116 protein-coding genes and 1 riboswitch (1 of these 117 running past the window's edge) are annotated in these 113,366 nt (G+C 60.0%); of the genes, 71 read left to right on the top strand and 45 right to left on the bottom strand.

Features of this window, described 5'->3' with window-relative positions; all coding sequences use genetic code 11:
* Together IEX57_RS17565 and IEX57_RS17570 are read left to right on the top strand one after the other, a co-directional pair.
* On the top strand, positions 1–458 hold the 3' portion of the coding sequence (locus tag IEX57_RS17565) for a DUF3108 domain-containing protein (RefSeq protein ID WP_188705974.1). It extends 286 nt beyond the left edge of the window; the window shows 458 of its 744 coding nt (coding positions 287–744); its start codon lies beyond the left edge, outside the window; the stop codon is at positions 456–458.
* A 77-nt stretch (positions 459–535) separates the two neighbouring features.
* The gene (locus tag IEX57_RS17570; protein WP_188705976.1) at positions 536–1,903 is read left to right on the top strand and encodes an RsmB/NOP family class I SAM-dependent RNA methyltransferase; all 1,368 of its coding nucleotides are present in this window, start codon (positions 536–538) and stop codon (positions 1,901–1,903) included.
* Between the two features lie 69 nt (positions 1,904–1,972).
* Here the strand turns inward: IEX57_RS17570 and IEX57_RS17575 are convergent, their stop codons facing one another.
* The 8 genes from IEX57_RS17575 to IEX57_RS17610 form a co-directional block, all read right to left on the bottom strand.
* Positions 1,973–2,185 (bottom strand): hypothetical protein, encoded by a 213-nt coding sequence (locus IEX57_RS17575; RefSeq protein WP_188705978.1) that lies wholly within the window; start codon positions 2,183–2,185, stop codon positions 1,973–1,975.
* Between the two features lie 395 nt (positions 2,186–2,580).
* Positions 2,581–3,033: a ClpXP protease specificity-enhancing factor gene (locus IEX57_RS17580; RefSeq protein WP_188705980.1), complete on the bottom strand. Its 453-nt coding sequence runs from the start codon at positions 3,031–3,033 to the stop codon at positions 2,581–2,583.
* Positions 3,034–3,105: 72 nt separating this feature from the next.
* The gene (locus tag IEX57_RS17585; protein ID WP_184102717.1) at positions 3,106–3,711 is read right to left on the bottom strand and encodes a glutathione S-transferase N-terminal domain-containing protein; all 606 of its coding nucleotides are present in this window, start codon (positions 3,709–3,711) and stop codon (positions 3,106–3,108) included.
* A gap of 204 nt (positions 3,712–3,915) precedes the next feature.
* Positions 3,916–4,689, bottom strand: a complete 774-nt coding sequence (locus IEX57_RS17590) for a cytochrome c1 (protein WP_188705981.1) — start codon at positions 4,687–4,689, stop codon at positions 3,916–3,918.
* Between the two features lie 12 nt (positions 4,690–4,701).
* Complete coding sequence (locus IEX57_RS17595) at positions 4,702–6,042, bottom strand: cytochrome b (RefSeq protein ID WP_188705983.1); 1,341 nt, start codon at positions 6,040–6,042, stop codon at positions 4,702–4,704.
* A 26-nt stretch (positions 6,043–6,068) separates the two neighbouring features.
* Positions 6,069–6,656 (bottom strand): ubiquinol-cytochrome c reductase iron-sulfur subunit, encoded by a 588-nt coding sequence (gene petA / locus IEX57_RS17600; RefSeq protein WP_188705985.1) that lies wholly within the window; start codon positions 6,654–6,656, stop codon positions 6,069–6,071.
* Between the two features lie 150 nt (positions 6,657–6,806).
* Complete coding sequence (locus IEX57_RS17605; protein WP_188705992.1) at positions 6,807–7,313, bottom strand: hypothetical protein; 507 nt, start codon at positions 7,311–7,313, stop codon at positions 6,807–6,809.
* A gap of 5 nt (positions 7,314–7,318) precedes the next feature.
* Positions 7,319–8,071: a Nif3-like dinuclear metal center hexameric protein gene (locus IEX57_RS17610; RefSeq protein ID WP_229709090.1), complete on the bottom strand. Its 753-nt coding sequence runs from the start codon at positions 8,069–8,071 to the stop codon at positions 7,319–7,321.
* A 14-nt stretch (positions 8,072–8,085) separates the two neighbouring features.
* Here IEX57_RS17610 and IEX57_RS17615 point away from each other — a divergent pair, with 14 nt between their 5' ends.
* Positions 8,086–9,252, top strand: coding sequence for a Do family serine endopeptidase (locus tag IEX57_RS17615; RefSeq protein ID WP_188705994.1), 1,167 nt, complete (start codon positions 8,086–8,088; stop codon positions 9,250–9,252).
* Positions 9,253–9,344: 92 nt separating this feature from the next.
* Here IEX57_RS17615 and IEX57_RS17620 read toward each other — a convergent pair whose 3' ends face one another.
* Positions 9,345–11,294 (bottom strand): monovalent cation:proton antiporter family protein, encoded by a 1,950-nt coding sequence (locus IEX57_RS17620; protein WP_308433882.1) that lies wholly within the window; start codon positions 11,292–11,294, stop codon positions 9,345–9,347.
* A gap of 149 nt (positions 11,295–11,443) precedes the next feature.
* On the opposite strand from IEX57_RS17620, the gene IEX57_RS17625 reads away from it, so the two are divergent.
* From IEX57_RS17625 to IEX57_RS17685, 13 genes are all read left to right on the top strand, one after another.
* Positions 11,444–12,421, top strand: coding sequence for a KpsF/GutQ family sugar-phosphate isomerase (locus IEX57_RS17625; RefSeq protein ID WP_188705996.1), 978 nt, complete (start codon positions 11,444–11,446; stop codon positions 12,419–12,421).
* A gap of 22 nt (positions 12,422–12,443) precedes the next feature.
* Complete coding sequence (kdsC, locus tag IEX57_RS17630; protein WP_188705998.1) at positions 12,444–12,962, top strand: 3-deoxy-manno-octulosonate-8-phosphatase KdsC; 519 nt, start codon at positions 12,444–12,446, stop codon at positions 12,960–12,962.
* Between the two features lie 9 nt (positions 12,963–12,971).
* Positions 12,972–13,556, top strand: a complete 585-nt coding sequence (gene lptC, locus IEX57_RS17635) for an LPS export ABC transporter periplasmic protein LptC (protein WP_188706000.1) — start codon at positions 12,972–12,974, stop codon at positions 13,554–13,556.
* Positions 13,557–13,584: 28 nt separating this feature from the next.
* Positions 13,585–14,097 (top strand): lipopolysaccharide transport periplasmic protein LptA, encoded by a 513-nt coding sequence (gene lptA / locus IEX57_RS17640; protein ID WP_188706001.1) that lies wholly within the window; start codon positions 13,585–13,587, stop codon positions 14,095–14,097.
* Entirely contained in the window at positions 14,094–14,861 is a 768-nt protein-coding gene (gene lptB / locus IEX57_RS17645; protein ID WP_188706003.1) for an LPS export ABC transporter ATP-binding protein, read from the top strand. Before lptA ends, lptB begins: the two co-directional genes overlap by 4 nt.
* Positions 14,862–14,904: 43 nt before the next feature.
* Positions 14,905–16,317, top strand: a complete 1,413-nt coding sequence (locus IEX57_RS17650) for an RNA polymerase factor sigma-54 (RefSeq protein WP_188706005.1) — start codon at positions 14,905–14,907, stop codon at positions 16,315–16,317.
* Between the two features lie 91 nt (positions 16,318–16,408).
* On the top strand, positions 16,409–16,738 hold the full coding sequence (gene hpf, locus IEX57_RS17655; protein WP_188706007.1) for a ribosome hibernation-promoting factor, HPF/YfiA family: 330 nt from the start codon (positions 16,409–16,411) through the stop codon (positions 16,736–16,738).
* A 212-nt stretch (positions 16,739–16,950) separates the two neighbouring features.
* Positions 16,951–17,424: a PTS IIA-like nitrogen regulatory protein PtsN gene (ptsN, locus tag IEX57_RS17660; protein ID WP_188706010.1), complete on the top strand. Its 474-nt coding sequence runs from the start codon at positions 16,951–16,953 to the stop codon at positions 17,422–17,424.
* On the top strand, positions 17,405–18,349 hold the full coding sequence (gene hprK, locus IEX57_RS17665; protein WP_188697245.1) for an HPr(Ser) kinase/phosphatase: 945 nt from the start codon (positions 17,405–17,407) through the stop codon (positions 18,347–18,349). Before ptsN ends, hprK begins: the two co-directional genes overlap by 20 nt.
* Entirely contained in the window at positions 18,349–19,209 is an 861-nt protein-coding gene (gene rapZ, locus IEX57_RS17670; protein WP_188706012.1) for an RNase adapter RapZ, read from the top strand. The genes hprK and rapZ overlap by 1 nt, the downstream gene beginning before the upstream one ends.
* On the top strand, positions 19,196–19,579 hold the full coding sequence (locus tag IEX57_RS17675) for a NusG domain II-containing protein (protein ID WP_188706014.1): 384 nt from the start codon (positions 19,196–19,198) through the stop codon (positions 19,577–19,579). Before rapZ ends, IEX57_RS17675 begins: the two co-directional genes overlap by 14 nt.
* The gene (locus tag IEX57_RS17680; RefSeq protein WP_188706016.1) at positions 19,560–20,087 is read left to right on the top strand and encodes a Gx transporter family protein; all 528 of its coding nucleotides are present in this window, start codon (positions 19,560–19,562) and stop codon (positions 20,085–20,087) included. The genes IEX57_RS17675 and IEX57_RS17680 overlap by 20 nt, the downstream gene beginning before the upstream one ends.
* A complete protein-coding gene (locus tag IEX57_RS17685) occupies positions 20,084–20,692 on the top strand; it encodes a flavin prenyltransferase UbiX (protein WP_188706018.1) in 609 nt (202 codons plus the stop codon). Before IEX57_RS17680 ends, IEX57_RS17685 begins: the two co-directional genes overlap by 4 nt.
* Before the next feature lie 7 nt (positions 20,693–20,699).
* Here the strand turns inward: IEX57_RS17685 and IEX57_RS17690 are convergent, their stop codons facing one another.
* The 5 genes from IEX57_RS17690 to dtd all read right to left on the bottom strand — a co-directional run bounded on the left by IEX57_RS17690 (position 20,700) and on the right by dtd (position 24,818).
* Positions 20,700–22,070 (bottom strand): MATE family efflux transporter, encoded by a 1,371-nt coding sequence (locus IEX57_RS17690; protein ID WP_188706020.1) that lies wholly within the window; start codon positions 22,068–22,070, stop codon positions 20,700–20,702.
* Positions 22,071–22,126: 56 nt separating this feature from the next.
* Positions 22,127–22,432 (bottom strand): hypothetical protein, encoded by a 306-nt coding sequence (locus IEX57_RS17695; protein WP_188706022.1) that lies wholly within the window; start codon positions 22,430–22,432, stop codon positions 22,127–22,129.
* Positions 22,433–22,666: 234 nt separating this feature from the next.
* A riboswitch (SAM riboswitch) is annotated at positions 22,667–22,746 on the bottom strand.
* 53 nt (positions 22,747–22,799) lie between these two features.
* Entirely contained in the window at positions 22,800–23,717 is a 918-nt protein-coding gene (locus IEX57_RS17700) for a GlxA family transcriptional regulator (RefSeq protein WP_188706024.1), read from the bottom strand.
* Positions 23,698–24,252 carry an isochorismatase family protein gene (locus IEX57_RS17705; protein WP_229709091.1) on the bottom strand — a complete coding sequence of 185 codons (555 nt, stop codon included), beginning with the start codon at positions 24,250–24,252 and terminating at the stop codon, positions 23,698–23,700. Before IEX57_RS17705 ends, IEX57_RS17700 begins: the two co-directional genes overlap by 20 nt.
* A 113-nt stretch (positions 24,253–24,365) precedes the next feature.
* Entirely contained in the window at positions 24,366–24,818 is a 453-nt protein-coding gene (gene dtd, locus IEX57_RS17710; RefSeq protein ID WP_188706029.1) for a D-aminoacyl-tRNA deacylase, read from the bottom strand.
* A gap of 210 nt (positions 24,819–25,028) precedes the next feature.
* On the opposite strand from dtd, the gene asd reads away from it, so the two are divergent.
* The 5 genes from asd (at position 25,029) to IEX57_RS17735 (ending at position 30,774) form a co-directional block, all read left to right on the top strand.
* Positions 25,029–26,135, top strand: coding sequence for an aspartate-semialdehyde dehydrogenase (gene asd / locus IEX57_RS17715; protein WP_188706206.1), 1,107 nt, complete (start codon positions 25,029–25,031; stop codon positions 26,133–26,135).
* Positions 26,136–26,244: 109 nt separating this feature from the next.
* Entirely contained in the window at positions 26,245–27,063 is an 819-nt protein-coding gene (locus IEX57_RS17720; protein WP_188706031.1) for an arylamine N-acetyltransferase family protein, read from the top strand.
* A 67-nt stretch (positions 27,064–27,130) separates the two neighbouring features.
* Positions 27,131–27,721, top strand: coding sequence for an IMPACT family protein (locus tag IEX57_RS17725; protein ID WP_188706033.1), 591 nt, complete (start codon positions 27,131–27,133; stop codon positions 27,719–27,721).
* Positions 27,722–28,195: 474 nt separating this feature from the next.
* Positions 28,196–30,208 carry a lamin tail domain-containing protein gene (locus IEX57_RS17730; RefSeq protein ID WP_188706036.1) on the top strand — a complete coding sequence of 671 codons (2,013 nt, stop codon included), beginning with the start codon at positions 28,196–28,198 and terminating at the stop codon, positions 30,206–30,208.
* 14 nt (positions 30,209–30,222) lie between these two features.
* The gene (locus tag IEX57_RS17735; RefSeq protein ID WP_188706038.1) at positions 30,223–30,774 is read left to right on the top strand and encodes a hypothetical protein; all 552 of its coding nucleotides are present in this window, start codon (positions 30,223–30,225) and stop codon (positions 30,772–30,774) included.
* A gap of 80 nt (positions 30,775–30,854) precedes the next feature.
* Here IEX57_RS17735 and yaaA read toward each other — a convergent pair whose 3' ends face one another.
* The 8 genes from yaaA to IEX57_RS17775 form a co-directional block, all read right to left on the bottom strand.
* Positions 30,855–31,619 (bottom strand): peroxide stress protein YaaA, encoded by a 765-nt coding sequence (gene yaaA / locus IEX57_RS17740; protein ID WP_188706208.1) that lies wholly within the window; start codon positions 31,617–31,619, stop codon positions 30,855–30,857.
* 116 nt (positions 31,620–31,735) lie between these two features.
* On the bottom strand, positions 31,736–32,368 hold the full coding sequence (locus IEX57_RS17745; protein ID WP_188706040.1) for a response regulator transcription factor: 633 nt from the start codon (positions 32,366–32,368) through the stop codon (positions 31,736–31,738).
* Between the two features lie 92 nt (positions 32,369–32,460).
* Positions 32,461–34,707, bottom strand: a complete 2,247-nt coding sequence (locus tag IEX57_RS17750; protein WP_188706042.1) for a PAS domain-containing sensor histidine kinase — start codon at positions 34,705–34,707, stop codon at positions 32,461–32,463.
* Positions 34,704–35,705: a 2-hydroxyacid dehydrogenase gene (locus tag IEX57_RS17755; protein WP_188706044.1), complete on the bottom strand. Its 1,002-nt coding sequence runs from the start codon at positions 35,703–35,705 to the stop codon at positions 34,704–34,706. Before IEX57_RS17755 ends, IEX57_RS17750 begins: the two co-directional genes overlap by 4 nt.
* A 43-nt stretch (positions 35,706–35,748) precedes the next feature.
* The gene (locus tag IEX57_RS17760; protein WP_188706046.1) at positions 35,749–36,000 is read right to left on the bottom strand and encodes an RNA-binding protein; all 252 of its coding nucleotides are present in this window, start codon (positions 35,998–36,000) and stop codon (positions 35,749–35,751) included.
* Between the two features lie 100 nt (positions 36,001–36,100).
* Positions 36,101–37,063 (bottom strand): complex I NDUFA9 subunit family protein, encoded by a 963-nt coding sequence (locus IEX57_RS17765; RefSeq protein WP_188706048.1) that lies wholly within the window; start codon positions 37,061–37,063, stop codon positions 36,101–36,103.
* Between the two features lie 27 nt (positions 37,064–37,090).
* Positions 37,091–39,004, bottom strand: coding sequence for a lytic transglycosylase domain-containing protein (locus tag IEX57_RS17770; protein WP_188706050.1), 1,914 nt, complete (start codon positions 39,002–39,004; stop codon positions 37,091–37,093).
* A gap of 158 nt (positions 39,005–39,162) precedes the next feature.
* Positions 39,163–40,254 carry a YeiH family protein gene (locus IEX57_RS17775; protein WP_188706051.1) on the bottom strand — a complete coding sequence of 364 codons (1,092 nt, stop codon included), beginning with the start codon at positions 40,252–40,254 and terminating at the stop codon, positions 39,163–39,165.
* A 97-nt stretch (positions 40,255–40,351) separates the two neighbouring features.
* On the opposite strand from IEX57_RS17775, the gene IEX57_RS17780 reads away from it, so the two are divergent.
* The 8 genes from IEX57_RS17780 (at position 40,352) to IEX57_RS17815 (ending at position 49,027) form a co-directional block, all read left to right on the top strand.
* Positions 40,352–41,254 (top strand): LysR family transcriptional regulator, encoded by a 903-nt coding sequence (locus tag IEX57_RS17780; RefSeq protein ID WP_229709092.1) that lies wholly within the window; start codon positions 40,352–40,354, stop codon positions 41,252–41,254.
* Positions 41,255–41,328: 74 nt separating this feature from the next.
* Complete coding sequence (gene glyQ / locus IEX57_RS17785; RefSeq protein WP_188697301.1) at positions 41,329–42,222, top strand: glycine--tRNA ligase subunit alpha; 894 nt, start codon at positions 41,329–41,331, stop codon at positions 42,220–42,222.
* A 14-nt stretch (positions 42,223–42,236) separates the two neighbouring features.
* Positions 42,237–42,725 carry a surface-adhesin E family protein gene (locus IEX57_RS17790; protein WP_188706053.1) on the top strand — a complete coding sequence of 163 codons (489 nt, stop codon included), beginning with the start codon at positions 42,237–42,239 and terminating at the stop codon, positions 42,723–42,725.
* 6 nt (positions 42,726–42,731) lie between these two features.
* Positions 42,732–44,795, top strand: coding sequence for a glycine--tRNA ligase subunit beta (gene glyS / locus IEX57_RS17795; RefSeq protein ID WP_188706055.1), 2,064 nt, complete (start codon positions 42,732–42,734; stop codon positions 44,793–44,795).
* A 24-nt stretch (positions 44,796–44,819) separates the two neighbouring features.
* Positions 44,820–45,374 carry a D-glycero-beta-D-manno-heptose 1,7-bisphosphate 7-phosphatase gene (gene gmhB / locus IEX57_RS17800; protein ID WP_229709093.1) on the top strand — a complete coding sequence of 185 codons (555 nt, stop codon included), beginning with the start codon at positions 44,820–44,822 and terminating at the stop codon, positions 45,372–45,374.
* Positions 45,375–45,427: 53 nt separating this feature from the next.
* Complete coding sequence (locus tag IEX57_RS17805) at positions 45,428–46,174, top strand: lysophospholipid acyltransferase family protein (RefSeq protein ID WP_188706057.1); 747 nt, start codon at positions 45,428–45,430, stop codon at positions 46,172–46,174.
* Entirely contained in the window at positions 46,155–46,853 is a 699-nt protein-coding gene (locus IEX57_RS17810) for a M48 family metallopeptidase (RefSeq protein ID WP_188706059.1), read from the top strand. Before IEX57_RS17805 ends, IEX57_RS17810 begins: the two co-directional genes overlap by 20 nt.
* 167 nt (positions 46,854–47,020) lie before the next feature.
* Positions 47,021–49,027 carry an SLBB domain-containing protein gene (locus tag IEX57_RS17815; RefSeq protein WP_188706061.1) on the top strand — a complete coding sequence of 669 codons (2,007 nt, stop codon included), beginning with the start codon at positions 47,021–47,023 and terminating at the stop codon, positions 49,025–49,027.
* Between the two features lie 190 nt (positions 49,028–49,217).
* Here IEX57_RS17815 and IEX57_RS17820 read toward each other — a convergent pair whose 3' ends face one another.
* Positions 49,218–49,733 carry a DUF8737 domain-containing protein gene (locus tag IEX57_RS17820; RefSeq protein ID WP_188706064.1) on the bottom strand — a complete coding sequence of 172 codons (516 nt, stop codon included), beginning with the start codon at positions 49,731–49,733 and terminating at the stop codon, positions 49,218–49,220.
* Positions 49,734–49,781: 48 nt separating this feature from the next.
* Positions 49,782–50,618, bottom strand: a complete 837-nt coding sequence (locus tag IEX57_RS17825; RefSeq protein ID WP_188706066.1) for a DUF8737 domain-containing protein — start codon at positions 50,616–50,618, stop codon at positions 49,782–49,784.
* 132 nt (positions 50,619–50,750) lie between these two features.
* On the opposite strand from IEX57_RS17825, the gene IEX57_RS17830 reads away from it, so the two are divergent.
* From IEX57_RS17830 to IEX57_RS17965, 28 genes are all read left to right on the top strand, one after another.
* Entirely contained in the window at positions 50,751–51,674 is a 924-nt protein-coding gene (locus IEX57_RS17830; RefSeq protein ID WP_188706067.1) for a LysR substrate-binding domain-containing protein, read from the top strand.
* A gap of 278 nt (positions 51,675–51,952) precedes the next feature.
* Complete coding sequence (locus IEX57_RS17835; RefSeq protein ID WP_188706069.1) at positions 51,953–52,762, top strand: ABC transporter ATP-binding protein; 810 nt, start codon at positions 51,953–51,955, stop codon at positions 52,760–52,762.
* The gene (gene mlaE, locus IEX57_RS17840; protein WP_188706071.1) at positions 52,755–53,561 is read left to right on the top strand and encodes a lipid asymmetry maintenance ABC transporter permease subunit MlaE; all 807 of its coding nucleotides are present in this window, start codon (positions 52,755–52,757) and stop codon (positions 53,559–53,561) included. Before IEX57_RS17835 ends, mlaE begins: the two co-directional genes overlap by 8 nt.
* Complete coding sequence (gene mlaD / locus IEX57_RS17845; protein WP_188706072.1) at positions 53,561–54,046, top strand: outer membrane lipid asymmetry maintenance protein MlaD; 486 nt, start codon at positions 53,561–53,563, stop codon at positions 54,044–54,046. Before mlaE ends, mlaD begins: the two co-directional genes overlap by 1 nt.
* Entirely contained in the window at positions 54,046–54,666 is a 621-nt protein-coding gene (locus IEX57_RS17850) for an MlaC/ttg2D family ABC transporter substrate-binding protein (RefSeq protein WP_188706074.1), read from the top strand. The genes mlaD and IEX57_RS17850 overlap by 1 nt, the downstream gene beginning before the upstream one ends.
* Positions 54,663–54,932, top strand: a complete 270-nt coding sequence (locus IEX57_RS17855) for an STAS domain-containing protein (protein ID WP_188706077.1) — start codon at positions 54,663–54,665, stop codon at positions 54,930–54,932. Before IEX57_RS17850 ends, IEX57_RS17855 begins: the two co-directional genes overlap by 4 nt.
* A 143-nt stretch (positions 54,933–55,075) precedes the next feature.
* Positions 55,076–55,960 (top strand): MlaA family lipoprotein, encoded by an 885-nt coding sequence (locus IEX57_RS17860; RefSeq protein ID WP_188706079.1) that lies wholly within the window; start codon positions 55,076–55,078, stop codon positions 55,958–55,960.
* Positions 55,957–56,865, top strand: coding sequence for an ABC transporter ATP-binding protein (locus tag IEX57_RS17865; protein WP_188706081.1), 909 nt, complete (start codon positions 55,957–55,959; stop codon positions 56,863–56,865). Before IEX57_RS17860 ends, IEX57_RS17865 begins: the two co-directional genes overlap by 4 nt.
* 33 nt (positions 56,866–56,898) lie before the next feature.
* A complete protein-coding gene (locus IEX57_RS17870; protein ID WP_188706214.1) occupies positions 56,899–57,654 on the top strand; it encodes an ABC transporter permease in 756 nt (251 codons plus the stop codon).
* Positions 57,655–57,673: 19 nt separating this feature from the next.
* On the top strand, positions 57,674–57,913 hold the full coding sequence (locus IEX57_RS17875; RefSeq protein ID WP_188706084.1) for a BolA family protein: 240 nt from the start codon (positions 57,674–57,676) through the stop codon (positions 57,911–57,913).
* Positions 57,910–58,086, top strand: coding sequence for a hypothetical protein (locus tag IEX57_RS17880; protein WP_188706086.1), 177 nt, complete (start codon positions 57,910–57,912; stop codon positions 58,084–58,086). The genes IEX57_RS17875 and IEX57_RS17880 overlap by 4 nt, the downstream gene beginning before the upstream one ends.
* 81 nt (positions 58,087–58,167) lie before the next feature.
* Positions 58,168–59,418, top strand: a complete 1,251-nt coding sequence (gene murA, locus IEX57_RS17885) for a UDP-N-acetylglucosamine 1-carboxyvinyltransferase (RefSeq protein WP_188706088.1) — start codon at positions 58,168–58,170, stop codon at positions 59,416–59,418.
* Positions 59,418–59,822 (top strand): DUF4870 domain-containing protein, encoded by a 405-nt coding sequence (locus tag IEX57_RS17890; RefSeq protein ID WP_188706090.1) that lies wholly within the window; start codon positions 59,418–59,420, stop codon positions 59,820–59,822. The genes murA and IEX57_RS17890 overlap by 1 nt, the downstream gene beginning before the upstream one ends.
* A 19-nt stretch (positions 59,823–59,841) precedes the next feature.
* Positions 59,842–60,489: an ATP phosphoribosyltransferase gene (gene hisG, locus IEX57_RS17895; RefSeq protein ID WP_188697394.1), complete on the top strand. Its 648-nt coding sequence runs from the start codon at positions 59,842–59,844 to the stop codon at positions 60,487–60,489.
* Positions 60,490–60,623: 134 nt separating this feature from the next.
* Complete coding sequence (gene hisD / locus IEX57_RS17900; protein ID WP_188706093.1) at positions 60,624–61,925, top strand: histidinol dehydrogenase; 1,302 nt, start codon at positions 60,624–60,626, stop codon at positions 61,923–61,925.
* 16 nt (positions 61,926–61,941) lie between these two features.
* The gene (locus tag IEX57_RS17905; protein WP_188706095.1) at positions 61,942–62,292 is read left to right on the top strand and encodes a TfoX/Sxy family protein; all 351 of its coding nucleotides are present in this window, start codon (positions 61,942–61,944) and stop codon (positions 62,290–62,292) included.
* Complete coding sequence (locus IEX57_RS17910; protein WP_188706097.1) at positions 62,289–62,633, top strand: cupin domain-containing protein; 345 nt, start codon at positions 62,289–62,291, stop codon at positions 62,631–62,633. The genes IEX57_RS17905 and IEX57_RS17910 overlap by 4 nt, the downstream gene beginning before the upstream one ends.
* A gap of 121 nt (positions 62,634–62,754) precedes the next feature.
* Complete coding sequence (gene hisB / locus IEX57_RS17915; RefSeq protein WP_188697402.1) at positions 62,755–63,348, top strand: imidazoleglycerol-phosphate dehydratase HisB; 594 nt, start codon at positions 62,755–62,757, stop codon at positions 63,346–63,348.
* 24 nt (positions 63,349–63,372) lie between these two features.
* Positions 63,373–64,014, top strand: a complete 642-nt coding sequence (gene hisH, locus IEX57_RS17920; protein ID WP_188706099.1) for an imidazole glycerol phosphate synthase subunit HisH — start codon at positions 63,373–63,375, stop codon at positions 64,012–64,014.
* 48 nt (positions 64,015–64,062) lie between these two features.
* The gene (gene hisA, locus IEX57_RS17925; RefSeq protein ID WP_188706101.1) at positions 64,063–64,806 is read left to right on the top strand and encodes a 1-(5-phosphoribosyl)-5-[(5-phosphoribosylamino)methylideneamino]imidazole-4-carboxamide isomerase; all 744 of its coding nucleotides are present in this window, start codon (positions 64,063–64,065) and stop codon (positions 64,804–64,806) included.
* A 76-nt stretch (positions 64,807–64,882) separates the two neighbouring features.
* On the top strand, positions 64,883–65,650 hold the full coding sequence (gene hisF / locus IEX57_RS17930; RefSeq protein WP_188706103.1) for an imidazole glycerol phosphate synthase subunit HisF: 768 nt from the start codon (positions 64,883–64,885) through the stop codon (positions 65,648–65,650).
* Positions 65,647–66,042, top strand: a complete 396-nt coding sequence (hisI, locus tag IEX57_RS17935; RefSeq protein WP_188706105.1) for a phosphoribosyl-AMP cyclohydrolase — start codon at positions 65,647–65,649, stop codon at positions 66,040–66,042. The genes hisF and hisI overlap by 4 nt, the downstream gene beginning before the upstream one ends.
* A 168-nt stretch (positions 66,043–66,210) precedes the next feature.
* On the top strand, positions 66,211–66,540 hold the full coding sequence (locus tag IEX57_RS17940; protein ID WP_188706107.1) for a phosphoribosyl-ATP diphosphatase: 330 nt from the start codon (positions 66,211–66,213) through the stop codon (positions 66,538–66,540).
* 61 nt (positions 66,541–66,601) lie between these two features.
* Positions 66,602–66,958 carry a histidine triad nucleotide-binding protein gene (locus IEX57_RS17945; protein WP_188706109.1) on the top strand — a complete coding sequence of 119 codons (357 nt, stop codon included), beginning with the start codon at positions 66,602–66,604 and terminating at the stop codon, positions 66,956–66,958.
* An 82-nt stretch (positions 66,959–67,040) separates the two neighbouring features.
* The gene (tatA, locus tag IEX57_RS17950) at positions 67,041–67,250 is read left to right on the top strand and encodes a Sec-independent protein translocase subunit TatA (protein ID WP_188706111.1); all 210 of its coding nucleotides are present in this window, start codon (positions 67,041–67,043) and stop codon (positions 67,248–67,250) included.
* 24 nt (positions 67,251–67,274) lie between these two features.
* Positions 67,275–67,808: a Sec-independent protein translocase protein TatB gene (gene tatB / locus IEX57_RS17955; protein WP_188706113.1), complete on the top strand. Its 534-nt coding sequence runs from the start codon at positions 67,275–67,277 to the stop codon at positions 67,806–67,808.
* Positions 67,809–67,811: 3 nt separating this feature from the next.
* Positions 67,812–68,558, top strand: a complete 747-nt coding sequence (gene tatC / locus IEX57_RS17960; protein WP_188706115.1) for a twin-arginine translocase subunit TatC — start codon at positions 67,812–67,814, stop codon at positions 68,556–68,558.
* Positions 68,555–70,324: a PglL family O-oligosaccharyltransferase gene (locus IEX57_RS17965; RefSeq protein ID WP_188706117.1), complete on the top strand. Its 1,770-nt coding sequence runs from the start codon at positions 68,555–68,557 to the stop codon at positions 70,322–70,324. Before tatC ends, IEX57_RS17965 begins: the two co-directional genes overlap by 4 nt.
* Before the next feature lie 62 nt (positions 70,325–70,386).
* On the opposite strand, the gene pbpC is transcribed toward IEX57_RS17965, so the two are convergent.
* Positions 70,387–72,570 carry a penicillin-binding protein 1C gene (pbpC, locus tag IEX57_RS17970; RefSeq protein ID WP_188706120.1) on the bottom strand — a complete coding sequence of 728 codons (2,184 nt, stop codon included), beginning with the start codon at positions 72,568–72,570 and terminating at the stop codon, positions 70,387–70,389.
* Entirely contained in the window at positions 72,560–78,253 is a 5,694-nt protein-coding gene (locus tag IEX57_RS17975) for an alpha-2-macroglobulin family protein (RefSeq protein WP_188706122.1), read from the bottom strand. Before IEX57_RS17975 ends, pbpC begins: the two co-directional genes overlap by 11 nt.
* Positions 78,254–78,402: 149 nt before the next feature.
* Here IEX57_RS17975 and IEX57_RS17980 point away from each other — a divergent pair, with 149 nt between their 5' ends.
* The gene (locus IEX57_RS17980) at positions 78,403–78,819 is read left to right on the top strand and encodes a VOC family protein (RefSeq protein WP_188706124.1); all 417 of its coding nucleotides are present in this window, start codon (positions 78,403–78,405) and stop codon (positions 78,817–78,819) included.
* A gap of 22 nt (positions 78,820–78,841) precedes the next feature.
* Here IEX57_RS17980 and IEX57_RS17985 read toward each other — a convergent pair whose 3' ends face one another.
* Entirely contained in the window at positions 78,842–79,585 is a 744-nt protein-coding gene (locus IEX57_RS17985; protein ID WP_188706126.1) for a TlyA family RNA methyltransferase, read from the bottom strand.
* A gap of 14 nt (positions 79,586–79,599) precedes the next feature.
* Entirely contained in the window at positions 79,600–80,385 is a 786-nt protein-coding gene (locus tag IEX57_RS17990) for a pseudouridine synthase (RefSeq protein ID WP_229709094.1), read from the bottom strand.
* A gap of 98 nt (positions 80,386–80,483) precedes the next feature.
* Between IEX57_RS17990 and IEX57_RS17995 the strand changes: the two genes are divergently transcribed.
* Positions 80,484–80,882, top strand: a complete 399-nt coding sequence (locus tag IEX57_RS17995) for a SirB2 family protein (protein WP_188706128.1) — start codon at positions 80,484–80,486, stop codon at positions 80,880–80,882.
* A gap of 16 nt (positions 80,883–80,898) precedes the next feature.
* Here the strand turns inward: IEX57_RS17995 and IEX57_RS18000 are convergent, their stop codons facing one another.
* On the bottom strand, positions 80,899–81,774 hold the full coding sequence (locus IEX57_RS18000; protein WP_188706129.1) for an LpxL/LpxP family acyltransferase: 876 nt from the start codon (positions 81,772–81,774) through the stop codon (positions 80,899–80,901).
* On the bottom strand, positions 81,771–82,643 hold the full coding sequence (locus tag IEX57_RS18005; protein ID WP_188706131.1) for a lysophospholipid acyltransferase family protein: 873 nt from the start codon (positions 82,641–82,643) through the stop codon (positions 81,771–81,773). Before IEX57_RS18005 ends, IEX57_RS18000 begins: the two co-directional genes overlap by 4 nt.
* A gap of 80 nt (positions 82,644–82,723) precedes the next feature.
* Here IEX57_RS18005 and metK point away from each other — a divergent pair, with 80 nt between their 5' ends.
* Positions 82,724–83,893, top strand: coding sequence for a methionine adenosyltransferase (gene metK / locus IEX57_RS18010; RefSeq protein WP_188706133.1), 1,170 nt, complete (start codon positions 82,724–82,726; stop codon positions 83,891–83,893).
* A 163-nt stretch (positions 83,894–84,056) separates the two neighbouring features.
* Positions 84,057–85,349, top strand: a complete 1,293-nt coding sequence (gene paeA, locus IEX57_RS18015; RefSeq protein ID WP_188706135.1) for a polyamine export protein PaeA — start codon at positions 84,057–84,059, stop codon at positions 85,347–85,349.
* Between the two features lie 72 nt (positions 85,350–85,421).
* Here paeA and IEX57_RS18020 read toward each other — a convergent pair whose 3' ends face one another.
* Complete coding sequence (locus IEX57_RS18020; RefSeq protein ID WP_188706136.1) at positions 85,422–85,964, bottom strand: lipid-binding SYLF domain-containing protein; 543 nt, start codon at positions 85,962–85,964, stop codon at positions 85,422–85,424.
* Between the two features lie 302 nt (positions 85,965–86,266).
* On the bottom strand, positions 86,267–87,682 hold the full coding sequence (locus IEX57_RS18025; RefSeq protein WP_188706138.1) for an aldehyde dehydrogenase family protein: 1,416 nt from the start codon (positions 87,680–87,682) through the stop codon (positions 86,267–86,269).
* A 237-nt stretch (positions 87,683–87,919) separates the two neighbouring features.
* Here IEX57_RS18025 and metF point away from each other — a divergent pair, with 237 nt between their 5' ends.
* A complete protein-coding gene (gene metF / locus IEX57_RS18030; protein ID WP_188706140.1) occupies positions 87,920–88,750 on the top strand; it encodes a methylenetetrahydrofolate reductase [NAD(P)H] in 831 nt (276 codons plus the stop codon).
* Positions 88,751–88,820: 70 nt separating this feature from the next.
* Here the strand turns inward: metF and IEX57_RS18035 are convergent, their stop codons facing one another.
* The 4 genes from IEX57_RS18035 to IEX57_RS18050 form a co-directional block, all read right to left on the bottom strand.
* The gene (locus tag IEX57_RS18035; protein ID WP_188706142.1) at positions 88,821–89,303 is read right to left on the bottom strand and encodes an outer membrane lipoprotein; all 483 of its coding nucleotides are present in this window, start codon (positions 89,301–89,303) and stop codon (positions 88,821–88,823) included.
* A 119-nt stretch (positions 89,304–89,422) separates the two neighbouring features.
* Positions 89,423–90,022, bottom strand: a complete 600-nt coding sequence (locus IEX57_RS18040) for a 2OG-Fe(II) oxygenase (RefSeq protein WP_188706145.1) — start codon at positions 90,020–90,022, stop codon at positions 89,423–89,425.
* On the bottom strand, positions 89,982–92,051 hold the full coding sequence (locus tag IEX57_RS18045; RefSeq protein WP_188706148.1) for a site-specific recombinase: 2,070 nt from the start codon (positions 92,049–92,051) through the stop codon (positions 89,982–89,984). The genes IEX57_RS18040 and IEX57_RS18045 overlap by 41 nt, the downstream gene beginning before the upstream one ends.
* Positions 92,052–92,164: 113 nt before the next feature.
* Positions 92,165–93,025, bottom strand: a complete 861-nt coding sequence (locus IEX57_RS18050) for a fructosamine kinase family protein (RefSeq protein ID WP_188706149.1) — start codon at positions 93,023–93,025, stop codon at positions 92,165–92,167.
* A 376-nt stretch (positions 93,026–93,401) separates the two neighbouring features.
* On the opposite strand from IEX57_RS18050, the gene bcaP reads away from it, so the two are divergent.
* The 5 genes from bcaP (at position 93,402) to IEX57_RS18075 (ending at position 99,030) form a co-directional block, all read left to right on the top strand.
* On the top strand, positions 93,402–94,799 hold the full coding sequence (gene bcaP / locus IEX57_RS18055; RefSeq protein WP_188706150.1) for a branched-chain amino acid transporter BcaP: 1,398 nt from the start codon (positions 93,402–93,404) through the stop codon (positions 94,797–94,799).
* A 66-nt stretch (positions 94,800–94,865) separates the two neighbouring features.
* Positions 94,866–95,411, top strand: coding sequence for a GNAT family N-acetyltransferase (locus tag IEX57_RS18060; protein ID WP_188706152.1), 546 nt, complete (start codon positions 94,866–94,868; stop codon positions 95,409–95,411).
* Positions 95,412–95,541: 130 nt separating this feature from the next.
* A complete protein-coding gene (locus tag IEX57_RS18065; RefSeq protein ID WP_188706154.1) occupies positions 95,542–96,186 on the top strand; it encodes a phosphatidylserine decarboxylase in 645 nt (214 codons plus the stop codon).
* A 113-nt stretch (positions 96,187–96,299) separates the two neighbouring features.
* On the top strand, positions 96,300–97,109 hold the full coding sequence (pssA, locus tag IEX57_RS18070) for a CDP-diacylglycerol--serine O-phosphatidyltransferase (protein ID WP_373285215.1): 810 nt from the start codon (positions 96,300–96,302) through the stop codon (positions 97,107–97,109).
* Positions 97,110–97,239: 130 nt separating this feature from the next.
* Positions 97,240–99,030, top strand: a complete 1,791-nt coding sequence (locus IEX57_RS18075) for a 2-isopropylmalate synthase (protein ID WP_188706158.1) — start codon at positions 97,240–97,242, stop codon at positions 99,028–99,030.
* A gap of 336 nt (positions 99,031–99,366) precedes the next feature.
* On the opposite strand, the gene IEX57_RS18080 is transcribed toward IEX57_RS18075, so the two are convergent.
* Positions 99,367–99,753 (bottom strand): DUF2069 domain-containing protein, encoded by a 387-nt coding sequence (locus tag IEX57_RS18080; protein ID WP_188706160.1) that lies wholly within the window; start codon positions 99,751–99,753, stop codon positions 99,367–99,369.
* Between the two features lie 8 nt (positions 99,754–99,761).
* On the bottom strand, positions 99,762–100,358 hold the full coding sequence (gene wrbA / locus IEX57_RS18085; protein ID WP_188706163.1) for an NAD(P)H:quinone oxidoreductase: 597 nt from the start codon (positions 100,356–100,358) through the stop codon (positions 99,762–99,764).
* A gap of 155 nt (positions 100,359–100,513) precedes the next feature.
* On the opposite strand from wrbA, the gene IEX57_RS18090 reads away from it, so the two are divergent.
* Entirely contained in the window at positions 100,514–101,761 is a 1,248-nt protein-coding gene (locus IEX57_RS18090) for a YihY family inner membrane protein (RefSeq protein WP_188706165.1), read from the top strand.
* Here IEX57_RS18090 and aroB read toward each other — a convergent pair.
* The 7 genes from aroB to IEX57_RS18125 form a co-directional block, all read right to left on the bottom strand.
* Positions 101,716–102,822, bottom strand: a complete 1,107-nt coding sequence (aroB, locus tag IEX57_RS18095) for a 3-dehydroquinate synthase (RefSeq protein WP_188706167.1) — start codon at positions 102,820–102,822, stop codon at positions 101,716–101,718. The two genes, IEX57_RS18090 and aroB, sit on opposite strands and share 46 nt — an antisense overlap.
* A complete protein-coding gene (locus tag IEX57_RS18100; protein WP_373285212.1) occupies positions 102,803–103,342 on the bottom strand; it encodes a shikimate kinase in 540 nt (179 codons plus the stop codon). The genes aroB and IEX57_RS18100 overlap by 20 nt, the downstream gene beginning before the upstream one ends.
* 122 nt (positions 103,343–103,464) lie before the next feature.
* A complete protein-coding gene (locus tag IEX57_RS18105; RefSeq protein ID WP_188706169.1) occupies positions 103,465–105,537 on the bottom strand; it encodes a type IV pilus secretin PilQ in 2,073 nt (690 codons plus the stop codon).
* Positions 105,534–106,091, bottom strand: a complete 558-nt coding sequence (locus IEX57_RS18110) for a pilus assembly protein PilP (RefSeq protein WP_229709095.1) — start codon at positions 106,089–106,091, stop codon at positions 105,534–105,536. The genes IEX57_RS18105 and IEX57_RS18110 overlap by 4 nt, the downstream gene beginning before the upstream one ends.
* Positions 106,088–106,720: a type IV pilus inner membrane component PilO gene (locus IEX57_RS18115; protein ID WP_188706171.1), complete on the bottom strand. Its 633-nt coding sequence runs from the start codon at positions 106,718–106,720 to the stop codon at positions 106,088–106,090. Before IEX57_RS18115 ends, IEX57_RS18110 begins: the two co-directional genes overlap by 4 nt.
* On the bottom strand, positions 106,717–107,322 hold the full coding sequence (locus tag IEX57_RS18120; RefSeq protein WP_188706173.1) for a PilN domain-containing protein: 606 nt from the start codon (positions 107,320–107,322) through the stop codon (positions 106,717–106,719). Before IEX57_RS18120 ends, IEX57_RS18115 begins: the two co-directional genes overlap by 4 nt.
* Entirely contained in the window at positions 107,319–108,395 is a 1,077-nt protein-coding gene (locus IEX57_RS18125; protein ID WP_373285213.1) for a pilus assembly protein PilM, read from the bottom strand. The genes IEX57_RS18120 and IEX57_RS18125 overlap by 4 nt, the downstream gene beginning before the upstream one ends.
* Positions 108,396–108,561: 166 nt before the next feature.
* Here IEX57_RS18125 and IEX57_RS18130 point away from each other — a divergent pair, with 166 nt between their 5' ends.
* The 3 genes from IEX57_RS18130 to IEX57_RS18140 all read left to right on the top strand — a co-directional run bounded on the left by IEX57_RS18130 (position 108,562) and on the right by IEX57_RS18140 (position 113,195).
* Positions 108,562–110,865 (top strand): penicillin-binding protein 1A, encoded by a 2,304-nt coding sequence (locus tag IEX57_RS18130; RefSeq protein WP_188706176.1) that lies wholly within the window; start codon positions 108,562–108,564, stop codon positions 110,863–110,865.
* A 203-nt stretch (positions 110,866–111,068) separates the two neighbouring features.
* On the top strand, positions 111,069–111,686 hold the full coding sequence (locus IEX57_RS18135) for a nucleotidyltransferase family protein (protein ID WP_188706178.1): 618 nt from the start codon (positions 111,069–111,071) through the stop codon (positions 111,684–111,686).
* Positions 111,687–111,737: 51 nt separating this feature from the next.
* Positions 111,738–113,195: an NAD(P)H-hydrate dehydratase gene (locus IEX57_RS18140; protein ID WP_188706181.1), complete on the top strand. Its 1,458-nt coding sequence runs from the start codon at positions 111,738–111,740 to the stop codon at positions 113,193–113,195.
* Positions 113,196–113,366: the final 171 nt, after the last annotated feature.

Below are 113,366 nucleotides of genomic sequence, written 5' to 3' on the forward strand. Positions count from 1 at the left end.
GTGATGGCAAACTGCAGAACGAAGCCACATTTGACTGGGCCAACCACCAGATCACGCTGCATGACGGCGACAAAACCAGCACTGAAACGCTGGATAAAGGCACCCAGGATCTGTTCTCTACCGCGTTCCAGTTCGCCATTGGCGGGGTGCGCAACCAGAACTTCAGTTTTTCCATGGTCAGCGGCCGCAAGATTTACCCCAACGTCGCCTTTGAGGTACAAGGGGAGAAGAACTGGCGCGTTGGTGGCCAGGTGGTCAAGGTCATCTTGTTGCGCGGTACGTTTGAAGATCGCGTATTTGATTTCTGGCTGGCCCCGCAATGGTCTAACCTGCCTGTAAGAATGATCTTCAACCTGGGCAATGATGCACCGCTGGATTTGTGGGCGACGGAGATCACCATAGACGGCAAGTCGGTGCTGGATGCGCCGGCACCAACGGATTCGCCCGGCAAGGATTAACCCCACCGGTTTCTGGCCGTAGCGTGCGGTTGCTCCGCTGCGGCTTTTTGCAAAATTACACGATCAAGTCAAACAACATGCTGCTTACCTCTGTCCAGTTCAACGCCGTGCTCGACGCGCTTGAACAAATCCTGCCCTTCACCGCCCCCGCCGACGTGTGCATGTCGCGCCTGTTTCGCGAGCACAAAAAACTGGGCGCGCGTGACCGCAGCATCATCGCCGAGACGGTATTCGGTGTACTGCGCGCCCTGCCCAAACTGAAATGGATTGCCGGCGAATACGCAGGCGCGCGCCTGTGGTTGCTGGCCTGGCATTCGGCGGTAGAAAAGCGCACGCTCAAAGAGCTGGCCACGTTCTACCGGGAAGACCAGCTGGAACTGGCCAAGGAATGGAAAGCCAAAAACCTGGCCGACGCCCCGCTGGCCGTACGTGCCGGTTTCCCGCAATGGATTGTGGATGCGCTCTTCGCCGAAGGCCGCAGCGAAGCGGAAGTCCTGGAACTGGGCCTGGGCCTGGGCCAGCCGGCACCGCTGGATTTGCGCGCCAACCTGCTGAAAACCAAGCGCGATGCGTTGCTGGAACAACTGCGCGCCGAACACTTCCAGGCCGAACCCACGCCCTATTCACCGTGGGGGATTCGCCTTGGCGGCAAGCCGGCACTCTCGCGCCACCCGGGTTTTCTGGGCGGCTTGTATGAAGTACAGGATGAGGGCAGCCAGTTGCTGACGCTGCTGGCTGGCGTGCGCCGCGGCCAGATGGTGACCGACTTCTGCGCCGGTGCCGGTGGCAAGACATTGGCATTGGGTGCCCAGATGCAGTCGACTGGCCGTCTGTATGCGTTTGATGTGTCTGAAAAGCGTCTGGCTAACCTCAAGCCGCGCCTGGCACGTTCGGGCTTGTCCAACGTGCAATCGCAACTGATCGCCTCTGAGAACGACCAGAAGATCAAGCGCCTCGCTGGCAAGATGGACGCCGTGCTGGTTGATGCACCCTGCTCGGGCCTGGGTACACTGCGCCGCAACCCGGACCTGAAATACCGTCAGTCGCTGGCATCGGTGGCTGAACTCAATGCCAAGCAAGCATCCATTCTTGCCTCCGCTGCCCGCCTTGTGAAAACCGGCGGCCGTCTGGTGTATGCCACCTGCAGTATTCTGGAAGCGGAAAACGGCGTTATCGTTGACACCTTCCTGGCCACCCACCCGGAATTCGAACGCGTTGATGTCCGTACACTGCTGGCCAAAGAGAAAATTGATCTGCCGCTAGACGGCCCGGACCTGCGCATGACCCCGGTCAAGCATGGTACCGACGGCTTCTACGCCGCGGTACTGCAACGCCGCACGCTGGCCGCCGTGGCGGAAGAAGTCGAGGCCGCCCAGGCCGACACTGGCGCAGACAATGAAGGCCAGGCAGAAATTGCTGCCGCCGCTGCCGCCAGCGAATCCTGAGTTTGCTGCGCCCAGCAAAAAGCCCCGGCATGCCGGGGCTTTTTCATGTCTGTCGCAAGGAAGATCGCGTTATTCAACGATCAGGGTCAGGTCAGCGACCTTTTCCATGCGGGAGTTACCCGGGCCCCAGCACACCTTGGCGCGGCCGCCCACCTGGTACATCACAATACCGTCAACCTGTTCCGGACCTACCAGGCCGCCAGCACGGTTCACACGCATGTTCGGCTCCAGCTTGACGTCGTCAGAACCAATCTTGCCAAAAAACGAGATGCTGATACTCATGGTAGTTCTCCTTCAGGGCGACTTATTCAATGACTTCATCATACATCAAATGTAGTTTGACTACGTAACTAAATTTCATACGTTTATCGGAAAAACTACACCATTGGTTCGCCACAAAATCGATCACCGATCATTTTTATTTATTTATTCTTTATAAATCAATATATTGAAAACAATAAAAACAGAACCCATGCAGATAAATGGTTTGAAAATGTAGTTATAAAACAAAACAACGCGATCAAATTTACAAAAAAGACTCTATTTGGTGCATTGTTACATGAAAATGAAGGCGCCCTGCCCCAGATTGGGCCACGCGCAGGCAGCCCGGCGCATCTGCCGCAGACAACAAAAAACCCCGTCCGGCTGGACGGGGTTTTTGACCTGGCTGATACGGCTTACTTGACCACACGCAAGTGCGAACGGCCTGCCGGCGGACGCGGCGGCTCGTCGTCGTCATCGCCATCATGCCGGGCAGCCTCATGACTGGCAGGCGTGGCTTGCAAGGTGCTGTTGGCCACCGGTGCTTCTTCGGGCGGTGCTTCATACTCAAAGCCCATGCCCTCGCCGTTTTCGCGCGAGAAGATCGACACCACGGCACCCACCGGGATCATGATGTCGCGAGAGACACCATTGAAACGGGCCGAGAACGACACATAGTCATTACCCAGATTGAGATTGCGCGTAGCGTTGTAGCTGATGTTCAGTACGATCTCACCATTTTTCACGTACTCCATCGGTACCTGCATTTCGCCACGCACGGCGACCACCAGGTAAGGCGTGAAATCATGATCCGAGCACCATTCGTGAATAGCGCGGATCAGGTAGGGTTTGGTCGACACAGAAGACATGAATGTACCCCGACGGTCTGCAAAACGACAGGGCCGCCAGCGACGGCGGCCCGCATCATTCACATTCTATGTTTATTTGCGCATCGCTTTTTCGTTGGCAGTCAACGAATCGATGAACGCTTGACGGCTGAACAGACGCTCGCCGTACTTGAGGATGGAAGCCAGCGGCTTGGTCACTTCAATGCCGTAGTGCTCAAAGCGCCACAGCAGCGGGGCAATGGCTACGTCCAGCATGGAGAACTCTTCGCCCAGCATATACTTTTGCTTGGCAAACAGCGGCGCAATCTGGGTCAGGTTGTCGCGAATGGTGACGCGAGCGGTGTCCTGGGCCTTCTTGGTTGCGGTGCCGTCTTCCAGTGTCTTGACGTGCACGAACAGTTCACGCTCGAAGTTGAACAGCATCAGGCGGGCGCGGGCACGCATGACCGGGTCAACCGGCATCAGTTGCGGATGCGGGAAGCGCTCATCAATGTATTCATTGATGATATTGGATTCATACAAAGTCAGATCGCGTTCAACCAGCACCGGAACTTCGTTGTACGGGTTCATCACCGCGAGGTCTTCCGGCTTGCTATGCACATCGACGTCGATAATCTCGAAATCCATGCCTTTTTCAAACAACACAATACGGCAACGGTGGCTGAACGGGCAGGACGTGCCGGAATACAGCTTCATCATGGGCGGGTTTCTCCGGAATGCAGTAACGCAAAACGTTAAATTGTAAAGATTTTGTTGATACAAAGCCAGAAATTGCTTGATAAGCCGTTGATTGAAAATACAAATACCAGCAAATCAAAACGCAACAATCCAGTGGCGCAGCCCCGCCTCACACAAAAGAAAAACGGAGCCGCAGCTCCGCTTTTTCTTTTGTGCACAAGACACTTAGTGCTCGACATCTTTCCAGTAGTCTTTCTTGAGCAGATAGACCAGCGGGAACAGTACGAACAAGAGGAACAACAGCACGGCATAGCCAATCTGTTCGCGGTGGATCTGGGCAGGCTCGCTCATGTACACCATGAAGTTCACCAGGTCACCCACGCGCTTGTCGTACTCGGCGGCATCAACCTTGTCGCCATCCAGCCGGGTTAACAAGCCGGTTTTTTCCAGCTTCAGGCCCACCAGGGTTTCCACGTCCTTGCCATTGACCTTTTCCGCCTTGTACACCGGCACCTGAATGCCTTGCAGCTCCCACAGCACGTGCGGCATGCCAACCTTGTCAAAAATGGCATTGTTCCAGCCGGTCGGGCGTGTGTCGTCGCGGTAGAAAGAGCGCAGGTAGGTATACAACCAGTCCGCGCCACGGGCACGGGCCTCGACCGAAAGATCAGGCGGTGCAGCACCCAGCCAGACCTTGGCGTCATTGGCCTGCATGGCAACGCGCATTGGACTGCCGACCTTGTCCGTGGTGAACATCAGGTTCTTTTTGATCTGGTCTTCAGTCAGGCCCAGGTCGGTCAGCCGGTTGTAGCGCAGCAGCGCAGCGCCGTGACAGGACAAGCAATAGTTGGTAAAGGTCTGGGCGCCGCGCTGCAGTGATTCGACATCCTGCAGGTTGACCGGGGCTTTATCCAGTGCCGGGCCACCTTCTTCGGCAAATGCTGTCAAGGGCAGGCACAGCACTGCAGCAACAAGCAAAGCTCGCAGATTCAGTTTCATGTGCGGTTGTCCTTAGATCACTTTGGCAAAGAGTGCGGCCAGCACGAAAGTGATTGCCACGTAAATGAAGAAGCGGACCTTCTGCTGTGTCGTACCGTTGGTCGTCCGCTCGGGCACCGGCTTGTAGCTGTCCATTTTTGTGTAGAACGGCATACCAAGGAAAAAGCCGAAATAGATCACCGACAAAATGCGCGAGACCAGGGTGCGCGTGTCATCTGGCGGCAAGGTGCCCAGAATACCCAGACCAATAAAAGCCACCAGGAACAGCACCACGGCGGTCTTGAAGAACGGCCCGCGGTAGCGGATCGATTTGACCGGCGCCCGATCCAGCCACGGCAGCAACGCTATCAGCACCACCGCCGCGCCCATGGCCAGCACACCCCAGACTTGCGTGCCAAGGAACGAAGGCACCGCGCGCAAGATGGCGTAGAACGGCGTGAAGTACCACACCGGCGCAATATGCGGCGGGGTCTTGAGCGGATCAGCCGGAATGAAATTGTTGTCTTCAAGGAAGTAACCAAACATGTTGGGCTTGAAGAACACAATGGTGCTGAACACGATCAGGAACACCACCACGCCGACAATATCCTTGACCGTGTAATGCGGGTGCATGGGTACGCTATCGAGCGGGATGCCGGTTTTCGGGTCTTTGTGTTTCTTGATGTCCACACCGTCCGGGTTGTTGGAGCCCACTTCGTGCAGCGCGATCAGGTGCGACACCACCAGCGCCAGCAAGACCAGCGGCACGGCGATGACGTGCAGGGCGAAGAAGCGGTTGAGCGTGGCGTCTGACACCACATAGTCGCCACGGATGAACTCGGACAGGCTTTGGCCGATCACCGGGATCGACGAGAACAGGTTCACGATCACCTGGGCGCCCCAGAACGACATCTGGCCCCACGGCAGCAAATAGCCAAGGAACGCTTCTGCCATCAGGCACAAAAACACCAGCGAACCGAACACCCAGATCAGTTCACGCGGTTTCTGGTAAGAGCCATACACCAGACCACGGAACATGTGCAGGTAGACCACGACGAAGAACATCGAGGCGCCGGTGGAGTGCATGTAGCGGATGATCCAGCCGCCCGCCACGTCACGCATGATGTATTCGACCGAATTGAACGCCACCGAGATGCTGGTGCCCGGAATCAGCGAACCATCCGGTTTGTAGTTCATGGTCAGGAAAATGCCGGTCACGATCTGGATCACCAGCACCAGCAGGGCCAGCGAACCGAAGAAGTACCAGAAATTGAAATTCTTGGGCGCGTAGTACTCCGACATCTGCGCCTTCCAGGTTGCCGTCAGCGGAAAGCGATCGTCTACCCAGTTAAGTAGCTGTTGTGCTTTGCTCATGTCTGAAGCCTCTGTAGAGGTGCCGGTTATTTGGTTTCTTCGCCGATACGCAGACTGGTGTCGGTGAGGAATTTATAAGGTGGGATCGGCAGGTTCAGGGGCGCCGGCACACCGGAATAGACGCGACCGGCAAGGTCGTACTTCGAGCCATGACAGGGGCAGTAATAGCCACCCAGCCAGTCTGCGCCAAGGTCAGCCGGCGCAATGTCAGGGCGGTAGGTCGGAGAACAGCCCAGGTGGGTACAGACGCCCGTAGCCACCCAGATCTCTGGCTTGAGAGAGCGCCATTCGTTATGGGCGTAATCGGGCTGGTCGCTGGAGTCTGATTTGGGATCGGACAGTTTGCCGTCCAGCTTGGGCAGATTGTCGAGCATTTCCTTGGTGCGTTTGACAACCCAGACCGGCTTGCCACGATACTCGACATCGATCTTCTGGCCCATTTCGAGCTTGCTGATGTCTACTTCGACCGGAGCGCCGGCCGCCTTGGCGCGCTCGGAGGGCAGAAAACTGGCAACAAAGGGTGTTGCTATTCCTGCAACAGCGACTGCCCCTGCCCCACTACTGGCCAGAAGCAGAAATCGCCGTTTACCGCTATCAACGTGCTGGTCACTCATAACCCCATCCCTGACAAATTATTGGAAATGGAACGCAAGAAACAAAGACCAGGCCACACTGCAGCTGGGTTGTGGCCAATGCTGCTTGTAAGACGCCAGAAATTCTACCCGACGTGCGGCTTAACTAAAAGCCGCATGTACAACAATGGCTTACCAGCCACTATTGGTGTTGTAACCAGCCAGTTCTTTTGAAAGTTTGTCGGCTACAACACTGGTGACTTCTGCAACGCGCTCCCTGGCCGTTCCAGGATAGCTGACTTGAAAGACTCTTGCCGAAAGATTCAGCCCTTTGCTGGTCGGGCTCAACAAATACAGCATTCGTGCTTCCGTGGGCTGGCTTGCGTTGGGAACACTTTCCGCAAACTCGACCTTCATGCTGGAACGACTGCGCACACTCATGCCTTTGCCAGTCCGGAACTTCACGATGTCATCAAGGATGGCCTGGGGTTTGCGGCCGGTGATGAGTACGGTTGGCGTCGGGCCGGGGGCGGGCAGCTTTGTTTCTGGTGCCGGCGCACCTGCTGTTGTCTTGCCTGCAGTACCCGCACCCGTTTCGCCCGGGGGCGTGGCGCAGGCGGCGAGCAAAAGCGGGCAGATCAGCGCGGCGGCTCGCGCAGCATGCAGGGAAAATATCTTGGGCAAATTGATCTGGGACAAATTCTTCATACCGGGTTGGGAACTTCAAGGTGAATGACATCGAGATCGAAGCGCTCCGCCAGATGATCGCCCAGGGCGCGCACGCCGCCACGCTCCGTGGCATGGTGGCCGGCGGCCAGATAGGTCACGCCGGACTCTGCCGCCAGGTGGGTGACAAATTCAGAGCTCTCACCCGATACAAAACAATCTATATCAAGCGTTGCGGCTTCGTGGAAGAAACTCTGCGCGCCACCGGTACACCAGCCAATGCGCCGAATCTCGCGTTCGGCCGGCCCCAGGATCAGCGGAACCCGGCCAGTGGCCGATTCCAGCCGGTTTGCCAGCTGGCGCACGGTCACGGGGGCGGTCAATGTGCCGACCGCGCCCAGCATCTGGTCGCCGAAAAAGGTGTCGGCGCTCACACCCATCAATTGCCCCAGCGTTGCGTTATTACCGACCTCCGGATGCGCATCAAGCGGCAGATGGTAAGCAAAGAGGTTAAGATCAGCAGCGAGCAAAGCGGCGATCCGCGCCTTTTTGGTCCGGACAATGGATTGCGCCTCGCCTTTCCAGAAAAACCCGTGGTGCACCAGCAACGCATCCGCACCCGCTTCGATCGCAAGTTCGATGGCAGCAAGGCTTGCAGTCACCGCCGTCGCCAGCCGGGCAACCGGCTCACGGCCTTCAACCTGCAGGCCGTTGGGACAATAATCCCGAAAGCGCGATACGGATAAATATTGTTCGATATACTTTTCCAGTACCTGTCTGTTCACCGGCATTGAACCGCGTTCCTATGAAAAAACTCTGGTTGATTTTCGCACAAACCACTACCGTCGGGCTTGCGATCTGGTTCCTTGCCACGATCCTGCATCCTGAGTGGCTACCGCAACGCGCGATCCACGATGTGGTGACTTTGCGCGAAGGTAAAACGGCCTCTGCACCGCAGAGCGTCGCGGCGTCGGCCACGGCGGCGCATGTGGTCACCAGCTACAGCAGCGCGGCCCATCGCGCCATGCCGGCCGTGGTGAACATCTACACCTCCAAGGAAGTGCGTTCATCCCGCCACCCCATGCTGAACGATCCGGCATTCCGCCGCTTCTTTGGCAATGACGATGCCCAACGCGCTTCCAGCCTGGGTTCTGGCGTAATCGTGTCGGACAAGGGGTACATCATCACCAACAACCACGTGGTCGAGTCTGCCGACGAGATCGAAGTGGCGCTGGCAGACGGGCGCACCGCCGAGGCCAAGGTGGTGGGCGCAGATCCGGACACCGATCTGGCCGTGATCAAGGTTGACGAAGGCATCTTGCCGCCCATTGCCTTTGCCGACACCGACAAGCTGCAAGTCGGCGACGTGGTGCTGGCGATCGGCAACCCGTTTGGCGTGGGGCAGACCGTGACCATGGGCATTGTCTCTGCGCTGGGCCGCTCGCAACTGGGCATCAATACATTCGAGAACTTCATCCAGACCGATGCGCCAATCAATCCGGGTAATTCCGGCGGTGCCCTCGTGGATACCGATGGCAATCTGGTCGGGATCAATGCGGCGATCTATTCACAGTCTGGCGGCTCGCTGGGGATCGGGTTTGCCATTCCGGCCTCGACCGTCAAACAGGTCATGGAAGCCATCATCAAGGATGGCAAGGTGACGCGCGGCTGGCTGGGGGTCGAGGCCCAGGATGTCACGCCGGAACTGGCGGCCAGCTTCAAGCTCAAGCAGGCGCACGGCGCGCTGATTGCGGGCGTGGTCCGCGGCAGCCCGGCTGAAAAATCCGGCATCAAACCGGGTGATATCTTGCTGTCGGTGGCGGGCAAGGACATTCAGGATTCGTCCGCCATGCTCAATGAAGTGGCCGCACTCAAGCCCGATGAAACCGCGCCGATGCATCTGTTCCGCAACGGCAAGGACATTACGCTGGATGTGAAGATCGGCCGCCGGCCACGGATTGCCCAGCGTTAAAACCGCCGCGCCGTTCAGTATCCGCATCAAGTATCAAACAAAAAGCCGCAGCGAAACCGCTGCGGCTTTTTGTTGGCCGAATACCGCGTGGCTTAGCGTCGACCACCGCCCAGCAACAGCATTTCTGCGGCAGAGAGGTTCTCCGGCTCGCCCAGCAACACCAGCACGTCACCTTCTTGCAGTTCCATTTCAGGCTCCGGGACTGATGCCGGCAAGTTGGTGCGGCGCAGGTTCTTGACCTCCACATGCATGGCATCCAGATCAAGCTCTGCCAGTTTGCGGCCAATGGCTGATGCGCCCTTGATCAGGTGCACGCTGTGCAGGCGCGGTTGCGAGCGCTCGGCGCCTTCCAGGTCATCGTTCACACTGCGGAAGAAGCCACGGAACATCTGATAGCGCGCCTCCCGCACTTCACGGATGCGCTTGAGCACACGGTTCAGCGGCGTGCCCAGCAGCATCAGCGTGTGCGACGCCAGCATCAAACTGCCTTCCAGGATTTCGGCCACCACTTCTGCGGCGCCGGCCGCCTTGAGTTTGTCGATATCCGACTCATCATAAGTGCGCACAATCACCGGCAGGTCCGGCCGCAATTGCTTGGCCAGTTCCAGAATCTGCAAGGCTGAATGGGTATCGGCATAGGTCACCACCAGCGCCCGCGCCCGCATCAGGCCGGCAGCCAGCAATACCTCGCGCTTGGCCGCATCGCCATACACTACGGAATCTCCCGCCGCGCCGGCTTCACGCACGACTTCCGGGTCCAGATCCAGTGCGAAGAACGGGATACTTTCTTGCGACAGCAAGCGGGCCAGCGACTGGCCGCTGCGGCCATAACCGCACAACACCACATGGCCCTGGGCGCCCATGGAGCGCACGGCAATCAGGTGCAGGTTGGCCGCCATGTTCATCCATTCAGAACTGGCCAGGCGCAACACCAGCTTGTCGCTGTGCTGGATTACAAACGGGGTCGCCAGCATGGATAGCACAATCCCGGCGATGGTCGCTTGCTGCAATTCAACGGAAATCAGGCCATTACTGGCCGACAGCGCCAGCAACACAAAGGCAAACTCGCCGCCCTGCCCCAAGGTAAACCCGGTGCGCAGACTCGGGCCTGGCGCAGAGCCAAACAACCGGGCCAGCCCGGCGATCAGCATCATCTTGCCCGGCCCCATCAGCGCCAGGACAACCAGGACCAGCCACCACTGGCGCAGCAGGGTGTGGAAATCCAGCGCCATGCCGACCGTGACAAAGAACAGCCCCAGCAGCAGGTCACGGAACGGCCGGATATCGTCTTCCACCTGATAGCGGTATTGGGTCTCGGCAATCAGCATGCCGGCCAGGAACGCACCCAGCGCCATCGACAACCCGGCCAGATCGGTCAGCCAGGCAATCCCCAGCGTGATGAACAGCAGATTGATCATGAAGAGTTCGCTGGAGTGCTGGCGCGCCACCAGATTGAACCAGGGGCGCATCAGCTTCTGGCCCAGGTACAGCAGCAAGAACAGCACAACGCCGATCTTGAGCACCGCCAGCCCCAGCGCGTAGAACATCTCGCCAGGCGGCCGGCTCAGCGCGGGGGTCATGATCAGCATGGGCACCACCGCCAGATCCTGGAACAGCAGCACGCCCACCGCGTTCAGCCCATGTGGGGCATTCAACTCATTGCGCTCTGCCAGGAGCTTGGACACCATGGCGGTAGAGGACATCGCCAGCGCGCCGCCCAGCGCCATGCCGGTTTTCCAGTCGCCGCCGCCGATCAGCGTTACCGCGCAGACCAGCAAGGCCGTGGCCAGCACCTGGGTGAAGCCCAGGCCGAATACCACTTTACGCATTGCCATCAGCCGGGCGAGGTTAAATTCCAGGCCCAGGGTAAACATGAGGAACACCACGCCGAATTCAGCAAGATGTTCCGCGCCGGTCGAGGTATCGATAAATCCGAGCGCGTGCGGGCCGATCAACATGCCCACCACCAGATAACCCAGCATGGCCGGCAGTTTCAGACTCCGGCACGCAACAACCGTCAGGACGGCTGCGGCCAGCAGCAAAAGAAGCGATGAGAGGTGAATGGTGGCTCCCGGCGGCGCTGGTTAACGAAAGAAGGGACACTGAGTATAGCTAAACAGCATACCGGCCAGCCTGTCTTGTCACAACGTCGCTAGCAGTTTTCGTGCCCGGTCTTTTATACTTGATCACCATGACATCTACAGATCTCACCCGTTTTCTGGATCGCGCCCGGCATGTACTGTCGATCGAGGCCACCGCGATCGGGAACATCGCCAGCAAACTTGATGCTGCTTTTGGCCAGGCCTGCGCGCTGATGCTGGCCTGCCAGGGCCGCATTGTCGTGACCGGCATGGGCAAATCCGGGCACATTGCCCGCAAGATTGCCGCGACCATGTCCAGCACCGGTTCACCCGCACTGTTCCTGCATCCGGCCGAGGCCGCGCACGGTGATCTGGGCATGATCACTGCCAATGATGTGGTCCTTGCGCTCTCCTATTCAGGGGAGTCCGACGAACTGCTGACCATTCTGCCCAGTATCAAGCGCCTGGGCGTACCGCTGATCGCCATGACCGGCAACGCCAAATCCACGCTCGCCCGTGAAGCGCAGATCTGGCTGGATTCCTCGGTCGAACAGGAAGCCTGCCCGCTCAACCTGGCCCCCACCGCCAGCACCACCGTGGCCTTGGCGCTGGGCGATGCCCTGGCGGTAGCCATGCTGGAAGAACGTGATTTCAGTGCAGAAGACTTTGCCCATTCACACCCCGGCGGCAGCCTGGGCCGGCGCTTGCTGGTGCGCGTCAGCGATGTGATGCGCCAGGGTGACGAGTTGCCGATGGTGCAGCTGGACACCCCGCTGCGCGACGCGCTGATGGAGATCAGCCGTAAAGGGCTGGGGATGACGGCTGTGATGGACGATCAGAACCGGCTGGCTGGTATTTTTACCGATGGCGACCTGCGCCGCGCCCTGGACCGGGGCGTTGACGTGCACCAGACCCGTGTACTTGAAGTCATGACACGCAACCCCATCACCATAGAAGCGGGCAAACTGGCTGCCGAAGCCGTCCGCATCATGGAAGAACGCCGAATCGGCGCCCTGCTGGTCACCACGGGTGGCCAACTCAGTGGTGCCTTGAACATGCACGATCTGCTGCGCGCCCGCGTGGTCTGACCGGCAAGAAACAGGACAAACAATGAATTCGCAAGCCGCAACCGCCGTGCGCCTGATGATTTTTGACGTAGATGGCGTCATGACCGACGGCAGCCTGTACTACACCGATGCCGGCGAGGAACTGAAAGCCTTCAACTCGCTGGACGGACACGGCATCCGCATGCTGCAGGACAGCGGCGTCAAGGTGGCCATCATTACCGGCCGCAAATCAAAACTGGTGGAACACCGCGCCCGCAATCTGGATATCGAACTCTTGTATCAGGGTGCCAGCGACAAACTGGCCACCTTTGCCGAACTGCTCGAAAAAACCGGCCTGACCCAGGAACAATGCGGCTACATGGGCGATGACGTGATCGATCTGCCGGTCATGCGCCGCGTGGCATTTGCCATTTCGGTGCCGGATGCGCCACACATTGTGCGCAGCAACGCCCACTATGTGACCGATGCACGCGCCGGGCACGGTGCAGTGCGCGAAGCCTGTGAAACCATCATGCAGGCCCAGGGCACGTTCGATGGCATCATGGCCTGGTATCTTCGGTAAGGACGTTTTGTGAACCGTTTGTCTTCGCGACTTCTGCCAGTTGTACTCATCCTTTTCCTGGCCTTGCTGGTCTGGGGCCTGAACACGGCCGCCACACTGCCTGCGCTGAATGACAAGCGCCTTGCCAACGAGCCCAACCTGATCGCCGAGCACTCGCATACCGTGCGCTTTAACGACAAAGGGCAGCCCTATCAGCGCCTGGATGCCGATAAAGCCAGCCATTACGAAGAAAATGACTCGGCCTGGTTCGAAAACCCGCACCTGGTCTCGACCATTCCCGGACAGCCCCGCGTTGATCTGGTCACCACCCGCGTACAGTCCATCAACCGCGGCGACAAGTTCTGGGCGCCCGATCCTGTAACCGTGACCCGCCAGCCGGATGAAAAACATGCCGAGATGGTCGTCAAGGGCTCGCAGGTCTGGTATCAACCCAAACCGGGCCTGGCCTGGTCCGAGGCGCCTGTCGTAGCGGACATGGGCAGCAACTATCACGCCAACGGGGTCGGCTTTCAGGCAGACATCACTGATCAGACCCTTCTTCTCAAATCCAGAGTGAGCACCCTTTATGTCCCTGCGCCACGCAGCAGCAAATAGCGCCCTTTTCGCCAGCCTGGCGCTGGCCATGGCTGTCGCATTTGCCTCGACCGCCGACCGCGAGAAACCGCTCAAGGTCGAGGCCGATTCGGCCACGTACGACCAGAAAACCAATACCGGCGTGTACACGGGCAACGTGATCGTGACGCAAGGCTCCATGACGCTGCGCTCTGACAAACTGACCGTGCACCAGGATGCCGACGGCATGCAGTATTCGCAAGGCGACGGCCGCCCGGTGAAATTCCGCCAGCAAGCCGACGATGGCGAATGGGTTGACGCCGAGTCCCTGCACTATGACTACAACCAGAAAACCGGCTTTCTGGTGCTGACCAACAAGGCCTGGGTACGCAAGGGCCAGAACGAGGTGTTCGGTGATGTCATCACCTACAACCTCAACACGGACCAGTACTCGGCCACCAGCAACAAAACCGGTGCAGGCCGGGTCAACGTGACCATTGTGCCCAAGAAGAAGGACGCCAGCGCCCCGGCCACGAAGCCGGCAGCCGCTGCGGCCAGCGATACCACAAGCGAGAAACAATGAGCGCCACTCCGACTCCCAACGGCCCCGTGACCCAGCCGCTGACCGCCTCCCTGAACGCCACTGGCCTGATGAAGCGTTATCGCAAGCGCACGGTCGTGCGTGATGTGTCGATCCGCGTTGATGCCGGCGAAGTTGTTGGTTTGCTGGGCCCTAATGGCGCCGGCAAAACCACCAGCTTTTACATGATCGTGGGCATGGTCGCGGCCGATGGCGGCCAGATCAGCCTCAACGGTCAGGACATCAGCCGTCTGCCCATGCATGAACGCGCGCAACTGGGTCTGGGCTATCTGCCGCAGGAAGCCTCCATCTTTCGCAAGATGACCGTGGCGCAAAACATCCTGGCCGTGCTGGAACTCAGAGAGAAAAACGCCGCGCGCCGGGCCGAGCGTCTGGAAGAGCTGTTGCATGAGCTGCACATTGCCCACCTGCGCGATAGCGGTGCCATGAGCCTGTCTGGTGGCGAGCGCCGCCGTGCCGAAATCGCCCGGGCGCTGGCGGCTGATCCGCGCTTCATTTTGCTGGATGAACCGTTCGCCGGCGTCGATCCGATCGCGGTGATGGATATCCAGCGCATCATTGCCTACCTGCGTGACCGCGGTATTGGCGTGTTGATTACCGATCACAACGTGCGTGAAACGCTGGGCATTTGTGATCGCGCCTACATCATTTCAGAAGGTGCGGTCATGGCCTCGGGCCACCCGGCCGAAATCATCGCCAACGAACAGGTACGCAAGGTGTACCTGGGCGAACACTTCCGGATGTAACGCGTATGTCCGCCGCACCGCCCCTGGCCCCCAGACCTGCCGCATGAAGCAATCCCTGCAACTGCGGCTGTCGCAGCAACTGAACCTTACCCCGCAACTGCAACAGTCGATCAAGCTGTTGCAGCTGTCCACGCTGGATTTCCAGACCGAGATTGAACGTTACCTGCTGGAAAATCCGTTGCTTGAACAAGACAGTGGCGGCAGCAGTTCTTCCGATTCAGCCGAGAGCACCAGCAGCACCGATTCCACCGACAGCACCACCACCAGCGACGACAGCTACGACGGTGGTGGCGACGATATGGAATGGGGCGGCGGTACGCGCAGCGGCGGCGACGATGAGGACGATTTTGATCCGGCCACCCAGGTGGCCCGTGAACTGACCCTGCGCGAATACCTGCTTGATCAGGCCGGCGTGTTGCGCCTGCCGGACCGCGATCACGCTGCTCTGGCGTTCATGATCGACGCCGTGGACGAAGAGGGATTTTTACCGTTCTCGCTGGAAGAATTACTGGAACAAATCCCGCCGGAGATCGTCTCTCAATTAGAACTTGAGATTGATGATCTGGCGGTCGCGCTGGCCCGGCTCAAGCAGTTTGACCCGGTCGGCGTGGGTGCCCGCAATACGGCGGAAGCGTTGTTTTTGCAGTTACGACAGCTTGAATCCACCCCTGCTTGCGAGTTGGCCCGACAAATCGTCGGACAGCATCTCGATTTATTGGCGGGGCGTGATTACACTAAGTTGAAAAGGTTACTGAAATGTGACGACGCGGCCCTCAAAGCCGCGCAAACCGTGATCACCAGTCTGAATCCACGCCCTGCAGCACAATGGGCGGCATTGACACCACGCTACGTTGTACCTGACGTACTGGTGCAAAAGATCAAGGGGCAATGGCAGGTGAGACTCAATCCAGCCGCGATGCCGCGGTTGCGTATCAATCAGGTGTACGCAGATATCCTGCAACGCAGCGAGGGCGGAGTGCTGGCGCGCGAACTGCAGGAAGCCAAATGGCTGGTCAAGAGCGTTCAACAACGCTTCGAGACCATCTTGCGTGTCGCCCAAGCCATCGTGGAGCGCCAGCGCGCGTTCTTCGAGCATGGCGAAGTGGCCATGCGGCCGCTGGTCCTGCGCGATATCGCCCTGGAACTCGACCTGCACGAGTCCACTGTCTCCCGCGTCACCACCCAGAAGTACATGGCCAGCCCGCGCGGCTTGCTGGAATTCAAATATTTCTTTGGCAGTCATGTCGATACCGAAGCCGGTGGCGAATGCTCGGCGACGGCGATCAAGGCACTGATTCGCCAGATGATCCAGAACGAAGACAAAACCCGGCCGCTGTCAGACAGCGCTATTGCCGACGCATTATCCGGGCAAGGGATCGTGGTTGCGCGACGAACCGTTGCCAAATACAGGGAGGGTATGAACGTTCCACCCGTTAACTTGCGCAAAAACCTGTAATCGCTTGGCCTGGAGCGGCTGGAAACAATCCAGCCAGCTGGGTTGCATCAGCCGCCCCTGGTTTTAATGGCTCAACCAGAAGGAGAATGCCATGAACCTCAACATCAGCGGACATCACGTCGAAGTGACCCCGGCCCTGCGGTCGTACCTGACCAGCAAGCTTGACCGGATAGTGCGGCACTTTGATCAGGTAGTAGACGTCAGCGCCATACTTTCTGTAGAGAAGTTACAACAGAAAGCGGATGTCACCGTGCGTGTGCGCGGCAAGGACATTCATGTTGAGGCAGTCGACAAGGACATGTACGCCGCTATTGACCTCCTTGTCGATAAACTGGACCGGCAGATCGTCAAACACAAAGAGTGCTTGATGGATCACCGTGGGGACGCCATCAAACATCAGCAAACGGTCGAAGAAGAGTGATTTTTTCGATATAAACCAAGCATCTTGATGCAACAAACGGGAACCCTGAAAACGGGTTCCCGTTTTTGTTTATGCCGTTGGGGCGGTACAATAGGATGAATTGAAAATGCAAACCGGACCGACGATCGCAGTTTTGGCGTTCGCGGTACCCTATCAATGGTGCGGCGCGACAATTGCGTGGCTGCCCACCAGGTCAGCGAGCCGGCTAAACGATGAGTCTGATTTCCAGAATCCTGCCTGCCAGCAACGTCTTTCTAGATATGGACGTGGGCAGCAAAAAACGGATATTCGAACAGGTAGGCATGCTGTTCGAGAACAGCCACGCCATTGCGCGCAGCGTCATTTTTGACAGCCTGTTTGCGCGCGAGAAACTGGGCTCCACCGGTCTGGGGCAAGGCGTGGCCATTCCGCACGGCCGCATCAAGGGCCTCAAGGAAGCCAGCGGCGCCTTTATCCGCCTGAAAAACCCGGTGCCCTTTGACGCGCCCGACGGCAAACCCGTGACACTGATCTTTGTGTTGCTGGTGCCGGCCGCCGCCACTGACCTGCACCTGCAGATCCTGTCCGAGCTGGCCCAGCTTTTCTCTGACAAGACCGTGCGCGATCAGCTTGCCAGCGCCAGCGATGTCGACACGGCTTTCAAGCTGATTTCCACCTGGGAACCGTATGCCGCAGATTACCGTTAGACAGTTATTCATCGATAACGCGGAAAAGCTCAGACTGACCTGGGTCGCCGGCCAGTCTGGCGCCAACAATCTGCTGACCAACGATGCCGCCGAACAAAAGCCGCGGCTGGCCCTGGTCGGGCATTTGAATTTCATTCACCCCAACCGCGTGCAAGTGTTGGGGATTGCCGAAGTCAATTACTTTGCCGGGCTCTCGCCAGAGGCGCAAAAAGACTCGGTCGAGCGCCTGTTTGCCAATGAAATGGCGCTGATGATTGTCGCCAACAGCCAGCAGGTGCCCGATACCCTGCGCGAAGGGGCAGAGCGTCACCACGTGCCGCTGCTGACTTCGACCGAACAATCGCCGTACCTGATGGACGTGCTGCGCTACTACCTGGCCAAGGCGCTGGCCGTGTCTACGCATCTGCACGGCGTGTTCCTGGACGTACTTGAAGTGGGCGTCTTGCTGACGGGCGAATCGTCCATGGGTAAAAGCGAACTGGCGCTGGAGCTGATCTCGCGCGGCCATGGCCTTGTCGCTGATGACGTGGTCGAGGTCTACCGCACCAACCCGGAAACCCTGGAAGGACGCTGTCCGCCCATGCTGCGCGACTTTCTGGAAGTGCGCGGGATTGGGGTACTGAATATCCGGACCATTTTCGGTGAAACCGCCGTCCGCCCCAAAAAGACCCTCAAGCTGATCGTGCACCTGGCCAAGGCCGGGGGCGAAACCCTCGCCCCGATCGACCGTCTGCAAATGCAGGCGGCAACGCAGGAAATCCTCGGCGTGCAGATCCGCAAGCTGGTCATCCCTGTGGCGGCCGGTCGCAACCTGGCGGTGCTGGTTGAGGCCGCCGTGCGTAACTACATTCTGCAATTGCGTGGCATTGACTCCACCCGCGAGTTCATCGAGCGCCATCAACGCTTTATGGAGCTGGGCGAGTAATGGCGCACAAGGGTCAGCAAGTCATCCTGCTTTCCGGACTGTCCGGCGCAGGCAAAAGTGTCGCGCTGCGTGTACTGGAAGACCTGGGCTATTTCTGCGTCGATAACCTGCCCTCGCCCATCCTGCCGCAAACCGTGGCCTTGCTGGATGAAGATGGCTACCCCAAGGTCGCCATCGCCGTTGATGCGCGCAGTGCCCATAATCTGGCGGCATTCCCGGACTACCTGGCGGCGATGCTGGAACTCAAGATTGATGTGCGCTTGCTGTTCCTCGAGGCCTCTGACGAAGTCCTGATCAAGCGTTTCTCTGAAACACGCCGCAGTCATCCGCTGGCGGGTGAACACCTCACCATCACCGAAGCCATTGCGCAGGAACGCGAGATCCTGGAGTACTTCCTCCTGAACGCGTACCGGGTTGATACCAGCTCGCTCACGGCCAATCAGTTGCGGGCCTCGGTGCGCGATTTCGTCGGGCTGGATAAATCCCGCCTGACGCTGATTTTTGAATCGTTCGGCTTCAAGCATGGTATCCCGCTGGATGCCGACTTCGTGTTCGACGCCCGCTGCCTGCCCAACCCGCATTACGACCCGGTGTTGCGCCCGCTGACTGGTAAAGACGAGCCCGTGATCGACTTTCTGAAACGCCAGGAGAGCGTGGGCCGCTACCTGACGCATCTGATCGGTTTCCTGGAACACTGGATTCCGGAGTTCGATCGCGATCACCGCAATTACGTCACCGTGGCCATTGGCTGCACGGGTGGCCAGCATCGTTCGGTCTTCCTGACCGAGCAACTGGCCCGGCATTTTGCCAACCAGCGCCAGGTCCTGGTGCGCCACCGTGAACCGCATGTCAAAAACTGAGTGGCAATTGCTGCGGCCCGGCGACTGGTTCACCGTCGCGCTGGGCGCAGCGCTGGTGGTGCTGTTTGCCTGGTTTGCCTGGAATACCGACGCCGCCACGCACGTGCGCGTGTATCAGTCCGGCAAGCTCTTTGCAGAACTTGATCTGGCCTCGGACCGGACCTTGCAGGTGCCCGGCCCGCTGGGCGCAACCACCGTTGAAGTCGCCCGTGGCCGTGCCCGCATCGCCGCCGACCCCAGCCCGCGCCAGTATTGCGTCAAGGCAGGCTGGCTGACCGAAACCGGCCAGACCGCCATTTGCCTGCCCAACCGTACCAGCATTGAACTCACCGGCAGCAAAGCCCGCGCTTATGACAGCCTCAGCTACTGAACGCACGGTGACTGCAGGGGCAGATGATCTGCGCATTGCCCGTTATGCCGCACTGGCCATCATGCTCGGCGTGGTCGAGGCCGGTTTCCCGTCGCCGCTACCGGGCGTCAAACCCGGCATTGCCAATATCATTACGCTGATTGTGTTATGGCGCCACGGCTGGCGTGACGCCGCCTGGGTGTCGTTGCTGCGGATTTTTGGCGGCGCGCTGGTACTGGGCGGTTTTCTCTCGCCCGGTTTTGCGCTGAGCCTGTGCGGTGGCATGGTCAGCCTGCTGGCACTGGCCGCTGCGCAATACCTGCCACGACGCCTGTTCGGGCCGGTCAGCCTGTCGCTGATTGCCGCCTTTGCGCATATTGCCGGGCAACTAGGGCTGGCGCGTTTGTGGCTGATCCCCGATAACGGATTAATCCGCCTTGCCCCTGTCTTTTTTGGCGCAGCACTGGTCTTTGGCCTTGTTAACGGCCTGATTTGCGCCCGTTTGTTGAAGGAACCCGCAACATCATGAAAACCATCACCGTCGGCCTGACCGGCGCCTCAGGCCTGCCTTATGGCATGCGTTTGATCGAATGCTTGCTGGCGGCCGGTTGCCAGGTGCATGTGCTTTACACGCAGGCAGCGCAAATCGTGGCGCGCCAGGAACTGGGCTACACCTGGCCTGGCCGCGCCGCCGAGTTTGCCGACTGGCTGCGCGCGCATTTCAAACTGCCGGCAGATGCGCCGCTCAAGGTGTTCGGCCAGCAAGAATGGTTTGCGCCGATGGCGTCGGGTTCCAACCCGGGCGACGGTATGGTGGTGTGCCCTTGCACCATGGGCGCACTGGCGGCGATTGCGGCGGGGGTATCAGACAACCTGCTGGAGCGCGCGGCCGACGTCATGATCAAGGAAGGCAAGAAGCTGGTGCTGGTCCCGCGTGAGGCGCCCTTTTCTGCCCTGCACCTGGAAAACATGCTCAAGCTGGCGCGGCTGGGCGTGGTGATCCTGCCGCCCAACCCCGGTTTTTACCACCATCCCAAATCGATCGATGACCTGGTCGACTTCGTGGTGGCCCGCATTCTGGACCAACTGACCGTGCCCCACCAGTTGATGCAGCGCTGGGGTGACGAGGCATGAAGAACGGTCAAAGCGGCGGGTGCGCTTGCAGCGCCCGCCGGCTGACGCGCACAAACTGCCAGGTCAGCAGGCAGGCAGTAAAACCCAGCGCGACGACCAGCGCTTCCCAATAGCCCGTTACGCCACGGGCATCAATCAGGCTGCCGGCGCCAAAGGTCAAGGCATAACCCAGCGGCAAGCCCACAATCCAGAACGCCGTCAGGTGAATGATCATGGGCGTGCGGGTGACCTTGTAACCGCGCAAGATACCGGCAGCAATCACCTGCGTAGCATCAAACAGCTGGAACACGGCGGCGTAGATCAGCAAGATCGCGGACAGCGCCAGCACTTGCGTGTCTTCGCTGTACCAGGAGGCCACCCAGTGATGACCAAACCCGGTAAACACAGCCGAGGCCACTGCGGCGGCCAGCCCCATCTTGAACCCGGCCCAGCCGATAAAGCGGGCATCTTGCGGCTTGCCCGCGCCCAGGGCCTGACCGACACGCACGGTCAGCGCCGTCCCGATGGCTGCCGGAATCTGGAACAAGACCGAGGCAAAGTTCAGCGCAATCTGGTGCGCGGCAACAGAGACCGTGCCGAGCCGGGCAATCAGCAAAGCGATGCCGGCAAAGGCGCTGACTTCCACAAAAAACATCAGCCCCATCGGCACGCCCAACTTCAATAGCTCGAACTGCCGATGCCAGTCGATACGCGCCCAGTGCCGCAAGGGATAGGTGTCGCGGTACACCGGCGAAATCCGCAGCCATGCCAGCATCATTAGCGCGCTGGCCCACAGGCAGAACGCCGTGGCATAACCGCAACCCACGCCCCCCAACGCCGGGAAACCCAGATGTCCGTAAATCAGCACGTAATTCACTGGCACGTTCAGCGCCAGGCCCAGCAAGGCAATCACCATCAAGGGCTTGGTGCTGTTCAGGCTGGCCGAATAGCTATAACAGACGCGGAAAAACGCAAAGGCAGGCAAGCCAAATGACACCCCGGCCAGGAAACGCCGGGATTTGTCCGCTACGTCGGGTGTCAGGCCCAGATGGTTGAAGATGGGCATGGCCAGCCACACCACCACCCAGCCCACCAGGGTAAAGAACGCCGCCTGATAGAACGCTTGTTGCACCAGGCCCGGAATATGTTTGCGATCATTTGCGCCGACGGCGTGCGCCACCAGCGGGCTGCAGGCCAGCAACAGGCCGATCATGGTCACAATCAGCGTGATCCAGATCGAGGCCCCGACCGAGACTGCAGCCAGATCACCGGCCGAGACATGGCCCGCCATCACGGCATCAACAAATGCAGTCCCCACCTGAGCAAGCTGGCCCACCATAATGGGCCATGCCAGATGCCATGTAGCGCGGATCTCGCGCCAGATACGCGGCAAAGTCATGCAAACCTTCGTGTTTTCAAGATTTTTTTATGTGCGGTGACGCGCCGCGATTCGTCTTATGAACGATTCAGGCGCGCGGGAACTTCGTAACGGCCAATCAGCTCCGGCAGGCGCTGACACAACAACAGCGCGGCCTCGAGTTCGATATCCAGCACCGCCAGTGAACCATCATCCAGCGGTTCAGCGCGGTAACCCAGCGCCACGGCCACGGCAGCGGCTTTGGAAAGAGGTGCGGGGCCGGCGCCGGCGGCGCACTTCAGATGCAGCCAGCGTCGGTATTCGAGTCGCAAGTCGAAAACGGCCTGCGGTTTGATGCGGCGTTGTTGGAACAAGGCAAACTCGGGAACAATACAGTCGTACATGGTGACCTCCAGTTGATTGAAAAAACCAACGACGGCCACCGGGTATGCTGAGAACCAGTTCGAAGCGCTGCCAGAACCAACCGGCAGACCGCTCCGTGCGGCCGACGCTTTAGCGGTATTTGTCCGGAGAAGTCCGGCGCGCCCCGCAAGTTGTCGCTTAACTCGGCGCGGCCACGCGGGTGCGTGGCGGTGATGCAAAACTGCAAAAACCTGAAAAACAAAAAACCTGCGTGCCAGACGCAGGTCGCGGCACGCTTTAGCAGTATTTATAACGCGCCCGCAAGCTGGCGGATCAAATCGGCGCGAAGACTTATTTGTACGCCTGCCACTGCGGGGGCGTCAAGCCCGCTGCCACATCAGGGCAGATTTACTGGCGGGCGCGGGCCAGTACCCTGCGCAGGTCCCGCGCTGAGCCAAAGCCGGAAAGTTCGGCCACGCGCTCCATCGGCAACCGTGAATCGGCCAGCAACGATTGCGCCTGGGCCACCCGCAGCAACCGCAGATAGGTTGTCGGCGCGACGTTGGCGTGTTCGCGGAACAGCCGCGTGAGGTGCCGTGGCGTGACATGGACCAGTTCGGCCATCGTCTCCAGTGACCAGTCGGCCGCCACATCATGGGCCAGTTTTTCCTGCACCCGGTGCACCAGCGGATGCAAATGATTGCGATGCATGAACCAGGCCGAAAGCTGCGGGTCATCGCCGCCCCGCCGGAAGTACACCACCAGCCGGCGCGCGACGTCGGCCGCACATTGCGGCGAGACCTGCGTGGCAATCAGCTGCAAGGCAAGGTCTATCCCTGCGGTGACGCCAGCGGATGTCCACACCTGGCCATCCTGCACAAACACACGGTCGGCCTCGACTTTTGCACCAGGCGCCAGCGCCTGCAAATCCCGGGTGTGGGCGTAATGCGTGGTACAGCGGCGACCATCCAGCAAGCCGGCACGACCGGCATAGAGGGCGCCGGCGCAAACGGTGGCCAGCTGTACGCCGGGCTGCGGCAATACCCGGCGCAGCCAGGCGACGATGGCATCGCCCCCTGCGCCATCCATACCGGGATCATGCCCGGGCACCAGCACCAACGCGGGGCCGGTCAGCGTGTCTGGCAATGGCTCCAGATCAGCCAGAACTGCGCCGGAGAGGGCCTGAAGCCGTGGCCGCGGCCCGGCAAAATGCAGCCGAAAGTGTTCGTCCCCGACCATGCGAAAGGCTTCTGCCGGGCCGGCAAGGTCCAGCAGCAGCAAGCCGTCGGTGGCGACAAACCAGACATCAAGCACTGCGGCGTTCATCCTGCCCGGCCAGACATTGTTCTACGGTCACGACGCGCGCAAAGCGGTCGACCAGAACGAGTTCGGTGCGGTGTTTGATCGCGGCGGCGGACAAGGTGCTGCCGTCCGGGTGGGTCATCGCCCAGGTCAGCGTGGCTTCAGACACAAAGTCCACTTTGAACCCGAGATCCGATGCCACCCGCGCGGTGGTTTCGCAGCATTGTTCGGTGCGCATGCCGCTGACGGTGATGTGCTCAATGGCGTTATCTTTGAGCCAAGGCAGCAAGCCGCTATCGGTCAGGGCATTGTGGACATGCTTGCTGAAGGTGACGTCGGCATAATCCGGCAGCCAGTCCAGGCTCACGCACAGACCATTGGCCGGATCGAACGCGCCTCCGGCATGGTGAAAAATCTGCACGACCGGCAGACCACGCGCCTTGTAACCGGCAATCAGCGCCAGTTGTTTTTCACGAAACGCAGGCAAATCTTCTTCCGACCAGAACGGCTGGTGCATGAACGATTTCTGGACATCAATCACGATCAGGGCAGATTTCACGGCTTGGCTCCTTGGTTGAGGTATAGCCTGAATGTACGACGCTGACGATGATGCCATAAGGGCCCGGCTCGACCAGAAGCGGACAAATCAGGACATCTTGTCTGGCAACCGGGTTACTCCGGGTTTTTCGAATCAAGCATCAGCGTGATGGGGCCATCGTTAAGCAGACTCACTTTCATATCCGCCCCGAACACCCCGGTCGGTACCGGCTTGCCCAGTTGCGCGGCCAGTCTGGCGACGAATTCATCAAACAGCCCCGTCGCCACCTCGCCCTTGGCCGCCCGCATCCAGGAGGGCCGGTTGCCCTTGCGGTACGAGCCAAACAAGGTGAACTGGGACACCGCCAGAATCTGCCCGCCCGTTTCCAGCACCGAACGGTTCATCACCCCTGCATCATCTTCAAACACACGCAGGTTGCAGACTTTGTTGCTCATCCAGGCCAGATCATCCGGCGTATCTGCGGGCTCAATACCCACCAGCAACAGCAGGCCCGCGCCAATCTGCCCTGTTGTTTCTCCCTCGACCACCACGTTGGCGTGACTCACCCGCTGCAACAGTACGCGCATGTGCTTTGCACCCTTCTTGCAAAAAGGCTCATGGTAAGGGAAGCGGGCGCGCTGATGTGCGCTTGCGGCAATGTCTGATTGCCCACTCGTCTGGCCCGGATGCTGCATTGCGGTGCAATTGCCAGATGACGCTGGTCAACAATGGGGAATTTCTCTAATATCGATCATTCACCCTATTGATTTGCAAACTGTTTCTGGAAGGAAAAGATGATGACGAAGGTAGGTCTGGTCGGCTGGCGCGGCATGGTGGGCTCGGTGCTCATGCAACGTATGCAGGAAGAAAAAGATTTCGACCTGATTGAACCGACATTCTTCACTACCTCGCAAACGGGCAAACCTGCGCCGAATTTCGGCAAGGATGCCGGTGTGCTGAAAGACGCCAATGACCTGAACGAACTGTCGGCCATGGACGTCATCATTTCCTGCCAGGGCGGTGATTACACCAACGACGTGTTCCGCAAGCTGCGCGCTTCGGGCTGGACCGGCTACTGGATTGATGCCGCTTCCACCCTGCGCATGGAAGACGACGCGGTCATCATTCTGGACCCGGTCAACGATGGCCTGATCCGCAAGGCCGTGGCCGATGGTATCAAGAATTTTGCCGGCGGTAACTGTACCAACTCCATCTTGCTGATGGGCGTGGGCGGTCTGTTCCGCGAAGGTCTGGTTGAGTGGGTCAGCTCCATGACCTATCAAGCCGCTTCCGGCGCGGGTGCCAACAATATGCGTGAACTGGTGAAGGGCATGGGCGTGATTCATTCCGCTGTGGCCGATGAACTGGCCAACCCGGCTTCCGCCATTCTGGACATCGATCGCAAGGTGGCGCAAGCCATCCGCCATGATGTCCCGACCGAATTCTTCCCGGCACCGCTGGCTGGCGGCCTGATCCCGTGGATCGACAAGCAGCTGGAAAACGGCCAGTCCAAGGAAGAGTGGAAGGGTCAGGCTGAAGTGAACAAGATCCTGGGCACTGACAAGACCATCCCGGTGGATGGCCTGTGCGTGCGCATCGGCGCGATGCGTTGCCACAGCCTGGCGCTGACCATCAAGCTCAAGAAAGACCTGCCGCTGTCCGAGATTGAAGCGCTGATCAAATCCACCAACCAGTGGGTGAAGTGGGTGCCGAACGATCGCAGCATCACCGAGCAGGAGCTGACACCGGCCTCGATCACCGGCAAGCTTGATATCGGCGTTGGCCGTGTGCGCAAGCTGAACATGGGCCCGGAATACATCAGCGCGTTCGTGATTGGCGACCAGTTGCTGTGGGGCGCTGCCGAGCCGCTGCGCCGCATGCTGCGTATCCTGCTGGATAAATAATCCGGCCGTATCGCCCGCAAAAACCCGCGCCTGTCGCGGGTTTTTTGTTACGCGCGGCTGGCGCCAGTCGTCTAGTTGCTTATGATGACTTCATCAAACAGGAGCACCCATGACCTTTGTCGAGCGCTATCTGCGATATCTTGGCCTGGCCAGCCTGCCGGAAGACCCATTGGCGCGCCTGCGCACGCTGCACGTGGCCAATCAGCAACGCATTCCGTTCAACAATGTCGATGTCCTGCTCGGCCGCCTGCCCACGCTGGACCCGGACGAAGTCGCAGACAAGGTGCTCACTCGCGGTCGTGGCGGCTATTGTTTTGAACTCAACGGCCTGTTCGCACGGTTACTGCGAGAGCTGGGTTATGACGTGCACGTGCATCTGGGCAAGATGCTGGCCGGTGGCGCCATTGTGGAAGAACGCCCGCGCACGCACATGGTGGTGTCCGTATTGATCGAGGGTCAGCGCTGGATGTGCGACGTGAGCTTTGGCGCGCGCGGCCTGACCGATACCGCGCCACTGCGTGAAGACGAACCGGTTGAGCAACTGGATACCCTGCGCTATCACCGTTACGGCGACGGCTACCTGATGCAGACGCGTCGCCATGACAACTGGGAAACGCTGTACTGGTTTGATCTGGCAGACACCTGGATGGCGGACTGGATCATGTCCAACCACTACTCCTCCACCTTCGCCACCTCGCCCTTTTTGCACAACCTGATGGCACTGCGCCTGACCGGGCACGGCCGCATTACCTTCAATAATCTGCGCATGGCTGAACTACGCGACGGCATGCGGCACGAAACGCTGATCAGTTCACCCCAGCAGTTGTACACCCTGATCAACCAGCATCTGTTAATACCCCTGAACCAGGCCGACGCCGGCGCACTGTTCAGCCGGCTGGCAGCGCAACCCGCCATCAACCTCGTCTAGGGCGGTATTGCCAGGCACCGTCCTGGGCAAAGCCCGTAAAATGGCGTTTTGCCCATCCAGCCTGAGCATGCCCACCTATACCCTCGCCGCCGCGGTCAGTGTTGAACTTGAGATCAAGAAGAGCCGCTTTCTGGGCAGCGTGCACCCGGTATCAGACCGCGCCGCCGCGATGACGCTGATCGAGGCCACCCGCGCAGCGCACCCCGCCGCCACCCACGTCTGCTGGGCGCTGCTGGCTGGCGGGCAATCCGGCATGTCTGATGACGGCGAACCGGGCGGTACCGCCGGCCGCCCCATGCTGGAAGTCTTGCGGCACCAGCACGTAGACGGTGTGCTGGCAATGGTGGTGCGTTACTACGGCGGCGTAAAACTGGGCGCAGGCGGGCTGGTACGCGCTTATACCGACGCCATCGCCAAATCCATGCAACAGGCAATCCTCGTCGAACGCATCGCCCAGGCCTCCCTGATCATCAAGGCCGACTATGCCGATGAAGCCCGCATCCGGCACTGGCTAAGCCTGAACAACGCCAGCCTCACCGAGGCCACCCATGCCGAGCGCGTGACGCTGACCATCCAGTTACCCGCCAGCGCGGCAGCCACCGCCACCGACGCCCTGCGCGACCTCACCCAGGGGCGGGTGGTGATTCAAGATGAGTAGCCCCTGAACCCGCCTGCCACTGACACCAGTCGATCAGCCCCTACCCCAAACCGGTCTCTTGAGCCACCATGGTTTGTCCGGCTTTCAGCAATACGGACACCCTGCTTGCGTGGCCAGCCCAAATAGTCAGAAAAAAGAAAGCATGTAAGAAATTGAAATAATTCCTGTCATCAATTTATATTCTTTCTGATACAAGAGCAGAAAGTTGACAAAACCGGCCTTGGATTTTCAGTGAAATAGAACTGTCATTTCCGGCAGGGCGACAATTTATTGCAAATATGCCAAGGCAAAAGTCCAGATAAACAGCGCCTTGGACTGATATTCACATGGCATGAGTTGGTCCGATACAAAAGCGACACAAAATCAGTATTTTCTAAATTTCTTTTATGAATTTCTGTATTAGAAAGTAAGATTCACCCCCTGATCTTGAAGCGCCGGTCATTGAAACCGGCTTTGTTTACCAGGGGATGTATCTTGAAATTCGCAAGTCAAAAGCAGGCGCTAGCGGTCAGCGTCGTTGCGGCGCTGATCCTGGCCGCATGTGGGGGCGGTGGTGGTAGCCAGAGCGCCCAGGTTGCATCTCCGAGCGCACAGCCTGATGCCGTCCCGACCAGCAACAGCAAGCCGGCCGGTGTATTCATCACTGAAGTTGCAAACCAGCCGTACTACAACGTCACCAGCTGGTTCGAAATCTATAACAACAGCGGCCACGCCATCAGCCTGTCGGATTACCTTGTGCGGGCGCGTTCGGTCAACCCGGGCACAGGCGTAGCCGGGCCTGTTGAAATCTTCGTATTGCCACAACAGACGCTCAACAGCGGCAGCCGGATTGTCGTCGCCGGCAAGGCATCCGCAGGCCTCGTCAACAGCGCGAACGTGGTCTATATCGCGGATGCGCAGGGCAATATTCCGTCCTGGACCGGCGGCAGCGGTTTCATTGAGCTACTTTCTGCCGGCCAGACGCTGGACTTCATCCGTATGGGCCTGGATACAACTGCGCCGACAAGTGTTGCCGGCTGGACAGGCCCCGCAGTCACTGCCATGAGTAACACCACCAGTACATCCATGCCGGCCTACGGCAATGTGCCCAACAGCATGAACCAGTCCATTGTTCGTCTGGACAGCAACTTCACCCAGACGCACAGTGCCGCAGACTGGACCACGGTCAACTTTGCTACCCCGGGCGGCCCCAATGACGTTCCGGCAGGCGTGGTGGATAGCGACAACGACGGTATTCCGGACAGCGCCAAGGTCGCCGGGGGCACCTTCAACGGGATCGACCTGTACGGCATGGGCGCCCGACGAGGTCAGCGTGACATGTTTGTGCAGGTGGACTACATGGATCACAGCGCCCACAACGATCCGGGCATCATCTTGCAAAAGCGCGCGCTCGATAACGTGGTAGCCGCATTCCTGCCGCATAACATCCACATTCACTTTGATGCGGGCACGTTGTTCTCTGCTTCGTTCAGCACTGCCAATTACAACCTCGGCGCGCTGAACAACCAGCATCCGTTCACCGCATGCGTCGGCAACAACCAGTATGCACCGGGCGTGAACAATACGTCGGGCTGCACGGATATCTACACGATCAAGGCGTCCACCTTCGACTATCGCCGTTCCAGCATTTTCCGTTACATGCTGATGGGCTACAGCCAGTCGAATCCGCCACAAGCGGGTGGTTCGTCTGGTGTGGCTGAAATCATGGGCCCCAATTTCCTGATCACACTGGGTAACTGGGGGCTGGTCACGACCACCACGGCCGATGTCAATGCCGTGGTGAACTACCAGGCCGCGACCATCATGCATGAGATGGGTCATACGCTGGGCTTGCTGCACGGTGGTTACGAAGACACCAACTACAAGCCCAACTATCTGAGCATCATGAACTACATGTACCAGCTCAATGGTGTGCCCGATGCAAGCGGTGCCGTTCCCGCCGGTCATGGCATCTCGGAAATCAACGAGCGCTACTACCTGTATCAGTGGGAATTGCAGCATGGCCCGAGCACGGACATCGTGCCAGGTGTAGCAAACAGTTCGTTCATGCGGTACAACATGCACAACGGCCCGGCCACCACCACCTTCAACCTGGATTACTCCAACGGCTCTGGGGCTGCCTTGTCTGAATCTGCTCTGGTTGAGAGCAATGTGGTCGGCCGTACCCCTGCAACCGGCGCCTTCGCCGACTGGGACCTCTCTGGCTCGCAGACACCAGGTACGCTGTCGTCCATGCATATCGTCGACCAGGCCGGAGATACCGCCTACGACACGAACATGCAAGACTTTGATGACTGGAGCAATCTGGTGCTGGCCTTTGCCCGCTATCCGGAAAGCCATTTCGCGGGTGCCAGCCAGAAGTCTGCCAGCAGCAGCAACAGCAGCACGCCGACCGTGCGATTTAACCCGGTTTCGAACCCGCGGATGCCGGCAGTGGCAGAAGAACCCTTGTCGGCCGCTGCGCTGGCCCATATGCGGGGTAATTGATGTCCGGAAAAGTAATGCGCATGTCTGCCTGGGCGGCCAGTTTGGTGCTGGCTGCCAGTGCGGTCCAGGCCGGTGATGCCGCCGGCTTGCAGATCAGCGGGCAATCCATGCAACCGCAAACCGGCACGCTGAGTGTTCCGGCGGTGAACCATCACGGGCAACTGCAGTTCAAGCTGGCGCAAGCAGTCACCGTTACGGGCTGGCCAGCCAGCCTGCCCTCGCGGCTTGGCAAGCAGACTGTGACACTGCAAATGCTCGCCAACCCGGGCGGGTCGGCCACGGTGATGCATTTTGCCCGGCCGGGAGAGGCATCGCCCTGGCTGTCGCTGATCCAGAATGGTCAAAGCGGCAGCCGGCTGGCCAATACCTGGACTTTGCGCATTCAGGCCGATCGGGTCACCTTGCAGGATCAGGATGCCGCCTTGCGGCTGGTCGTCCCCGGGCAACCCTTGGTCTTGCGCGACAAAACCGGTATCCGCTGGCAGTTTGAATTGCTGGGCGTTCAACCGGCGGGTACTGGCACCGATAACCCGCCCCGCGCGAGCTGGTATCTGCGCAGGCTGTAAAACGCGCGCCAGCAAGGTGGTAACAAAAAACCCGGCAGTGTCCCTGCCGGGTTTTGTTTTTCTGGCCGCGCAAAAGCGGGTTAGTCGGCCAGTCGGCGGCGGAATACCCAGCGCGTGGCGTCGCTCTCATCGGGGATGAAGGCATAGCCTTCAAGGTCAAACGCCTTGAGTTGCTCCGGGTTTTCAACGCCATTTTGCGCGGCGTACCGGGCCATCAAGCCGCGAGCGCGTTTGGCAAAGAAGCTGATGATCTTGTACTGGCCGTTTTTGTAGTCTTCAAACACGGGCGTGATCACCGGGCAATGCAACAGCTTGGGTTTGACGGATTTGAAATACTCATCCGAGGCCAGATTGACCAACACCGCGGGCTTGTCGGCATTGATGCTGTCCGTCTGGGTATTGCCCCACCAGGCATACAGATTCTTGCCCTGCGGGTTGGCCAGCGGCCGGCCCATTTCCAGCCGGTAAGGCTGGATCAGGTCAAACGGTCGCAAGATGCCATACAAGCCGGACAGGATGCGCAGATGGCGCTCCAGATAATCGTGCGCGGTGTCATCCAGCGTGCCGGCATCCAGCCCTTCGTACACATCGCCTTTGAAGGCAAAGAGTGCGGGACGGGCGTTCTTGCGGGTGAATGGCGTGCGCCAGGACTGGAAACGACCGGCGTTGAGCACCGCCAGTTCGTCCGAGATATCCATCAGCGCACCGATCTGGCCGGGCGTCATGGCCTTGAGGAGATCGACCAGCGGCGCCGCTTGCTCCAGATGTCTGGGCTTGCTGTGGCGATCTGTCGGCAGATCAGAGGTGTAGTCGAGTGTTTTGGCGGGGGAAACCACCATCAGCAAAGGCACTTTGGCCTTGCCGGCTTTTTTCAGTGGGGCAGTCAGCGGCTGGTTCATGCGGCAAATAAGCGGGGCGTAGTCAGACAAACTGGCCGGTATCCACCGGCCAGAGCGTCAGTTTACTCTGCTTCCTGGGTATTGATCTGCGCATCTCGCAAGAGCGCAGCCAGTTCCATGGCGGTTTTGACGTGCATTTTTTCCAGAATGCGCGCGCGGTGTACTTCCACTGTCTTCATGCTGATCGAGAGGTCGTCCGCAATCTGCTTGTTCAGGCGCCCCGTCAGGATCAGCTTCATGACTTCGCGTTCACGCGGCGTCAGGGTAGAAAGACGAATCTCGACCGCGTGTCTGGCTTGCCACTGGTTACGGCGCAGGGTGTCGGCCTGCAGGCAGTTTTCGACCAGATCGACAATTTCGTTGTCGCTGAATGGTTTTTCGACAAAGTCGGCCGCGCCGCCCTTGAGTGCTGCCACCGCCATGGGTACATCGCCGTGACCGGTGAGGAAAATGACCGGCGGTGTATAGGCGTATTCCTTGAGGCGCTCGAACAGTTCGGTCCCGCTCATGCCGGGCATGCGCACATCCAGAATCAGGCAGGAAAAACGTTCCGGCGCGTAGTCTGCCAGGAAAGACTCCGCCGAGGCGAACGCCTGGACTTCGTGGTCACGCGTGGAAAAAAGCCAGGCCAGCGCGTCACGCAGTGCGTCGTCATCATCAACGATAGCAATGCGGCCGAAGTTGTTGGCTTTCATGGTCAAGCTCCTTGAGTCTGTATTACGCGTGGCGAAGAGAGCGCCTTTATATCGCGTTTAGGCCGGCTAAAAAAGTAGTACGTGATTTCAGACTACATTTCCTGGGCGGCAATGACTTCTTCAACGCCGGGAAACGGTACCGTAAAGATGAAACGCGTGCCACCGCCAGGATTTTCTTCTACCCACATGCGGCCGTGGTGATGCTCTATGATGGAGCGGCAGATATTCAGGCCAATCCCCATGCCGGTGTCCTTGGTGGAATAGAACGGCTTGAACAATTGCTCGCGCTGGGCCGGCGAAATACCGCTGCCGCGGTCAGAAATGGTCACCCGCAACACGCCTTCATCCCGCAGCAAGCCAATGGCCAGGGTGCGTTTATCCTGCGGAGTAGAGTCCATGGCTTCGAGGGCGTTCTTGATCAGGTTGAACAAGACCTGTTCCAGCATCACCGCGTCAGCAAAGATCGGCGGCATGTTTTCGTTCTGGGCAACGCTGATCTCCACGCCGCGCCGGACGATCTCATGCCCCAGCAAGCCCAGTACGGTATCAAGCAGCGCATTGATTTCACAGCGCTGCCGCCGGGGGGCGCGCCGTTGCACGAACTCGCGGATGCCGCGAATGATATGGCCGGCACGCTTGGCTTGTTCACCCATTTTGTCCAGCGCCTGCCCCAGTTGCGGCAGGTTGGGCTCCGGGCTGCCCAACAGGTTGCGGCAACCGGAAACATAACTGGCAATGGCCCCCAGCGGCTGGTTGAGTTCATGCGCCAGGCTCGATGCCATCTCACCCATGCTGATCAGCCGGCCCGTCTGTTGCAGGGCTTCGTTTTGCTGGCGTTCGCGCTCGGTGGCTGATTTGAGCGCGGTGATGTCGGTGGCAATCTCCAGCCACACGGCCGAACCATCCACCCAGGTACTCTGGCGGCTTTTCACCTGATACCAGTGATCGCGGTAAGTGTCGTACCACTCGGCATCCACAGGGGGCTCGGCCCGGCGCGCGACCAGCGGCACGATACAACAGCGCCCACGCAGGTCTGGCAACTGGAAAGCACGGTCAAACTGCAGATTGGACATCAGCAACTCGCCGGTTTCCGCGTCCGTCACGGCGACGGAGGCATCCAGCCCGTTAAGCACCGCGACAAAGCGTTCATGCGAGGCTTGCAGCGCTTCGCGCTCGCGGCGGATTTCGGTCACGTCATGCAACGAGCCCATCCAGCCAATATGGTTGCCATCGCCGTCGACGAGGCGCGAGGCGTGGATACGCACGTCAAAGCGCTCGCCATTGCGCCGCATCAGCCGCACCATGAAGCCGGCCGGCTCGTTGTGACCGGCAATAATGGCATCGTAAGTGGCCTGGCAGCGCTCGATTTCTTCTGGTGGCCAGTACGGCATGGGCGGACGGACTTCGCGCAACTCTTCAGCGCTGTAGCCCACCATTTCGCCAAAGGCGCGGTTGGTATAAATGATGCGGCCACGCCGATCAAACGCGATCATGCCGGAGACCAGCGAGGTATCGACCGCGTGCCGGAACGCCACTTCTGCCTTGAGCCGTTCTTCCGCCTGGGCACGCACCCGGATCATGCGGTTCAGCGCGGCTGTCGAGGCCAGCATGGCCATGGCCAGCACCAGCATCAGCGCCGGCAGAATGTCGCCCGTGGCGGTGACCGAGCCAGCGTAAAGATCGCCTTTCAACTTGAGCGCCAGCGGCGGCGCGGTCAGCTGGATGCTGTGCGACAGCCCGGTGGTATCGAGTTGACGCTGGAATTTGGCCGCCAGCGGCCGGTCTTGCGCATCCAGCAACGAGATCTGATAGCGCTGGGCAATCCACCACGGCACTTGCTGCTGCAACAAGGTATCAAGCGCAAAGACGGCGACGACATACCGCTTGCGGTCTGGCGTGAGCACCGCATAGGTCACCTTGGGCTCACCATGCGAGGTATTGATATCGCTCCACCCGCCCTTGCCTTCATACGGCACGGACCAGTTGTTCTGGGTGGCGGCGTGCCATAGCACCGTGCCTTTGCCATCCTGCACCGAGAAACTGGCAATTTCCGGGCTGGTCTGGATCAGCGACTGGACGCGCGCCTCGAATATGGCGGTGTTGACGTCGGTGACATTAAGGGTGGTCGCCAGGCCATTGAGGGATTGCACATCAAACGTGATCTGCTGCTCAATGGCCTGCTTTTGCCAAAGCAGATCCTGCTCCAGCAGCGTGGAACGCTGGCTGGAAGCTTCATCGCGTGATTGCAGCAACCAGGCTGCGAAAGCCAGCGTAAACACGCCGGCCAGCAGCCCGGGAATCAGCGGAAGCCAGCGTGAAAACCGGTGGGGTGAGTTCATGCACCGGGTTTTACTGCATTCACCAGCGGCTGTCCATTTTGATAATCAGCAATGTTTTCCATCACGGTCTGGGCGATGGCAGCCAGCGCTTCATCCGTCAGAAACCCCTGGTGCGAGGTGATCATGACATTGGGGAAGGTGGTGAGCCGCGCCAGCATGTCATCCTTGAGCGCTTGATGGGACAAGTCCTCAAAGAACACGCCTTCTTCGTACTCGTAGACATCCAGCCCCACGCCAGCCAGGCGCCCGGTTTTAAGCGACTTGATCAGCGCCTTGGTATCAATCAGCCCGCCCCGGCTGGTGTTGATGATGACCGAGCCGTGCTTCATTTTGGCCAGCGCCGTGGCATCAATCAGGTGGTGGGTTTCTGCGGTAAGCGGCGCATGCAAAGAGATAATGTCCGCCTGCGCCAGCAGCGTATCAATATCTACAAACTCGCAACCGATCTGCGCTGCGCGCTCCGCTGAAGGGTAGCGGTCATAAGCCAGCACGCGGCAGCCAAAACCACGGGCGATCTTCATGGCCGCCACACCAATTTTGCCCGCCCCGATCACACCGAAAGTGCGGCCGTGCAGGTTAAAACCCACCAGGCCATCCAGAGAAAAATTGCCTTCACGCACACGCTGATATGCGCGATGCGTCTTGCGCACCAGCGTCAGCAGCAAGGCAAACACATGCTCGGCCACCGCCTCCGGTGAATACGCCGGCACGCGCGTGACGGTAATACCCAGTTCAGCCGCCGCGACAATGTCCACACCGTTAAAGCCAGCGCAGCGCAGGGCGACGTGCCGCACATCAAGCCGGGCCATCTGCTCAAGCACTTCGCGGTCTAGCCGGTCGTTCACAAACGGGCACACCGCATCATGACCCGCTACCAGCGGGACCGTATTGCGGTTGAGGCGATCTTCAAAAAAGGTCAGTTCATAACCAAATTTGCCAGCAGCCTCCTCGAGGCCGCTACGGTCATAACGCTTGGTATCAAAAACCGCAATGCGCATTGCGCTCTCCAGTGCAGCCGGCTTGCCCGGCCTTGTAATCTGATCAGTTACCCCAGCCCAGCGTGCTGTGTGCGCAGCGCAGTTGCCGCTCACGCCAGAGATGGCCTTCAAGTTGCCGCGAAATGGCGCCGACATCGACATCAGGCAAATCAATGGTGACCAGCGCGGCGGTGCGTTCTGCGCCTTCTGCCATGGTGATCTCGCCCAGCTTGGGCACGCCCAGTTCAATCAGCATGGTACGCAGATCATCCAGCGAAACATCCGGTGGCAGATTGCCAATCAGGATTTGAGCCATGGAACAACACTCCTGTGCATAACGAGCGATGAAAGGAAAAGTGGTGAACCCAGTTTAGGCGCATCAACGTCCCGGCAAAAGGAACTTGTTGCTTTGCAGATCAGCGTTTATGCCGGGCCCCGCTGCGCCAGGCGGCGTAGCGTCCTTTGCGGGCCCGCGGCGAGAGCCAGCCCGGCGCGACCGACTCCAGCGCCGTCGGTACAAACCCCGGCCGCACCGGCGGGAAGGGCTGGTCAGAGACATTGTCGATCTGCATTGAATCAAGATTATCGCGGGAAATCGGCGGGTTGGGCAGCAAGGACATCAGCGTCGCCTGCAAGCGCCCGGCCCAGCCCGGCAGTGGCACCACCGCGCGGGAATGCGCGCTGATCCGCCCCGCGTAATGCACAAGTTCAGCCAGCGTATAGACTTTGGGGCCCGCCAGATCAAAGCGCTGCCCGATCCAGTCCCGCCGTTGCAACGCGGCGGCAAAGGCATCCACTACATCTTGCACCCACACTGGCTGAAAGCGCGCTCTGGCGCAGGCCAGCGGCACCATCGGGGCGATTTGCTGCAGTTGGGCAAACAGGTTCAGGAAACGGTCTTCTTCGCCAAACACGACGGAGGGCCGGAAAATCGTCCAGGCCAGCGGGCTTTGTGCCACCAGCGTTTCGGCCTGCCCTTTGCTGCGTTGATACATCGAGAGGCCATGCGGGTCTGCCCCCAGCGCACTCATATGCAGATAGCGCCGCACATCGTGCCGCTCACAAGCCGTGAGGATGCGCTGGGTCAGCGTGACATGGGCATGTTCAAACTGTTTTTGCGAGCCCTGCAAAATACCGACCAGATTGATCACCACGCCCTGTTCCGGCACCAGACTATCAAGCGTGGCGCCATCAAACAGATCGGCCTGGACAACCGTCACCCCGGGCAGCGTCAGCAGGCGCGAGCGGGCGCGTTCGCGGTCACGCACCGGCACCGTGACCTCATAGCCTTCCCGGCACAGGCGCGCAGCCAGCGCGCGACCAATAAAGCCGCTGCCACCAATCAACAATACGGGGGGCCGTATCCCCTGCCAGGTCATGCTTTGCCTCCGCTTGGTCGCCCACCATCAAGGCGCGTCGATATTCTCCGCATCCGCGTTTTTGCCCGGCACCGGGGTCAGGCGCTGGTGGAACGGTGTGGTCTCGCCAAACGTGGCGCCGTACAGCTGCGCGTTGGTCATGACCTTTTTCACGTAATCACGCGTTTCTTCAAACGGGATGGTTTCAATATAGACAAGCGGGTCCAGCTGGCGGTTGTCATCCTGCCAGGCTTTGGCCCGACCGGGGCCGGCGTTGTAGCCCGCGGTGGCCAGAATGGTCTGGCCGCCAAGGCGATCCAGAATGTACTTGAGGTAATACGAGCCGTAGCTGACGTTCACGTCGGGATCGGTCAGGGATGACAGATCAATCTTCTTCTGCCCGTTCTTGCGGCCCACCCATTGCGCGGTGGTGGGCATCAACTGCATCAGCCCGGTGGCACCCGCGCCAGAGCGGATATCCGCGACAAAACGGCTTTCCTGCCGGATCAGGCCATACACCCAGGCCGGGTCCAGCCCCTGATTGCGGGCCTCACGTTCAACCTGGCTGCGATACGGCGTGGGATAACGCAGGCCCAGCGGCGCCAGCGCGCGGGCGCGTTCGGCGGAGTAGATCGAACGATCATAGATCTTGTTGCGATCGGCCAGTACCGCCGCGGCCACCAGTTCCTGATCAGAAAGCCCGCGCATGGCCCAGTTCCACTCGCGCACGCCTTCTACACGCCAGTTCTGTTCATACAGCGCCAGCGCCCGGATCACGCCCGGTCTGGCGGCGACATTGCGGACGTCCTGGTCGACCGGGACATAGCTATCAGGCGCGGCAGTCAGTGTCGGGCCGGATTCCTCTCGCGCAAGCAAGGAATAAAAATCATCGCCTGCCGACAGTTGCAGCAGGATCGGCGCGGCTTCTGCCGCCCGGTTGGCACGCTTGAGCGCCTGGGCATACCAGTAGCGCCAGGCATTTTCATTGGCTTGCTCAGCCGGCATGGCCGCGATGCGGTCCAGCACGGCATTCATGTCACCCGCCCGCAATGCCGCGCGCACCGACCACGCCCGGCCATCGGCATCCAGCCCTTCCAGGCCACCCTTGCCAAACCAGGTGCTGGCCAGCGGGTGCTGCTTTTTGGCGGCGATTTCTGCAATTTGCTGCCAGGCATAGCGGCGATCACCCTCACCCAGCTTGCTCTTGAGCGATTCGATCATGTCAGCCGCAGCGTCCGGATCGGTCCGTGCGGTTTTCTGGATGATGAACAGCGCGGTTTCGCGCCCGGCACGACGGCTGAAATCAAGGCGCGCCAGCACTTTGGCAGACTGGTTGGCGTTGCCCGCCTGGCCCAGCGCCCGTACCGTCAGTTCAGGCGGGAAACCAACACGTGGGGCCAGTTGCGCGGCAAAGTCAGTCCGCCCGGCCGACAAGGCCATGCGGATACGCGTCCACGCGTCTTCCTGGTTCAGCTGGCCCGCGGCAAACAGCGCTTCAAACACTGGCGCGCAGCTTTCCGGCTGGCCTTTTTCGGTAAACCACAAACCGCGCAAACGCGAGACATCGGCACTGCCCTGCACCACAAAGCGCGCTTGCGCATTCAGGCACTGCAAATCCACCGAGGGCGAATCGAGCTTGCTGTAATCAGTGAGGTAATGTGTCCAGTCCTGACGGCGGGCCAGTTCCTTGAGCCAGTCCTGCCGCAGACGCTCAGCCAGCGGCGAACCATCGTAACGGGTCAGGAAGGCATCCACGTCTTCCGGCGCGACGGTCGTGATTTGCGTCGTCAGCAGGTAATAACGCGGGTACATCTCCAGCGCGTCGCCCTGGGCGCTATCCGCAATACGCGTCAGTGCGGGAATATCGCGGCTGCGCGCGGCCTCGCGCAATGCGGAAAGGTCAATCCGGGCGTGGGCAGCCATGCTGGCCGCCACAAGGCATGCAAAGAGGGGAAATTTCATGAAACCGGTAACTCAAGGGCGTTGATTGGCGCGGGTACGCGGGCGGTACGCCGGTGTTTCGCCCAAGCATAGGGCAAGCCAGACCTTGTGTCACAGGTCATTTTTGTGTCAGCAGGTACGGCGTTGCCTGATAGCACTCGCCGTACCTGTAGTTGCAATCAAGCGTTCAGCAACGTACGCACCAGCATGTTGATCCCCGCGCCCCCTGCGATCAGCCAGCCAAACAGCACGGTGGCCAGTAACAAGGGTTTGACGCCAGCAGCGCGGATGGCGCTGATGCGGGTATCCAGCCCCAGTGCCGCCATCGCCATGGCCAGCAGCAAGGTATCGATCTGCAGCAAGCCCTTGACCACCGGTTGCGGCACCCAGCCCAGCGAATGCACACCCGCCATGACGATGAACAGCACGGCAAACCAGGGGATGGTGATGCCACCGCGCTGGCCTTCTTGCGCGGCCTGCGGGGTACGGGCCATCCACCACGATACGGTGATCAGGAACGGGGCCAGCATCATGACGCGGATCATCTTGGCAATAACTGCGGTATCAGCCGTGGCGCTGCTGACCTGGCTGGCTGCGGCAACCACTTGCGCTACTTCGTGAATGGTCGAACCGGTATAGATACCAAACGCCTGGGCCGAGACCGCCCAGCCCAGGTGATGCGCCAGCGGGTAGAGCATGGGGTAGATAAACATCGACACCGTGCCGAACACCACCACGGTAGAGACCGCAATCGTGACGGTCGATGGTTTGGCGCGCAGCACGGGCTCTGTGGCCAGCACCGCAGCGGCACCACAAATGGCACTGCCCGAGCCCACCAGCAAGGCGGTTTGTTTATCCAGCTTGAGCCAGCGCGTACCCACCTGGTAGGCAATGAACAATGTGCTGGTCAGCACCAGCGCGTCGATCAGGATGGCCGAAATGCCGACCGCGCCAATTTGCTGAAATGTAAGGCGAAATCCATAAAGAATAATGCCGAGGCGCAGCAGTTTCTGTTTGGAAAAACCCACGCCGGCGCCTGTGGTCGCGGCCATGGCCGGGTATGCGGTATTGCCCAGCACCATGCCGCCGACAATGGCCAGCGTCAGCGCCGACAAACCGCTGGCCGACAGGGCCGGCAAATCGGCCAGCCACATGGCGGCGGCGGCAAGTGCCAGCGTCAGACCGAGGCCAGGCAGATAGCGGCCCAGGCCTTGCGTGGCGTTGTTCAGTTCTGCCCAATAAAGCGATGATTTTTTTTCAATGTTTTCCATGACTTGCCTCGGTACGCCTTGATCGACGAGGCCATCATATTGTTTTTGGTTATATATTAATAACGAATAGTTTAGTTGAAACGAATCGGAAAAATCGATGATCAAACTGACCCTGCGCGAACTGGAGATTTTCCTGGCTACCGCGCGCGCTGGCGGCGTTACCGCAGCGGCCGAGCAGATCGGGCTGTCGCAATCAGCCGCCAGCAGCGCGCTGGGCGAACTGGAACGCCGGCTGGGCGTGCAATTGTTTGACCGGGTCGGCCGCCGGCTGGAACTCAACGAGCACGGCCGCTGGCTGCTGCCACAGGCGGAAGCCTTGCTGGCCCAGGCGGGCGAAATCGAAACCCGCTTCAATACCGACGCCCCGGCCCGCTTGCGCCTGTACGCCAGTTCCACCATCGGCAACCGGGTCATGCCAGAGCTGGTTGCGCGCTTTTTGCAGCAAGCGCCGGCCAACCGGATTGAACTGGCGATTGGCAATACTGCCGATGCTGTCGCCGCCGTCGCCGCATTTGAGGCGGATATGGGTTTGATCGAGGGCATTTGCGACGATGCCCGCATTCTGGTCGAACCCTGGCTGCGTGATGAACTGGTGGTCGTGACCGCGCCGGAACACCCCCTCGCCAACCAGACCGCCACACCGCAGCAACTGGCCGCTGAACGCTGGCTGCTGCGCGAGCCTGGCTCCGGCACCCGGGAAGTCTTGTCTGGCGCCCTGGCGCCACTGGCCGGCAGTCTGGACGTGACCCTGGAACTGGGCAGCAGCGAAGCCATCAAGGGCGGCGTGCGCGCCGGCCTTGGGCTGGCGTGTTTGTCGCGGCGCACGGTCTCTGGCGAACTGGCGCGGGGCGATCTGTGTGCGGTTGCCACGCCCGCGCTCAATCTGGTGCGGCATTTTTACCTGATCCGCGCCCGTGACAAGATTCCCACGCAAGGCATGCAGCGCTTTCGCGCCTGGTGCATGGCACGCCTTGCAGACGAGGCCGCCGCACCAACATAGCCGAACCACGCCAAATGCAAGTAGAATCAGCGGGTTTAGAGTCATACAACGCCCGCTGCGGCCGAGAACAACGAATGCTGACCTTCCAGGAAATCCTGCTTACCCTGCAAACCTACTGGGCGCGCCAGGGCTGCGCCTTGTTGCAACCCTATGATATGGAAATGGGTGCGGGCACCTCGCACACCGCCACGTTCCTGCGCGCCATTGGCCCGGAACCGTGGAACGCCGCCTATGTGCAGCCGTCGCGCCGTCCCAAGGATGGCCGTTACGGCGAGAACCCCAACCGCCTGCAGCACTATTATCAGTTCCAGGTGGTCCTCAAGCCGTCGCCGGACAACATCCAGGATCTGTATCTGGGCTCGCTGCGCGAACTGGGCATTGACCCGACCGTGCACGACATCCGTTTTGTGGAAGACGACTGGGAAAACCCGACGCTGGGCGCCTGGGGTATGGGCTGGGAAGTGTGGCTGAACGGCATGGAAGTCACGCAGTTCACCTATTTCCAGCAAGTGGGCGGTCTGGATTGCAAACCGGTGCTGGGTGAAATCACCTACGGTACCGAACGTCTGGCCATGTACCTGCAAGGCGTGGAAAACGTCTACGACCTGATCTGGACCCGTTACCCGGACGGTCAGGTGGTGACCTATGGCGATATCTATCACCAGAACGAAGTCGAGCAATCGACCTACAACTTCGAATACTCCAATGTCGAGTTGCTGCTGAGCCTCTTTAACAGCTTTGAAGCCGAAGCCGGCAAGCTGCTGGAAGCCGGGCTGGCACTGCCAGGCTACGAGATGATCCTGAAGGCCGCGCACTGCTTTAACCTGCTCGACGCCCGTGGCGCGATCTCGGTGACAGAGCGCGCTGCCTATATTGGCCGTATCCGCACGCTGGCGCGCCTTGTGGCGCAAGCGTATTACGACTCGCGTGAGGCACTGGGTTTCCCCATGTGCAAAACGCAAGCCTGATCCGGGAAGACGCCATGCGTCGCTACGCCGCCCTCCTGTTTTGCGCACTTGCCCTGACTGCCTGCGGCAAGTTTGACGATGGCACCCACGGCCCGCAGCCGGTGCCACGGGAAGGCGACTGGCGCTCGTATGGCGACATGCCTGATTTTGAAGTGCTGGCCGATATCAAATCGATCGGCCATCACGAACGTGATGCAGACACCAACTACACCTATGTGTGGATGTTGCAACACTTCAAAAACAATCAGGTCGACGGTACCTCCAAGGGCGTCTACCGCAAGAAATACATGCGCCAGGCCATTGACTGCCCCAGCGGGCGCATGGCCGGCATTGCGGTAGAACTGCGCTCGGAAGACGACGAAATCGTCGCCCGTTATGACGTGCCCGGCTACCAGTGGGAATTTGAAACGCCCGCCCCCGATACCTACGGTTCGGACTTCGTGAAGCAGGTCTGCCAGATCATGAAGCACGAAGACGACCAAGCCAAAAATACGAACGAGTAAACAACGATGTCGCAAACCCTGCTGATCGAACTTTTTACTGAAGAATTGCCGCCCAAGGCGCTGCCCCGTCTGGGCGCCTCGTTTGCCCAGACACTGTTTGATGAACTCGCCCGTCTGGGTTTTGTGGGCAAGGACGTTGAATTCCACCCGTTTGCCAGCCCGCGTCGCCTTGCGGTATCCATCCCCGGCGTGCTGGCCGTGCAACCGGATCAAGCCATCGAGAAAAAAGGCCCGGCTGTCGCCGCCGGCTTCAAGGATGGCCAGCCGACACCGGCACTGGCCGGCTTCGCCCGTTCTTGCGGCGTGACGCCAGACCAGCTGGAAAAAGGTCACGACGGCAAGCAGGACGTGTTCGTTTTTCGCACCACCAAAACCGGCGAGCCGCTGGCCAATGTGTTGTCTGGCCTGGTAGAACTGGCGCTGAAAAAGCTGCCTGCCCCCAAAATGATGCGCTGGGGTGACCGCGACGGTCAGTTCATCCGCCCGATTCACGGCCTGATCGCCCTGCACGGCACCGATGTAATCCCGACCAAAGCGTTGCATCTGGACGCCGGCCGCGTGACCCGTGGTCACCGTTTCCTGTCGCAAGCCGGCGAAATCAGCCTGGCCAATGCCGATAACTACGCCCGCACCCTGTTTGAAGAAGGCAAAGTGGTCGCCAGTTTTGCCGCCCGCCGCCACCTGATTGAAGATCGCCTGACTCATGCCGCACATGCGATCGACGCCACCATCGCGCCGTCGGATGGCCTGCTGGATGAAGTCACCGCGCTGGTTGAATGGCCGGTGGTGTACATGGGCGAATTCAGCGCGGACTTCCTCAAGGTGCCGCAAGAATGTCTGATCCTGTCGATGCAGCAGCACCAGAAATACTTCCCGCTGCTTGATGCCAACGGCAAGCTGCTGCCGAAATTCCTGGTGGTCTCCAACCTGGAAACCGCCGATCCGTCGCACATCATTCACGGCAACGAGCGCGTGCTGCGTGCGCGTCTGTCTGATGCCCGCTTCTTCTTCGAACAAGACCAGAAGATCAAGCTGGAAGGGCGTGTCGGCAAGCTGCGTCAGGTCGTGTACCACAACAAGATCGGCACGCAATATGAGCGTGTCGAGCGTTTGTCCCGCCTGGCGGGCGAGTTCGCTGCCGCCCTCGGCGCGGACCGCAAGCTGGCCGAACGTGCCGCTTTCCTCGCCAAGGCTGACCTTGTCTCTGATATGGTCGGTGAATTCCCGGAACTGCAAGGCATCATGGGCATGCACTATGCCCGCATTGATGGCGAAGACGAACAAGTTGCCCGCGCCATTGAAGGCCACTATCACCCGCGCTTTGCCGGCGACACGCTGCCGGAAGGCCCGATTGCGCTGTCGGTGGCTCTGGCCGACAAGCTCGAATCCATCGTCGGCATTTATGGCATCGGTCTGATCCCGACCGGCGACAAAGACCCGTTCGGCCTGCGCCGTGCTGCGCTGGGCGTACTGCGCATGCTGCTGGACCAGCCGCTGAACCTGAAGTCACTGCTGGTGGCCACCGCTGCCACCTTCCCGACCGGTGTAGTCAGCCATGATGTGGCCGACAGCGTGTTCGACTTCATGCAGGAACGTCTGCGCAATTACCTGGCCGCCGACTACCCGGCCGCCGACATCGAAGCCGTGCTGGCCCTCAAGCTCGCGCGTCTGGATGACGTGCAAAAACGTCTTGATGCCGTCGCCCAGTTCAAGGCGCTGCCAGAGGCCACCGCCCTGGCCGCCGCCAACAAGCGCATCCGCAACATCCTGAAAAAAGTGGAAGGCGATATTCCGGCGCTGAACCCGGCGCTGTTTGCCGAAACCGCCGAAACCGCCCTCTACAACGCGGCGCAAGCCGTCACCGGCCCGGTCAACACCGCGCTGGCCGCACAGGATTTCACCGGCGCGCTCAAGCAACTGGCCGCACTCAAGGCACCGGTGGATGCGTTCTTTGACGGTGTCATGGTGATGGCCGATGATCTGGCCGTGCGCAACAACCGTCTGGCGCTGCTGGCGGGCCTGGCTGAACTGATGAATCGCGTGGCAGAACTGTCGCTGCTGGCTGAATAACCCTCGGGTGACGCGGAAACGATCATGCCTCACATGCAACTCAAACTGCTGATTCTGGATCGTGACGGCGTCATCAATGAGGATGACCCAGGCTATATCAAATCGCCGGAAGAATGGATTCCCATTCCCGGCAGCCTGGAAGCCATTGGCGAACTGACCCGTGCCGGCTGGTCACTGGTGGTCGCCACCAATCAGTCTGGCGTAGCGCGCGGTTACTACAACGTGGAAACGCTCAACCGTATCCACGCCCGCATGTACAAGGCCGTGAACGAAGCCGGCGGTCATATCGACGCGGTGTTTTTCTGTCCGCACGGCCCCGAGGATCAATGCACGTGCCGCAAACCGCTGCCCGGCATGATTCTGGACATCGTCCGGCGTTATAACATTCAGCCTGCAGACTGCATCATGGTTGGCGACAGCCAGCGTGATCTGGACTGTATTGTGGCGGCCGGTGGCCGGGCCATTCTGGTGCGGACCGGTAACGGTGCCAAAACCGAAGCGGCAGGTCACCTGCCCCCAGGCACGCTGGTGTTCAATGATCTGGCCGCTGTGGCGCGCCATTTGCTTGCCGGTCATTGATCACGCCGTTGTGAACTGCCCCAAATAACGATAAGCAAGGAAGTCTTCCTGTCATGGTGTTGTTGCGCTCCATCATTTACTGGCTGGTGTTCTGTATTGTGACGCCGATCTACGCGGTGATCTGCTTTCTGATCCTGCCGTTGCCCAAGTACACCCGGGTGAAGATCATTTCCGGCTGGTGCCATATTCTGGTCTGGTCGCTCAAGGTGATTTGTGGCCTGCGATACCGCATCGTCGGCACCGAGAACATCCCCAAGGGCCCGGCCATGATCATGTGCAAGCACCAGTCCGCCTGGGAAACCATGGGTCTGCAACTGGTGTTTCCGCCGGCCGTGTTTGTGGTCAAGCGCGAACTCTTCATGATTCCGGTATTTGGCTGGGGCCTGCGCGCCGCCGCGCCGATCGCCATTGACCGCTCCAACCGTGGCGAGGCCCAGCGCCTGTTGATGGAGCAAGGCCGTGACCGGGTTGACCATGGCCTGTGGATTTCCATCTTCCCGGAAGGCACACGCATTGCCCCAGGCCAACGCGGCAAGTACAAGCATGGCGGTGCCCGCCTGGCATCCAGCCTGGATATCCCGGTCGTGCCTGTCGCGGTCAACGCCGGCGAATTCTGGCCGCGCAACTCATTCCTGAAGTACCCGGGCGAACTCACCATGTCGATTGGCCCGGTGATTCAAACCACCGGCCGCGTGCCAGAAGAGGTCACTGTCGAAGTGGAAAACTGGATCGAAACTGAACAGGCCCGCATCCAGGGTGCGGGGCCGTGCTTTCCGGACCATGGGCACGCTAAAGCTTGAATTTGCCGACGGCGAGGTGCTGGAGTACCAGCTGACCCGCAGCGCCCGCCGCCGCTCTATTGGCCTGAAAATTGATCACAGCGGGCTGACCCTGATCATCCCCGCCCGGGCAACCGTTGCCGACGCAGAACGCGCCATCCGCGCCAAGATCACCTGGATACGCGGCCACCTGGCCCGCCTGAAGAACGCCCCGCCCACCGCCCCCAGACAATTACTCAACGGCTCTGCCGTGCAGTGGCTGGGCCAGCCCTGCCTGATCACCGCGCCTGCGCCCCGCAGCAATGTGACCGACAACGTACTGGCACTGGCCAGCAAGATCGAAACGCCAGAAGCCATCCGCGACGCGTTTATCCGCTTCAGCCGCGCCACCGCCCGCATCTACTTCAGCCAGCGCGCCGCCCACTTCGCCCCCCGGATGCAAGTCAACCCGCGCCGCATTCTGCTGACCAGCGCCAGCACCCGCTGGGGCTCCTGCACCGCTGCGGGCGACGTGCGCATTCACTGGCGCCTGATGCAAGCCCCGCCCGCCGTGATCGACTACGTCATCGTGCACGAACTGGCGCACCTGAAAGAAATGAACCACTCCCCCCGCTTCTGGGCCGAAGTGGAAAAAGTCATCCCCGACTGGAAAACCTACCGCCAATGGCTGCGCCAGTATGGCGCTGCGCTGCATGGGTGAGCTGGTTAACACCGCTCGCGCCCTCCCCAGGCGTTTTCAGACCCCCCCGATATTCGAACCCTGTAGATCAAACCTATGCTTCGTGGCTTAACCTGATATCCGCCACGCGGTCACCTTGATCCAGTACCTGGCCGGTATCTACGCATATTCTTCAATACCGAGCCCGTATGTCTGGACGCTTTCGTTTTGCCTTTATCGCCGCAGCACTGACTTCGATGATGCCTGCCTTCGCGGCGGATTATCCGGCGCTTGCGCTACAGCAACCCGGCCTGCTTGCCCCACAGCCAGGCTTTCTTGTGCCCTCGGGCGGGCCCACGCTGGCGCAGCCCGTGGCTACGGCCGACGCGCGCAATGCCATGCAGGTCGCACCGTTACAGATAGCCCCGGCCAAAGCGATTACCCGGGTCACTTGTCGCACCCAGGACCTGACGGATTTCCAGCATTACCTGTGCCGCTCTGCCGGCGTGGCACTGCCCCAGTTCGGACAGGACATTTTTGCCAGGCAAGCGCCTTTTCAGGCCGCTGACAGTACTCCGGTAGGGCCGGATTATGTCCTTGGTGCAGGCGACCAGTTTGGCGTACGGATCTGGGGGTCCATCGACGCAGATCTTCAATTGGTCATTGATCGCAACGGGTCGGTGTTCATTCCCAGGGTCGGCAATATCAGCCTGTCAGGCGTGCCCTACGGCATGCTGCGTCAGCAGATCGCCAATGCCGTCGGCCGCGTATACCGCAACTTTGACGTGTCGGTCAGCATGGGCCAATTGCGCATGCTCCCCATCTTTGTCACCGGTTATGCCCGCAACCCGGGCAGCTACACGCTTAACCCGCTTTCAACCCTGGTGTCTGCCCTGTTTGCCGCCGGCGGCCCTAGCAACAATGGCAGCATGCGCGACATCCAGATCAAGCGGGGCAACCGCGTCATCGCCCACTTCGATATGTATGACCTCTTGCTGCGCGGGGACAAAAGCCAGGACGTGCTGCTGCAGCCTGGCGACGTAATCCGTATTCCTGCCGCGCGCGCCCAGGTCGCCATTTACGGTTCGGTCAAAGAAGCCGCCATCTATGAGGTAAACCCCGACGAAAAGCTGCAGACACTGATTGAACTCGCTGGCGGCCCACGCCAACTGGCGTTGAACGGCCAGATTTCGGTCGAGCGGATCGAAAACCAGCAAGGGCGCAAAGTAGAAACCATACAACCCGCCCGCATCGGCCAGTTTGCCTTGCGCGGTGGCGATATCGTCCAGCTTTACGAGTTGTCCTCACGCGTGGACGATGTGGTCTCGCTGCGCGGCAATGTCGTGCAACCCGTACGCATGGCCTGGCGCGATCACATGCATGTCAGCGACCTGATCCAGGATCGCCGCATGCTGCAGACCGACGATTACTGGGAAAACAAAACCCGCGGCACTACAGATGAACGCGACAACCACAATGCACTGGCCCTCAAGGCCAAACGCGATCTCAACACCGACCGTGGGGAAATCAACTGGGACTACGCGGCCATCGAACGCGTTGACCCCACCACCTACAGCACCCGACTGATTCCGTTCAATCTGGCACAAGCACTGATCAAAGACCCGGCCAACGATCTGGAACTGCAAGCGGGCGACATCGTGCACGTGTTCAGCAAAGCCGACATCCAGGTCAACAGCGGCAAACGCACCCGCTACGTACGGATTGAAGGCGAAGTGGGCACGCCTGGCATCTATGAAGCGCATGAAGGCGAAAACCTGCGTGACTTGATCGCCCGCGCGGGTGGCCTCACACCTAAAGCCTATTTGTATGGTGCAGAGTTCACCCGCGTCGCCGTGCAACAACAGCAGCAAACCGAAATCGACAGACTGGCACGGGACTTCCAGCAACAAAGCCAGCAACAGGCCACCCAGGAAATGGCCAGCGCCGTCAACACAGAGGACATCGCTGCCGCACGCATGCAGGCAGACAAACTGCAGCAAGTGGCCACTGCGATCTCTCAACTGAAGGCCAACGGGCGCGTGGTGCTGGGTACCGACCCCGCCGACAACACAGCGACAGCCCCATGCTCGACCACCGGTTTACCGGCCTGCCAGCGTAGCAGTCGCCACACTTTACCTGGTGTTGCCGAACCGTATCGGGCAATAGCACGCACTGCGGCAATTGTTGCGCCAGCGCGTCGAACACCTGTGGCGTGAGTACCAGTGCCGGGTCAAGCCGGCATCAAGCCCCGGGCTAATGCGACAGTTCACGATGTACAGCCTGACCTGTTGCTGTCTTCAGCAGCTTACCCCTGCGTATTTCGCGTCAAATAAGAAGCCGCCTCAAAAGGCGGCTGGCATCAAGGTGGCGGGATGCGAATGGTCAAAGATGCGCGATCAAGCGGGTTTAGCCGGTAGCCCGGGAGGGATTGGGCACCCACCTCGTCCGCCGCAACAGCAAATAAAAGGCCGCACCGTGGGTGATCATCAGCAGCGGCACATAGATCACCGGGATGACATACATCGCGCCCATCAGCCCGGCATTGGCCGGAACGCCAGCTTCAATGGCGTGGATATAAGCCAGCACGATATCCACCGTACCCACCACGTTGAATGCCGCGACAAACAACCAGAACAACAGCCGCTTTCTGGCGGTGAGCAAGGCCAGCAGTGCCAGCAGGCCTGTGGTCAGGTCGCCATATCCCGCCGGTATGGCAAAGCTGGCCGGCAGATCCGGGCTGACCATGCCGGGCAGCATGAAAGCCAGGCCAAAGAAGCGAAAGCTGTGCAGGGTGGCGATGGCGCGTTGCGCATCAAAAGTTGTCAGTGATTTGAGCCAGGGCCAGATATAGGCGCCAAAACACGTCAACCACACCACGTAACCGAGGATGAGATGCAAGCGAAAGATCGTTTCCGGTGACATATTGCCTCCTGCAAAAAGGGTCTTGAGCATGAACGGGGGAAGACGGTTTCAGCCGCTTGAACGGCGCAGCAACTGCCGTAACGAGAGTGCGTGCAACAAGATGGAGCCCGGCACGACAAACGCCGGGGTGAGCACGTAGGGGTACAGCCCGGCGTTCAGGCTGGGCGCATCGGGGGCAATCAATTGAAAGCGGCCCGGGGCCGTGACCATGCCCAGCGCCACGGCAAGCGCAAAATCAGCCAGCCCGAACAGATTCCAGAGGATGCCTGCCTTGCGCCCGCGCGCCGAGCCACTGGCCAGGGCAATGGCCGCCGGCACCGCAAACAGGCCGGTCAGCACATCACCAGTGCCAGCTGGCAATGCATCCAGACTGTCCAGTTGGCCATGCAGCCAGGCCGCCAGAGCCCAACCGCCGAAGATGCGATAAAACTGCAGCGCCACCAGCCAGGATAACGGCATGGCGTCCAGCACTTGCCCCACCCGCTTTGACGCCAGTAGCAACGGCAGCCCGACGATCAACGGCAGGAAGATCGCCAATGGCAGCAAAGGCAATAGTGGCGGCGGCATGCGCAGCCGGAACACGCCATGAATGGCGGCGCTCCAGATCACCGCAAACCAGAGCATGTGCGGGATCAGAATAGCCAGCCAGGTGTTGCGGCGCTGAGCCGGCGTCAGCGCAGTGCGCTCAAGTGCCAGCCACAAGCCCAGCGCAATCAGGATTTGCGCAACGACCTGATGCGCTGTGGTCTGAAAGCCGCTGGAGGGGATCACGGGTTGCCAGTACATCACCCCGATCCACAACAGGGTCAGCGGTGCAGCCCAGAACAGGCTGCGCCATGCCGGGGCCGGCGCAATGGCAGAAGCATAAGTGGTGGACGCATTCATCAGCGGTTCTCCTGACGGGCTTGCAGTGGATACCAGGGCCGGTGCGCGGGGCCTAATCCCATGTCATCGGCATGCACGTTAGGTGTACCATCGATGCGCGCAAGCGACTATTCATCACAATGTTGACGGGCTATGAAGCAAAACTTCACGGTCAGACAAGGTGCGCTTGATGGTGTGGAAGCGTTCCTGTGCGTTGCCAGACATCGCAATTTTCGCAAGGCCGCAGCAGAGCTTGGGGTCACGCCTTCTGCCATCAGCCAGGCAGTGCGTCTGCTGGAAGAGCGCATTGGCGCCACGCTGTTCGTGCGCACTACGCGCAGCGTCGGGTTGACGGAGGCCGGCGAGCGGTTTTTATCCCGCGCCCGGCCCGCGTTTGAAGAACTGGTCGCCGCACGTGACATGGCCCGTGAACTGGGTCAGCGCCCGACTGGTTTGTTGCGGCTGTCGGTGCCGCGCGCCATCGTGCCGCTGTTGCTGGAGCCTTTGCTTGCTTCGTTCCACCAGGCATATCCGGAGGTTGAAGTCGAGATTGCCGCCAGCAAAGAGGTGGTCGACCTGGCCGCCGAAGGCTTTGATGCCGCCATCCGCATGGGCCAACTGGTGGATGCCGATCTGGTCGCCCTGCCGCTGACACTGCCGTTCCCGCTCGTGGTCGTCGGCAGCCCCGCTTATTTTGAGAAGCACACCCCGCCAACGCACACGGATGATCTGCGCGAGCACGCGTGCCTGCGCTGGCGTCGCTCCAGCGGGGCGATGGCAACCTGGTCTTTCACCCATCACGCGCAAACGACCGACATTGCCGTAACCGGACCGCTGATCGTCAGCGATTTTCCCGCCCTGCTGGGTGCCGCGCTGGAGGGGATCGGGCTGGCGCAACTGCCTGAGCCCATGGTAGCGGACGCAATCAAGACCGGGCAGCTGGTTCAGGTGCTGCATGCGTACTCGCCCATGCTGCCAGGCGTGTTTCTGTGCTACCCCGACCGACGGCAGGTCATGCCCAAACTGCGGGCCTTCATTGATCACGTGAAGGCGCGGCGCGACCCTGAAATGAAGTAAAACTACATAAAATGTGAATTTTGCCGTTTTACCGTCAATCGGGCACTTGATGCTCAGGCAAACCGCAAAAAGCAGCAAAAACGTGACCCTTTGTCAGGCCAGCGTAGCCGGAATCTGATTAACACCGACAATTCACCGTTTTCTGGCTGTCCTCTCTCTGTCGAGCGATGCACAACCAGGACCTGTTACACGTCATGACATGTTCATAGGACTGGCGGCAAAGCCGCTTTCAACCTAAAATAGACAGCCTTTGTACTCATCAGTCTAACCAGGCCCGCATGACATCCCCGCTTGTTCAGCTCGACCGGGTTCGCTTTGGCTATTCCGACCGCGACATTCTCACCGATGTATCGCTGACGATCGCGCGCGGCCAGATGGTGGCGATCATGGGCGGCTCGGGCTCCGGCAAGACCACCTTGCTGCGGCTGATCGGCGGTCAGGTCAAGGCTCAGTCCGGCTCGGTCATGGTAGATGGTGAAGACGTCGGCACGCTTTCCGAAAGCCGTATGTACGCCATGCGCCGCAAGCTCGGAATGCTGTTCCAGTTCGGCGCGCTGTTTACCGATCTGTCGGTCTACGACAACGTGGCTTTCCCCCTGCGGGAGCGCACCAACCTGCCAGAGACCGTCGTCCGCGATCTGGTGTTGATGAAGCTGCAGGCCGTGGGCCTGCGCGGTGCAGCCAGCCTGATGCCGTTTGAACTGTCGGGCGGTATGGCACGCCGGGTTGCACTGGCCCGCGCCATTGCGCTGGACCCGATGCTGATGATGTACGACGAGCCCTTTACCGGGCTGGACCCGATTTCCCTGTCCACCATTGGCCAGCTGGTGCGTGAACTGAACGACGCGCTGGGTGCGGCCTCGATCATCGTCACGCACGATGTCGCAGAGTCTCTGGCGCTGGTGGACTATGTGTATTTCCTCTCCGGAGGTCGCGTGGTGGGCCAGGGTACGCCGGATCAAATCCGCGCGTCGACCGAGCCCTTTATCAAACAGTTCATTAATGGTGAACGTGACGGCCCGTTGCCGTTCCACAAACCGGCGCCCGATTACGCGCTTGATCTGGGACTGGAGCAGCCGCATGACTGATCGTACTGGCAACATTCTGGTCCGGTTTTTTTCGGCCATTGGCCAGCCGTTTACCAATGCATTTATCAAGACCGGTTTTGCCGGCCGCTTTTTGTTTTCGGTACTGCGCCACTCGCCCACCGCACTGACGCGATTCCGTCTGACCATGCGCGAGATCTGGTTTGCCGGCGTGCTGTCGGTGCTGATCATCGTGGTCTCCGGCCTGTTTGTGGGTATGGTGCTGGCCTTGCAGGGCTATGACACGCTGAGCCGCTTTGGCGCCTCATCCGCGCTGGGTGTGCTGGTGGCTTTGTCGCTGGTGCGTGAACTGGGTCCGGTGGTGGGCGCGTTGTTGTTTGCCAGCCGGGCGGGGTCGGCCATTACGGCGGAAATCGGCCTGATGAAGGCCACAGAGCAGTTGTCTGCCATGGAAATGATGGCGGTCAACCCGATTGCCCGCGTGGTGGTGCCCAAGTTCTGGGGCGGGGTGATTTCCATGCCGCTGCTGGCAGCCATGTTCAGTGCCATGGGCATCATTGGCGGTTATCTGGTTGGCGTGCAGTTGCTGGGGCTTGATTCCGGCATCTTCTGGTCGCAAATGCAAAGCTCGGTGGATCTGCGTTTTGATGTCATGAACGGCGTGATCAAGAGCATTGCATTCGGTATCGCGGTGTCGCTGATTGCGGTGTTTGAAGGGTATGACGCACCACCGACGGCCGAAGGCGTGTCGGGCGCGACCACCCGCACTGTGGTGATTTCGGCTTTGGTTATTCTTGGTCTGGATGTGATCCTGACCGCATTCATGTTCCGGGGAATCTGATGAAACGAGGCATGCTCGACTTCTGGGTCGGTCTGTTTATTGCCGCTGGGGTGGTTGCCATATTGTTCCTGGCTTTGCGCGTCAGCAGCCAGAGCGCCCTGCCCGCACGCTCGACCTACACGGTGACGGCCAATTTCGACAACATTGGCGGCCTGAAAGTGCGCGCCCCCGTTAAAAGTGCCGGGGTGGTCGTGGGACGGGTCACAAACATCGAACTGGATACCTCCCGTTACGTGGCCAGAGTGACCATGGCGCTGGATAATCACTATCATTTCAGTCGTGATTCCTCGGCTGAAATCCTGACGTCGGGCCTGCTGGGCGAACAATACATCGGTATTACGCCGGGGGCCGACGACAAGATGCTGACCGCAGGCAGTACGTTCAAACTGACCTCGTCGGCCATTGTGCTTGAACAATTGATCAGTCGCTTCCTGTTCTCCAAAGCAGAGGACAGCGGCGACAAAACAAACGCAGGAAACCAATAATGAACGTGCTCAAAAAATGGCTGGTGGCCTTGTGTGCCGCCGCACTGCTCCCCGCTGCCTTTGCTGCGGCCACCGATACGCCGGAACAGATTGTCCGCAACGTCAGCAAGGACGTGCTCGACATCCTCAAGAAGGGCGAGAAGAATCCGGCCGCTGTGCGCGACCAGGTGGATGCCAAGCTGGTCCCGCTGGCCGACTTCAACCGCATGACCGCGCTGGCTGTGGGCCGCTACTGGAAGAGCGCAACGCCGGATCAACAAGCCGCGCTGACCAAAGAATTCCGCACCATGCTGGTTCGTACCTATCTGTCTGCACTGACCATCTACAAGAATTCGTCGGTCGATGTGAAGGGCTCGCGCCCGGGTGATTCGGCAGATGAACAAACCGTGCAAACCGAAGTAAACCTGCCGGGCCAGAAGCCGATCGGTCTGGATTTCAACTTCGAGAAGGCCGATAACGGCTGGAAGGTGTACGACATCTCGGTTGAAGGCATCAGCTTTATCAACAGCCACCGCAACCAGTTTGGTACCGTGATCCGCAAGGACGGCATTGATGGCCTGATCCAGCAACTGGCCGCGCAAAACGCCAATGCCACCAAGAGCGGCTCTGCAGCCAAATGAGTACGTATACCGTCACAGGCAATCTCACGATGTTGACCGCCAGCGCGCAGCTGGCGGCCTTCAAGTGGCCTGACGGCGCAAGCGAACTGACGCTCGACCTGACTCAGGTGGCCGAAGTGGATTCAGCCGCGGTGTCTGTATTGCTGCACTGGCAGCGTATGGCACAGGCCCGCAAGGCCCGGCTGGCGATCAACGGCATGCCCGTCTCACTGGCCGAACTGATACGGCTGTATGACGTGCAGACCCTGCTTCCTGTCGGTGCCTGAGCAGTTTCGGCCCAACCCCGCCACAGTGCGGGGTTTTTGCTTTTCCTCATTGTCATAATCCTTTGCAACTCAGGCTGATAGCTTTGCAAGAAACCACTTACAATACAGCCCTGACTACTGAACCCATGACCCGATACCCGATCATGCGAAGACTCGTGCCCATTGCAGCCTTGCTGCTGACTGCCTGTGCCAGCCCCAAGAACAACTATGACCCGCTGGAACCCGTGAACCGCGGCATTTTCGTGGTCAACAACGTGGTTGACCGTGCCGTGGTCAAACCCGTTGCCACCGCGTATTCCAACTATGCGCCGGGCCCGGTCAAGCAAGGCACCAGCAACTTCTTTGGCAACATTGACGACCTGTTTTCTGCGCTGGGCTCTGTCCTGGAAGGCAACTTCAAGGACGCCGGCGTGAGCTTTGGTCGCGTGGCGGTCAACACCTCCATTGGTCTGCTGGGGATTTTCGACTGGGCCAGCGACATGAACATGCCCAAGCCGGATCAGGATCTGGGCCTGGCGCTGGGTCACTGGGGCATTGGCTCCGGCCCGTACATCATGCTGCCGTTCCTTGGCCCGACCACGCTGCGCGATGCGGTTGATCCGACCGTGCGCTGGTTCTATGGTCCGGGCAGCTATCTGAACACCACGGGCGAGCAGATCGCCTGGTCGGCGGTCGATGGCATCAACCTGCGCGCGCAAGTGCTGCCGCTGGATCAACTGATTGAGTCCCAGCCTGACCCTTATGCCTATATCCGCGACGCTTATCTGCAGCGCCGCTGGTACAAGGTCTATGACGGCAAGCCGCCGCACCCGCTGCAACTGGGCGATATCGATGATGACGATGGCGCCGACGACGCGGCACCGGCTGCCAAACCTGCGGCCAGCGCCAGCGAACCGGCCGCTGCCGACAAGCCGGCTGCCGCAACCGAGACCCAGGCCAGCGCGGCACCGCAAGCGGTTGCGGCGTCCGCCGTCGCGGTCGAACCCGCAACAGCAGACGCTTCGGCCCCCGCAAAGGCAGAGCAGTGAGCGCGATCCAGTTCCAGAACGTCGTCAAGCATTACGGCGACCTGCAAGCCCTTAACGATGTCAGCTTCAATGTTGAGGAAGGCGATTTCTTTGCCCTGCTCGGCCCCAATGGCGCCGGCAAGACCACGCTGATCTCCATTCTTGGCGGACTGGCGCGCGCCACCAGCGGCCATGTGTCGATCATGGGGCGGGATGTCGTCACCGATTACCGCAATGCGCGCCGCGCCGTGGGCATCGTGCCGCAGGAACTGGTGTTCGATCCGTTCTTCAACGTGCGGGAAACCCTGCGTTTTCAGTCCGGTTATTTCGGGCTCAAGCAGAACGATGCCTGGATTGACGAAATCCTGGAAAACCTGGGGCTGACCAATAAAGCCAACGCCAATATGCGGGCACTGTCTGGCGGCATGAAACGCCGGGTGATGGTGGCGCAGGCGCTGGTGCATCGCCCGCCTGTCATTGTGCTGGACGAACCCACCGCCGGCGTGGACGTGGAACTGCGTCAGACCCTCTGGGCCTTTGTGCGTCGCCTCAATGAGCAAGGCCACACCATTGTGCTGACCACGCACTACCTGGAAGAAGCCGAAGAATTGTGCAATCGCATTGCCATGCTCAAGCAAGGCCGGCTGATTGCACTGGAAGACAAAGCCAAGCTGATGAACCGTGGCAAGGCACGCACGCTGCGGGTCAGGCTGGCCAGCGGCAATCTGCCCATGAGCCTGGCTGAGCAGGTTCTGTCAGAAAAAGACGGCCAGTATGAACTGCGCCTTTCCGATCTTTCTGAAGTCGAAGGCATTCTGGAACAGATCCGCATGCACGGCGCCGCTTTGCGTGATGTCGAAATCGCCAAGCCGGATCTGGAAGATATCTTTGTCGAAATGATGCAAGGGCGTGGCGCCGCAGGCTGATGCCTGATGCCCGCCCCGATGGAACACATCCCCATGCAAGGTTTTTCCACCCTTTTCTACAAAGAGTTGCTGCGGTTCTGGAAGGTGAGCTTTCAGACCGTGCTGGCGCCGATTCTGACGGCGCTGCTGTATCTCTTGATCTTCGCCCATGTGCTGGACGCCCACGTCGAGCCCTACCCCGGCGTGCGTTACACGGCCTTCCTGATTCCCGGGCTGGCCATGATGTCCATGCTGCAGAACGCGTTCTCCAACACGAGTTCCAGCATTATCCAGTCCAAGATCACCGGCAACCTGGTGTTCATCTTGCTGCCGCCGTTGTCGCACTTCGAGTTTTTTGCAGCCTATGTGCTGGCCGCCGTGCTGCGCGGTATCGTGGTGGGCGCGGGCGTGTTGCTGGTGACGCTGTTCTTTGCCATTCCGCCCATCCAGCATCCGCTGTGGGTCATCGTCTTTGCGCTGCTGGGCTCCAGCATCATGGCCATTCTGGGCCTGATCGCCGGTATCTGGGCAGAGAAGTTTGATCAACTGGCCGCATTCCAGAACTTTCTGATCATGCCGCTGACCTTCCTGTCGGGCGTGTTCTACTCGATTCACAGCCTGCCGCCCTTCTGGCAAGGCGTGTCCAACTGGAATCCGGTGTTCTACGTGATTGACGGATTCCGTTACGGTTTCTTCGGCCAGGCTGATGTCTCACCATGGCTGAGCCTGTCCGTTGGCGGATTCACATTGCTGGCACTCGCCACACTGGGCTGGCAACTGATAAAATCCGGTTATAAATTAAGGCACTAGCCAGAAAGCAAAGATAGACATGACTCCCGAGCAAGTTCAAACCCTGCTGATCACCCGACTGGACGCCACTGTGGCCGAGGTCAAAGGTGATGGCCACCATTTCTACGCCCGCGTTGTTTCGCCCCGTTTTGAGGGCTTGGCACTGCTGGCGCGACACCGCCTTGTCAAAGAGGCCCTCAAGGATGTGATCGATTCTGGCGAGCTGCATGCGCTCTCGCTGGAAAAGACATCCACGCCGGCCGAATGGGCCGCGCTGTGAGCAGCGACAACCGCTTCAACCTCGATGGCATCAACGCCCACAAGGCGAAGATCGACGAGGCCATGCTGACCCAGCGCACCACGCGCGACCGTAGCACCCAGAAGCTGATCGCCCTCACCAACCTGCCCTGGCTGATTGCGCTGGTGGCCTGGTTGCTGTGGAAATACCTCTGACAGACATCACAAACAGTACTTTGCGCAGCCGGCAGGCTGCACGTTAACCGCATTCCCTCCCGCAGGAGCGGGCAAAAGAACATGGAAAAACTCAAAATCACCGGCGGTCATCCGCTGGCAGGCGAAATTACGATCTCTGGCGCCAAGAATGCCGCATTGCCGATTCTGTGCGCGGGCCTGTTGACTGCCGATACCCTGCGCCTGACCAATGTGCCGCAACTGCGCGACGTGAAAACCACGCAAAAGCTGCTGCAAGGCATGGGCGTACGCGTGATGACCGACAACGTGCACGAGTACGAACTGACCGCCAATGCCGTCACCAATCTGTGCGCGCCGTATGATCTGGTGAAGACCATGCGCGCCTCCATTCTGGTGCTGGGCCCGACGCTGGCCCGCTTTGGCGAAGCTCAGGTGTCCTTGCCAGGCGGCTGCGCCATTGGCGCGCGCCCGGTTGATCAGCACATCAAGGGCCTGCAGGCCATGGGTGCAGAGATCGTCATTGAACACGGTTATGTGAAGGCCAAGGGCAAGCTCAAGGGCGCCCGCATTGTCACCGACATGGTGACCGTGACCGGCACCGAGAACCTGTTGATGGCCGCCACGCTGGCTGAAGGCATCACCACCATTGAAAACGCCGCGCGTGAGCCGGAAGTGGTTGATCTGGCCGAGTGCCTGATCGCCATGGGCGCCAAAATCAGCGGCCACGGCACCGATACCATCACCATCGAAGGCGTGAAGTCGCTGCACGGCGCAACGCACTCCGTAGTGCCTGACCGCATCGAAACCGGTACGTTCCTGTGCGCCGCCGCCGCCGCGCAAGGCCGCGTGGTGCTGCGTAATACCCGCGCCAACATTCTGGAAGCCGTGCTGGACAAACTGCGTGAAGCCGGCGCCTACATTGAAGCGGGCGACAACTGGATTGCGCTGGACATGAAACAGCGCCCCAAGGCGGTCAACGTGCGCACGCTGCCGTACCCGGCGTTCCCGACCGACATGCAAGCCCAGTTCATGATGCTCAACACCATTGCCGAAGGTACGGCCGTGATGACCGAGACCATCTTTGAAAACCGCTTCATGCACGCGCCGGAACTGGCCCGTATGGGCGCGGACATCAGCACAGAAGGCAATACCGCCATTGTGCGCGGCGTCGAGAAACTCTCTGGCGCCACCGTAATGGCAACCGATCTGCGCGCCTCCGCATCGCTGGTGATCGCCGGTCTGATTGCCGAAGGCGAAACCATTGTCGATCGTATCTATCATCTGGATCGTGGCTACGAGCATATCGAAGCCAAGCTGGGCGGCATTGGTGCCAGCATCGAGCGGATTGCCTGATGCTGACGCTGAACCCCAAGCCGGCCAGTGACGACAGCGACGGCAAATTGCAGCCGCCCAATGGCGTCGAAAAAACCGTTGCCATGCTCACGCATCTGGCCGGCATTTTCTGGATTCCGTACCTGCCCATGCCGGTACTGGCGCTGATCATCCCGTTCCTGGTGCTGCAGTTTGCCCGCGTGCACTCGGAATTCGTGGAACAGCACGCCGTTCAGGCAGCCAATTTCCAGTTATTGATGGGGTGCCTGTACGCGCTTGCCATGATCATGAGTTATACAGCGCATAGCGTGTTCCCGATCTGGTGGGTTGCCGTCGGCTCGGCCATGTTCAGCCTGTGGGAAGGCGCCAAGGCCATTAACGGCTGGCGTTCGCGTTATCCGCTGACTCTTAAATTGTTCAAATAATCAAGAAAGTACGACTCATATGATTACGATTGCGCTGTCCAAAGGCCGCATTTTCGAAGAAACCGTGCCCCTGCTGGCCGCTGCCGGCATCGTGCCCGCTGAAGCGCCGGAGGCCTCGCGCAAGCTGATCATTGGCACCAATCATCCAGATGTGCGCCTGATTATCGTGCGCGCCACTGACGTGCCGACCTACGTGCAATATGGCGCAGCCGATCTGGGCGTGGCAGGCAAGGACGTACTGCTGGAACACGGTGGCGCCGGCCTGTATGTGCCGCTGGATCTGGAAATTGCCCGCTGCAAGCTGATGGTCGCCGTGCAGAACGGCTTCGACTACGAAGGCGCGGTCAAGCAAGGTGCGCGTTTGCGCGTTGCCACCAAATACACCGAATGCGCGCGTGAGCACTTTGCCGGCAAGGGCGTGCACGTGGACCTGATCAAGCTGTATGGCTCCATGGAACTGGCCCCGCTGGTGGGTCTGGCCGATGCCATCGTTGACCTGGTTTCCACCGGCGGCACGCTCAAGGCCAATAACCTGGTGGCCGTGGAAGACGTGCGCGACATCAGCTCGCGCCTGATCGTCAACCAGGCGGCGCTCAAGCTCAAGCAAGATCGCCTGCAGCCGATTATCGATACGTTCGCCGCCACAGTCGCAGCCCGTCGCGACTGAAACGGCCGCCGCAGGAGGTGGATGAGCGAGAAGCCATCCACCTTTTTTGTCAGTATTGCTGCCCGGCCCTTGTAAAACGGCGCGGTCCCCAGCAGTTATAATTGTTCTCTCCATTGCCAAACCGGACACCTGCCATGATTCGCCGCCTTGATTCCCGCGATGCCCAGTTCCAGCAAGAACTCTCGGCCCTGCTCGCTTTTGAGTCTTCGCAAGACCCGGAAGTGGATGCCCGCGTGGCCGCCATCCTGGATGACGTCAAACAGCGCGGCGATGCCGCCGTGGTTGAATACACCCAGCGTTTCGACAGCGTGAACGCCAGCACCATGGCAGAACTGGAACTGTCGCAAGCCGAACTCAAAGCCGCCTTCGAACGCCTGCCGCAAGTGCAGAAAGAGGCGCTTGAAGCCGCTGCAGCCCGCGTGCGCCGGTATCACGAACATCAAAAAGCCACGTCCTGGCAGTACACCGACGAAGACGGCACCATGCTGGGCCAGCAAGTCACGGCGCTTGATCGCGTCGGTATCTATGTGCCTGGTGGCAAGGCGTCTTACCCGTCTTCGGTGCTGATGAATGCCATTCCGGCGCATGTGGCCGGCGTGAGCGAAATCATCATGGTTGTGCCCACACCGCGTGGCGAACGCAATGATCTGGTGCTGGCCGCCGCGTATATCGCCGGCGTTTCCCGCGCCTTCACCATTGGCGGCGCGCAAGCCGTGGGCGCCCTGGCGTATGGCACGCAAACCATTCCGCAAGTCGACAAGATCACCGGCCCGGGCAACGCCTATGTCGCCGCGGCCAAGCGCCGTGTGTTCGGCATTGTCGGGATTGACATGGTCGCCGGCCCGTCGGAAATCCTGGTGATCTGTGACGGCAGCACCGATCCGGACTGGATCGCCATGGATTTGTTCAGCCAGGCTGAACACGATGAGATCGCCCAGGCCATCTTGCTGTGCCCGGATGCCGCTTTTATCGACAAAGTCGCCGCCAGTATCGCGCGCCAGTTGCCAGACATGCCGCGCGCCGAAATCATCCGCGCGTCGCTGTCGGGCCGTGGTGCGCTGATTCATGTGAAAGACCTCGCAGAGGCCTGTCATATCGCCAACTGGATCGCGCCGGAACACCTTGAACTGTCTGTGGCCGAGCCGCAAGTGTGGCTGCCGGAACTCAAGCACGCCGGGGCGATTTTCCTTGGCAAGTTCACCTCTGAATCGTTGGGTGATTACTGTGCCGGCCCCAACCACGTGCTGCCGACCGCCCGTACCGCGCGTTTCGCCAGCCCGCTGGGGGTGTATGACTTCCAGAAGCGCTCCAGCCTGATCCAGGTTTCGGCTGCTGGTGCACAAAAGCTGGGCCGCATTGCCAGCACGCTGGCGCATGGCGAGGGCCTGCAAGCCCACGCCAAAGCCGCGGAATACCGGCTGGACGATCAACCCTAACCACGGTCGGGACAGCATGCCGGCAAGAAGCGAATATCTGGACTGGCTGCTGGAACAACTGGCGCCGCTGGGCAGCTTGCGACCCAAGTCCATGTTCGGCGGCTATGGCCTGTATTGCGATGGCGTGTTCTTTGCCATCATCTCTGACGACGTGTTTTACGTGAAGGTGGATGATACCAACCGGCCGCGTTTTGAGAAGGCCGGTTTGCAGCCCTTCCGTTACGACGTGAAAGACGGCAAGAAGCACTTGTCGTATTACCCGCTGCCCGAGTCTGCACTGGAAGATGCCGAGGCGCTGCAAGAATGGGCGCGTGAAGGCATTGGTGCTGCTTTGCGGGCCGCCGCCAAAGGCAAGAAACGTCAATGAGTGAAAAGATTTCTACCGCCACGGCCCCGCATTACCACTGGGGCGCGGGCGAAGATGGCTGGCATCTGGTGCGTACGCCCGCCTTATCCGTGATTCAGGAGCGGCTAGGCCCAGGCGGTGAGGAAGCGCGGCACTACCACGTGCATGCCAGCCAGTTTTTTTATGTCCTCGCCGGCAGCCTTGATATTGAGGTTGCCGGCGTGGTCACCACGCTCAATGCGCAAGAAGGCCTGGCGATCCCGGCCGGTGCGGCGCATCAGGTGCGCAATGTGTCGCAATCCGACGCGCATTTTCTGGTGACCTCGCAACCACCCAGTCATGGGGATCGGGTCCTGGCCTGATTGGCCCTTTTACCCTGTTTTTACAGCGAAATGGCCCGTTTTTGCTTCACCTCAATAGCAAAGTCGTGGACAATTACGCAAATTGCGCCCATTTGGGCTATTGCCGATTACGAGAATACGCATGCGCGAAGTACAGGTAACCCGTAACACGCTGGAAACCCAGATCACCGTAACCATCAATCTGGATGGCACCGGTAAGTCCCGTTTCGATACCGGCGTGCCGTTTCTGGAACACATGATGGATCAGATCGCCCGCCATGGGCTGATTGATCTGGACGTCGTCGCCAAGGGTGATCTGCATATCGACGCCCACCATACCGTCGAAGATGTCGGCATTACGCTGGGCCAGGCGCTGGCCAAGGCGCTGGGCGACAAAAAAGGCATCCGCCGTTACGGCCACGCCTATGTCCCGCTGGATGAAGCGCTGTCGCGCGTGGTGATCGACCTCTCTGGCCGCCCCGGTCTTGAATACGGTGTCGAGTTCACCCGTGCCGCCATTGGCGGTTTCGATGTCGATCTGTTTGGCGAATTCTTCCGTGGTTTCGTCAATCACGCCGCGGTCACGCTGCATATCGATAACCTGAAGGGCAAAAACGCCCACCATCAGGCAGAGACGATCTTCAAGGCATTCGGCCGTGCATTGCGTATGGCAATCGAATACGATGAACGTATGGCTGGCGTCACGCCTTCGACCAAGGGCACGCTGGTCGGTTAACCTTTCTCACGTTGAACCACTGAAATGCGTATCGCAATTGTTGACTACGGCATGGGGAACCTCCATTCCGTAACCAAAGCCTTTGAGCACGTTGCCGGCAGTGATGCCAGCATCGTGCTGACGGACGACCCGATCGAAGTCGCCGCCGCCGACAAAGTGGTGTTTCCCGGTCAGGGCGCCATGCCCGACTGCATGCGCCATCTGGAAGAAAGTGGCCTGAAGGGGGCCGTGCTGGATGCTGCCCGCCACAAGCCGTTTCTGGGCATTTGCGTCGGCGCGCAACTCTTGTTCGATTACAGCGAAGAGGGCGACACGCCCGGTCTGGGCGTGTTTGCTGGCGGCGTGATGCGTTTTCCCAAAGAACGCATGCACGACGACGAAGGCCACAAGCTTAAAGTGCCGCACATGGGCTGGAACGAAATGTTCATCACCCGGGCGCACCCGCTGTGGCAAGGCATCCCGGAAGGCGAGCGCTTTTACTTCGTGCACAGCTACCACTTCAAGCCATCGGATGACATTACCGTCATCGAATCGGCCTACCCGTACCGTTTTGCGGCGGCCGTGGCGCGCGACAATATCTTTGCCATTCAATGCCACCCGGAGAAAAGCCATAACGCCGGGCTGCAATTATTGCGAAATTTTGTACACTGGGATGGTCGCCCCTGAGCCTTGGGCGACACACTGATAACCTGATTTCATTGAAATTTCTGCATCATGCTGATTATTCCTGCAATTGATTTGAAAGATGGCCACTGCGTTCGTTTGCGTCAGGGCCTGATGGAAGATGCCACCGTCTTCTCGGAAAACCCCGCCCCGATGGCCCGCCACTGGCTGGACAAAGGCGGTCGCCGCCTGCACCTGGTGGATTTGAACGGCGCTTTTGCCGGCAAGCCCAAAAACCTGGATGCCATCAAGGCCATTCTGGCTGAGGTGAACGGCGAAGTGCCGGTGCAACTGGGTGGCGGTATCCGCGACCTGGACACCATCGAGCGCTATCTGGATGCCGGCATCGACTACGTCATCATCGGCACCGCCGCGGTGAAGATCCCCGGTTTTCTGCACGAAGCCTGCGACGCTTTCCCGGGCCACATCATTGTGGGTCTGGATGCCAAGGATGGCCGTGTGGCGACCGATGGCTGGTCCAAGATCACTGAACATGACGTGATCGACCTGGCGCAACGCTTCCAGGACTACGGCGTGGAAAGCGTGATCTACACCGATATCGGTCGTGACGGCATGCTGTCCGGCGTGAACATTGAAGCCACCGTCAAACTGGCCCAGGCGCTGACCATTCCGGTGATCGCCTCGGGCGGCCTGACCGATCTGGACGACGTGCGCAAGCTGGTTGAAGTAGAAAGTGAAGGCATTGAAGGTGTGATCACCGGCCGCGCGATCTACGAAGGCACCATTGACTTCAAGGCCGCGCAAGAGCTGGCCGACGAAGCCATCGCCGCCTGATTTTTCTGCAAGACCGCCACAGGGTTGCCCCGGCTTTTGCGCGCGAGGCAACCCTGTGGCGCGCCCGGAACCTGACATGCCTTTAGCCAAACGCATTATCCCCTGCCTTGATGTCACCGCTGGCCGCGTGGTCAAAGGTGTCAATTTTGTCGAACTGCGCGACGCCGGCGACCCGGTGGAAATCGCCCGCCGTTACGACGAACAAGGCGCGGATGAGCTGACTTTTCTGGATATCACCGCCTCGTCGGATGATCGCGATCTCATCTTGTCGGTGATTGAAGCTGTGGCCTCGCAAGTGTTCATTCCGCTCACCGTCGGCGGTGGCGTGCGCAAGGTCGAAGACGTGCGCCGTTTGCTCAACGCGGGCGCGGACAAGATCAGCATCAACACTTCGGCCATTACCAATCCGCAACTGGTGGCGGATGCCGCCGCGCGCTTTGGTAGTCAGGCCATTGTGGTCGCCATTGACGCCAAGGCGGTCACGCCCAACAACGACCGCTGGGAAGTATTCACCCATGGCGGCCGCAATGCCACCGGGCTGGATGCGGTGGAGTGGGCCATCAAGATGCAGCAAATGGGCGCGGGCGAAATCCTGCTGACCAGCATGGATCGCGATGGCACCAAAATCGGTTTCAACCTGCCGCTGACCCGTGCCATTTCTGATGCGGTGGATATCCCGGTGATCGCCTCCGGCGGCGTGGGCAATCTGCAGCATATGGTCGAAGGTGTGACCGAAGGCCATGCCGATGCCGTGCTGGCCGCGTCGATCTTCCATTTTGGTGAATACACGGTACGTCAGACCAAAGAGGCCATGCGCGCCGCGGGGATTGAGGTGCGCCTGTGAGCTGGCTCGACGAGATCAAATTTGATGCCGCTGGCCTTGTGCCGGTGATTGCGCAGGACGAACACACCGGCCGCGTGCTGATGTTTGCCTTTGCCAATCGTGACGCCGTAGCGCTGTCTGCCGACAAAGGCACCGCGCATTACTGGACGCGTTCGCGCCAGAAGCTGTGGCACAAGGGCGAAGAATCTGGTCATTTTCAGCGCATCAAGGAAATCCGCCTTGATTGCGACGGTGACGTGCTGATCTATGTGATCGAGCAAGAAGGTGGCATTGCCTGCCACACCGGTCGCGAGAGCTGTTTTTTCCGCAAGCTCAATGGCGATGCCTGGGAAACGGTTGATCCGGTGCTCAAAGACCCCAATGCCATTTACGGTCATGGTCATTCGCATTGAGCGTGATCAAACCAGGCGCAGTATCAAGCCCGTTCGTGAACGGGCTTTTTTGTCTGAACGGCAGATTCATCCGGATGTTCGTACAACTTTAAACAAGCCACCTGCAACCGTTGCGTCCTTTCGTCATCAAACCCCCTTATAATTGGTCCTTTGTATCTGGAGCGAAGCATGGTTTCCGCTGAAATCCTGGAGCGTCTGTCCGCCACGCTGGCATCCCGCCGCGAAGCCGACCCCAGCACCTCTTATGTCGCCAAACTGTTCCACAAGGGGCAGGAAGCCATCCTGAAAAAGGTCGGCGAAGAAGCGCTTGAAACCATCCTTGCCGCCAAAGATGGCGACCGCCGTCATCTGGTCAGCGAAGTGGCTGACCTGTGGTTCCACACCATGGTGCTGCTGGCCAATGAAGGCTTGTCGGCCGAAGACGTGCTGGCTGAACTGGCGCGCCGTGAAGGCATTTCCGGTATCGACGAAAAAGCCTCTCGTCCGGTCAAGGATTAAAAACCGGGCCGACCAGGTCTTATGAATGATGGCGCCCTCCGGGCGTAATGGGAGAAACTTGATGAGCGATTGCCTGTTCTGCAAGCTGGCCAGCGGCGAAATCCCGAGCAAGCAGATTTACAGCGATGATGAAGTCGTGGCGTTTCACGACATTCATCCAGTGGCACCGGTGCATTTTCTGATTGTCCCCAAAACCCACGTCGATTCGCTGGCGCACGCGGGCCCGGAACATGAGGCGCTGTTGGGCAAGATGCTGTTGCTGGCGCCCCGACTGGCCGCAGAGCAAGGTTTGAAAGACGGGTTCCGCACTGTCATCAATACCGGCCATGGCGGCGGGCAAACGTTCTTCCATCTGCACGTGCACGTGTTTGGTGGTAATACCATGTCGCCAGACCTGGCTGCCATCACAACGCAATAATCAGCGTGTAAAGAACAAGCCCCTGGTGGTCAGGGGTTTGACCGGTTCAACCTGCGGCGCGTGGCGCCGGGAGTAAAACACAATGGGTTCGTTTAGCATCTGGCATTGGCTGATCGTGCTGGTGATCATTGTCCTGGTTTTTGGCACCAAGAAGCTGGGCAATGTCGGCAAGGATCTGGGTTCTGCGGTTCGCGGCTTCAAGGAAGGCGTGAATGGCGAAGGCGAAAAGCCGGCTGACAATCATGCTGAGGCCGGCCGCGTGATTGACACTGCTGACCGCGACAAGCGCTAAGCCGCCGACAGGACGACACGGGCGGTGTTTGATATCAGTCTGGGTGAAATGGCAGTCATTGGCGCGGTCGCCCTTGTGGTGATCGGGCCGGAGCGGCTGCCCAAAGTGGCGCGAACCCTGGGTTTGCTGGTGGGGCGCGCCCAGCGTTTTGCCAACAGCGTCAAAGCGGATCTGGACCGGGAAATTGCCCAGTCCGAACTGGCGAAGCTGGAAGCGGAGATGCGCGCGCAAGGCGCCGAGCTGCGCAACACCATTCACCAGCCGCTGGCTGACGCCAAAGCCGCCTTGCTGGCGGCGCCCGCTGATACGCCGGCGCCCGCCGTCATCCACACCCCGGCTGAGCCCGCAGTAACACCGCTGCCCGAGCCCGAGCAGTTTGCGCTGACCGCTGCTGACCAGGCGCTGCGCCCCGTCGTCGAGCCGGCCGCAGCAACTGTGGTCTCCGCCCCCGCGCCCGCCCCGCAGATCAGCCCGGCTGCTCATGATGAGCGCCAGCTTGATCTGTTTGAACCCTCTGTACCCACCGCTGCGCCCACGCCAGCGCGAGATCGCCGCTGATTCATGACTGAGGACAACTTTCAGCCGCTGCTGGTCCACCTGATCGAGTTGCGCTCCCGCATTGTGCGCAGCGCCCTGGTGTTCTTCGTCGGCTTTGCTATCTGTTTTTATTTCTCGCAACAGTTGTACGACTTTCTGGTCGCGCCACTGACCGCGGTGCTGCCCAGCCAGAAACTGGTTTCAATCGGCATTGCTGCGCCGTTCCTGTTGCAGGTCAAGATTGTGGCGCTGACGGCCGTGATCATCACCATGCCGCACACGCTCTATCAAGTGTGGGCCTTTGTGGCACCCGGCTTGTACACCCATGAAAAACGCATGATCCTGCCGCTGGTGGTGTCCTCCACCTTGTTGTTCTTCCTCGGCATGTCGTTTGCGTATTTCTTTGTCTTCAAAACCGTCTTCGCCTTTGTGGCCTCGCATGTGCCCAGTTCCATGCAGTGGCTGCCAGATTCTGAACAGTACCTCTCGTTTGTGCTGGGGCTGTTCATCTCTTTCGGCATCACCTTTGAAGTGCCGGTGGCGATTGTGCTGCTGGTCCACATTGGCGTTGTCACCGTCGAAAAACTGGTGAGCTGGCGTCCGTACGTGATCGTGGGTTCCTTTATTGTGGCCGCCGTGGTCACCCCGCCCGATCCGCTCTCGCAATGCCTGCTTGCTGTTCCACTCTGGCTTTTGTATGAAGCCGGTTGCGTCGTCGCCCGCTGGACCGGGACACGCGCATCCAACCAAACCCACACCCAAGAACAATGAAAACGCATCCTTCACTACGTATTTACCAGGTCCTGCTGTTTTTGCTGGCCTGCGTACCTTGCGCCATCCCTTACCGCTATCCGCCCAATCCGGTTTTCCCGTCTGAACTGGCGGCCTATGGCTTTTGCGCGCTAATCATCATGGCGGCTGCCACGCTGCCATCCAACAGCCGCCGTACCGGCCCGCCGCTGGCCAGTTGGCCGTGGCTGGCGCTGGCCGGTGTACTGGCCATCCAGATTGTCGTCATGCCGGTCATTTACTGGTCAGAGCGCACCATCCCGATGAGCTATATGATCGGCGCAGCGCTGACCGTGTGGAGCTTGTCGCTGGCGCGCGATGAACATGGTCTGGGGCCGCTGGCCGTGGCCCTGGCCTGGGGTTTGCTGATCGGGGCGCTCTTTAATACCGGCCTGTCGATTCCGCAGATCATCCACGTGCAGCAAAGCGGTTCGGGCCTGGTGTTCGGCAATATCGGCCAGAAGAACATGTATGGCCACTACCTGGCGTGGGGCCTGGCTGCGGCGGCCTGGCTGGGTGCTACCCGCCGTCTGCAAGGCTGGGCTTTCTGGGTACTGGCGATCTGGCTGAGCCTGTCGATGGCCTGGTGTGGTTCGCGTTCCATTTTCATGTATGCCGGTGCCTGGGCCGTCTTTGGCACGATCCTGTATGTCACCGCACGCGGTGACAACCGCCGCTTTGCCGTGTTGCTGGCTGGCTCTGCCGTCCTGATCATTGCCATGCAGTTTGTGGCGCCCCTGATCAACCACCTGGCCCAGTCGGCACTGCATGCAACAAATGAAGTCCCGACCGGTCTGGATCGTCTGGACTCCAACGGCGCCCGCCGTCTGGTGGAATGGCAAAAGGCACTGATCGCCTTCCGCGAGAACCCGATTCTGGGCGTGGGCTGGGGAGCCTATGGCGCGCAAAGCGTGCGCCTGCAGGTGATTCCGGAATTTGCCAAAGTGGTCGAGCCGGTGCTGTTCACCCACTGCCACAACTCATTGCTGAACCTGATGGCAGAAACCGGCATCGTCGGCGCCTTTGTGGTGGTCGTGCCCATTCTGCTGGCGTTCCTGGGTATCTGGCGTCGTCGCCATGACCCGGTGGCCATGTTCGGTACCGCCCTGGTGCTGGTGTCGATCCTGCATAGCCTCGTGGAATATCCGCTGTGGTATTTCCACTTCTTCGGGCCGTTCTCGCTGATGCTGTTCCTGATGTATGACGGCACGCCAGGGCGTGGTCTGTCGTCAATGCAAACGCGCATTGGCGGTTTGTTTGCCGGCGTGGTGACGCTGGGTCTGGGCATTGCCGGTCTGGTGTACTACCTGCAGGTTTACCCGATCATCGACAGCACCAGCAAGGTCAAGGAAAACGAGCGCCGCATCAAGATTCTGGAAGGCATGCGCAAGAACCCGTTCCTGGACTATTTTGCCGAGTACGGGCTTTCCAACTTTGTGGTGGCCAACCGCTCGGACATGGGCTGGAAGCTGGGCATTGTGGCGCAGCTGGATCGTCTGCACCCCTATCCTGGCCAGTTGTCTGATGAAGCCATCATGCGTGCCTTGATGGGTGACCAGCAGATGGCGCACCAGCGCATGCGTGAAGCCGTGTACTCCTTCCCGGATAGCCTGGGTTACTACCGCCATGAAATCGAACGTTTCCCCAATGAGCCTGCGGTGAAGGCCCTGCTGGTGGATGTCGAAGCCGGCGAAAAAATGTACGGCAAACAACCGTACAACCCGGATGACGAAGGCGATGATGACTGAGGCGTGGTCACGCGCTGCATGATAAAAAAGCCGGCTTGCGCCGGCTTTTTTCATGGGCGGCATCAAGTGGCCGGCACCGGCTGTTTGCCGCCGGTCTTGCGTGGTGGCGTTTGCCGCAGAAAAGCGCCGCGTACCTCAAAATGCACCTGTTGCACCGTCCGGGTATTGTCCCTTAACTCAATGACATGCCGCCCCGGCATGGGGAACCACGCCCAGCTCTGGCCGCGGCCCAGCAATTTGCCGTTCAGCCACCACTGCGGTTTGCTGGTGCCATTGGCGCGGAACACGATGCGCTGGTTGGCTGGTGGAATATCCGGGTCCAGCGCAAAGATGGCGCCGTCTACCGGGTAATCGATACCTGCCGGTCGCGCGCGGGCATCATCGCTGACGAGGTAAATCTGGTCCCGCCCGGTGCCAGGCAAAAAGTATTCGCGCCGGTCCGTTTCAACATAGTTTTCAAAATGAACCTGACGGGCCTGAATGCCGGCAGGTGCCGCCGGGGGCAAAGAGGGCGTCGTGGCATGCAGCTGGTTCATCAGCGCCAGCCAGACCGGCGCCGCGCCATGCATGCCAGAGACATCCCACATGGGCGCGCCGCTGGCATTGCCCACCCAGGTGGCCACCGTATAGCGCTGCGAGTACCCCACCGCCCAGTTATCCCGCATGTCTTTGCTGGTGCCAGTCTTGACTGCGGTCCAGAAGCGCGTGGCCAGTGCGCTTTCCAGACCAAACGTACGCGCACGGGCAGTGCGGTCTGACAGGATATCGCTGATGACAAAGCTGCTTTGTTCATCCAGCAAGCGTCGGCTTGCACCTGCGGGATCAGTACTCAGCCAGCGCAGCGGGTTCTGGGTGCCGCCGGTCGCCAGGGTCCGGTACGCATTGGCCAGATCCAGCAAGCGCACGTCAGCAGCGCCCAGTGCCAGGCTGTAGCCGTAATAGTCGCCAGACTCGGTCAGACTGCTCAGGCCCAGGGTCACCAGCCGCTCCCGTAGCCGCGCCGGGGTCACCATTTCAATGGTGCGTACGGCGGGTGTATTGAGCGATGAAGCGAGCGCGGTTCTGACAGACACCGGCCCTTTGAAGTCCTTGTCGTAGTTCTGCGGGTTGTACAGCCCGCTGGCGGTATTAAGATCAAGCGGGCTGTCATTGAGCAGCGACGCAGCGGTCAACCAGCGCCCCTGCAATGCCAGTTGATACAGGAACGGCTTGAGGGTCGAGCCAGCCTGACGCAACGCCGTCACGCCATCCACATCGCTGGCCCGTGACAGATCACCGCTGGACCCCACCCAGGCCAGGATGTCGCCACTGCGGTTATCCAGCACCACCAGCGCACCGTCTTCGACATTGCGCTGGCGTAATTCGGTAATCTGCCGGCGCAGGATGAGCGTGGCAAAGCGCTGCAGATCCGCATCCAGCGTGGTGCGTACGGTGGTGCCAGCGGGGAGCGCGCCGCGGGCCAGCAATTTGCGGGCAAAGTGCGGTGCCAGTTGCGCTTCTTGCTGATAGCCATTGCCGTGACGGGCCAGCGCCACCTGCGCTTCAACCCGCACTTGATCGCAATCTGCCACACGCCCCATGTCTTTGAGGATGCCGCAAGCGCGTGTGCCCACGGCAAGTGGCGCGGCGTTGGGAGCGCGGAGCAAGGCAACGGCAATGGCCGACTCATGCGCATCCAGGCCCGCCGGGGATTTGTCGAACAGGGACGCGCTGAGCGCATCAAGCCCGACAATCTCGCCCCGGAAACCGACGAGGTTGAGATAGGCCTCCAGAATCTGTGCTTTGGTCCAGCGCCGTTCCAGCCACTCTGCCGACCAGCCCTGCCGCACCTTCTGGCTGAGGGAACGCCCCTGGTTGCTGCGTTTCAGATCATCGTCCAGCAGCCCCACCAATTGCATGGTGAGGGTGGAGGCGCCACGCGTGCGCTGGTTCCACAGATTGCCCCAGCTGGCCGCAGCAACGGCAGACCAGTCCACGCCGCTGTGGCTGTAAAAGTTGCGGTCCTCAGACACCACCAGCGCCTGGCGCATGGCGGGCGAAATATCCGGCAAGGCCACCCAGTCCAGCTTGCGTACTTTCTGGTCCACCCGCACGCGCTGCAATGGCTGGCCGTGGCGATCCAGCAGAATCACATCAGACGAACGCCAACCGGCTTTTACCGCGGCAAAATCCGGCAACGACCAGGCCGGTAGGCTGGCCAGCGCGAAACACAGTGCCAGCCCGGCCCGATACGGATTAATGCGCATCACCCACCTTGTACACCGGGTTGGGGGCAGCGCCGAATACATCCGGCGCGTACAGTGCTTCCACCCGCGTTGGCGGCAGCTTGAAGGCACCGGTGCTGTTCAGGCGCATGGTGTACTCCACCGAGAACGTGCCACGGGGAACGTACTCGTAATAAGCCCGGTAACCCGCAAAGCGCCGTTCGATAAAGGCAGGCCAGGCATTACCTTCTTGTTGTTCACCCTGCGTGGCAATTTGCGAATCACGGCCCAGGCCATTCCCGAGGATGCTGGCGCCCGTGGGCACCGGATCATCGACCACCACCCAGGTCATGTCGGCTTGCGCGGTGATCTCCAGCTTCACCCGCAGGACATCGCCCCGGCTGTACTGGCCCGGCGTTTTTGTCTCTACCGGCGTCACCGTTTTCTTGACGTGATATCCCGCTACTTGCGGTGTGGTCAGTGGCAGCGCAGCCAGCACCTGCACCGTGGCCCACGGCGCCCCGCCGCCCTGCTGGGCAAGGGCCAGCGTGCCTTGCCCGCCGGCGGGCCATGGCAAATCCACGCGCGGCGGCTGGGGCGCTGACCACGGTACGGCCTGTTTCGCCGTGCCAAGGCTCAGGTTGACCAGCCCGGTGACGGGCTGGCTTTCAAACTGCGCACTGAAATGCCGGACTGCCAGCGCGCCCCAGGCATTGGCATTGGTGGTCATCCAGGCACCGTGATCCTGCCGCCCCAGCAAACCGGTCAGCAGCCGTGGCATGTCGTCCTTGAACGAGGGCAACTGGCTGGCCACCAGTACCAAGCGCGCCGAATTGACGTCCGCGTTGTTCATCAACCACCACCAGTAATCCTCGCGCTCGGTAGAGAACACCATGCGGGTGCCCTGATAGGTCAACCGGCCACGCAGCACTTGTTCGGCCTGTGCCATCCGGGTGGCACGGTCTGGCGCATTGGTCATGTGCTGCAAGACAGAAAGCCAGTCGATCAGCATGGTGGTGGACCAGCTGTTGGGCTGCAAGGTCAGCGTATCGAGCTGGCGCGGCTGCGCCCGGCCATAACGTGACAGTGCTTCCAGCGCCGCCAGCCGACGGGCATCACCCGAGTCACGCGGCATCCAGAAATCGCGCTTCAGACGGCCTTCCACAAAATTGGTCAACGCCGTCAGCATGCGCTCACGCGAGTCATCCGGAATGGTCCAGCCGTTCTCGTTCGCCAGCGCCAGCACATACGCGGTGAGCGTATCGCTGCCGCGCGGCGGGCTACCTTCCTGGACCGGGAAGTACTGCGCCAGACCGTCGCTATCCAGATAAGTAGGCAGATCAGCCATGATGCCGGCCCAGCGCTGCTTGTCGTTCAGCCCCACGGCGATGGACGAGCGCTGTTCCAGGCAACTGTAGGGGTAGCGCAAAAACCAGTCACGCACGGCCGGCATCTCGCCTGCCAGCCTGGCTTGCAGCTGCACCGACACGCCGCCGCGCCCGGCTTCCGCCCCGGGCGGCAACGCCACCGGAATACTGACCGGCGCGGTGAGCTGGCGCAGCGTCGCCTGTTGTACCGTTACCGGCGTGGCGGGTTCGATCTGCTGGCTGAAGGCCAGTTTGTCCTGCGCCTTGTCGCCGCCTTGTTCATGCGCAGCGAAAGTCCATTGCAGATGATCTACCCCGGGCGGCACGGTCACCGGCCAGCGTACTTCCCGCGCTTCACCGGCCGGAATCTGTACCGTCTGGGCACTTAGCCCCGGCAAACCCGTGGCCTGAGCCTCGACCACCACCGTCATGGCGCGGCTGGAGCCGTTACGCACGTTGATACCGGCATCAAGCTGGTCACCACTCCGGGCAAGCGGTGCAACGCCTGCAGTCATCTGCAGATCCTGGGTGACCGTGATGGTGGCCTGGCCGGTACCAAAGTAAGCATCGCCCGCATCTGCAACTGCAACCAGCTTGAAGCGGGTCAGCGCGTCATTGATCGGAACCGAAACCGTGGCGCTACCGGTTTTATCCAGCACCACATGCGGTTGCCACAGCAACAAGGTATCCAGCAGTTCACGCGTGGGCGCAAAGCCGCCGCCGCCGCCCGGGGCCAGCGCCTTGCGGCCGAAGTGCCGTTTGCCCACCACCTGCAACTGCGCCGTGGCGGTTTCGACCCCGTAACTACGCCGCTGCAGCATGGCGCCCAGCAAGTCCCAGCTATCGTTGGGCTGCAGTTCCAGCAAGGCTTCGTCTACCGCCGCAAACGCGACCTCTGCACCCGCCGCCGGCTGGCCGTTGGGCAGCTTGACCTGCACCTTCACGGTCGCAGTTTTGCGGATGGCGTAAACCGGTTTGTCCGGTGTGACGGTCACGGCCAGCTTGTGCCCTGCCGTTCCCACCGTCAGTTCTGCGATCCCGTATTTGAAGGCCGGGCGGGACAGGTCAATCATGGCGGTCGGCGCCTGGTAGTCGTGCCCTTCATGGCGGAAGGCATCCCACCACTCCAACGGGCTGCGCCAGCCCCAGGTAAAGAACGAATACCACGGCACATCACGCACGCGTCCGCGTACCGCCAGCACCGACACGTACACGTTGGGCGCCCATTCAGGTTCGATCTTCACATCAATCACCGGGTCTTTCCCGGAAAGTTCGACCACGCGCGTGTCAATCACCCCTTCGCGCTCAATCGCCAGCAGGGCCGTGGCCTTGCGGAACGGCATGCGCACCTGCAAGTGCGCGGTGTCGCCGGGTTGATATGCGGTTTTCTCAGGCAATACATCGATGCGGTCGTTGTTGTCGACGTCAAACCACATCTCGCCCTCACGCGAGACCCAGATGCGCTGGGCCGCCGCGATGGCATGACCGGCGTCATCCGCCGTCTGGGCGATCAGTTCAATGCTGCCTTCGTTCTTGAGGGTGACGTCGCAAAACATCAGCCCGCGCGCGTCGGTCCTGGCGTCGCATACCTGCCCGAGATCTTTGGTGGTTTCATGGCTGTCATAGGCGTAAAACCCGCCAACAAGGCGTTTGCGGCTGGATAACCAGGTATGTTCAACCGCCTTGACCGTCACCTTGCGGTTGGCCAGCGGTTTGCCGTTGGTATCCACCACCACGCCCTTGACGGTCGTGGTCTTGCCGGCAGTCATCCAGTCTTCTACCGAAAGCCCCACCCGTACGCTGGCGGGCCACAGCGGCACTGTGCGCGAGAGCGTCTGGACTTCGCCGTTGGGATCACTGTAGGTGGCTTCGACCACCATATCGTAGGGGCGGTCGATCCTGGGCAGGCCGCTTACCTGGGTTTTGCCGTTGCCGTTTGCATCGAGCGTGAGCGCCGCTTTATCCAGCACCACCTTGTTGTTCAGCGCGTTGCGGCCGGTTTCTTCAGCCGCCTCTGGCGGGTCAAAACTGAAGCGCTCGTACCCCTCGGCCCGATCGTAGCGGTTGCGCAGCATGGCACTGACCTGCACCGGCAACCCCTTGGCCGGCCCGCCCGTGCCATAAGACAGCGACACCGCCAGCGGCACATTGCCTGGGGCGATGGTCGCTTTGGTATCGGCCGCAAGCTGACCGCGCATGACGGGCAGGCGGAACTCCTCAACCCGGAACGAACCGGTATAGAGCGTAATGCCGTCCTGCTCGATACTGGCCGGGCTGCGCTGGTCTGCTCTGCGTTGCGCCTTCTTGATCAGCGAGATCGTGTACATCCCCAGTTTGGCCGATTTGGGAATGGCAAAGGTAGATTCGGCGTAGCGCCCTTGTCGCCAGGCCAGCGGATAAGTAAAGCTCTGCCCGCTGCCCTCATGCGTGATGACCAGTTCATCCGGCAACTGGCTGGCGCGTGGCAAGGCCAGGCCCTTGCTGGTTTCAAGGCGCATGAAATGCTTCATCGACACCGTTTCGCCAGCGCGGAACAAGGGGCGATCCAGCACGGTTGTGGCGCGCACCGAGGGCTGCGGGCTGGTGTCGGTCGGATACGGGAAGCGCCAGGCTTCAATCCCCTGATCCCAGCCCGAGCGCACGAACGACACATCGTTGCGGCCCTTTTCATCTTGCTTGCGGGCCACCACAAAGAGCCCGGACAACGACTCCGACGGGCAATGGTCAGCCTCTTGCAGCGAGCGCTCGATCTTGGCGATGCCCTGGCTATTGGTCTTGCCCTGCCACAGCAACTGCTGATGGCAGTCGTAGACACTGACCTGGGCGTCGGGCACCGGCGCGGCGCGGTCCAGCGTCGTCACCCAGACCGCCGCGTTGTCACGCCCGCGCTTTAGATGCACGCCCAGATTGGTCACCAGCATGGCCGTGCGCACGTACATGGGCGCATCAAGACCCAGCAAAGATTTGCCCAGCAGGCGCGACTGCAGTTCAACCACATGCAAACCGGGTTCAGGTGCCGGAACACCGACCACGGTGAACGGCCATTTCCCGGTTTTGTCCGGCGCGGTCGGCACCTTCATGCTTTGCACGCCGGCCTGACCAACAAGCAGCGACAGTCGCCGGGTTTCTACCGCTTTGCCACCGCGCACCACGGAAGACTCATGCCACGCTTCAACTTTGGCCAGCCAGGTCATGATGGACTGATCGTCGCTGACGGTCAGGCTCTGCATGCCCACCTGGATTTGCTTGACGTCCAGATCGGCCTCTACATCGCGCAAAGTGACGGCGATGGCCGGCTCGGCATTCAGTTCCACAATACCGAACGGCGCGGCGGCAAACTTGGCCAGCGGCGGCGCGGAGGCCGTGCCGAAACTGAGCGGGAAGGCGCCCTTGTTGGTCAGCTCACGACCGCTAGCGTCGGTAAAGCCGTCGGGGAGTTTGAGTTTGAAACTGGCGTTGGGTGGGAATGGCGGATTGAACGTGGCCTCATACACCAGATTGTCGCGCTCGCGCCCGAAGTCCGGGTGGCGCTCACCATTGGGAGTCTGCAGCACAATCTGGCTGGCCTGCTGGCGGGTCACCTCGGCCGAAAAATGCAGCGTGACCGGCCGCAGGGGGATACACGCAGCATTGGCGTTCTCCCGCTGGCAATTGAGCGTGGCGGTAAAGGCGTCGCGCACCGTGAAATCAAGCGTCTGCTTTTCTGCGCTGCCGGGGCGATCAAGCACTACCTTGACCTTCTTGCCGGCTGGCAAGCGCTGGGCGCAACGGACGGCCTCGATCGTGCCTGATTGTTTCTCCCAGCCCTGGTATTTGAGCAATGTGGTCTTGTCTGCATCGGCCAGCCGCTGCATGGGCAAGCGTTCTGGCGAGCCCTCCACCAGGCAGAACATGGGCAACACTTTGGCGCCGATGGGACCATTGAGCAGGAACAGGAATGCCTGGTCTTCCTCAATCTGGCTGCCCTGCCCGGGCAGGCTGTCAGTCACGGCGAGCGGGCCCGTGGTAAAGCTGAATTTCTGCTGGCCAGTCACCGCCTCACCCGAGACTGCGCGCACTTCTGGCCGGACCGTAAAACGGCAAGTCGTGGCCCCGGGAACACCGCCGGGAAAATCCATCACCCAGCTGCGATCGTCAATCCAGTGCGCATCTCCTTTTTGCGGGCAATCCACCGTGAATGGCGCGGCGGCCCGGGTATCGCCCATGCGCACCATGGGGGCAGAGAATGTCGCACGGACTTGCTGGACTGTGCGAACCTCGTTTTGCGGCGAGAACGTCGTCACGGTTGCGGCAGAGGCGGCAATCCAGGCAAAGGCAAATACGACAGAGACGAAACCACGGGCGGCGGGCAGGCGCATAATCGGGGCGGGCGGTTGTTTTTACTTTCCCGATTTTGTCAGAAACTTACTGTCAGTAGTTTTTAACCCATCAAACTTTGAGATAATTCAGACACACGCCAGATTGCATGCCCGCCGCATCCGGATCGCAAACTATCAGGAGTCTCATCATGCAAGTACAGCCATACCTTACATTCAACGGTGACTGTGAAGCCGCGCTGGCATTTTACGGGCAGGTACTGGGCGGCCAGATCACCTTCATGATGCGGTTCAAGGATGCGCCCGGCACTGAACCCGTTGATCCGGCGTGGGCCGACAAGATCATGCACTGCAATTTTTCTGCAGGCAGCACCCAGTTCATGGCCGCGGACTGTTCGCCAGAGCGCGCTTCTGCCAAAAAGAGCGGCTTTACCATGTCCGTCGCCGTGGATACCGCAGCAGAGGGCGAGAAAATATTCAATGGCCTGGCTGCTGATGGCCAGATCACCATGCCCTTCCAGGCCACGTTCTGGACCAAGGGCTTTGGCATGCTGGTGGACAAGTTTGGCACGCCCTGGATGGTGAACTGTCTGGAACAGCCGGCCTGAGCGGCCGGACCAGTGCGGGTGGTTAGCGGAAAACCGCGTAGATGAAAAACTCGCGGTTACCGTCACCACCCGTAATCGGGCTGTTCAGATAATCGAGCACGGTGAAGCCGGCGGCATCCGCTGCGGCACGGATTTTCGCTTCGACCTCCGGGTAACAGGCGTCATCCCGGACAATCCCGCCTTTGCCGATGCGCTGCGGCCCGACTTCAAATTGCGGTTTGACCAGAAACAGTAGCCGCGCCCCGCTTTGCAGCACGCTGGCAATGGCCGGCAAGATGAGGGTGAGCGAGATGAACGACACATCGCCCACCACGACCCCGATCGGGCCATCCTGCGCCGGGGCAATCAGCTGGGCGGTCAGGTGGCGGGCATTGACGCCTTCAAACTGCGTGACGCGCGGATCGGCCAGCAGGCGCGGGTGCAACTGGTCATGCCCGACTTCCACGCCAATGACTTTACGCGCGCCCGCCTGCAGCAGGCAGTCAGTAAAGCCACCGGTGGAGATCCCCACATCCAGCGCCAGCAGGCCGGCGACATCCAGCCCGGTGTGCGCCAGCGCGCCAGCCAGCTTGAGCCCCCCGCGCGACACATAGCGATCGGACTCGTCCGGCGTGATGCTGATTTCGGCGTCTGGCGGCAGCTTCAGGCTGGATTTACCAACCCGTTTGCCGTCTGCCGACACGCGCCCGGCATCAATCAGACCTTGCGCGGCGGTGCGGGACGCGGCCAGGCCCAGTTCTACCAGCAGGACATCAGCGCGTTGCATGCCCGGGTTCCCGCTCACTCAAAATGTTCGTTCGATGCCAGATAACGCCACTTGCCCGGCGGCAACTGGCCCAGCCGCACATTACCGATACGGATACGCTTGAGGCCGACCACGCGCAGGCCAACCAGCTCACACATGCGGCGAATCTGGCGCTTTTTGCCTTCGCGCAGGATAAACCGCAGTTGATCCTTGTTCTGCCAGGTCACGATGGCAGGCTTGAGTTTCTCGCCATCCAGCTCCAGACCGTGGTTCAGCAAGCGCAGTCCGTCATTGGAGAGCGACCCCGCCACGCGCACCAGGTATTCCTTGTCGACGGTGGAGTCTTCACCAATCAGCGTTTTGGCAATGCGGCCATCCTGGGTCAGCACCAGCAGCCCGACCGAGTCGATGTCCAGCCGCCCGGCAGGCGCAAGGCCGCGCATATGTTGCGGGTGAAACCGCACGCCGGAAAGATCGCCGTCCCAGTGGTTATCCAGTGTGACCAGTGTCGATGCCGGCTTATAGCCGCGCTCGGCCTGGCCCGAGACAAAGCCCACCGGCTTGTTCAGCAAAATGGTGACGCGGTTGGCCTGGGCCTGTTGCGCGGGTTTATCCAGCGTGATCTGCTGGTCTGGCGTCACCCGGCTTCCCAGTACGTTGATGACCACGCCATCGACTCTGACCCAGCCGCGTTCAATGTAATCATCAGCTTCACGGCGGGAACACAGCCCCAGCTGGGCCATGCGTTTGGACAGCCGCATCGAGCCATCGTCGGGGGTGCCGGCGCTGTCGCTATCGTCGCGACGGGTTTCTTCGGTCATGGTTCATCTCCTTGTAACTGGTCGCCTCTCGGCGAAGCCGGCAGAATATCAGAATTGTAGGCCCAGCCCGCGGTCACCGCGCCCGATACGGAGAAAACATGGCGTATTACCTGGTCATCAAGCAGATTCACATCACCTGCGTGCTGTTGTCTGGCTTGCTGTTTCTCTATCGCGGCGGGCTGATGCTGGCCGGATCAGCCAGCTTGCGGCAAACCTGGCTGAAGGTGTTACCGCATCTGGTCGATACGGTCTTGCTCACGGCCGGGGTGAGCATGGCGGTACTCAGCCATCAGTATCCAGGCCAGCAGACCTGGCTGACGGCCAAACTGATCGGGCTGGTGGTGTATATCGGGCTGGGGACCATTGCCCTGAAACGCGGCCGCAGCCGCAAGACGCGCGCCATTGCACTGGTCGCGGCCTTGCTGGTGTTTGCCTGGATTATCGGCGTGGCGATAACGCGCAATCCGCTGTCGTTCCTGCTGTTCTTGCCCACCTGAGCAAGGCCAGGCGTCCTTAGTACGGCGACTTCTCGCCTTCCGGGCGGGTTTTGAAGCGGCGATGCATCCAGTAGTACTGCGCCGGGATCTCCCGCACCCGGTCTTCGATGAATTTGTTCATGCGCGACGTATCGGCCAGCAGGTCATCACTGGGGAAATCGTCGGTCCAGGCAGGGTAATAGCGGGTGACAAAGCCGTCTTTTTCCAGCCGCGTGATCATGGGGATCACCACCGCGCGCCCCATTTGCGACAAGCGCGACAGTGCCGGAATGGTCGCGGCCTGGATGCCGAAGAACGGCGCGAAAATTGACTCTTTCGGGCCCAGATCCTGATCCGGCAGGTAATAGAAAGGGATGGTGTGCTGGCGCAGCGCCTTCACAATGGCGCGGATGCCGTCGTTACGCTTGATCAGCAAGGGCTGGCCAAAGCGACTGCGCCCCATCAGCAAGAGTTCATCAAACGGATTCTGGTGCGACGCCGAATACATGCTGGCGCCCCAATGGTCGACGGTATGGCGGATGCCGCCGTAATCCAGACCGATGAAATGCGGCGCCAGCAAGATGATGGATTTGTCCTGATGCGCCAGGTAGTGTTCATAGCCCTCGCGACGCACCAGTTTTTCTACCCGTGCCTTGCTGCCAAACCACAGCACGCCGTAGCTGACGGCGCAGGTGGCCAGCAGACGAAAATGCGCATGCAGCACTTTGCTGCGCTCGGCCTCTGACCATTCCGGAAAACACAATCGCAGATTGGTCAGACCGATCTTGCGGCGACGTGGCGCGGCGTAATACAGCAAGGTGCCAAGGGCAGCGCCCAGCCCGCGTAACGCGGCGAAAGGCAGCAGGTGCAACAGCCAGAAAAACGCGGCCAGCAAACGGGCGGTAAAACTCATTCAGACTCCGGAGCCGGCGCGCCGGCAGGGGTTTTATAACGGTTGTAGCTCCACAGATACTGGGACGGCGCTTTCAGGATCAGCCCCTCCAGATTGTGGTTGAGCGTTGTGGCATCTGCCAGCGGATCGCCCGTAAAACTGCCTTGCATCGGCTCGATGTGCATCACGTAACCGCGCCCGCATGGGCGACGCTCGGCAAAACAGAACAACACCGTAGCCTTGCTGGAACGCGCCAGACGCGACAACAGCGTCATCGTATAGGCACGGTGACCAAAGAACGGCGCCCATGCGCCTTCACCGCCGCCAGGGGCCTGGTCGGGCAGGATGTAGACCGCCTGACCTTCCTTGAGCGTTTTGAGCAGCATGCGCACGCCTTGCGCATTGGCCGGCGCGGCTCGGCCATTGGCACGATCGCGGCTGGCCAGCATGAGTGGCTCCAGCCATTTGAGCTTGGGCGGGCGGTAGAGTGCGGCCAGCGCGCGTGGCATTTCGTGGGCCAGATAGACGCCACAGACTTCGATCGCGCCCAGGTGAGGCGAGACAAAAATGATCGGCTCGGGCCGTGCCAGCGCTGCTTCCAGATGTTCCCGGCCCTTGACCTCTTTCACCATGGCGGCCACATCGGGCACGGTGCGCAGCCAGGCGGCCAGCAGCTCCACGGCGCCTTTGCCGTGCTCTACAATACTTGAGCGCCTTAATCGGATATAATCAAGGGTTGTATCGTACTGCGCCGCGCGCTTTGAATTGTCAGCAAGCCGGCGCCGATAGGTCGGAGACGTCCACCATGCGATCCAGCCAAGCCCGGCACCAATGGCTTGCAGGATGCATAATGGTGTATATGCAAGCGGTCTGAGCAGGCGCACCAGCATGTGTAAGGACCTTTCGGGCAAAACCCGGATTCTAACGACTTTCACCCATTACAGACATGGCATAAAGGACCAACAAGCCCATGAGCGAATTCCTGTTTACCTCTGAATCAGTTTCCGAAGGCCACCCGGACAAGGTTGCTGACCAGATTTCCGACGCCATCCTGGACGCCATTCTGGCGCAGGATAAATATGCGCGCGTGGCTGCCGAAACACTGGTAAACACGGGCCTCGTGGTGCTGGCAGGTGAAATCACTACCTCTGCCAATATCGACTATATCCAGATCGCGCGCGACACCGTCAAGCGCATTGGCTATGACCACTCTGACATTGGCTTTGACTACAAGACCTGCGCCGTGCTGGTTGCGTATGACAAGCAGTCCCCCGATATTGCCCAGGGCGTGAACGAAGGCCAGGGCATGGATCTGGACCAGGGCGCTGGCGACCAGGGTCTGATGTTCGGCTATGCCTGCGACGAAACCCCGCAATTGATGCCGGCTGCCATTTACTATGCGCACCGTCTGGTCCAGCGCCAGTCCGAACTGCGTAAAGACGGCCGCCTGCCGTGGCTGCGCCCGGATGCCAAGTCGCAAGTCACCCTCAAGTATGACGCCCAGACCGGCAAGGTAAAGTGCGTTGACACCATCGTGCTGTCGACCCAGCACCACCCGGACGTCAGCCACGCCCAGTTGTCCGAGGCCGTGATTGAAGAAGTCATCAAGCCTGTCATGCCGTCCGAATGGCTGCAGGACAACCCGAAATTCCTGGTGAACCCGACCGGCCGTTTTGTAATTGGCGGCCCGATGGGCGATTGCGGTCTGACCGGCCGCAAGATCATCGTTGACACCTACGGCGGTGCCGCACCGCACGGTGGTGGCGCGTTCTCCGGCAAGGATCCGTCCAAGGTAGACCGCTCGGCCGCCTATGCCGGCCGTTATGTGGCCAAGAACATCGTCGCTGCCGGTATTGCCAAGCAGTGTCTGGTGCAAGTGTCCTACGCCATTGGCGTGTCCAAGCCGGTCTCAATCATGGTCGATACCTGGGGCACTTCCAAGCTGTCCAACGCGCAGATCGTTGAACTGATCAAGAAGCACTTCGACCTGCGTCCGAAGGGCATTGTGCAGATGCTTGATCTGTTGCGCCCGGTGTATACCCGCACCGCCGCTTACGGCCACTTTGGCCGCGAAGAGCCGGACTTCTCCTGGGAACGTACCGACAAGGCTGAAGCGCTGCGCGCCGACGCCGGTCTGTAATCCGGGTCTGGTTTCATCACAAAAACGGCGCTGCGGCGCCGTTTTTGTTTGCCCACAATTGCACGCGTTGCGCGGGGTTATGGGCTATTTTGGTAAGAACCAGCCTGGAACGCACGGTCCGGCTGGATCAAAAACAGAATGACGTTCTTTGCCGGGGGCCCACTTGAGTATCGCCACAGGTTTTTTTCTGCTGGTCTTGCTGATTGCACTGTCCGCGTTTTTTTCCATGTCGGAAATCTCGCTGGCTTCAGCCCGTAAATTCAAACTGCAAATGCTGGCAGAAGAAGGCGAGCCACGGGCTCAGGCGGTAATTGACCTGCAAGACAAGCCGGGCGATTTTTTCACCGTGGTGCAAATTGGCGTCAATGCCGTGGCCATCCTCGGTGGCATTGTCGGTGATGCGACCTTCACACCGTTCTTGCTGCGCATCTTCAATGCGCTCAATCCCGATACCGCCGGGCATCTGGCGTTCCTGGTCACGTTTTTCATTACCACCAGCCTGTTTATCCAGTTTGCCGATCTCATCCCCAAGCGGCTGGGCATGGTGGCGCCAGAGCAAGTCGCCATCGCCATCGTGCGGCCCATGCGCTTGTGCTCTACCCTGCTCAAGCCCTTTGTCTTGCTGTTCAACGGCGTCGCCACCCTGGTGCTCAAGCTCACCGGCATGCCCACCGTGCGCTCGGAAATCGTCACTGCCGACGAGATCGTCGCGCTGGTCGATGCTGGCGCCGAGGCCGGCACGCTGCACAAGCAGGAACACCGCTTTATCGAGAACGTGTTTGAACTGGCAGAGCGCTATCTGCCATCGGCCATGACCGGGCGCGAGGCGGTGGTGTATTTCTCCATGACCGATACCGATACCGCCATCCGCCAGAAGATTGCTGCCCAGCCGCATGCCAAGTTTCCGCTGTGCGAGAACAGCAGCATCGATACCGTATTTGCCTATATCGATGCCAAAGACCTGCTGCATGCCATCCTGAAAACGCCGCAGGCCCCGCTGCTGACCGTGCTGCGCGAGATCGCAGTCAAGGGTGTGCTGGTGGTGCCCGATACCTTGTCACTGGCCGACATGCTGGATCGTTTCCGCGAAACACGCGAAGACTTTGCCGTCATCATCAACGAGTACGCATTGGTGGTCGGCGTGATCACGCTCAATGATGTCACCGGCCAATTGATCGGCAGCATTGTCGATAACAGCGACGAAGACCAGATTGTGCGGCGGGATGAGCGCTCCTGGCTGGCCGATGGCATGACGCCGATTGGCGATCTGAAGCGGGCCATCGGCATGGATGACATGGCCGACGAAGACAGCTACGACACGCTGGCCGGCTTTTTGATGCTGCGGCTCAAGCGCATCCCCAAGAAGGCCGAGGCCATGGAATACGAAGGCTTTCGTTTTGAGGTGGTCGATATCGACCATCACAAGATCGACCAGGTACTGGTCAGCAAGCTCTGAATGGCTGGTGCCAGCCGCCGGACCATAAAAAAAGGGGCCATCACGGCCCCTTTTTTCCGGATAACCCCCGCCTTACTTCTTGGCCTTCGGGGTCAGATCATGGTCGATCGAGTACTTGGTGCCGGTCACGGTGACTTCGGCATCAGCACCGTTTTCGGTGAACTGATAGGCGTAAACGCCGTTACCCAACGAGCGTGCGCCTTCCAGACCGCCACCGACGTCACCCGCCTTGGCAGAGGCAGCAGCTTCGCCACCCAGCACCCAGCCCTTGGTCACAAACTTGTGGAAAGCAGCCTTGTCGTTGAAGACCATCACCAGACGGCTGTTCTTCACGCCCAGGCCAATCCCGCCCTTCAGCTGGATCATTTGCATGAAGACCTCATGCCCGGTTGCCGGATCTACTGCCATACCGGAACCACCACCCGCACCCGCAAAAATCACGGTTGCGCTGCCGTTGTTAAACACGGCGTAGCCGGCTGACTTGGCAATCGCGTCCTTGGCCGTCGGGTGCTTCTGGTAGACCGTCTCCAGGGTTTCCTGAGTGATCTTGCGAATTTCAGCACGGCGCTCATCCGGCGACTTCTTGGGCGCAGACAACGCACTGTCGTTGTTCATTTCTTGAGCCATAACCGGGGCGCCGGCCAAGAGGGCAACCGCTGCGGGGATCAATAACCAGGTCTTGTTCATGTCGGGTTCTCCTTTCAAGTGACGTTATCGATATCCTGTCTGGCCGGGACTCTGTGTTCCGTCGGGCTGCCGCACGCTGGCATGCCCAGGCTGCTGGATACCGGGTATTCCCCCTGAGGTACTGCGTACTGCTCAACATCGTTTCATCACGACTCGTCGTCTCAGCGCTGGCTGATTGCCCGACCAGTGGTGATTGAGTTATAGCCGCAATCCGGAAATTTTTATCACGATCAGCGCGTCAGCCATTTCACCAGCCGCTCAAACTGCACGCCATAAGGCGGGGCCAGCCAGTCCAGCGCGCGGATCGGGCCTTGCCGCAAGACAGGTTTGAGGTGCGACATGACGTCAAAACCATCCTTGCCGTGATACGCGCCCATACCGCTGTCGCCCACGCCCCCAAAAGGCAGTTCAGCGGCGGCGATATGCAACAAGGTGTCGTTGATGGTCGCGCCCCCGGCATGGGTCTGCTGCAATACATGCCGGGCAGCCCGGCGTGAACGCGTAAACACATACAGCGCCAGCGGGTGCGGGCGATCATTGATCCAGTCCAGCGCTTCAGCAAGCGTCTGGTACGGCACCAGTGGCAACAAAGGTCCGAACAATTCTTCGGACAACAACCGCGCGTCCTGCGGCACGCCGGTGTACACAAACGGCGGGAAAAACCGCCCGGCTGCGTCGATCGCTGCGGCTGGCAACAGTGCGTGCGCCAGCGCGCCCTGGGTCAGCGCTTCGTCATGAATGGTCTGCATGCGCTTGAACTGCCCCGGCGTGGCCATGCTGGCAAAGTCACGCGGAAACGCCGGGTACAACCGTTCGGCCCAGCGTCGCGCCACGGCAATGAAATCAGCCTCGCGCCCGGCCGGCAGCAAGACATAATCAGGCGCCACGCAGGTCTGGCCACCGTTGACCAGCTTGCCGTACAGGATGCGTGAGACCGCTTGTTCGAAATCGCCATCATCGAGGATCAGCGCGGGCGACTTGCCGCCCAGTTCCAGCACCACCGGGGTCAGATTGCTGGCGGCGGCCGTCATTACGCTGCGGCCCACATCGGTGGAGCCGGTAAAAAGAACCTGGTCAAACGGCAAGGAGACAAATGCCCGGGCTTGCTCTACCGCGCCGCCGTAAATCACCACTTCGTCCGGCGCAAAATAATCGCCCACCAGCTTGTGCAAGAGTTCGAACAAGGCCGGGGAGGACTCAGACAATTTGATCATGGCCCGATTGCCGGCCGCCAGCGCACTCGTCAGCGGGCCCAGCGACAGAAACAGCGGGTAATTCCACGGGGCGACAATGCCGATCACGCCGCGCGGCTGCGGCATTTGCCAGCCACTGGCCGGCCACAGCCGCCAGCCCACGGCACGGCGGCGCGAACGCATCCAGCGCCGGCCCTGTTTGAGCGCATGTTCAATACCGGCCAATACCGGCACCAGTTCCAGCAATTCGGTTTCCTGCGCCGGACGCTGGCCGAAATCCTGATTTACCGCTGCAATCAGGGCGGGGCGATTGTCGACAATCAGCCGCTGCAAGGTCTGCAGACGCGCCGCGCGCGCGGGCCAGTCCGGCATGGGCTGGTTGCGCTGGGCCAGCCGCAATACGTTCAGACGGGCCGCCAGTTCGCTGCGGGTCAGTTCGGGCAGGTCATGCATCGCGTTTTGCATTGGTGTTATCGGTGCGGTTCATTTGGGGCATGATGATGAATGCATTGTAGGACCTGACGGACAAAACGGGGCATGGGGTCTACGCCGCATTCGCCTGTTTGATATCTCCTACACTGACAAGCCCATGCAACAGACCCGGGTACACCTGAAACAGGCGGCGCGCCAGCCCCGCGCGGACAATGTTAAGATGCCGCACCGATTTTCATTTTTTGCGCCAGAGATACCGTGAGCCAGCCGCCCCTCAGCTTTGAATTTTTTCCGCCCAAGACCCAGGAGGGCACCGAAAAGCTGCGCATTACGCGCCGCCAGCTGGCGCAGTTCAAACCTGAGTATTGCTCCGTGACCTTTGGCGCGGGCGGCACCACGCAAGACGGTACGCTCAATGCCGTGCTGGATATCCAGTCCGAAGGCCTGGCCGCCGCGCCGCACTTGTCCTGTATTGGTTCCAGCCGCGCCAGCGTGGGCGACATCCTGCAGCGCTATCGTGACAACGGCATCCGCCATATTGTCGCGCTGCGCGGCGACATTCCGTCCGGTATGGGCGATGTGGGCGAGTTCCGTTACGCCAACGAGCTGGTGTCGTTCATCCGCGAACAGCACGGCGACTGGTTCCAGATTGAAGTGGCGGCCTACCCGGAATATCACCCGCAATCCCAAAGCGCCGAGGCCGATCTGCGCGCCTTTGTGAACAAGGTCAATGCCGGTGCGGATTCGGCCATTACCCAGTATTTCTTCAACGCCGATGCGTACTTTCGCTTTGTCGACGAAGTCACCGCGCGCGGTGTAACGATCCCCATCGTGCCGGGGATCATGCCGATCCAGAATTTCAGCCAGCTCACGCGCTTTTCCGATATGTGCGGTGCCGAGATCCCGCGCTGGTTGCGCCTGCGCCTGCAATCGTTTGGCGATGACAGTGCTTCGATCCGCGCGCTGGGCCTGGATTTCATCACCGAACTGTGTGACCGCCTGTTGCAAGCGGGCGTGCCGGGCCTGCATTTCTACACACTGAATGCGGCCGGTGCAGTCTCGACCATTTGCCAGCGTCTGGGCCGTTAAGGCTGGTTCCTGGCAAACAAAACAAAAGGGCCCAACCGGGCCCTTTTGTTTTGTCTGTGGCATCGCCTGATCAGCGTTGCGGTACAGCCTGTTGCGAGGTCGGCACCACACGGGTGGTCTGGCCATCGCTGACCACATCAACACGCTGGCCAACCGAGAACGCCATATCGGCGGCCTGGGTGATCACCAGACGCTGGCCGTTATCCAGGCGCACGGTAATTTCATAGGCGTTCTGCGTAGTGCCTTGTTTTTCGATCTGGTTACCGGCAACGCCACCGGCAATGGCGCCCAGCACGCCGGCCACAATCGCCCCGTTACCGCCGCCGATCTGGCTACCAGCAGCGCCACCGATCACGCCGCCGGCAATGGTGCCGATGGCGTTGGTGTCATTCTGGATGCGTACGCTGCGCACGCTTTCCACGGTCCCGGCCTGCGCCGTTGCGGTGCGCATGGCCTGGCTGCGACTGTAGGTATTGGCCGAATCGCTGGCACAACCGGCCAGCCCCAGCGATGCGGCGGCGACCGCAATAACCACTGTATTGACGAATTTCATGAGTTTTCTCCCGAGACGCCGTTTGATGTGCGAACAATATTTCTGAGAATTTACAAGCGCAATCAACACATTATAGGCAGCACGCCCCCGGTCTGACGCCGCAGGATTCACACCAGTTTTCACATGGCGCGGCGGCGGAACCAGCCGGTCATGGACCGTCTTTCACGCGTGGCGGGGATCACTTCATGCTCGAAACGGTCAGACAAGAACAGCACCAGCGTGCCGCCAAGCGGCGTTACGTCTTGCCAGGCGCCACTTTGCGGGCAATCCAGGTAAATCCGCAACTGCCCGCCATCGCGCTCGTGCCAGTCTTCGTTCAGGTACAGCACGAAGGTCACCACACGGGTATCCGCGTTGCGGTGCTGGTCCAGATGGCGCTTGTAAAAGCCCCCCGCCGGATAGACCGCAAAATGAGCCTCGAATTCCGCGACGCCCAGATACAGCTCGCTGTTGAAGAGCTGGCGCAGCGCTTCCAGGCGGGCCAGGATAGGCACCGGCAGCGTCTGATCGTCGTTATCCAGCCATAACACATCGTCCCCGCGAATCCGGGTATCGCGCATATAGCCTTGTTCGCGCCCGATACCGGCGGCCTGAAAACGTGCACGGCGCAGGTCGATCTCGGCCCGCAACAGTTGCACTTCTTCCGGGCTCAGAAACCCGGGCCAGATGACCTTGCCGTCATCGACCAGCGCTTGTACGGCGGCGTTGAACCCATTCAACAACGTTTTCCCCTTGTCGTTCAGTTACTTTGGTTTCCGGCGCGCGCGGGCGCGGCGGGATCAGGAAGTCTTGCGGGCGGCGCAGGCCACGGCGCAGCAAACGCCCGGCAATGGGCCGCAAGGCGCGCAAGGTCAGTTTGCGTGAACGCAGCGCCACCCACAGCGCCAGCCCGAAGCTCACCAGCAGGTTGATATAGCCAATCAGCGCAATGCCCAGCGCACTGATCGCGACCACGTGCCAGTCCAGCGCAAAATCAAAGGTCACGGCCGCAAATGATAAATACGCCGACGAAAAGGTGATGTGGCGAATATCAATGGGCAAACCCAGCAGCACGCCAACGGTCCCGATCGTGCCCAGCATCATGCCAAAGTAGAAGTTACCCGCCAGCGCGCCCAGATTGTTGCCCAGATAATCCCCAAGCCGGCGCGCTCGCTGTTCGCCAGCCAGCCGGTTTAACCAGGGCAGCGCGGCAATACGTTGCGGAATCTGGTTATACAGCGCCTTGTTGTCGTAATAGCCGGAAATCAACCCCGCCAGGAACAGGCACACGCCGGCAATGCCGGCATGGAACAACGCCAGGCTCTGGATCGGGTTCAGATCATGCAGCAGGTGCTGGGCTTTGTCGGCATCGACCACCGGGTGTCCGGTACTCCACACCCAGGCCAGCGCAATCAGTAGCGCCGTGGGCAGCACCACCAGCACATTACCCAGAATGGCAATGAACTGGGTCCGGAATACCTTGATGATCAATTCGCTCAGTTGATCAATGTCATCCGGTTTGAGCTTGCCCGAGCGCGTGCCCTCATGCAGCGTGGCGGCGATGCGCGCCGCGGTCATCGCCGGCTGTTTGGTGGCAATGGTGAAATGCAGGATATGCACCAGCATGAAACCAAAAGCGTAGTTCAGGCCAAACGCCAGCGCCTCCAGCAGCAGCGGCAGATGCGCCTTGGCAAACAGCAGTTTGAGCAAGGCCATGAAGCCGACAATCAGGCCCGCACCGGCGGCGGAGCGGAACATGCCGCGCCATTCCTTGCGGTTCTCTGCAATGTAATGGCCGCCCGTATGGCTGGCGTGCTCCGTCACCTGCAGCGCCAGCATTTCGGTGTTTTCGGCAAAGACATCGCGCAGGGAATGCTTGCGATTTTCCGCGCGGACCAGCGTCAGGCTGATGCCCAGAATGGCTTCGCTTTTCTCCCGCGTGCGGGCAATCGACACCAGCCGCAGCAGGGCCTTGAGGCGCTCGATGTGCTGCGTGACGCGCAGCAGGTGATAGGTCAGGCTGACTGACACCCCGTTGCGCATGGCGTATTTGCGCACGCGGCTGATGACTTCTTCGCACTGCTCCAGCAGCACCAGGATGTGGCGCTCGTCTTCTTGCGGCAGCGTTTTCTCTGTCATGGCCCGCAGGTTGTGCGCGATGAAACTGTGTACTTCCAGATTCTGCTGCACAAAGGGCGACACCGCGCGCCGGGTCTCGGGCTGGCTGCGGGTGATTTCCGGCTCCAGACCAATGGCGGCGATCCGCGTCGACAGCACCTCGATCGCATCCAGCAACTGCCCGCGAATGAGCATGATCTGTTCGACGTTGGTTTCTTCTTCAATGTGCAGCGCGCGCCCCAGGCTGAACCAGATGTCCTGCGGCACGCTTTCCAGCCAGAGATAATCGTTGTGGTGGTAAAACACCGAACCGAACAGATCACGCAAGGAACCGGCGTTGGGTGCCGGCGGCAGCAGGCGATCGCCAATGCGGCGCGACAGGGCCGAGAAAAAACTCTCGTTGGACAAAATGCCGGTATCGGCAAAGAACTGCACTTGCTCGCTGCGGGACAGCACCGCCAGCAGACAGCGGCGAACGCCGGCGCGGATTTCGGGCGATTGCTCCAGTAAATAGGCCAGCGAGCGAACGCCATTGATGGCGGCCTGGGTATCGTCGACCCGGCGGGGCCGCATGGTTGCAACCAGTTCACGCAATAAAACGGGCGCGCGCTCGGGCGGTGCGCTGATCATGGCCTGCAAGGTAGCCTGCATGCATTCTCCAGTCTGGGCCCGGCATTGCCGGACCTGGGCTTGGCCCTGTGTTTTTTTCCAGTGGACCGCGTCGTGGCGCGGGCAGGCATTAAACGCCGAGGTGATCAATCACCTCAAGCCTGAATGTTCACAATCAGCGCATCGATCATGGCCTGGGTGCGCTGGATATATCCTCCGCCAAACATGTTGGCGTGATTGGCCATGTGGTACAGGTTGTAAAGATCGCGCCGCCGCTCAAATCCGGCCGGCAGCGGCCAGGTGGCGTGGTACGCCTCGTAAAACGTGCTGCTGAACCCGCCAAACAGGCTGGTCAGCGCCAGATCGGTTTCCCGATCACCATAGTAGCAAGCCGGATCAAACAGCACCGGGCTGCCATCGGCCAGCCACGCTGCATTACCGCCCCACAAGTCGCCATGCAGCAGCGAGGGCACGACGTGGTGCTCGCCCAGAAACGCCGGCAGGCAGTCAAGCAGCAAACGGGTGTCACGTAAGCTCAGGCCGTTTTGCCGGGCCAGGGCAAACTGGTGTCCCAGACGGCGCTCGCGAAAAAAATCCAGCCAGTTGTCCATCCAGCCATTGGGCTGCGGCGTCGCACCAATCGTGTTGTCATGCGCCCAGCCAAACTGCGGCGCTGTCAGCCGGTGCAGTTGTGCCAGTTGCCGGCCCAGCGCGGCTTCATCGCCACGGTGCCGCAGGTCCAGCCATTCAAGCACCAGGAAAGCGCGATCGCCCGACACCCCGCACAGCACCGGTGACGGTACATGAATACCGCGGGCCAGCGCGATCAGCCCGGCCCGTTCGGCCTCGAACATGTCGCGGCGCGCGGCATCGTTGAGCTTGACGAACCAGTCTCCGGCGCTGGTTCGCACACGCCAGGCCTCGTTGATATCCCCTCCAGCGACGACGTCGGCGCGATGAAACTGCAGCGGCTGGCCCGTGGCCGCCGCCAGTTGCGCACAAATGTCAGCCCACATCCGGTTCTCCTTGTGTTGCTTGTGTTGCGGTTTGATCAGCCTCGATCATTTTTTCTGCTTTACCTGCATTTTGATCAAAAAATTGCATACAAATCATGCAATTCCAGAAAAAAGCAAGTGGGGATTTTCAACCTTACAAGTGCGCGACCAGGCGTGTACTGTGCGAGTACCCCTCCAAGTGAATCTTGACATCTCCAGCAAGCCGGGCTAACCGGTAATGACTGGCGTTCTGGTTCCTCTCGCGGCGCGTTGTCCTGGCCACACCCCGGTTTCAAGATTTGTCGCCGCAGCTGTTAGCCCACGAGGCGAGCCACCGACCGCTTGCAGGTGCCCTTTGGCACCTGGCGGTCCCGACGCAACTTCGAAAGCAAAACACATGAGCATTTTTCGTACCAAAAACATTGATGCGATGGTCGCAGTCAGTGAATCCGGCGCTTCCGGCCTGAAAAAGGCCCTCGGCCCGACCGACCTTGTGCTGATGGGCATTGGCGCCATCATCGGCACCGGCATTTTCGTGCTGACCGGCACGGGCGCACTCACGGCCGGCCCGGCACTGACGCTGTCGTTTGTCATTGCTGCCATCGCCTGCGGTTTGTCCGCCCTGGCGTATGCAGAGTTCGCCTCCACCATCCCGGTTTCCGGTTCCATCTACGCTTATTCCTACGCGGCCCTGGGCGAGATCGTCGCCTGGATCATCGGCTGGGATCTGATGCTGGAATACGGTCTGGCCACATCCGCCGTGTCGGTGGGCTGGTCCGGGTATTTCCAGTCGCTGCTGCATGGCTTTGGCGTGGATCTGCCCACCGCCCTGACCGCAGCCCCGGGCGCCGTGCCGGGCAAGGAAACCCTGTTTAACCTGCCCGCATTCGTCATCATGATGCTGATCACCACGCTGGTGTCGATTGGCGTCTCCGGCTTTGCCAAACTGAACAACATCATGGTGGCGATCAAGATCGGCATCGTGCTTTTGTTCATTGTGGTCGGCGCAGGTTACGTGAAGCCTGAACACTGGACTCCGTTCATGCCGTTCGGGTTCCATGGCGTGTTCAATGCCGCTGCCCTGCTGTTCTTTGCCTTTATCGGTTTCGATGCGGTATCCAGCGCGGCCGAAGAAGTGAAGAACCCCAAGCGCGACCTGCCCATCGGCATCATCGGTTCGCTGTCGGTCTGCACCATTCTGTACGTCGCGGTTTCCGCCATCATGACCGGCATTGTGCCGTTCCAGCAATTTGCCGGTGTCGATCATCCAGTCTCGCTGGCCCTGCAAGTGGCCGGCCAGAACTGGGTGGCCGGGTTTATCGACCTGGGCGCCATCCTGGGCATGACCACCGTGATTCTGGTGATGATGTACGGCCAGACCCGCGTGATCTTTGCCATGTCTCGTGACGGCCTGTTGCCTGGCGTGCTGGCAAAAGTGCATCCGCGCTTTGCCACGCCGTTCATCACGACCTGGGTTGTCGGCATCGTGTTCGGCATTATCGGCGCGCTGATTCCGCTCAATGTGCTGGCTGAACTGATCAACATCGGCACACTGTCTGCGTTTGCCCTGGTGTCGATCGCCGTGATCGTCCTGCGCAAAACCCGCCCGGATCTGCACCGCGCATTCCGCTGCCCGGGTGTACCGGTCGTGCCTTTGCTGGGTGTGGCGTTCTGCCTGTTCCTGATGAGCGCGCTGCAACCCATCACCTGGAAAGCCTTCGGCATCTGGATCGCCATCGGCTTCGTGGTTTATTTCGCTTACTCCCGCCATCACTCGCGTCTGGCCAGACCATAAGTCTGCCAGTCAACGTGATTGAGCCCACGCGCATTATCCTGCACACACCAAAACAAGGATAAGGCCGTGGGCGATTTTCCTTTGATCAACACGCAAAACCTGACCCTCAGCGCGTTTACTGCGGCAGATGTCCCGCTGGTTCAGACTTTTGCCAGTGAACACGCGTTGATCAGCATGCTGGACAACGCGCCCTACCCCTACCCGGAAGGCGCCGCCGCAGAATGGATCAGCACCCATCCGGGCTTGTTTGCCGCGGGCCAGGCGCTCTATCTGGGCATCCGTTTGCGCCAGAGCGGGCAACTGATGGGCTGCGTGGAACTACACGACATCCATCAGGGTCATCGCGCGGAACTGGGGTACTGGATTGCCTTGCCGTTCCAGCGCCAGGGTTATGCCTTTGAGGCGGCTTGCGCCATGTTGCGTTACGGCTTTGGCGAAATGGATCTGCAACGCCTTGATGCCACCGTGCTGACGCGCAATGCCCCGTCGATCGCCTTGCTGGAAAAAGCCGGGTTTGTGCGTGAGGGCATGCGTCCGCTGTGGGGCGTGAGTTGCGGCAAGCCTGAAGATATTTTCTGCTATGGCCTTTGCCGGGCCATCCTGACCGGTTAGCCGTCCGCACCACATTGCGGCATGCCGCAGCCCCGGCCCCCAGGTTACAATCTACTATTTGACTATTTGCGAGCAGCGCGGCCATGCGTGCCTTTTGCTGCCTGCCGCGCCCAGACCCTCGGGGAATAATTTGAACAGACACTACCCTCACCCTATCCTTGCCCGCGAAGGCTGGCCGTTCATTGCCATCAGCCTGATCGTGGCCATGGTTGTCACCGCACTGGCCGGGGCCTGGTCGATTCCGTTCTGGATCATTGCCATTTTCGTGATCCAGTTCTTCCGTGATCCGGCACGCGAGATCCCGCAAGCACCCAAAGCCATCCTGAGCCCGGCCGACGGCCGTATCGTAGTAGTTGAAAAGGCCATGGACCCGTACCGCAAGGTCGAAGCGCTGAAGATCAGCGTGTTCATGAACGTGTTCAACGTGCACTCCAACCGCAGCCCGGTCGATGGCACCATCGAGCACATCGAATACAACGCCGGTTCGTTCCTGAACGCAGCGCTGGACAAAGCCTCCAAGGAAAACGAGCGTAACGCCGTGCTGGCCCGCCTGGCTGACGGCACGCAAGTGACCTTTGTGCAGATCGCCGGCCTCGTGGCGCGTCGTATCCTGTGCTATGCCAAAGTGGGCGACCAGCTCGCTCGCGGCCAGCGTTACGGTTTCATCCGTTTTGGCTCACGCGTTGACGTGTACCTGCCGCTGACCGCCAAGGCGCGCGTCACCATTGGCGACAAGGTGTCCGCGACCGAAACCATCCTGGCCGAACTGGCCTGATGCAGGTTGCGTCCGGGCCCCGGCCCGGACCGCCAACACAACCATGCTGATTCGTTCGGCCCTGGCCGCCAGCATGGTTCTGTTAGCGAAAGACCGCCTATAACAAGCAAGGAATATCACCTGTGCAAACCAAACGTCCAATCGCACTACGCCGTCAGACGCTGCGTCGTCAAAGCATTTACCTGCTGCCCAACCTCTTTACGCTGGCGGCGTTGTTCTCCGGCTTTTATGCCATCGTGCAGTCCATGAACAAGATGTTCGTGCCCGCTGCGGTCGCCATTTTCATTGCCATGATCCTGGATGGCCTGGATGGCCGCGTGGCGCGGTTGACCCGCACCCAGTCCGCCTTTGGCGCCGAGTTCGACAGTCTTTCCGACATGGTGTCGTTTGGCGTGGCCCCGGCGCTGGTGGTCTATGAATGGGCCCTGCGCGAGTTTGGCAAAGTGGGCTGGATGGTGGCGTTTGTCTATTGCGCCGGCGCCGCCCTGCGCCTGGCCCGCTTCAACACCAATATTGAAACCGGCGACAAGCGCTGGTTCCAGGGCCTGCCCTCGCCGTCCGCCGCTGCGCTGGTTGCCGGTCTGGTGTGGATCAGCCACGAATACGCCGATGAACTCTCTTCCATCAGCGACGCCCTGCCTTTCTTTGCCTTGCTGCTCACGCTGTTCGCCGGTCTGACCATGGTGTCCAACGTGCGATTCTGGAGCTTCAAGGAAATCAACATGCGCAAGACCGTGCCGTTTGTGGCCTTGCTGGTCATGGTGCTGTTGTTGATGCTGATTGTGGCCAAGCCGCCGCTGGTTCTGTTCTGCCTGTTTCTTGCCTATGGCGCCTCGGGCTATGTCATGGCCTTGTGGCAACTATTGCGCCGGGGCAAGAAGCCCGCTGAGCGCGGCAGCGCCCCCACCAACGGGCAGAATTAGACACAATGTCTATATTATGTCGAACCAGTGTGTGAGCACTGCACAAATTCGACAAATATCGGACAAAACCGTTTGACCAAATGTCCACAGCGTTTTATGCTTGAGTCCAATAACTGGTCTGGAGCATGACATGTCTGTGGACATTGAACGTTTGATTGAGCAATTTGGCGGCCCCAGCGAGCTGGCCGATGCCCTCAACCGCCTCTTCCCTGACGATCCTGTCTCCCGTGCCGCCATCTACAAATGGCGTGAACGCGGCAGCATGCCCCTCTCCGCCCTGAACCGTATTACCCAGCTCGCCGCCAGCCAGGGGCGCGCTTTCGACATCCAGTCGTTTTTTACCGGCACAGATGCTGTGCCGGCCACACGGAGCACACCGAACATGGGCGATCGTCTTTACATTTTCGACACCACCTTGCGCGACGGCGAGCAGTCTCCCGGCGCCTCGATGACCCGCGAAGAGAAAATCCGCATTGCCCGCCAGCTGGAACGTCTGGGTGTGGACATCATCGAAGCCGGTTTTGCCGCCGCCAGCCCGGGCGATGCCGAATCGATCCGCACCATTGCCGGCATCATCAAGGAATCCACCATCTGTTCGCTGGCCCGTGCCAACGAGCGCGATGTGCGCGCCGCTGGCGAAGCCATTACGCCCGCCGCACGTGGCCGTGTGCATACCTTTATCGCGACCAGCCCGATCCACATGGAAAAGAAGCTGCGCATGCATCCGGACCAGGTAGTGGAAGCCGCTGTCAAGGCCGTGACCATTGCCCGCGAATACACCGACGATGTCGAGTTCTCTGCTGAAGATGCGCTGCGCTCCGACCCGGCTTTCCTTGCCCATATTTTTGGCGAAGTGATCAAGGCCGGCGCCCGTACCATCAACGTACCGGATACCGTCGGTTACGCCATTCCGGGGATCACCGAAGCCTTCTTCCGCAACCTGATTGCCGCGACCCCGGGTGGCGACAAGGTGATCTGGTCCGCACATTGCCATGACGATCTGGGCATGTCCGTCGCCAACTCGCTCTCTGCCGTGCTGGGTGGTGCGCGTCAGGTGGAATGCACGATCAACGGTCTGGGCGAGCGCGCCGGTAACGCCAGCCTGGAAGAAATCGTGATGGCGGTGAAAACCCGCCGGGATATCTTCGGTGTGGACACCCGCATCGACACCACACAGATCGTGCCGAGCTCCAAACTGGTCTCGACCATCACCGGTTACCCGGTGCAGCCGAACAAGGCGATTGTGGGCGCGAACGCGTTTGCCCATGAATCCGGCATTCACCAGGATGGCGTGCTCAAGCACCGCGAAACCTACGAAATCATGAGCGCCGAATCTGTGGGCTGGTCGACCAACCGCCTTACGCTGGGCAAGCTCTCGGGCCGCAACGCGTTCAAGACCAAGCTCGCTGAACTGGGCATTGAACTGGCCAGCGAAGAAGCCCTCAACGCTGCCTTCGCCCGCTTCAAGGATCTGGCTGACCGCAAGCGTGAAATCTTCGACGAAGACTTGCATGCGCTGGTGTCGGACGAACTGGTGAACAAGGAACAGGAAACCTGGCGCCTGACGTCGCTCAAGGTCGTGTCCGAAACCGGCGAAACCCCGAGCGCCACGCTGGTCATGAACGAAAACGGCAAGGAACATCGCGTCGAATGCAATGGCGATGGCCCGATTGATGCCGCGTTCAAGGCCATTGAATCGATCGCCAATAGCGGCGCCGAATTACAGTTGTATTCGGTCAACGCGATCACCCAGGGCACCGACAGCCAGGGTGAAGTGACGGTCCGTCTGTCCAAAGACGGCCGCGTGGTTAACGGCCAGGGCGCCGACACCGACATTCTGGTGGCCAGCGCCAAGGCTTATATCTCCGCTGTGAACAAGCTGCACGCCAATATCACACGCACACATCCGCAACCCGTTTAAGCCGTTTATCGACGCATCGGCACAAATGAAACAGCCCGCAAGGCGGGCTGTTAACGAGCTGATGTGCAAAGGGTCTGCCAGGGCGAAATGAAGCGAAAAAGCGGCGTTGACTTCAGCTCAACGCCCTCCTGGAGCTTCCTTTCAACCCAGGCTCACCCAGGCACAACGGCTCGGCATGTGGAGTTGCCGGAAACCATCCGCCCACAAGGCAGGACAGGCGAAGCTTTTACCGAAAGTTTCGATACCCTCAACAACGGGAAGCATCACTTCCTCACTTGTTGATCGGCTCCGGCATTATTTTTCTCTGCTTTTGGCGCATCACCCATCGAACAGGCATCAGGCCTGTTTTTGTTTTTCTGCCGCTTCCACTTCAGCCTCAAGCACGCTGGGGCGCGTCCACTTGGCATAAAACGAGATCGCGAGGAACGCCACGGTACTGATGATGACTTCCAGTACGGCCAGTTGCTGCGAGATGCCTTGATCGCTCCACGCGCGCGTCAGCCCCTCCGTCCACCACAGCAGCACAAACATCGACGCCCATTGATAGGTATAGCGCCGCCCGTGCAGCAACCCGCGCAATGGCAACAGTAACGGTAATGCCTTCCAGGCCAGCGAGGCACGACCCGCCGGCACCGGCGCCAGCCACAGCTCCCACACCAGACACAGCGCGATCAGCAGCAACACACACACCACCGCGACCCACTGCGCCCAGGCCCGTTTCATCGCGGGCGTCATGCGGCGGCCAGTTTGAGTGCAATCTGCGCCAGACGCTTGCCCTGGGCAATGGCCAGCGTGCGTTCATGCTCAGTCACGGGTTTCTCGCCCCGGCCACCGGCGATATGGCTGACGCCGTAGGGCGTGCCGCCACTTTCAGTGGCAGAGAGGGCTTCTTCAGAATACGGCGTGCCCACCATGATCATGCCGTGATGCAGCAGCGGGATCATCATGGTCAGCAAGGTCGCTTCATTACCGCCGTGCATGGAGCCCGTGCTGGTAAAAACACTGGCGGGCTTGCCCACCAGTAGCCCCGACAACCAGGCGTTGATGGTGGAATCCCAGAAGTACTTCATCGGTGCCGCCATATTGCCAAAGCGCGTGGGGCAACCGACTGCGATGCCGATACATTCGGTCAGATCCTGCTCCGTGACATAGGGCGCGCCTGATTCTGGCACGTCCGGTTCCGTCGCTTCGCACACGGCCGAGACACGCGGCACGGTGCGCAAACGGGCGCGGGCGCCAGGCACGGCGTCGATACCGCGGGCAATCAGCTGGGCGAGCTGGCGCGTGGCGCCATGCGTGCTGTAATACAGGACCAGAATGTCAGCCAAAGAGAACTCCGTTCAGGCAAGCGGGCAGTTGGGGGCGCATGTGAACTTCGCCATGACAATGGCAAGTCCGCGATGCAGCGACATCGTTAAACTCGCGTATTATAAGTTCCCGCCACACGTTGACAGCATCATTTATGCAGGAAGCCATCACGCCCATGCGATTTCTATCGTCGGTACAACGACACCTACAGCCCCTGCTGACCCTGGGCTTCTGGCGGCGCCTGTCCGGCTTCATGAAGTTTGTCGGCCACCGCCTGCTTGATGACCGCTGCATGCAAACCGCCGGCAGCCTTACCTACACCACCTTGCTGGCGATCATCCCGCTGTTCACCATCGCGCTGACGTTGTTCTCGGCGTTTCCCATGTTCAGCGACTACAGCAACCGGTTCCGCAACTTTATCGTGACCAATCTGGTGCCGGATGCCTCGGCCAAGGTCATCAGCGTTTACCTGAAGCAGTTTTCGGATAACGCGGAAAAACTGACTGCTTTTGGCACGATCGGGCTGGCCGTGACCGCGCTGCTGCTGGTGTTCAACATTGAAAAGAGCTTCAACCAGATCTGGGCAGTGCGGCGCCAGCGCAAATTGCTGACGCGCACGCTGATCTACTGGGCCGCGCTGACACTGGGGCCGCTCGGCCTGGGCCTGAGCCTGACCATGACCTCGTGGTTTTACCATCGCGGGCTGATTGGCGGTTTTCATATCTTCGACAGCACCGTGCGCATTGGCCCGACCCTGGTCACCTTTGCCATGCTCAGCCTTGTCTACAAGATGATCCCCAACTGCTACGTACCGCGCCGGCACGCCATCGCAGCCGGTCTGATGGTGGGGATTTTGCTGGAGCTGATGAAGGGGCTGTTCGGCTTGTATATCAACGAGTTTGTGACGCTCAAACTTGTTTATGGCGCCTTTGCCAGCTTCCCGATCTTTCTGACCTGGCTGTACGTGTGCTGGGTCATTGTGCTGGCCGGCGCGGTGTTCTCAGCCAGCCTGTCGTACTGGCACGGCAATGCCTGGACTTGGCATAGCCATGCGGGTACGCGTTTTGAACAGGCGCTACGCCTGTTAGTGGAACTCTCCCGCGCGCGCCATCGCGGTGAAATCCTGCATATTGATCAGCTCCGCCGCAACGTCAGCCTGGGGCTGGATACGGCTCACGCCTTGCTGGAACGCATGCTGGAGAAAGGCTGGGTCGAACAGGTCAGGGATGGCGCGTGGGTCTCGGCCATTTCACTGCGGCACATCAAGCTGGTGGAGGTGTTCGAGCACGTGGTGACGCCGCTGTACACGCATGACGGCAAGCATCTGGCCGAACTGATCGACCAGATGCGACTGACGCTGGATGAAACGTTGGAAGATTACGCGACGCGGGAGGCCGCAGCGTCATCCGCACAGCCGGCCTGAAGCGCGGCGGCAATGACTTCGGGCGAGAGCGTGCCGATGTACGACTCGCCCAGCTTGCGCATGATGATGAACTTGATCTTGCCGGCGTCCACCTTTTTGTCCTGCGCCATCAAGGCGGCGTAGCGCTCGTAACCCAGCGCCGGCGCAACCGTCGGCAGGCCGGCAGCGTCCAGCAGCTTGATGATGCGCGCCAGATCGGCGTCGGTAATCTGGCCCAGTTCACGCGATGCCCGCGCGGCCAGCACCATGCCGGCGGCGACCGCCTCGCCGTGCAACCACGCGCCGTAGCCCAGGCCGGTTTCAATGGCATGGCCAAAGGTGTGACCCAGATTCAACAGCGCACGTACGCCGTGCTCTTTCTCGTCTTCACCAACAATGCGCGCCTTGTTCTGGCAGCTGCGTTCCACCGCGTAGGCCAGTGCCTCGGTATCACGCGCCATCAGGCGTTCGATATTGGCTTCCAGCCATTCAAGGAACGACAGATCGTCGATCAGGCCGTATTTGATGACCTCAGCCAGACCCGCAGAGAATTCGCGATCCGGCAAGGTATCCAGCGAGGCCAGATCGGCCAGTACCAGTTGCGGCTGGTAGAACGAGCCAATCATGTTCTTGCCCAGCGGATGGTTGATGGCTGTTTTGCCACCGACCGAGGAATCAACCTGCGCCAGCAGTGTTGTCGGAATCTGGATGAACGGCACGCCACGCTGGTACACCGCGGCGGCAAAACCCGTCATGTCGCCCACCACACCACCACCCAGCGCAATCAGGGTGGTCTTGCGTTCGGCCCGCGCGGTCAGCAGACCATCAAAAATCAGGTTCAGCGTTTCCCAGGTTTTGTACTGTTCGCCATCGGGCAGCACAATCGGGATGATCTGCACGCCCGCGTCTTCCAGCGCCTTTTGCAAGGGCACCAGATAAAGCGCCGCCACCGTGGTGTTGGTGACAATGGCAGCACGCTTTTGCGGCAGCAATGCGGTAATGCGCTCCACCTGGGCCAGCAGGCCGCGGCCGATCACGATGTCATAAGAATCCGGGCCGAGATCAAGCTTGACGGTGCGCATACGCTTTCTGTTCCAGTTGCTGCAAAAGTTGATGGGTAAGGTGCTGCACGGTCTGCCGGCTGGTATCGACAACGAGATCAGCAACTTCACGGTACAAAGGGTCACGCACCTCAAACAGCTCTGCCAGGCGCTGCTTGGGATTGGCCGTCTGCAACAGCGGCCGGTTCTTGTCGTGTGCTGTGCGCAGGTAGAGGTCATCCACGCTGGCACGCAAATAGATGACCAGCCCGCCACGGCGTAGCGCGGCGCGGTTGTCCGGATTGAGCACGGCACCACCGCCTGTTGCCAGCACGATATCGGGCATGGTGGTCAATTCGGCAATCACGGCGCACTCCCGCGCGCGAAAACCGGTCTCGCCTTCCAGTTCAAAAATCGTGGGAATGCGCACACCGGTACGCGCCTCGATTTCATGGTCGGAGTCGTAGAAGGTTTTCCCGGTCGCGCGCGCCAGCGCCCGACCTACCGTGGTCTTGCCCGCGCCCATCAGACCGACAAGAAAGAAGTTGCCTGGCATTTTCATAATGATCAATTGTACAGAAGCCGGCGAGGCAAGGCACGCCGGATAAAACTGCACGCCGCGGAACCCACAGACAACAAAAAAGGAGAGCCGCAGCTCTCCTTTTTTGTTGTTACACCGACCGCTTAACGCAGGGTCAGATCAGATTGCAGAATCTTCGGTGTGATGAAGATCAGCAGTTCTGCACGGTTATCGGTATCAATCTTGTACTTGAACAGGTTACCCAGTACCGGGATATCGCCCAGCAGCGGGGTCTTGTCGACCGAGTTCGACAGCGTCTGGGTGTAGATACCACCGATCACGATCGTGCCACCGTTCTCGACCAGCACCTTGGTTTCAATGTGCTTGGTGTTGATGGCCGGACCGCTGGAGGTGTTCTGACCCACGCTATCCTTGTTCACCTTCACGTCCATGATCACATTGCCATCCGGCGTGATCTGCGGCGTGACACGCAGCGACAGGGTTGCGTCCTTGAAAGCGATGGTCGTGGCGCCGTTCTGCGCGCTTTGCGAGTACGGAATCTGTTGACCATCTTCAATCACGGCTTCCACCTGGTCGGCGGTTACCAGACGCGGGCTGGAAATGATCTTGCCCTTGCTGTCGGCTTCCAGTGCGGACAGTTCCAGACCCACAAGCCAGTTGGCACTTGCCGCAACCAGAGCGAAGGTAGAAGCATTACCCACACCCAGACCGGTTGCTGGCAGGTTCACGTTCAAGAGGTTGGACGCCGTGGTGCCACCGATGTTGGTCGTCGAACCATCGCTGTTTGTAGTCGTGAAGTTGTTCAAGCTTGGCGCCGTACCGATCGTGGTATTGCCGGTGTGACCCAGTGCAGCCCAACCCAGACGGGCACCCAGTTCGCGGCTGAAGGTGTCCGAGGCTTCAACAATACGCGCTTCGATCAGCACCTGACGAACCGGTACGTCCACCTTGTTGATGATGCCGCGAATCTGTTCCAGCTTGCTCGATACATCCGAGATGAACAGCGTGTTGGTGCGCTGGTCAACCACGACGCTACCGCGCTTGGACAGCATTTGCTGACCGTCGTTGAGCATCTTCTTGATGTCATCGCCCTTCTGGTACTTCAGCTGGAACGATTCGGTACGGGTCGGCTCCAGATCATCCGTTGCCTTCTGGACTTCGTATTGCTGCTTTTCCTTGTCGGCCAGTTCCTGGCGCGGCGCAATCCACAGCACGTTGCCGCTGCGACGCTGATCCAGACCCTTGGCTTGCAGGATGATGTCCAGCGCCTGATCCCACGGCACGTCCTTCAGACGCAGCGTCAGGCTACCGTTCACCGAGTCGCTGGTGATGATGTTCAGACCGGTAAACTCGGCAATCACTTGCAGCACGGTACGGATTTCAACGTTCTGGAAGTTCAGCGACAGCTTCTCGCCCTTGTAGGCCGGCTTGACCTTGGCGGCCTTGTCGTCATCAATCTTTTCACGCACTTCAACAATGAAGCGGTTTTCAGTCTGATAAGCCGAGTACTCCCAGTTCCCCTTGGGCTCGATCACCATGCGGGCGTTGTCACCCAGACTGAACGCATCCACTTTCACCACCGGCGTGCCAAAGTCGGTCACATCCAGACGGCGTTCCAGGGTCTTGGGCAGGGTGGCCTTGGTGAAATCAACCAGAAGGCTCTTGCCTTGCGGCTTGATGTCGATGCCGACATTGGGGTCAGACAGATCCACCACCAGTCGGCCTTCGCCGTTCGGGCCGCGACGGAAATCCACACCCTTGATCGACTGGGTCGTGGCGGTCGGCTTCACGTCAGAGAAGTGCACCGGGCGCGCTTCGCTGGAAACCGCAGACTGCGTGCCATCCAGCGTAATCAGGAACGTCTTGCCGTCGACCTTGGTGGTGTAGCCGGCCTGCTTTTGCAGGTTCAGCACCACGCGGGTACGGCCAGAGCCTTCGGCCAGGTTGATCAGGCGCAGGGCGCTGCCATTGACCTGAACGCTGTTCTTGCCCACCTGATTGCCGGTACCGGCAAAGTCAAAGGCAATGCGCGGCGGCGTATTGACCGAGAAACTGGTCGGGGTCGGCACGTCGCCATTGAAAGTCAGCTTGATGACCTGCTTTTCAGCAGAGACTGTTGTTACATCCACGGCGGTGATATCTGCCGCAAACGCCCATGATGCCACCAGCAAGCCACTGGCCAGCAACACTCGTTGCAGGTTAGATGCCTTGATCATTTCTTTTGCTCCGCCTCTTGCAGGGGAAGCGCTGTATCGCGCTCCACCCAGTCTCCACCACTGTCTTCGACGATTTCTTTCAGCTTCACTTCGGTATCGCTGATCGTCATGATCTTGCCGAAGTTCTGCCCCATATAGTTACCGAGCTTGACCCGATACAAGTTGCCGTCAGGCGCACGAATCAGCGCTTGTATCGTCTTGCCCTGCTGCAACGTGCCGACGAAGGTCAGCTTTTCCAGGTCGTAGTTTTCCAGCGCTTCCTTGGGCCGGTTGGTATCCGGCGCATTGGCGCTGTTGTTCTTGCGGGCGGCGTCCATCTTGTGCGGATTGAACGGATCGGCCACATCAAACGCGTTATAAGCGAACGGCGTGTACTGGCGGGCTTCGGGCAGCGGCTCGATGTGGCCACGCATGCCTTCGGAACGCTCACGCATCCACTGTTTCAGATCACTGTTTTCATCGCCAAAACAACCGGCCAGCAGCAACGCGAGCATCGACACAGCAAGGCCGCGCAGCATCATGCGTTTATGCAGATGGTCCATGCGTGTACTCATCGTGTCCTCTTCTTCGCATCGGCCTCAGCCTGACGCACCTGTTGCTGCTCCGAGTCATCCAGAGCGCGATATGTCTTCACCACGGCAGCCATGCTCAGCGAGTCTGGCGACCTGGGCACAGACAGCTCGATATTGGTCAGCGTCACAATCCGCGACAGTTGAGCTACGTCGCTCACAAAGGCAGACAGATCGTGATAGCTGCCGGTGATCCGGATATCGATCGGCATTTCCGCAAATTCAGCGGTCTTGGTTTCAGCCTGCGGACGGAACAGATCAAACTGCAGACCACGACCCACGCCGGCCTGGTTGATTTCAGTCAACAGGGTTTCCATTTCAGACTTGGTCGGCAGCTGACGCAGCAACACACCGAACGAATCCTGGATTTCCTTCAGTTGCTGCTTGTAGGCTTCCAGGTTCGCCGCTTTCTGGGCTTTGTCCAGATACTGCGTCTTGAGCGCTTCTTCCTGCTGCTGGCCGGCGGCCAGTTGATCCATCTGATCACTCCAGAGCAGGAAATAACCTGCTACGAGAACGACCACCACCAGGACAACAACGAGGCCGATCTGCGCCGCACGCGGCCAGTTGCCCATGTCCTTGGGGTCAAGATTGCGCAATTCATCAAGGGTCATTTGGCACCTCCGGGCGCGGATGCGGGACTACGTGCAGCAGCCGGGGCAGATGCATCATCCTTGGGGCGGGCAAGACGTACGGTCAGCGTGAACTCGGACAAACGCTGATTACCCACTTGCGCGGCCTTCACTTCAATCAGCGTTGGCTGTTCGAACACGGGCGAGTCAGCCAGGTTACGCATGTAAGTTGACACGCGCGCATTGGACTGCGCATAACCATTGAGGTTAAGCGTCATGTCGTTCTGCTTGACGTACTTCAAGTAAATGCCTTCCGGCGTCTGACGGGTGAGCTGATCCAGCATCTTCACGTCTTCAGAACGGTTAGCCTGCAGGCGTTCCACCACTTTCTTGCGGTCGAGCAGTTGCTGCTTTTCCTGCTTGAGCTTGTCGATCTCGGCAATTTGCTGATCCAGCTTGGCGTTTTCCTGGGCCAGGAACTGGTTGCGCTCATTCTGGGTGTCAATACGCGACTGATAATAGAAATAGCCAAGGGCCACCACCGCAGCTGCGGCAGCAAAAGCGATGCCCAGCATCGCCATATACCGGTTGTGCCGCGCTTTGCGCGCCTCTTCCCGGTGCGGTAACAGGTTAATGCGGATCATGTCGGGTCAAACCTCCGCATGGCCAGACCACATGCGATCAACAAGGAAGGAGCATCCAGCTGGATCTGCTTGCCACGCACCTTGCCCGTCGCCATGCCGTAAAACGGATTGGCGCGCATGGTGCTGGTCACCTGGGTACGGCTGGACACCGCATCATCAAGACCGTGAATGGCACTGCAACCGCCGGCCAGCAAAATGTGATCGACTGTGTTGTAGTTGCTGGATGTATAGAAAAACTGCAAGGAACGGGAGATTTCCAGCGCCATGGTATCCATGAACGGCTGCAGCACTTCAGGTTCGTAGTTTTCCGGCAGGCCGCCCTGTTTCTTGGACGTTTCCGCTTCTTCGGAAGACATGTTGAATTTGCGCTGGATTTCCTGGGTCAACTGATTGCCGGCATACGCTTGATCGCGGCTATAGATCGATTGACCGTCCTTGAAAATGTTCATGTGCATGGCAGTCGCGCCAATGTCCACCACGGCCACAATCTGGTTGTCGCCATTGTTGGGCAGTTGCGGGCGCATGAGCTCGAACGCAGCCTGGGTGGCGTAGGACTCGACGTCCACCACCAGCGCCTTGAGGCCGGCCAGTTCAATGGCGGCCACACGCTCTTCCACCTTTTCTTTCTTGGCAGCAGCGATGAGTACCTCGTTTTCTTCCGGCACATTGGGCGCAGCGCCCAGCACCTGAAAGTCCAGGTTCACCTCATCGAGCGAAAACGGAATGTACTGGTTCGCTTCGGTTTCAACCTGCGTTTCCAGATCGCGTTCGGACAGATCACCGGGCACCAGAATTTTCTTGGTGATGACGGACGCTGCCGGCAAGGCAATCGCCACGTTTTTCAACCGGGTCCCCATCTGCTTCCATGCGCGACGCACGGCCTCACCCACTGCTTCCATATTGGCAATGTTGCCATCGGTCACAGCGTCTTTCGGCAATGGTTCGATCACATAGCGCTCAAGGCTATAGTTGCGCCCGGTTTGACCCAGTTCGACCATCTTGACGGCCGAGGAGCTGATATCCACTCCGATCAACGGCGGCGCCTTTGGTTTGAGAAAGTCGAGATTCAACACAATTTCCTTTTAAAAACAGGAAAGTAGGATGGTATGCTGTCAGAATGCGTGAAAATCCTAACAAGCTGCGGCCAGACCTGTAAAGAAGCGCCTGGTATTTACGTTTATTTTTGCAACAGGCTGCGTATATCTTAAAAACTTTGTAATGCAGCTTTTAATGAAGAAAATGACAAAACGAATTCTGCTAATTTGCCTTGGCATCTTCTCCGGACTTATTCTTTTTGCCGTCGGTCTGGTCTTTTTTGCCGTCCTTCTGACCTACCCCAGATTACCTTCACTTGAAGCTTTAACCGAGTACCACCCTAAAATCCCGCTGCGTGTATATACCGCTGATCAGGTGTTAATCGGTGAATTCGGCGAAGAACGCCGCGCATTCGTACCGATAGACCAGGTGCCCCTCATCATGAAACAAGCCTTGCTGGCCGCAGAAGACGAGCGGTTCTACCAGCACGGCGGCGTTGACTACATGGGCGTTGCACGCGCAATGCTGGGGAACATGATCCCCGGACATGTCCAGTCCGGCGCCAGTACCATCACCATGCAGGTGGCCCGCAATTTTTATCTGTCCAACGAAAAAACATTAACGCGCAAATTCAACGAAGCACTGCTTGCATTCAAAATCGAACACAATCTTTCCAAAGACCAGATTCTGGAACTTTATCTGAACCAGATTTATCTCGGTCAGCGTGCATACGGTTTTGCATCTGCCGCACAAACTTATTTCGGCAAAGACCTCAAACAATTAAATGTTGCCGAGGCTGCCATGCTGGCCGGGTTGCCAAAGGCCCCCTCGTCCTACAATCCGGTTGCCAATTTCAAACGCGCTACATTACGCCAACAATATGTATTAAGGCGCATGCGCGAGTTGCATTTCATCACCGACGAACAGTACAACGCTGCCCTTACCACCCAGCTTGTCATCAAGCGCATGGTCCAGGATTTCCCGGTTCATGCTGACTATGTGGCCGAATCCGTACGGCAAATGATGTTCGACCGTTACAAGGATGCCGCGTACACCGCCGGATTCAAGGTTTACACGACGCTCGACAGCAAGAACCAGACAGCCGCGTATCTCGCACTACGAAAAGGCCTCAATGATTACGATCTTCGTCATGGTTATCGGGGCCCTGAAGGCTTTATAGACCCAGAACTTTTCAATGCTGGTAATGAAGAAGCTTTGGATGACGCAACGGCTGACATCAAGGATTCAGATGAGCAACTGGCTGCCGTAGTACAAACCGCATCGCCCAAAAGCGTGAAGGCCTGGCTCAAGGGTGGCGAAGTGATCACCATTGAGGGCGACGGGCTTAAATTCGCCCGCTTTGCGCTGACCGACAAAGCCAATCCGACCGCGCGCATCCGCCCTGGCGCCATTATCCGAGTGGTCAAGCAAGACGATAACTGGGTAATCTCGCAGCTACCGCAGGTTGAAGGCGCACTGGTGTCGCTCGACAGCCAGAATGGCGCGGTCAAGGCGCTGGTTGGCGGGTATGACTTCAACCGTAACAACTTCAATCATGTCACCCAGGCCTGGCGCCAGCCGGGCTCCAGCTTCAAACCCTTTGTCTATTCTGCCGCGCTGGAAAAAGGCGTCACCCCGGCCACGCTGATCAACGATGCCCCCATTGTGATCAATCCGGACCAGGTCGGCGGCCAGAAGTGGGAGCCCAAGAACTACGACGGTAAATACGAAGGCATGATGACGGTGCGCAATGCACTGACCCACTCCAAAAACCTGGTGTCGATCCGCATTCTGCAATCCATCACGCCGCAGTACGCGCAGCAGTTCGATACCCGCTTTGGCTTCACGCCCCAGCAAAATCCGGCCTATCTGACCATGGCGCTGGGCGCAGGCAGTGTCACCCCGCTGCAGCTGGCAGAAGGGTATTCGGTGTTCTCCAATACCGGTTATCGCGTTTATTCATGGTATGTCGACAAAATTGTCGACGCGCGCGGTAACCTGGTGGCACAGACCGCGCCGCAAGTCGCCGGACAGAACGCCAAACGCACGCTGGAGGCCCGCAATGCGTTCGTCATGACCAGCATGATGCAGGACGTGGTCCGCTATGGCACAGGCAGCAAGGCACGCGTGCTGGGCCGCATGGATCTGGCGGGCAAGACGGGGACCACCAACGATACGCATGACGCCTGGTTTGCCGGTTTTACGCCGGGCATCGTCACCGTGGCATGGGTCGGTTTTGATCAGCCCCGTTCTTTGGGCGGTTCGGAAACCGGGGGCGCGGCGGCGTTACCGATCTGGATCAACTATATGGGGAAAGCGCTGGCCGATGTCCCCGAGCGGCAGTATCCGGTTCCGGATGGCGTTGTTGCGCAAACCATCCAGACCGAAAAGGGCGACCGCACCGAGTATTTCTTTGCTGAATACACGCAAACCAATCCGGAACTGGGTCTGGGCAGCGGCTCTGTGGCTTCGCAGCCGCTGGATGAAATCAAGGACCTGCTGTTTTAGACAGGGGCAAGCAAAGCCGATTCGCGTAATTCCGCGCAATGATTTACTGTTATGCAGTAAGGGCTTGAACCGTTTCAGGCCCTTACTCCCCCGAGACCATTCCCGGAGGTTCCCACCCAGCGACAGCCCTGATCCTTGCAGCCACAGACGGCAACTGGTTGACCCACCCAACCGCCCTGACCGCCACCTGGAGAACCGCCATCATGGGTAAATCCTTTTCAGCCGATCGTCACACCCTGACCTTGCGTGCCGAAATCGCACATCATGCCGCCCGCCTGATCGCCGAAGACCATATGCATGACTTTGCGCTGGCCAAGAAAAAAGCCGCGCGCCATTTGGGTGTTTCGGATGCGCATGTTCTGCCCTCCAACCAGGAAATAGAAGACGCACTGGCTAGCTATCGCGCCATTTACCAGCCTGAGCACGACGGCTGTTTGCAGGAGCTAAGGCAAAAAGCGGTCACGGTGATGCGGCTGTTGCGCAGTTTTAATCCGTGGCTCACGGGGTCTGTCCTGTCTGGCGTGGCGGGTAGTCATTCGGATATCAACTTGCTGATCTATACCGATGACCCCAAGAGCGTCGAGATCTTCCTCTTGAACGAGCGGATCGAGTACCAGCACCTGGAACCGCCACCAACGCACCGCCATGCGCTCTACCCGACGCTGGCGTTCTGGTATGACGACACACAAGTGAAACTGCATGTCCGGCCGCGGCTGGCAGAGCGGCAGAATCCGCGACGCGAAGAAAAAGAGCGGGCCAGTCTTGAAGATGTGCAGGCCTTGCTGGAACAGGACCGCACTCTGGGTGCCCTGATATTCTGATCTGATGCGGCCCTGCGGGGCCGCGCTTGTTTTAACGAGGCTGGCCCGGCCATGACTCACGATCTCTATCGCAGCAAAACCACCCGGCATATAGAACAAACCCAGGTCGCCGCAGGCGCGCAGCTCATGGTGCGAGCGGGCCTTGCCGCAGCCCAGTGGATCGCGGCGCGCTTTCCCCAGGAAACGCGCGTAGTCGTGCTGGTCGGCCCGGGCAATAACGGGGGCGACGGGCTCACGGTCGCCCGTCATCTCAAGGAAGGCGGCTACAAGGTCAGGGTGCATTACCTCAGCGGCAGTCGTGCGGCTTCTGCGCCCACGGCCCGGGCGCTGGAATTGTGGCATCGCGCCGGCGGCACGCTGGATGACGCATGGGATGAAAACAATGACCTCGTCATTGATGCGCTCTTCGGCATAGGTCTCAGTCGCGACGTGCCAGAGGTCGTCTCAGCATTGTTCACGCAGATTGAAGCCAGTCGGCAGAAGGTCATCGCCCTGGATATCCCCAGCGGTCTTGATGCCGATACCGGCGCCATCCGCGGCAAGGCCCTGCACGCCCACACCACGCTCACCTTTATTGGCGACAAGCCGGGCCTGCATACAGCCGAAGGCCAGGATTACGCCGGCCAGGTCTTGATCTTCAACCTCGATATCCCCGCCAGCGCATTTCCGCCCGGCGATCTGCAACTCTATCAACCCGATACTTTGCCGCCGCAATTGCAGCGGCATCAGGCCAGTCATAAAGGCAGTTATGGCACGCTGGGCATTCTGGGCGGCGCACCGGGCATGACCGGCGCGCCTTTGCTGGCTGGCCGGGCCGCGCTGCGGCTGGGCGCCGGCAAAGTCCGCATCGGCTTGCTGGGGCCGGGGCTGGCTGTAGATCTTGTCGCGCCAGAGCTGATGCTGGCGCCGGCAAAAGATTTGCCAGGGCAGCCGCATGATATCTGGTTAGCCGGTCCTGGCCTGGGCCAAAGCCCGGAAGCAATTGATCTCGTCGCCGAGTTGCTGGGACGACCAGAACCACTGGTACTGGATGCCGATGGGCTTAATCTGCTGGCCAGTCAGCAGGAACTGGCGCGCTTATGTACAGAACGCGCTATCCCCGCCGTACTCACGCCCCACCCCGCTGAAGCCGCCCGATTATTGGGGTGCCCTACTTCCCAGGTGCAGCAAGACCGGCTCTTTGCAGCGCAGGAACTGGCTCAGCGCTATCAGGCCATCATCGTGCTCAAAGGCTCTGGTACGGTGGTATGCGATAGCAACCACGCCAGCATCAATGGCTCAGGCAATGCAGCGCTGGCAGCGGCAGGGCAAGGGGATATTCTGGGGGGCATCATCGCGGCCTTGATGGCACAAGGCATGGCGCCGCTGGATGCAGCGAAGTCTGGCGTCTTCCTGCATGGTGCCGGGGCGGACTTGTGGCGGCAGGAGTTCGCGGCGGCGATCGGCCTGACTGCCAGCGAAACCATCGACTACGCGCGCAAAGTGCTTAACCGTCTGCCGGCAGCCTGAAGCGCGGGTGTTTTCTGGTCAGGAGCGACGCCATTTACCGGCAACGTAAAAGCAAAACGCCCGTACAGGTCTCTGTACGGGCGTTTTATATGGGTGTCTGGCAATGTCCTACTTTCACACGGGTAATCCGCACTATCATCGGCGCTAAGTCGTTTCACGGTCCTGTTCGGG

The sequence above is a fragment of the Silvimonas iriomotensis genome (assembly GCF_014645535.1).
GTDB classification, from domain to species: domain Bacteria; phylum Pseudomonadota; class Gammaproteobacteria; order Burkholderiales; family Chitinibacteraceae; genus Silvimonas; species Silvimonas iriomotensis.

What these genes read in the sequence shown, in the direction of transcription:
- IEX57_RS17570 (WP_188705976.1), top strand. Translation starts at nt 536, where the DNA reads ATGCTGCTTACCTCTGTCCAGTTCAACGCCGTGCTCGACGCGCTTGAA.
- IEX57_RS17575 (WP_188705978.1), bottom strand. Translation starts at nt 2,185, where the DNA reads ATGAGTATCAGCATCTCGTTTTTTGGCAAGATTGGTTCTGACGACGTC.
- IEX57_RS17580 (WP_188705980.1), bottom strand. Translation starts at nt 3,033, where the DNA reads ATGTCTTCTGTGTCGACCAAACCCTACCTGATCCGCGCTATTCACGAA.
- IEX57_RS17585 (WP_184102717.1), bottom strand. Translation starts at nt 3,711, where the DNA reads ATGATGAAGCTGTATTCCGGCACGTCCTGCCCGTTCAGCCACCGTTGC.
- IEX57_RS17590 (WP_188705981.1), bottom strand. Translation starts at nt 4,689, where the DNA reads ATGAAACTGAATCTGCGAGCTTTGCTTGTTGCTGCAGTGCTGTGCCTG.
- IEX57_RS17595 (WP_188705983.1), bottom strand. Translation starts at nt 6,042, where the DNA reads ATGAGCAAAGCACAACAGCTACTTAACTGGGTAGACGATCGCTTTCCG.
- petA (WP_188705985.1), bottom strand. Translation starts at nt 6,656, where the DNA reads ATGAGTGACCAGCACGTTGATAGCGGTAAACGGCGATTTCTGCTTCTG.
- IEX57_RS17610 (WP_229709090.1), bottom strand. Translation starts at nt 8,071, where the DNA reads ATGCCGGTGAACAGACAGGTACTGGAAAAGTATATCGAACAATATTTA.
- IEX57_RS17615 (WP_188705994.1), top strand. Translation starts at nt 8,086, where the DNA reads ATGAAAAAACTCTGGTTGATTTTCGCACAAACCACTACCGTCGGGCTT.
- IEX57_RS17625 (WP_188705996.1), top strand. Translation starts at nt 11,444, where the DNA reads ATGACATCTACAGATCTCACCCGTTTTCTGGATCGCGCCCGGCATGTA.
- kdsC (WP_188705998.1), top strand. Translation starts at nt 12,444, where the DNA reads ATGAATTCGCAAGCCGCAACCGCCGTGCGCCTGATGATTTTTGACGTA.
- lptA (WP_188706001.1), top strand. Translation starts at nt 13,585, where the DNA reads ATGGCTGTCGCATTTGCCTCGACCGCCGACCGCGAGAAACCGCTCAAG.
- lptB (WP_188706003.1), top strand. Translation starts at nt 14,094, where the DNA reads ATGAGCGCCACTCCGACTCCCAACGGCCCCGTGACCCAGCCGCTGACC.
- IEX57_RS17650 (WP_188706005.1), top strand. Translation starts at nt 14,905, where the DNA reads ATGAAGCAATCCCTGCAACTGCGGCTGTCGCAGCAACTGAACCTTACC.
- hpf (WP_188706007.1), top strand. Translation starts at nt 16,409, where the DNA reads ATGAACCTCAACATCAGCGGACATCACGTCGAAGTGACCCCGGCCCTG.
- ptsN (WP_188706010.1), top strand. Translation starts at nt 16,951, where the DNA reads ATGAGTCTGATTTCCAGAATCCTGCCTGCCAGCAACGTCTTTCTAGAT.
- hprK (WP_188697245.1), top strand. Translation starts at nt 17,405, where the DNA reads ATGCCGCAGATTACCGTTAGACAGTTATTCATCGATAACGCGGAAAAG.
- rapZ (WP_188706012.1), top strand. Translation starts at nt 18,349, where the DNA reads ATGGCGCACAAGGGTCAGCAAGTCATCCTGCTTTCCGGACTGTCCGGC.
- IEX57_RS17675 (WP_188706014.1), top strand. Translation starts at nt 19,196, where the DNA reads ATGTCAAAAACTGAGTGGCAATTGCTGCGGCCCGGCGACTGGTTCACC.
- IEX57_RS17680 (WP_188706016.1), top strand. Translation starts at nt 19,560, where the DNA reads ATGACAGCCTCAGCTACTGAACGCACGGTGACTGCAGGGGCAGATGAT.
- IEX57_RS17685 (WP_188706018.1), top strand. Translation starts at nt 20,084, where the DNA reads ATGAAAACCATCACCGTCGGCCTGACCGGCGCCTCAGGCCTGCCTTAT.
- IEX57_RS17690 (WP_188706020.1), bottom strand. Translation starts at nt 22,070, where the DNA reads ATGACTTTGCCGCGTATCTGGCGCGAGATCCGCGCTACATGGCATCTG.
- IEX57_RS17695 (WP_188706022.1), bottom strand. Translation starts at nt 22,432, where the DNA reads ATGTACGACTGTATTGTTCCCGAGTTTGCCTTGTTCCAACAACGCCGC.
- IEX57_RS17700 (WP_188706024.1), bottom strand. Translation starts at nt 23,717, where the DNA reads ATGAACGCCGCAGTGCTTGATGTCTGGTTTGTCGCCACCGACGGCTTG.
- dtd (WP_188706029.1), bottom strand. Translation starts at nt 24,818, where the DNA reads ATGCGCGTACTGTTGCAGCGGGTGAGTCACGCCAACGTGGTGGTCGAG.
- asd (WP_188706206.1), top strand. Translation starts at nt 25,029, where the DNA reads ATGACGAAGGTAGGTCTGGTCGGCTGGCGCGGCATGGTGGGCTCGGTG.
- IEX57_RS17720 (WP_188706031.1), top strand. Translation starts at nt 26,245, where the DNA reads ATGACCTTTGTCGAGCGCTATCTGCGATATCTTGGCCTGGCCAGCCTG.
- IEX57_RS17725 (WP_188706033.1), top strand. Translation starts at nt 27,131, where the DNA reads ATGCCCACCTATACCCTCGCCGCCGCGGTCAGTGTTGAACTTGAGATC.
- IEX57_RS17735 (WP_188706038.1), top strand. Translation starts at nt 30,223, where the DNA reads ATGCGCATGTCTGCCTGGGCGGCCAGTTTGGTGCTGGCTGCCAGTGCG.
- IEX57_RS17745 (WP_188706040.1), bottom strand. Translation starts at nt 32,368, where the DNA reads ATGAAAGCCAACAACTTCGGCCGCATTGCTATCGTTGATGATGACGAC.
- IEX57_RS17750 (WP_188706042.1), bottom strand. Translation starts at nt 34,707, where the DNA reads ATGAACTCACCCCACCGGTTTTCACGCTGGCTTCCGCTGATTCCCGGG.
- IEX57_RS17755 (WP_188706044.1), bottom strand. Translation starts at nt 35,705, where the DNA reads ATGCGCATTGCGGTTTTTGATACCAAGCGTTATGACCGTAGCGGCCTC.
- IEX57_RS17760 (WP_188706046.1), bottom strand. Translation starts at nt 36,000, where the DNA reads ATGGCTCAAATCCTGATTGGCAATCTGCCACCGGATGTTTCGCTGGAT.
- IEX57_RS17765 (WP_188706048.1), bottom strand. Translation starts at nt 37,063, where the DNA reads ATGACCTGGCAGGGGATACGGCCCCCCGTATTGTTGATTGGTGGCAGC.
- IEX57_RS17770 (WP_188706050.1), bottom strand. Translation starts at nt 39,004, where the DNA reads ATGAAATTTCCCCTCTTTGCATGCCTTGTGGCGGCCAGCATGGCTGCC.
- IEX57_RS17775 (WP_188706051.1), bottom strand. Translation starts at nt 40,254, where the DNA reads ATGGAAAACATTGAAAAAAAATCATCGCTTTATTGGGCAGAACTGAAC.
- IEX57_RS17780 (WP_229709092.1), top strand. Translation starts at nt 40,352, where the DNA reads ATGATCAAACTGACCCTGCGCGAACTGGAGATTTTCCTGGCTACCGCG.
- glyQ (WP_188697301.1), top strand. Translation starts at nt 41,329, where the DNA reads ATGCTGACCTTCCAGGAAATCCTGCTTACCCTGCAAACCTACTGGGCG.
- IEX57_RS17790 (WP_188706053.1), top strand. Translation starts at nt 42,237, where the DNA reads ATGCGTCGCTACGCCGCCCTCCTGTTTTGCGCACTTGCCCTGACTGCC.
- glyS (WP_188706055.1), top strand. Translation starts at nt 42,732, where the DNA reads ATGTCGCAAACCCTGCTGATCGAACTTTTTACTGAAGAATTGCCGCCC.
- gmhB (WP_229709093.1), top strand. Translation starts at nt 44,820, where the DNA reads ATGCCTCACATGCAACTCAAACTGCTGATTCTGGATCGTGACGGCGTC.
- IEX57_RS17805 (WP_188706057.1), top strand. Translation starts at nt 45,428, where the DNA reads ATGGTGTTGTTGCGCTCCATCATTTACTGGCTGGTGTTCTGTATTGTG.
- IEX57_RS17810 (WP_188706059.1), top strand. Translation starts at nt 46,155, where the DNA reads ATGGGCACGCTAAAGCTTGAATTTGCCGACGGCGAGGTGCTGGAGTAC.
- IEX57_RS17815 (WP_188706061.1), top strand. Translation starts at nt 47,021, where the DNA reads ATGTCTGGACGCTTTCGTTTTGCCTTTATCGCCGCAGCACTGACTTCG.
- IEX57_RS17820 (WP_188706064.1), bottom strand. Translation starts at nt 49,733, where the DNA reads ATGTCACCGGAAACGATCTTTCGCTTGCATCTCATCCTCGGTTACGTG.
- IEX57_RS17825 (WP_188706066.1), bottom strand. Translation starts at nt 50,618, where the DNA reads ATGAATGCGTCCACCACTTATGCTTCTGCCATTGCGCCGGCCCCGGCA.
- IEX57_RS17830 (WP_188706067.1), top strand. Translation starts at nt 50,751, where the DNA reads ATGAAGCAAAACTTCACGGTCAGACAAGGTGCGCTTGATGGTGTGGAA.
- IEX57_RS17835 (WP_188706069.1), top strand. Translation starts at nt 51,953, where the DNA reads ATGACATCCCCGCTTGTTCAGCTCGACCGGGTTCGCTTTGGCTATTCC.
- mlaE (WP_188706071.1), top strand. Translation starts at nt 52,755, where the DNA reads ATGACTGATCGTACTGGCAACATTCTGGTCCGGTTTTTTTCGGCCATT.
- mlaD (WP_188706072.1), top strand. Translation starts at nt 53,561, where the DNA reads ATGAAACGAGGCATGCTCGACTTCTGGGTCGGTCTGTTTATTGCCGCT.
- IEX57_RS17850 (WP_188706074.1), top strand. Translation starts at nt 54,046, where the DNA reads ATGAACGTGCTCAAAAAATGGCTGGTGGCCTTGTGTGCCGCCGCACTG.
- IEX57_RS17855 (WP_188706077.1), top strand. Translation starts at nt 54,663, where the DNA reads ATGAGTACGTATACCGTCACAGGCAATCTCACGATGTTGACCGCCAGC.
- IEX57_RS17860 (WP_188706079.1), top strand. Translation starts at nt 55,076, where the DNA reads ATGCGAAGACTCGTGCCCATTGCAGCCTTGCTGCTGACTGCCTGTGCC.
- IEX57_RS17870 (WP_188706214.1), top strand. Translation starts at nt 56,899, where the DNA reads ATGCAAGGTTTTTCCACCCTTTTCTACAAAGAGTTGCTGCGGTTCTGG.
- IEX57_RS17875 (WP_188706084.1), top strand. Translation starts at nt 57,674, where the DNA reads ATGACTCCCGAGCAAGTTCAAACCCTGCTGATCACCCGACTGGACGCC.
- murA (WP_188706088.1), top strand. Translation starts at nt 58,168, where the DNA reads ATGGAAAAACTCAAAATCACCGGCGGTCATCCGCTGGCAGGCGAAATT.
- IEX57_RS17890 (WP_188706090.1), top strand. Translation starts at nt 59,418, where the DNA reads ATGCTGACGCTGAACCCCAAGCCGGCCAGTGACGACAGCGACGGCAAA.
- hisG (WP_188697394.1), top strand. Translation starts at nt 59,842, where the DNA reads ATGATTACGATTGCGCTGTCCAAAGGCCGCATTTTCGAAGAAACCGTG.
- hisD (WP_188706093.1), top strand. Translation starts at nt 60,624, where the DNA reads ATGATTCGCCGCCTTGATTCCCGCGATGCCCAGTTCCAGCAAGAACTC.
- IEX57_RS17905 (WP_188706095.1), top strand. Translation starts at nt 61,942, where the DNA reads ATGCCGGCAAGAAGCGAATATCTGGACTGGCTGCTGGAACAACTGGCG.
- IEX57_RS17910 (WP_188706097.1), top strand. Translation starts at nt 62,289, where the DNA reads ATGAGTGAAAAGATTTCTACCGCCACGGCCCCGCATTACCACTGGGGC.
- hisB (WP_188697402.1), top strand. Translation starts at nt 62,755, where the DNA reads ATGCGCGAAGTACAGGTAACCCGTAACACGCTGGAAACCCAGATCACC.
- hisH (WP_188706099.1), top strand. Translation starts at nt 63,373, where the DNA reads ATGCGTATCGCAATTGTTGACTACGGCATGGGGAACCTCCATTCCGTA.
- hisA (WP_188706101.1), top strand. Translation starts at nt 64,063, where the DNA reads ATGCTGATTATTCCTGCAATTGATTTGAAAGATGGCCACTGCGTTCGT.
- hisF (WP_188706103.1), top strand. Translation starts at nt 64,883, where the DNA reads ATGCCTTTAGCCAAACGCATTATCCCCTGCCTTGATGTCACCGCTGGC.
- IEX57_RS17940 (WP_188706107.1), top strand. Translation starts at nt 66,211, where the DNA reads ATGGTTTCCGCTGAAATCCTGGAGCGTCTGTCCGCCACGCTGGCATCC.
- IEX57_RS17945 (WP_188706109.1), top strand. Translation starts at nt 66,602, where the DNA reads ATGAGCGATTGCCTGTTCTGCAAGCTGGCCAGCGGCGAAATCCCGAGC.
- tatA (WP_188706111.1), top strand. Translation starts at nt 67,041, where the DNA reads ATGGGTTCGTTTAGCATCTGGCATTGGCTGATCGTGCTGGTGATCATT.
- tatC (WP_188706115.1), top strand. Translation starts at nt 67,812, where the DNA reads ATGACTGAGGACAACTTTCAGCCGCTGCTGGTCCACCTGATCGAGTTG.
- IEX57_RS17965 (WP_188706117.1), top strand. Translation starts at nt 68,555, where the DNA reads ATGAAAACGCATCCTTCACTACGTATTTACCAGGTCCTGCTGTTTTTG.
- pbpC (WP_188706120.1), bottom strand. Translation starts at nt 72,570, where the DNA reads ATGCGCATTAATCCGTATCGGGCCGGGCTGGCACTGTGTTTCGCGCTG.
- IEX57_RS17975 (WP_188706122.1), bottom strand. Translation starts at nt 78,253, where the DNA reads ATGCGCCTGCCCGCCGCCCGTGGTTTCGTCTCTGTCGTATTTGCCTTT.
- IEX57_RS17980 (WP_188706124.1), top strand. Translation starts at nt 78,403, where the DNA reads ATGCAAGTACAGCCATACCTTACATTCAACGGTGACTGTGAAGCCGCG.
- IEX57_RS17985 (WP_188706126.1), bottom strand. Translation starts at nt 79,585, where the DNA reads ATGCAACGCGCTGATGTCCTGCTGGTAGAACTGGGCCTGGCCGCGTCC.
- IEX57_RS17990 (WP_229709094.1), bottom strand. Translation starts at nt 80,385, where the DNA reads ATGACCGAAGAAACCCGTCGCGACGATAGCGACAGCGCCGGCACCCCC.
- IEX57_RS17995 (WP_188706128.1), top strand. Translation starts at nt 80,484, where the DNA reads ATGGCGTATTACCTGGTCATCAAGCAGATTCACATCACCTGCGTGCTG.
- IEX57_RS18000 (WP_188706129.1), bottom strand. Translation starts at nt 81,774, where the DNA reads ATGAGTTTTACCGCCCGTTTGCTGGCCGCGTTTTTCTGGCTGTTGCAC.
- IEX57_RS18005 (WP_188706131.1), bottom strand. Translation starts at nt 82,643, where the DNA reads ATGCTGGTGCGCCTGCTCAGACCGCTTGCATATACACCATTATGCATC.
- metK (WP_188706133.1), top strand. Translation starts at nt 82,724, where the DNA reads ATGAGCGAATTCCTGTTTACCTCTGAATCAGTTTCCGAAGGCCACCCG.
- IEX57_RS18020 (WP_188706136.1), bottom strand. Translation starts at nt 85,964, where the DNA reads ATGAACAACGACAGTGCGTTGTCTGCGCCCAAGAAGTCGCCGGATGAG.
- IEX57_RS18025 (WP_188706138.1), bottom strand. Translation starts at nt 87,682, where the DNA reads ATGCATGACCTGCCCGAACTGACCCGCAGCGAACTGGCGGCCCGTCTG.
- IEX57_RS18035 (WP_188706142.1), bottom strand. Translation starts at nt 89,303, where the DNA reads ATGAAATTCGTCAATACAGTGGTTATTGCGGTCGCCGCCGCATCGCTG.
- IEX57_RS18045 (WP_188706148.1), bottom strand. Translation starts at nt 92,051, where the DNA reads ATGCAGGCTACCTTGCAGGCCATGATCAGCGCACCGCCCGAGCGCGCG.
- IEX57_RS18050 (WP_188706149.1), bottom strand. Translation starts at nt 93,025, where the DNA reads ATGTGGGCTGACATTTGTGCGCAACTGGCGGCGGCCACGGGCCAGCCG.
- bcaP (WP_188706150.1), top strand. Translation starts at nt 93,402, where the DNA reads ATGAGCATTTTTCGTACCAAAAACATTGATGCGATGGTCGCAGTCAGT.
- IEX57_RS18075 (WP_188706158.1), top strand. Translation starts at nt 97,240, where the DNA reads ATGTCTGTGGACATTGAACGTTTGATTGAGCAATTTGGCGGCCCCAGC.
- IEX57_RS18080 (WP_188706160.1), bottom strand. Translation starts at nt 99,753, where the DNA reads ATGAAACGGGCCTGGGCGCAGTGGGTCGCGGTGGTGTGTGTGTTGCTG.
- IEX57_RS18090 (WP_188706165.1), top strand. Translation starts at nt 100,514, where the DNA reads ATGCGATTTCTATCGTCGGTACAACGACACCTACAGCCCCTGCTGACC.
- aroB (WP_188706167.1), bottom strand. Translation starts at nt 102,822, where the DNA reads ATGCGCACCGTCAAGCTTGATCTCGGCCCGGATTCTTATGACATCGTG.
- IEX57_RS18100 (WP_373285212.1), bottom strand. Translation starts at nt 103,342, where the DNA reads ATGAAAATGCCAGGCAACTTCTTTCTTGTCGGTCTGATGGGCGCGGGC.
- IEX57_RS18105 (WP_188706169.1), bottom strand. Translation starts at nt 105,537, where the DNA reads ATGATCAAGGCATCTAACCTGCAACGAGTGTTGCTGGCCAGTGGCTTG.
- IEX57_RS18110 (WP_229709095.1), bottom strand. Translation starts at nt 106,091, where the DNA reads ATGAGTACACGCATGGACCATCTGCATAAACGCATGATGCTGCGCGGC.
- IEX57_RS18115 (WP_188706171.1), bottom strand. Translation starts at nt 106,720, where the DNA reads ATGACCCTTGATGAATTGCGCAATCTTGACCCCAAGGACATGGGCAAC.
- IEX57_RS18120 (WP_188706173.1), bottom strand. Translation starts at nt 107,322, where the DNA reads ATGATCCGCATTAACCTGTTACCGCACCGGGAAGAGGCGCGCAAAGCG.
- IEX57_RS18130 (WP_188706176.1), top strand. Translation starts at nt 108,562, where the DNA reads ATGACAAAACGAATTCTGCTAATTTGCCTTGGCATCTTCTCCGGACTT.
- IEX57_RS18135 (WP_188706178.1), top strand. Translation starts at nt 111,069, where the DNA reads ATGGGTAAATCCTTTTCAGCCGATCGTCACACCCTGACCTTGCGTGCC.
- IEX57_RS18140 (WP_188706181.1), top strand. Translation starts at nt 111,738, where the DNA reads ATGACTCACGATCTCTATCGCAGCAAAACCACCCGGCATATAGAACAA.